General features: G+C 36.7%; 100 protein-coding genes, 1 other RNA gene and 1 pseudogene (1 of these 102 cut by a window edge). 52 read left to right on the forward strand and 50 right to left on the reverse strand.

Annotation, left to right across the window (positions count from 1 at the left end; genetic code table 11):
* Positions 1-874: 874 nt before the first annotated feature.
* Both AC4CVF_RS06395 and AC4CVF_RS06400 read left to right on the forward strand, forming a co-directional pair.
* Positions 875-1033, forward strand: a complete 159-nt coding sequence (locus tag AC4CVF_RS06395; RefSeq protein WP_336950787.1) for a DUF1328 domain-containing protein — start codon at positions 875-877, stop codon at positions 1031-1033.
* A gap of 96 nt (positions 1034-1129) precedes the next feature.
* Positions 1130-1399, forward strand: coding sequence for a hypothetical protein (locus tag AC4CVF_RS06400; protein WP_336950788.1), 270 nt, complete (start codon positions 1130-1132; stop codon positions 1397-1399).
* A 790-nt stretch (positions 1400-2189) separates the two neighbouring features.
* Here the strand turns inward: AC4CVF_RS06400 and AC4CVF_RS06405 are convergent.
* The 4 genes from AC4CVF_RS06405 to AC4CVF_RS06420 all read right to left on the reverse strand — a co-directional run bounded on the left by AC4CVF_RS06405 (position 2190) and on the right by AC4CVF_RS06420 (position 6515).
* On the reverse strand, positions 2190-2477 hold the full coding sequence (locus AC4CVF_RS06405; RefSeq protein ID WP_336950790.1) for a hypothetical protein: 288 nt from the start codon (positions 2475-2477) through the stop codon (positions 2190-2192).
* Entirely contained in the window at positions 2474-4036 is a 1563-nt protein-coding gene (locus AC4CVF_RS06410) for a PepSY-associated TM helix domain-containing protein (protein WP_419820325.1), read from the reverse strand. Before AC4CVF_RS06410 ends, AC4CVF_RS06405 begins: the two co-directional genes overlap by 4 nt.
* A gap of 3 nt (positions 4037-4039) precedes the next feature.
* Positions 4040-4318 (reverse strand): hypothetical protein, encoded by a 279-nt coding sequence (locus AC4CVF_RS06415; RefSeq protein ID WP_419327333.1) that lies wholly within the window; start codon positions 4316-4318, stop codon positions 4040-4042.
* Positions 4319-4379: 61 nt separating this feature from the next.
* Complete coding sequence (locus AC4CVF_RS06420) at positions 4380-6515, reverse strand: TonB-dependent siderophore receptor (protein WP_490789102.1); 2136 nt, start codon at positions 6513-6515, stop codon at positions 4380-4382.
* 228 nt (positions 6516-6743) lie between these two features.
* Here AC4CVF_RS06420 and lpxB point away from each other — a divergent pair, with 228 nt between their 5' ends.
* On the forward strand, positions 6744-7919 hold the full coding sequence (gene lpxB, locus AC4CVF_RS06425; RefSeq protein ID WP_336950794.1) for a lipid-A-disaccharide synthase: 1176 nt from the start codon (positions 6744-6746) through the stop codon (positions 7917-7919).
* A 373-nt stretch (positions 7920-8292) separates the two neighbouring features.
* Here lpxB and AC4CVF_RS06430 read toward each other — a convergent pair whose 3' ends face one another.
* Complete coding sequence (locus AC4CVF_RS06430) at positions 8293-9165, reverse strand: DUF2797 domain-containing protein (RefSeq protein WP_336950795.1); 873 nt, start codon at positions 9163-9165, stop codon at positions 8293-8295.
* A 32-nt stretch (positions 9166-9197) separates the two neighbouring features.
* Between AC4CVF_RS06430 and AC4CVF_RS06435 the strand changes: the two genes are divergently transcribed.
* Together AC4CVF_RS06435 and AC4CVF_RS06440 are read left to right on the forward strand one after the other, a co-directional pair.
* On the forward strand, positions 9198-9668 hold the full coding sequence (locus AC4CVF_RS06435; protein WP_336950796.1) for a DUF6231 family protein: 471 nt from the start codon (positions 9198-9200) through the stop codon (positions 9666-9668).
* A 124-nt stretch (positions 9669-9792) separates the two neighbouring features.
* Complete coding sequence (locus AC4CVF_RS06440) at positions 9793-10392, forward strand: YidB family protein (RefSeq protein WP_096734314.1); 600 nt, start codon at positions 9793-9795, stop codon at positions 10390-10392.
* 56 nt (positions 10393-10448) lie between these two features.
* On the opposite strand, the gene AC4CVF_RS06445 is transcribed toward AC4CVF_RS06440, so the two are convergent.
* The 3 genes from AC4CVF_RS06445 to glnL all read right to left on the reverse strand — a co-directional run bounded on the left by AC4CVF_RS06445 (position 10449) and on the right by glnL (position 13866).
* Positions 10449-11165: a hypothetical protein gene (locus AC4CVF_RS06445; RefSeq protein WP_490789103.1), complete on the reverse strand. Its 717-nt coding sequence runs from the start codon at positions 11163-11165 to the stop codon at positions 10449-10451.
* A 120-nt stretch (positions 11166-11285) separates the two neighbouring features.
* Positions 11286-12770 carry a nitrogen regulation protein NR(I) gene (gene glnG / locus AC4CVF_RS06450; protein WP_004822147.1) on the reverse strand — a complete coding sequence of 495 codons (1485 nt, stop codon included), beginning with the start codon at positions 12768-12770 and terminating at the stop codon, positions 11286-11288.
* The gene (gene glnL / locus AC4CVF_RS06455) at positions 12760-13866 is read right to left on the reverse strand and encodes a nitrogen regulation protein NR(II) (RefSeq protein WP_336951463.1); all 1107 of its coding nucleotides are present in this window, start codon (positions 13864-13866) and stop codon (positions 12760-12762) included. Before glnL ends, glnG begins: the two co-directional genes overlap by 11 nt.
* A gap of 363 nt (positions 13867-14229) precedes the next feature.
* Here glnL and rimO point away from each other — a divergent pair, with 363 nt between their 5' ends.
* The 12 genes from rimO to lpxA all read left to right on the forward strand — a co-directional run bounded on the left by rimO (position 14230) and on the right by lpxA (position 26636).
* Complete coding sequence (gene rimO, locus AC4CVF_RS06460) at positions 14230-15573, forward strand: 30S ribosomal protein S12 methylthiotransferase RimO (RefSeq protein WP_336950798.1); 1344 nt, start codon at positions 14230-14232, stop codon at positions 15571-15573.
* 65 nt (positions 15574-15638) lie between these two features.
* A complete protein-coding gene (gene pyrH, locus AC4CVF_RS06465) occupies positions 15639-16367 on the forward strand; it encodes a UMP kinase (RefSeq protein ID WP_004719725.1) in 729 nt (242 codons plus the stop codon).
* A gap of 125 nt (positions 16368-16492) precedes the next feature.
* Complete coding sequence (frr, locus tag AC4CVF_RS06470) at positions 16493-17047, forward strand: ribosome recycling factor (RefSeq protein ID WP_004719727.1); 555 nt, start codon at positions 16493-16495, stop codon at positions 17045-17047.
* A 7-nt stretch (positions 17048-17054) separates the two neighbouring features.
* Complete coding sequence (gene uppS / locus AC4CVF_RS06475; protein WP_336950799.1) at positions 17055-17807, forward strand: polyprenyl diphosphate synthase; 753 nt, start codon at positions 17055-17057, stop codon at positions 17805-17807.
* Positions 17807-18631 (forward strand): phosphatidate cytidylyltransferase, encoded by an 825-nt coding sequence (locus AC4CVF_RS06480; protein WP_336950800.1) that lies wholly within the window; start codon positions 17807-17809, stop codon positions 18629-18631. The genes uppS and AC4CVF_RS06480 overlap by 1 nt, the downstream gene beginning before the upstream one ends.
* On the forward strand, positions 18632-19828 hold the full coding sequence (ispC, locus tag AC4CVF_RS06485; protein WP_336950801.1) for a 1-deoxy-D-xylulose-5-phosphate reductoisomerase: 1197 nt from the start codon (positions 18632-18634) through the stop codon (positions 19826-19828).
* Between the two features lie 2 nt (positions 19829-19830).
* Positions 19831-21186, forward strand: coding sequence for an RIP metalloprotease RseP (rseP, locus tag AC4CVF_RS06490; protein WP_490789104.1), 1356 nt, complete (start codon positions 19831-19833; stop codon positions 21184-21186).
* 36 nt (positions 21187-21222) lie between these two features.
* The gene (bamA, locus tag AC4CVF_RS06495) at positions 21223-23760 is read left to right on the forward strand and encodes an outer membrane protein assembly factor BamA (RefSeq protein WP_336950803.1); all 2538 of its coding nucleotides are present in this window, start codon (positions 21223-21225) and stop codon (positions 23758-23760) included.
* A gap of 43 nt (positions 23761-23803) precedes the next feature.
* The gene (locus AC4CVF_RS06500) at positions 23804-24289 is read left to right on the forward strand and encodes an OmpH/Skp family outer membrane protein (RefSeq protein WP_336950804.1); all 486 of its coding nucleotides are present in this window, start codon (positions 23804-23806) and stop codon (positions 24287-24289) included.
* Between the two features lie 3 nt (positions 24290-24292).
* Positions 24293-25363, forward strand: coding sequence for a UDP-3-O-(3-hydroxymyristoyl)glucosamine N-acyltransferase (lpxD, locus tag AC4CVF_RS06505; RefSeq protein WP_490789105.1), 1071 nt, complete (start codon positions 24293-24295; stop codon positions 25361-25363).
* A 2-nt stretch (positions 25364-25365) separates the two neighbouring features.
* Positions 25366-25851 (forward strand): 3-hydroxyacyl-ACP dehydratase FabZ, encoded by a 486-nt coding sequence (fabZ, locus tag AC4CVF_RS06510; RefSeq protein WP_004719745.1) that lies wholly within the window; start codon positions 25366-25368, stop codon positions 25849-25851.
* A complete protein-coding gene (gene lpxA / locus AC4CVF_RS06515; protein ID WP_336950806.1) occupies positions 25848-26636 on the forward strand; it encodes an acyl-ACP--UDP-N-acetylglucosamine O-acyltransferase in 789 nt (262 codons plus the stop codon). The genes fabZ and lpxA overlap by 4 nt, the downstream gene beginning before the upstream one ends.
* Positions 26637-26704: 68 nt before the next feature.
* Here the strand turns inward: lpxA and AC4CVF_RS06520 are convergent, their stop codons facing one another.
* A complete protein-coding gene (locus AC4CVF_RS06520) occupies positions 26705-27562 on the reverse strand; it encodes a YbgF trimerization domain-containing protein (protein ID WP_336950807.1) in 858 nt (285 codons plus the stop codon).
* Between the two features lie 382 nt (positions 27563-27944).
* On the opposite strand from AC4CVF_RS06520, the gene ffs reads away from it, so the two are divergent.
* Positions 27945-28041, forward strand: an RNA gene (gene ffs, locus AC4CVF_RS06525) — signal recognition particle sRNA small type.
* Between the two features lie 383 nt (positions 28042-28424).
* Here the strand turns inward: ffs and AC4CVF_RS06530 are convergent.
* The 6 genes from AC4CVF_RS06530 to AC4CVF_RS06555 all read right to left on the reverse strand — a co-directional run bounded on the left by AC4CVF_RS06530 (position 28425) and on the right by AC4CVF_RS06555 (position 34027).
* Positions 28425-29051: a regulatory protein RecX gene (locus AC4CVF_RS06530; RefSeq protein ID WP_419820327.1), complete on the reverse strand. Its 627-nt coding sequence runs from the start codon at positions 29049-29051 to the stop codon at positions 28425-28427.
* Positions 29052-29254: 203 nt separating this feature from the next.
* The gene (locus tag AC4CVF_RS06535; protein ID WP_490789106.1) at positions 29255-30685 is read right to left on the reverse strand and encodes a class I adenylate-forming enzyme family protein; all 1431 of its coding nucleotides are present in this window, start codon (positions 30683-30685) and stop codon (positions 29255-29257) included.
* Between the two features lies 1 nt (position 30686).
* Entirely contained in the window at positions 30687-31535 is an 849-nt protein-coding gene (locus tag AC4CVF_RS06540) for an SDR family NAD(P)-dependent oxidoreductase (protein WP_490789107.1), read from the reverse strand.
* A 145-nt stretch (positions 31536-31680) separates the two neighbouring features.
* A complete protein-coding gene (recA, locus tag AC4CVF_RS06545; protein WP_336950811.1) occupies positions 31681-32724 on the reverse strand; it encodes a recombinase RecA in 1044 nt (347 codons plus the stop codon).
* 159 nt (positions 32725-32883) lie between these two features.
* The gene (locus AC4CVF_RS06550; protein WP_336950812.1) at positions 32884-33324 is read right to left on the reverse strand and encodes an RNA-binding S4 domain-containing protein; all 441 of its coding nucleotides are present in this window, start codon (positions 33322-33324) and stop codon (positions 32884-32886) included.
* Complete coding sequence (locus AC4CVF_RS06555; RefSeq protein WP_490789108.1) at positions 33308-34027, reverse strand: HAD-IA family hydrolase; 720 nt, start codon at positions 34025-34027, stop codon at positions 33308-33310. Before AC4CVF_RS06555 ends, AC4CVF_RS06550 begins: the two co-directional genes overlap by 17 nt.
* Before the next feature lie 232 nt (positions 34028-34259).
* On the opposite strand from AC4CVF_RS06555, the gene AC4CVF_RS06560 reads away from it, so the two are divergent.
* The 4 genes from AC4CVF_RS06560 to AC4CVF_RS06575 all read left to right on the forward strand — a co-directional run bounded on the left by AC4CVF_RS06560 (position 34260) and on the right by AC4CVF_RS06575 (position 39849).
* On the forward strand, positions 34260-34472 hold the full coding sequence (locus tag AC4CVF_RS06560; protein WP_336950882.1) for a hypothetical protein: 213 nt from the start codon (positions 34260-34262) through the stop codon (positions 34470-34472).
* 304 nt (positions 34473-34776) lie between these two features.
* Positions 34777-35628, forward strand: coding sequence for a 3'(2'),5'-bisphosphate nucleotidase CysQ family protein (locus tag AC4CVF_RS06565; protein ID WP_336950883.1), 852 nt, complete (start codon positions 34777-34779; stop codon positions 35626-35628).
* Between the two features lie 108 nt (positions 35629-35736).
* The gene (locus AC4CVF_RS06570; RefSeq protein WP_490789109.1) at positions 35737-36465 is read left to right on the forward strand and encodes a histidine phosphatase family protein; all 729 of its coding nucleotides are present in this window, start codon (positions 35737-35739) and stop codon (positions 36463-36465) included.
* 369 nt (positions 36466-36834) lie between these two features.
* Positions 36835-39849, forward strand: a complete 3015-nt coding sequence (locus AC4CVF_RS06575) for a M66 family metalloprotease (RefSeq protein WP_490789110.1) — start codon at positions 36835-36837, stop codon at positions 39847-39849.
* A gap of 128 nt (positions 39850-39977) precedes the next feature.
* On the opposite strand, the gene AC4CVF_RS06580 is transcribed toward AC4CVF_RS06575, so the two are convergent.
* The 6 genes from AC4CVF_RS06580 to AC4CVF_RS06605 all read right to left on the reverse strand — a co-directional run bounded on the left by AC4CVF_RS06580 (position 39978) and on the right by AC4CVF_RS06605 (position 46473).
* Complete coding sequence (locus AC4CVF_RS06580; RefSeq protein WP_419327363.1) at positions 39978-40502, reverse strand: protein tyrosine phosphatase family protein; 525 nt, start codon at positions 40500-40502, stop codon at positions 39978-39980.
* A gap of 74 nt (positions 40503-40576) precedes the next feature.
* Positions 40577-41668 carry a 3-deoxy-7-phosphoheptulonate synthase gene (locus AC4CVF_RS06585; RefSeq protein WP_004719768.1) on the reverse strand — a complete coding sequence of 364 codons (1092 nt, stop codon included), beginning with the start codon at positions 41666-41668 and terminating at the stop codon, positions 40577-40579.
* Between the two features lie 143 nt (positions 41669-41811).
* On the reverse strand, positions 41812-42690 hold the full coding sequence (locus AC4CVF_RS06590) for a sulfite exporter TauE/SafE family protein (RefSeq protein ID WP_034615589.1): 879 nt from the start codon (positions 42688-42690) through the stop codon (positions 41812-41814).
* Positions 42691-43143: 453 nt separating this feature from the next.
* Positions 43144-43305, reverse strand: a complete 162-nt coding sequence (locus AC4CVF_RS06595) for a hypothetical protein (protein ID WP_419327318.1) — start codon at positions 43303-43305, stop codon at positions 43144-43146.
* A gap of 179 nt (positions 43306-43484) precedes the next feature.
* Positions 43485-44975 carry an amidase gene (locus AC4CVF_RS06600; RefSeq protein ID WP_419360013.1) on the reverse strand — a complete coding sequence of 497 codons (1491 nt, stop codon included), beginning with the start codon at positions 44973-44975 and terminating at the stop codon, positions 43485-43487.
* Between the two features lie 22 nt (positions 44976-44997).
* Positions 44998-46473, reverse strand: coding sequence for a GGDEF domain-containing protein (locus AC4CVF_RS06605; RefSeq protein WP_490789111.1), 1476 nt, complete (start codon positions 46471-46473; stop codon positions 44998-45000).
* Between the two features lie 254 nt (positions 46474-46727).
* Between AC4CVF_RS06605 and AC4CVF_RS06610 the strand changes: the two genes are divergently transcribed.
* Positions 46728-47216, forward strand: a complete 489-nt coding sequence (locus AC4CVF_RS06610; RefSeq protein ID WP_336950891.1) for a hypothetical protein — start codon at positions 46728-46730, stop codon at positions 47214-47216.
* A 114-nt stretch (positions 47217-47330) separates the two neighbouring features.
* Here AC4CVF_RS06610 and accC read toward each other — a convergent pair whose 3' ends face one another.
* The 4 genes from accC to AC4CVF_RS06630 all read right to left on the reverse strand — a co-directional run bounded on the left by accC (position 47331) and on the right by AC4CVF_RS06630 (position 51156).
* Complete coding sequence (gene accC, locus AC4CVF_RS06615) at positions 47331-48695, reverse strand: acetyl-CoA carboxylase biotin carboxylase subunit (protein WP_336950892.1); 1365 nt, start codon at positions 48693-48695, stop codon at positions 47331-47333.
* A gap of 16 nt (positions 48696-48711) precedes the next feature.
* Entirely contained in the window at positions 48712-49131 is a 420-nt protein-coding gene (locus AC4CVF_RS06620) for an acetyl-CoA carboxylase biotin carboxyl carrier protein (protein ID WP_336950893.1), read from the reverse strand.
* Positions 49132-49148: 17 nt separating this feature from the next.
* Complete coding sequence (aroQ, locus tag AC4CVF_RS06625) at positions 49149-49604, reverse strand: type II 3-dehydroquinate dehydratase (RefSeq protein ID WP_336950894.1); 456 nt, start codon at positions 49602-49604, stop codon at positions 49149-49151.
* Between the two features lie 235 nt (positions 49605-49839).
* Complete coding sequence (locus AC4CVF_RS06630) at positions 49840-51156, reverse strand: Y-family DNA polymerase (protein ID WP_490774127.1); 1317 nt, start codon at positions 51154-51156, stop codon at positions 49840-49842.
* A 347-nt stretch (positions 51157-51503) separates the two neighbouring features.
* Here AC4CVF_RS06630 and AC4CVF_RS06635 point away from each other — a divergent pair, with 347 nt between their 5' ends.
* Entirely contained in the window at positions 51504-51686 is a 183-nt protein-coding gene (locus AC4CVF_RS06635) for a hypothetical protein (RefSeq protein ID WP_490789112.1), read from the forward strand.
* A gap of 475 nt (positions 51687-52161) precedes the next feature.
* Here AC4CVF_RS06635 and AC4CVF_RS06640 read toward each other — a convergent pair whose 3' ends face one another.
* Together AC4CVF_RS06640 and AC4CVF_RS06645 are read right to left on the reverse strand one after the other, a co-directional pair.
* Positions 52162-53364, reverse strand: coding sequence for a winged helix-turn-helix domain-containing protein (locus AC4CVF_RS06640; RefSeq protein ID WP_490774126.1), 1203 nt, complete (start codon positions 53362-53364; stop codon positions 52162-52164).
* Positions 53365-53469: 105 nt separating this feature from the next.
* On the reverse strand, positions 53470-53907 hold the full coding sequence (locus AC4CVF_RS06645) for a LexA family protein (RefSeq protein WP_490774125.1): 438 nt from the start codon (positions 53905-53907) through the stop codon (positions 53470-53472).
* Between the two features lie 239 nt (positions 53908-54146).
* Between AC4CVF_RS06645 and AC4CVF_RS06650 the strand changes: the two genes are divergently transcribed.
* The 3 genes and pseudogenes from AC4CVF_RS06650 (at position 54147) to hpaR (ending at position 55998) form a co-directional block, all read left to right on the forward strand.
* Positions 54147-54485: an immunity protein Imm33 domain-containing protein gene (locus tag AC4CVF_RS06650; protein WP_336950899.1), complete on the forward strand. Its 339-nt coding sequence runs from the start codon at positions 54147-54149 to the stop codon at positions 54483-54485.
* A 17-nt stretch (positions 54486-54502) separates the two neighbouring features.
* Positions 54503-54883, forward strand: a complete 381-nt coding sequence (locus AC4CVF_RS06655) for a hypothetical protein (protein ID WP_490774124.1) — start codon at positions 54503-54505, stop codon at positions 54881-54883.
* Positions 54884-55566: 683 nt separating this feature from the next.
* A pseudogene (gene hpaR / locus AC4CVF_RS06660) lies at positions 55567-55998 on the forward strand (homoprotocatechuate degradation operon regulator HpaR).
* 137 nt (positions 55999-56135) lie between these two features.
* On the opposite strand, the gene dsbG reads toward hpaR, so the two are convergent.
* From dsbG to AC4CVF_RS06680, 4 genes are all read right to left on the reverse strand, one after another.
* Positions 56136-56885 carry a thiol:disulfide interchange protein DsbG gene (gene dsbG / locus AC4CVF_RS06665; RefSeq protein ID WP_490774123.1) on the reverse strand — a complete coding sequence of 250 codons (750 nt, stop codon included), beginning with the start codon at positions 56883-56885 and terminating at the stop codon, positions 56136-56138.
* Positions 56886-56942: 57 nt separating this feature from the next.
* On the reverse strand, positions 56943-57773 hold the full coding sequence (locus AC4CVF_RS06670; RefSeq protein ID WP_336950902.1) for a prolipoprotein diacylglyceryl transferase family protein: 831 nt from the start codon (positions 57771-57773) through the stop codon (positions 56943-56945).
* A gap of 10 nt (positions 57774-57783) precedes the next feature.
* Positions 57784-59817, reverse strand: coding sequence for a protein-disulfide reductase DsbD (gene dsbD, locus AC4CVF_RS06675; RefSeq protein ID WP_490789113.1), 2034 nt, complete (start codon positions 59815-59817; stop codon positions 57784-57786).
* Between the two features lie 68 nt (positions 59818-59885).
* The gene (locus AC4CVF_RS06680) at positions 59886-60329 is read right to left on the reverse strand and encodes a hypothetical protein (RefSeq protein ID WP_490789114.1); all 444 of its coding nucleotides are present in this window, start codon (positions 60327-60329) and stop codon (positions 59886-59888) included.
* Positions 60330-60620: 291 nt separating this feature from the next.
* Between AC4CVF_RS06680 and pepN the strand changes: the two genes are divergently transcribed.
* Positions 60621-63230, forward strand: a complete 2610-nt coding sequence (gene pepN / locus AC4CVF_RS06685; RefSeq protein WP_490789115.1) for an aminopeptidase N — start codon at positions 60621-60623, stop codon at positions 63228-63230.
* A 107-nt stretch (positions 63231-63337) separates the two neighbouring features.
* On the opposite strand, the gene xseB is transcribed toward pepN, so the two are convergent.
* Positions 63338-63532 carry an exodeoxyribonuclease VII small subunit gene (xseB, locus tag AC4CVF_RS06690; protein ID WP_490789116.1) on the reverse strand — a complete coding sequence of 65 codons (195 nt, stop codon included), beginning with the start codon at positions 63530-63532 and terminating at the stop codon, positions 63338-63340.
* The gene (xseA, locus tag AC4CVF_RS06695) at positions 63525-64787 is read right to left on the reverse strand and encodes an exodeoxyribonuclease VII large subunit (protein ID WP_419327311.1); all 1263 of its coding nucleotides are present in this window, start codon (positions 64785-64787) and stop codon (positions 63525-63527) included. Before xseA ends, xseB begins: the two co-directional genes overlap by 8 nt.
* A 493-nt stretch (positions 64788-65280) precedes the next feature.
* On the opposite strand from xseA, the gene AC4CVF_RS06700 reads away from it, so the two are divergent.
* Positions 65281-65682 carry a hypothetical protein gene (locus AC4CVF_RS06700; RefSeq protein ID WP_419327310.1) on the forward strand — a complete coding sequence of 134 codons (402 nt, stop codon included), beginning with the start codon at positions 65281-65283 and terminating at the stop codon, positions 65680-65682.
* A 93-nt stretch (positions 65683-65775) separates the two neighbouring features.
* On the opposite strand, the gene AC4CVF_RS06705 is transcribed toward AC4CVF_RS06700, so the two are convergent.
* Positions 65776-66240, reverse strand: coding sequence for a DoxX family protein (locus tag AC4CVF_RS06705; protein WP_419327309.1), 465 nt, complete (start codon positions 66238-66240; stop codon positions 65776-65778).
* Between the two features lie 210 nt (positions 66241-66450).
* On the opposite strand from AC4CVF_RS06705, the gene AC4CVF_RS06710 reads away from it, so the two are divergent.
* The 3 genes from AC4CVF_RS06710 (at position 66451) to AC4CVF_RS06720 (ending at position 69066) form a co-directional block, all read left to right on the forward strand.
* Positions 66451-66576, forward strand: a complete 126-nt coding sequence (locus AC4CVF_RS06710; protein ID WP_004821939.1) for a hypothetical protein — start codon at positions 66451-66453, stop codon at positions 66574-66576.
* A 566-nt stretch (positions 66577-67142) separates the two neighbouring features.
* Positions 67143-67523 (forward strand): MliC family protein, encoded by a 381-nt coding sequence (locus AC4CVF_RS06715; RefSeq protein WP_336950909.1) that lies wholly within the window; start codon positions 67143-67145, stop codon positions 67521-67523.
* A 316-nt stretch (positions 67524-67839) separates the two neighbouring features.
* The gene (locus tag AC4CVF_RS06720) at positions 67840-69066 is read left to right on the forward strand and encodes an acetamidase/formamidase family protein (protein WP_336950910.1); all 1227 of its coding nucleotides are present in this window, start codon (positions 67840-67842) and stop codon (positions 69064-69066) included.
* Positions 69067-69325: 259 nt separating this feature from the next.
* On the opposite strand, the gene AC4CVF_RS06725 is transcribed toward AC4CVF_RS06720, so the two are convergent.
* On the reverse strand, positions 69326-69607 hold the full coding sequence (locus tag AC4CVF_RS06725; protein ID WP_336950911.1) for a hypothetical protein: 282 nt from the start codon (positions 69605-69607) through the stop codon (positions 69326-69328).
* 338 nt (positions 69608-69945) lie between these two features.
* Between AC4CVF_RS06725 and AC4CVF_RS06730 the strand changes: the two genes are divergently transcribed.
* From AC4CVF_RS06730 to AC4CVF_RS06745, 4 genes are all read left to right on the forward strand, one after another.
* Positions 69946-70161: a hypothetical protein gene (locus tag AC4CVF_RS06730; protein ID WP_336950913.1), complete on the forward strand. Its 216-nt coding sequence runs from the start codon at positions 69946-69948 to the stop codon at positions 70159-70161.
* A 1192-nt stretch (positions 70162-71353) separates the two neighbouring features.
* On the forward strand, positions 71354-71578 hold the full coding sequence (locus AC4CVF_RS06735; protein WP_004719860.1) for a hypothetical protein: 225 nt from the start codon (positions 71354-71356) through the stop codon (positions 71576-71578).
* 909 nt (positions 71579-72487) lie between these two features.
* The gene (locus AC4CVF_RS06740; protein ID WP_336950915.1) at positions 72488-72832 is read left to right on the forward strand and encodes a DMT family transporter; all 345 of its coding nucleotides are present in this window, start codon (positions 72488-72490) and stop codon (positions 72830-72832) included.
* A gap of 29 nt (positions 72833-72861) precedes the next feature.
* Positions 72862-73428: a TetR/AcrR family transcriptional regulator gene (locus AC4CVF_RS06745; RefSeq protein WP_336950916.1), complete on the forward strand. Its 567-nt coding sequence runs from the start codon at positions 72862-72864 to the stop codon at positions 73426-73428.
* 126 nt (positions 73429-73554) lie between these two features.
* Here the strand turns inward: AC4CVF_RS06745 and putA are convergent, their stop codons facing one another.
* Positions 73555-77310 (reverse strand): trifunctional transcriptional regulator/proline dehydrogenase/L-glutamate gamma-semialdehyde dehydrogenase, encoded by a 3756-nt coding sequence (putA, locus tag AC4CVF_RS06750; protein ID WP_490789117.1) that lies wholly within the window; start codon positions 77308-77310, stop codon positions 73555-73557.
* A gap of 120 nt (positions 77311-77430) precedes the next feature.
* Between putA and AC4CVF_RS06755 the strand changes: the two genes are divergently transcribed.
* The gene (locus AC4CVF_RS06755) at positions 77431-77928 is read left to right on the forward strand and encodes an Lrp/AsnC ligand binding domain-containing protein (RefSeq protein ID WP_336950918.1); all 498 of its coding nucleotides are present in this window, start codon (positions 77431-77433) and stop codon (positions 77926-77928) included.
* A 50-nt stretch (positions 77929-77978) separates the two neighbouring features.
* Here AC4CVF_RS06755 and putP read toward each other — a convergent pair whose 3' ends face one another.
* On the reverse strand, positions 77979-79484 hold the full coding sequence (gene putP, locus AC4CVF_RS06760) for a sodium/proline symporter PutP (RefSeq protein ID WP_336950920.1): 1506 nt from the start codon (positions 79482-79484) through the stop codon (positions 77979-77981).
* Positions 79485-79858: 374 nt separating this feature from the next.
* Between putP and aspA the strand changes: the two genes are divergently transcribed.
* Positions 79859-81310 (forward strand): aspartate ammonia-lyase, encoded by a 1452-nt coding sequence (aspA, locus tag AC4CVF_RS06765; protein WP_490789118.1) that lies wholly within the window; start codon positions 79859-79861, stop codon positions 81308-81310.
* 144 nt (positions 81311-81454) lie between these two features.
* The gene (locus tag AC4CVF_RS06770) at positions 81455-82456 is read left to right on the forward strand and encodes a hypothetical protein (protein WP_336950922.1); all 1002 of its coding nucleotides are present in this window, start codon (positions 81455-81457) and stop codon (positions 82454-82456) included.
* A gap of 54 nt (positions 82457-82510) precedes the next feature.
* On the opposite strand, the gene AC4CVF_RS06775 is transcribed toward AC4CVF_RS06770, so the two are convergent.
* Positions 82511-83212, reverse strand: coding sequence for an SIR2 family NAD-dependent protein deacylase (locus AC4CVF_RS06775; RefSeq protein WP_336950923.1), 702 nt, complete (start codon positions 83210-83212; stop codon positions 82511-82513).
* 171 nt (positions 83213-83383) lie between these two features.
* Here AC4CVF_RS06775 and AC4CVF_RS06780 point away from each other — a divergent pair, with 171 nt between their 5' ends.
* Both AC4CVF_RS06780 and AC4CVF_RS06785 read left to right on the forward strand, forming a co-directional pair.
* Positions 83384-85279 (forward strand): DUF1266 domain-containing protein, encoded by a 1896-nt coding sequence (locus AC4CVF_RS06780; RefSeq protein WP_490789119.1) that lies wholly within the window; start codon positions 83384-83386, stop codon positions 85277-85279.
* Complete coding sequence (locus tag AC4CVF_RS06785) at positions 85276-87306, forward strand: DUF4034 domain-containing protein (protein ID WP_490789120.1); 2031 nt, start codon at positions 85276-85278, stop codon at positions 87304-87306. The genes AC4CVF_RS06780 and AC4CVF_RS06785 overlap by 4 nt, the downstream gene beginning before the upstream one ends.
* Positions 87307-87450: 144 nt before the next feature.
* Here AC4CVF_RS06785 and AC4CVF_RS06790 read toward each other — a convergent pair whose 3' ends face one another.
* The gene (locus AC4CVF_RS06790; protein WP_336950926.1) at positions 87451-87786 is read right to left on the reverse strand and encodes a hypothetical protein; all 336 of its coding nucleotides are present in this window, start codon (positions 87784-87786) and stop codon (positions 87451-87453) included.
* A 108-nt stretch (positions 87787-87894) separates the two neighbouring features.
* Positions 87895-89193, reverse strand: a complete 1299-nt coding sequence (locus AC4CVF_RS06795) for an MFS transporter (RefSeq protein WP_490789121.1) — start codon at positions 89191-89193, stop codon at positions 87895-87897.
* A 588-nt stretch (positions 89194-89781) separates the two neighbouring features.
* Between AC4CVF_RS06795 and AC4CVF_RS06800 the strand changes: the two genes are divergently transcribed.
* Genes AC4CVF_RS06800 through AC4CVF_RS06810 form a run of 3 tightly spaced genes read left to right on the forward strand, consistent with a single transcriptional unit; the run spans position 89782 to position 95125 of the window.
* Positions 89782-92601 carry a type VI secretion system Vgr family protein gene (locus AC4CVF_RS06800; protein ID WP_490789122.1) on the forward strand — a complete coding sequence of 940 codons (2820 nt, stop codon included), beginning with the start codon at positions 89782-89784 and terminating at the stop codon, positions 92599-92601.
* Between the two features lie 13 nt (positions 92602-92614).
* Positions 92615-94147 carry a hypothetical protein gene (locus AC4CVF_RS06805; RefSeq protein ID WP_490789123.1) on the forward strand — a complete coding sequence of 511 codons (1533 nt, stop codon included), beginning with the start codon at positions 92615-92617 and terminating at the stop codon, positions 94145-94147.
* A gap of 27 nt (positions 94148-94174) precedes the next feature.
* Positions 94175-95125, forward strand: coding sequence for a hypothetical protein (locus AC4CVF_RS06810; RefSeq protein WP_490789124.1), 951 nt, complete (start codon positions 94175-94177; stop codon positions 95123-95125).
* Between the two features lie 136 nt (positions 95126-95261).
* Here AC4CVF_RS06810 and benE read toward each other — a convergent pair whose 3' ends face one another.
* The 6 genes from benE to catA form a co-directional block, all read right to left on the reverse strand.
* Positions 95262-96488, reverse strand: a complete 1227-nt coding sequence (gene benE, locus AC4CVF_RS06815) for a benzoate/H(+) symporter BenE (RefSeq protein WP_490789125.1) — start codon at positions 96486-96488, stop codon at positions 95262-95264.
* Positions 96489-96546: 58 nt separating this feature from the next.
* Entirely contained in the window at positions 96547-97332 is a 786-nt protein-coding gene (gene benD / locus AC4CVF_RS06820; RefSeq protein WP_490789126.1) for a benzoate diol dehydrogenase BenD, read from the reverse strand.
* Between the two features lie 27 nt (positions 97333-97359).
* Positions 97360-98376, reverse strand: a complete 1017-nt coding sequence (gene benC / locus AC4CVF_RS06825) for a benzoate 1,2-dioxygenase electron transfer component BenC (protein ID WP_004719894.1) — start codon at positions 98374-98376, stop codon at positions 97360-97362.
* Positions 98377-98482: 106 nt separating this feature from the next.
* Positions 98483-98992, reverse strand: coding sequence for a benzoate 1,2-dioxygenase small subunit (benB, locus tag AC4CVF_RS06830; RefSeq protein WP_336950936.1), 510 nt, complete (start codon positions 98990-98992; stop codon positions 98483-98485).
* A complete protein-coding gene (gene benA / locus AC4CVF_RS06835) occupies positions 98989-100389 on the reverse strand; it encodes a benzoate 1,2-dioxygenase large subunit (protein ID WP_490789127.1) in 1401 nt (466 codons plus the stop codon). Before benA ends, benB begins: the two co-directional genes overlap by 4 nt.
* Positions 100390-100471: 82 nt before the next feature.
* Positions 100472-101392 (reverse strand): catechol 1,2-dioxygenase, encoded by a 921-nt coding sequence (gene catA / locus AC4CVF_RS06840; protein ID WP_419820343.1) that lies wholly within the window; start codon positions 101390-101392, stop codon positions 100472-100474.
* 281 nt (positions 101393-101673) lie between these two features.
* Between catA and AC4CVF_RS06845 the strand changes: the two genes are divergently transcribed.
* The 3 genes from AC4CVF_RS06845 to AC4CVF_RS06855 all read left to right on the forward strand — a co-directional run bounded on the left by AC4CVF_RS06845 (position 101674) and on the right by AC4CVF_RS06855 (position 105809).
* Positions 101674-102600 (forward strand): LysR substrate-binding domain-containing protein, encoded by a 927-nt coding sequence (locus tag AC4CVF_RS06845; RefSeq protein ID WP_336950939.1) that lies wholly within the window; start codon positions 101674-101676, stop codon positions 102598-102600.
* Between the two features lie 461 nt (positions 102601-103061).
* Positions 103062-104435, forward strand: coding sequence for an MFS transporter (locus tag AC4CVF_RS06850; protein WP_490789128.1), 1374 nt, complete (start codon positions 103062-103064; stop codon positions 104433-104435).
* A gap of 108 nt (positions 104436-104543) precedes the next feature.
* On the forward strand, positions 104544-105809 hold the full coding sequence (locus AC4CVF_RS06855; protein ID WP_490774108.1) for a DcaP family trimeric outer membrane transporter: 1266 nt from the start codon (positions 104544-104546) through the stop codon (positions 105807-105809).
* Positions 105810-106266: 457 nt separating this feature from the next.
* Here AC4CVF_RS06855 and AC4CVF_RS06860 read toward each other — a convergent pair whose 3' ends face one another.
* Entirely contained in the window at positions 106267-107178 is a 912-nt protein-coding gene (locus AC4CVF_RS06860) for an alpha/beta fold hydrolase (RefSeq protein ID WP_490774107.1), read from the reverse strand.
* Positions 107179-107186: 8 nt separating this feature from the next.
* Positions 107187-107738: a PadR family transcriptional regulator gene (locus tag AC4CVF_RS06865; protein WP_004719902.1), complete on the reverse strand. Its 552-nt coding sequence runs from the start codon at positions 107736-107738 to the stop codon at positions 107187-107189.
* Positions 107739-107906: 168 nt separating this feature from the next.
* Here AC4CVF_RS06865 and AC4CVF_RS06870 point away from each other — a divergent pair, with 168 nt between their 5' ends.
* The 3 genes from AC4CVF_RS06870 to AC4CVF_RS06880 all read left to right on the forward strand — a co-directional run bounded on the left by AC4CVF_RS06870 (position 107907) and on the right by AC4CVF_RS06880 (position 111658).
* Positions 107907-109931 (forward strand): oxidoreductase, encoded by a 2025-nt coding sequence (locus tag AC4CVF_RS06870; protein ID WP_336950943.1) that lies wholly within the window; start codon positions 107907-107909, stop codon positions 109929-109931.
* Positions 109932-110074: 143 nt separating this feature from the next.
* Complete coding sequence (locus AC4CVF_RS06875) at positions 110075-110485, forward strand: nuclear transport factor 2 family protein (protein WP_336950945.1); 411 nt, start codon at positions 110075-110077, stop codon at positions 110483-110485.
* Positions 110486-110575: 90 nt separating this feature from the next.
* Positions 110576-111658, forward strand: a complete 1083-nt coding sequence (locus AC4CVF_RS06880) for a YheT family hydrolase (protein ID WP_419327297.1) — start codon at positions 110576-110578, stop codon at positions 111656-111658.
* Positions 111659-111949: 291 nt separating this feature from the next.
* Here the strand turns inward: AC4CVF_RS06880 and AC4CVF_RS06885 are convergent, their stop codons facing one another.
* Positions 111950-112825 carry a LysR substrate-binding domain-containing protein gene (locus tag AC4CVF_RS06885; protein ID WP_490774106.1) on the reverse strand — a complete coding sequence of 292 codons (876 nt, stop codon included), beginning with the start codon at positions 112823-112825 and terminating at the stop codon, positions 111950-111952.
* A gap of 145 nt (positions 112826-112970) precedes the next feature.
* On the opposite strand from AC4CVF_RS06885, the gene AC4CVF_RS06890 reads away from it, so the two are divergent.
* Entirely contained in the window at positions 112971-114389 is a 1419-nt protein-coding gene (locus AC4CVF_RS06890) for an aspartate ammonia-lyase (RefSeq protein WP_336950948.1), read from the forward strand.
* Positions 114390-114531: 142 nt separating this feature from the next.
* On the opposite strand, the gene AC4CVF_RS06895 is transcribed toward AC4CVF_RS06890, so the two are convergent.
* Entirely contained in the window at positions 114532-114996 is a 465-nt protein-coding gene (locus tag AC4CVF_RS06895) for a hypothetical protein (RefSeq protein WP_004719918.1), read from the reverse strand.
* A gap of 229 nt (positions 114997-115225) precedes the next feature.
* Between AC4CVF_RS06895 and pyrG the strand changes: the two genes are divergently transcribed.
* Positions 115226-115343, forward strand: the 5' portion of a protein-coding gene (gene pyrG, locus AC4CVF_RS06900; RefSeq protein ID WP_336950949.1) for a CTP synthase. It continues 1523 nt past the right edge of the window; only the first 118 of its 1641 coding nucleotides appear in the window; the start codon lies at positions 115226-115228; its stop codon lies off the right edge, out of view.

Raw genomic sequence — 115343 nt, forward strand, 5'->3', positions numbered from 1 at the left:
ATAGTTAGGATTGAAGCCAATTTAAAATAAAAACGATCAAAAAAAAATGTAATGTAAACTTTTTTTACTTTTACTTAAGTTAATTGTTAATATATTGTGTTGAAGTGATAGTTTATTAAAATTAACTTTATGAAAATAAATGAAATAATTCTAATTTTTTAAATATTAATAGGTTAAAAAATAAACAAATGTACGAAATTTCTCACAATCATGTAAGCCAGAGATTACAGCCTGAATTTTTGATTTATATATACTGCGTTCATACACCATACGTGTTCATTATTATTAATATACAACTGAATATTAGTTTAAGATGTGGTCGCTTACACTTAAATTAGAATAAGAAGTTATAAAATTAATGAGCATAATAATAGATGGTGTATTGGGGTAGTCTTCCCCCTTAGTTGCTCTACTAAGGGGGAAGCATTTTATTAAATCTAAAGTAGAGGAAATGAAATGTTAATTTTAAAAAATTTTTTTATATTTATTATCTCAGTTTTAATTATATGTTTAATAATCATAATTTTTGACAAGTTAGGAATACATAAAAAGTTTAATGTATTCTTTTCGGCAATGTTATATGGTCTTATTATGACCTTATATCTAAAAAAAGTATTTTTAAGTCTTTTATTTTTCTTTGGCTTTTATAGTCTATTATTCATGATTAGTTATTCAATTGAAGTTATAGGAATGCTTCTTATTTCCTGTTCAGTTCTTTTTTTAATTAAGATTGTTATGCCAAAACTAAAGAATCAAGAAATAAATAGGTTTTTTATTTCTGATAAGCTATATAAAGAATAGGTTTTTATATAGATTGATTTAGATAAATTTTATTTAAATCAAAAAAAATTAAATATTTTAGGAGTAATAATGTATGTTTCGTTGGGCGATAATTTTTGCAGTTATAGCATTAATTGCTAGTTTATTAGGTTTTGGTGGAGTTGCTGGTCTATCGAAAGATTTTGCTGTAATTCTACTAGTTGTAGCTGTTATTTTAGCAATTATTGGTTTTATATCTCGTGGAAAATCATAGTATTTTATATAGCCAACTATCGAATATATTTGTTCTATAGTTGGCTAATTTCTTTACAGTAAATTATCTCATTAATAATCTATAATTAAGGTTTTTATGAAAAGTAGTAACTATATGTGTGTTTTAGAGCAGATCTATAATTTTTTACTTTTGACACCGGACTTCAAGAGTAAGACCAAGTCCGAGAAAATTGTTGCATATTTCAAAGCTTTAAATGAAGGAGATGAAACTGACTTTAAATTTAATAATTCTAATAAAGTATCCGGTAAGTTTGGAAATAAAAAAAATATTTTAATAATGAGTGCACCTGAAATAAGTAATAAATACAAATTCTTATCTTGGGTTGATGAGCAAGTAAATTCATAGTTTTTAAAGTAAGGTGTTTATATGCATCAAAGGCGCAAGCGTAAAAAAGTTACAATACTTCCTGAATGGTCTACAGATCAAGACTGTTTTTTAATTGAAAATAGTTCATTGCCTATAGAGTTATTGGTTGATTCATTGTCATTTACTGAAGATGAAATACTTGAGAGAAAGATACTTTTAGGGTTAGTAAGGAGGCACAGACAGATGATGAAAAGCTCTTAAATCAATTAATTCTGTCTATTTTAATTTTTAAAAATCTACTTCGATTTAAGCTGAGTGCAGAATTTCTAAGAAAGGGAATTTCATAGTTTGAGTACACTCACGGCTTCATTCATTGTTAAAATATAATTATTTTCAATATCATCAAAAAATTGAAATAAATAAAAATAATTTTACGCTATTTATTGCACTAAGATTTGTTTAAATTTTTTAAATCATTGATTGTAAATTAAAATTGAATCAAACCATTGCAGCAACATAAAATCCTCGGGGAAATTTTATAGATTGATTAAATTGTAAAATATTGAAATGCAGTTACAACCTGAACAGCTTAAATTATTTTAAGACAAATTCTGCAGAAATTGGGAGAATAGCGGTGTAATGTAGATTGTGTATTTTTCGTGGAAATACACCAGTTATTTATATCGAATAAAAACGATTTATATTGCGCCTAAACCTTGTTAAAAAAATTTATCGGTTTAATCAGGATTGCCCAATGAATTATAGCTTAGCCATTGAGCATCCTAAAAAACTAATCAAACTTAGCTAGCAGTATTAAAACGCTAGATGTCTACTTTTTAATTTTGGGTTTTAAGTCATTTACAAAGAGTATCAATCCAAACAGTATTGGGCTACTCAGTATACATAAGGCCACAAAAGAGATGCTATTGCCATAATTTACACTGAATAAAAATAAAGCCGAGATGATCAACGCAAACGCGATAACTTTTACCAGTTTCACATGTTGCGCTAAAACAGACAATTTACTTTTCTGAGTCTTGGTGATCTGCTTTGAACTGATCAAATATAAGCTATAACTGGCAATCAGGATCAGGAGAAATGCAAATGCCAATATCATGATACAGATTCCTGTGATTGTTTTTGTTCTAGCTTTTTCTTGATCTTCGCCACAGCTTTGTTTTGAATCGGTGTGATTCTTTGATGTAAAAAAATCGCTAAAATGGCAAATAACCAGATCATTAAGTCCACACGTAAAAATAACCAATAGTCCTGTAATGAATGAATATATTGATTAGAAATCAGATAATAGACATTTAAAATAGGCAAGGCTAATGTCATGGCAATTAGCAGCTTGAGCTGAGTTTTCCAGAGATATTGTTGTTTTGTGCAGAGCGCAATAATAAAACTGAATAACCACAAAGTAAAAAATGTATAGACTTCATAATTCGGTGTATCTGATTGAAGTTGTACAAAACGATTGGCATACAAATAACCCAACATCGCAATGGGTAAACCAATAATCATCGTGGTATTGAGTCGGTTTACCAGATAATGCCCAACGTGAAAATCATCATTTTTCTTTTGTAATTGTCGTTTTAAACTCCAGAGCAATAAGCCAGAGGCAATCATTGCACAACCTAAGAGGCCAGAGAAAAATAAGCCTAAACGCAATAAAGGTTGGGCAAAATTCGCCATATGCAGTCCGTACATACTGGCATTTAATGTTGCAATTGCACTGTTATTACGGGTATTCCCAATTAAACCACCTGTAGCGCCATTAAAGCTAAGTTGTGCTTGATTACGAGTAATCGAATGATCTTCTAAGGCAGTAATCGTGAGCTTAGCAAGCTGTGTATTGGGTTGATCTACGGTAATGTTATCAATATTAGTTTTTCCCCATTGCTGTTGGGTTTGTTGCAGGAAATGTTGAATAGATAACATATTCTTCGGCTGTGCGTGTTGAGCCTTGTTTGCAGTTGAAACATGACGAATTTCATCAAAATACTGATATGGATTATCTGGATAGGCTTTTTTCATCCCTGCGGGGAAAAGCAGATAGAAAAAGATCGCTAAGCCGGTAAATGTAATGGTTAAGAAAAAGGGCAATGCTATTACCGAACTTACATTATGAAAATCTAAATATGAACGCTGACCTTTAAATACTCTTAAGGTAAAGAAATCTGTAAATATCTTTTTATGGGTAATAATGCCTGAAATCAAGGCTATAAACATAATTAACGCTGCAAAGGTGACAATCAAACGACCAATCGAGTAAGGCATTCCATAAAGCTGATAATGAAACCCATAGAAGAAATCACCGCCTTGTGTGGCAGAAAGACTCAATTCTTTACCTGTATTGGCATCTAAAGTTTTACTTTCATAACCACCATCGGCTTTTTGCCAATAAATTTTATTTGCAGGGGTATTCTGATTTGCAACGCCGATATACCAACTTTTTGCATCTGGGGCATTTTTTTGCAAATAAGCAAACGCAGACTGTATAGCGGATTCCTGTTTGATTTGCATACTTGCGAATTGTGGTTGCATCCACATACTAATTTCATGGCGATAATATGTTGCAGAACCTGTCAAAAAAATTGCAAATAACAGCCAGCCGAAGGTAAGCCCGATCCAAGAGTGTAACCATGCCATAGATTGACGAACAGATTTATGCATGAGTTAACCTATAAACTTGGAAAATAGGAAAAAAGTAGCGACCAGAGCTAGGCTGATCAGCGTAAGCTTCTTTAAAGAATGAATACAAAAGCTTAGAATCACAAAAAAAATGTAAAAAATAAGTGCGCTAAATGCTGCCAAATAAATAGATTCAGCCTTGGCAAAATAAGGATAAAACACGTCAATTAAAGTTAAGGATACTAAATAACTGCACAGATAGCCCATACCAAAAGCCAGTATAAAACGAAAGAGCACTGATAAAGGGTAGAGCACAATCTGCATAACGATCACTTTCTTGCAATTGAAAACGCCTCAATCATAAAAAGATTAAGGCGAGTTCAGATTAGTATTTAAATTTTACAGCAACACTATAGTTTGTAGATGGGCCATAAAAAGCCTGACCATCTGGAAAGCTATATAAATATTTTTTGTCTGTCACGTTGTTTACATTTGCCTGTAGCGAAATATGCTTATTCAAGTCATAGCTGCTCATCATATTCACTAAAGCATAAGCATCTTGGGTAATTGTATTCTTTACCGAAGAATCATACTGCTTAGTCGCCTCTTGCCATTGTAAAGCTGCACCAATTTTCAGTTTAGGTATAGCAGGAATAGTATAAGTCGTTAAAAGATTAATGGTTTGGTTCGGGTTGTAAGTACGAGCCTCTCCACCATTTTTTAAATCTTTTAAGCTAAATTGGCTATAACCAAATGCAATATTTAAGTGATCTGTTAATTGCCCAGCCAAACCAACTTCTACCCCTTGAGAGCGTAAATCACTGGTTTCAACTTTTCGATTGAGAATATTTCCATCTGAATTGCGCAAAGGGTAATTACTTTGTTCTGTTCGAAACACCGCCAAAGTTCCAGTGAGTTTGTCATCTAGCCATGAACTTTTAATACCTGCCTCATAGCTTTCACCTTCAACTGGTTTGAGTGCTTTATTATCAGTACCCACTCCAGATTGTGGGCGGAAAATAGAGGTATAGCTTAGATAACCTGTGTATTCAGGGCTAAAGTTATAGGTAATGCCAGCATAAGGAGATACTTTGTTTTCATCATAGGCCATTGATGAACCGTAACTTTCACCTTCACTTTTAGCTTGAACATAATTTAAACCGAGTAAAAGTTTCAAATCATCGTTTAAGTGTAGTCGTGTTGCCGCATATACAGAATTGAGCTTTTGGGTATAGTTTGCCGCATCACTAAATGCTGACCAAGTGACTGATTGAGGTGTCCAGCTTGCCCAGTCTGTGGTTTGATTATTATTGATATTGCTGTCATTAATTGTGCCTGACGTCTGTTGATCATACTGTTTATTTTGTAGATAACTATAACCCAGTGTCGCTTCGTGTTCACGGCCAAATAATGAATATGAGCCTTGTAGATTTAAGTCGGCAAAATGACTTTTTAGACTTTCTTTTCCGCCCCAAGCGGTGAGGGCTACACCTGCTCCATTTTGATCAGGATAACCGAAATAATAGAGTAAGTTACTGTTATGGTCGGTTTGGGTGTAGTTATAACTCAGCTTAGCTGTCCACTTGTCATTAATTTTTTGCTTTAACTCAGCAAAAGCATTTTGTGACTTATTATCCCAATATGTCCAATCTGGATTGGGATTATAATTACGCTCATAGGAAAGTTGTTTCCCATCTGCACCGAGAAGTGGTAAAGCACCCCAATTATTTGCATTAGGTTTGTTCTGTTGTTGGCTATAACCGACAGTTAATAACGTGCTATCACTTAAATCCGCATCAATGATGCCAGAAAATCCATTTTTCTCAGATGAATAACGGTCTAGATAAGAATCTCCAGTTTGCTCATAACCCATCAAACGTCCGCGGATGCTGCCTTCTTTATTTAATGCACCTGAAACATCTGCTTCATAGCGTTGGGTATTCCAAGAGCCATAACTTAGCCCAGCATTGGCTTGAAATTCTTGAGTAGGACGCTTACGGATATAATCGATTGTTGCGCTTGGATCACCAAAAGCATTGGTTAAGGCATCTGCACCTTTAATCACGTCAATACGATCATAAAAATATGTATCAGGATTGGTATTATTATAATTGTAGCTGCTAGAAGGGAAGCCAACGCCATCTGTTAAAATATTTGATATTTCAAAACCACGGGCAGTGTAGGTTGAACGTTCGGTTTCTTGACTGCTGACAGTAATACCTGGGGTATTACTTAAAGCTTCACGTGCACTATTGAGTGCAAAATCATTTAATTGCTGACGTGTAACAACATTCACTGTTTGTGGTGTTTCTTTGACAGGAATATTCAGCTTGGCAGCACTTGCAGATTTTTTAACGATATAAGATTTTGATTGTTCGGAGCTTAATTCAGTTTGATCAGCCGTGGCTTGAACTGAAATTGTGGGTAGATTTTCAATATCTTCAGCAAAACTCTGCTGGGCAATGAGTACCGCTAAACTAAGAATAGAGAACTTAAAACTGTGTGGGAGAGGATTTAGCATTGCTTATCTTAAATGATAATAATTATTGCTTAGTTTATTGTTGGTGAGGTGGGCTTACAATAGTCGTGCAATTGAAAATATAAATAGAAAATAAAATAACGATAGAAAATTAGATGAATTGTTATATAAATTTCCCCATTTTCCAAGCCAGCATCCAGTTTGAGTATTCACGATTAAATCCTATGAATATGCTATGATGCGCTTATAGTGCTGATCAGGAAGAATATCTTGCAAAATCGAAAGCTTAAAATTGGAATTGTCGTAGGTGAGGTATCAGGGGATACTTTAGGCGCAAAACTTATTCGTAGTTTTCGTGAACAGGGTATTGATGCTGAATTTGAAGGGATTGGTGGTCCTCAAATGATTGCAGAAGGATTTAACAGTTTTTATTCAATGGATATTTTATCTGTGATGGGGATTGTTGAAGTACTTAAGGATTTAAAAAAATTATTTGCTGTACGTGATGGTCTGGTCGAGAAATGGTCTGCCAATCCCGTAGATGTTTTTGTCGGTATTGATGCACCAGACTTTAACTTGCGCCTTTCAAAAAGCATAAAACAGAAAAATTTGCCGATTAAAACGGTGCAATATGTCAGTCCATCTGTATGGGCTTGGCGACAAGGACGGGTACATGGCATCAAGGCCAGTATAGATTTGGTGCTTTGTCTATTTCCTTTTGAAAAAGGCTTTTATCAACGATATGACGTACCAGCAGCCTTTGTTGGACATCCATTGGCAGGTCAATTGCCATTACAAAATCCAATTTTGGATGCAAAGCAAGAGCTTGGTTTAGATATCAGTCAAAAGCATATTGCCTTGTTACCAGGAAGTCGGCGTGGTGAGATTGAACGACTTGGGCCGTTGGTTTTGGATGCAGCAAAAATTCTTTATCAAAAATATCCAGATTATCAGTTTTTAATTCCTGCAATTAATGAGTTACGCAAACAGCAAATTCAGGAATTATTAAAGCATTATCCAAGTGACTTAGTCGCAAAAATTCATTTACTGGAAAATACCGATAAAGAATCAAAAATTGGTCGTCAGGTCATGAATGCTGCCAATATTGTGGCTTTGGCATCGGGGACAGCGACACTTGAAGCATTATTGTTACATCGTCCAATGGTGACTTTTTATAAGTTGAATTGGTTAACTTATGTAATTGCTAAATTTTTAGTGAAAATTCCGTATTATTCATTGCCGAATATTATTGCGGGCAAAAAAGTGATTCAAGAGCTTATTCAACAAGATGCCACATCAGAAAATTTGGCCAATCAAATTGAAAAATTAATGAATATTGAAACTGCACAAATTCAGGTGATGCAATTAATCACCATGCACAAACAACTTTTGGCTGGAAATAGTGAAGATCCGGCTCAGGCGATTTTAGCAATTTTAACAGCTTGATTTTTAAAGCTAACAACTGATTAAGCAAATATCCGTTTGCTTATCGAGTTGCTGGAAATTTTTATTAATCGCCCTATTGTCAAAGCATCTAATTATTCAAACCAGTGATTTCCATCAAGTTAGTGGGGTATCGCCTACGCAAAGGTATTTAAACCTTGAATGAAAGGTGTGGCATTGCGGTTTTTTTAATCAAACAATTTGTTTATTTCATCTAATTGATTTAATTAAAAATATTAATTAGGAGAAATTATATTCTTTTGTCTAAGTTTTTTGACAGGTTGGATATAGAAAACCTTTAACCAATAAAAACTCCTCTAAATCTAAGATAAAGAGGAGTATGTATAAATAAATTTCTGGGTTTGGGTGTGAAAAATTATTCCGCCCGAACTTTAAGTTCATAACCTGTATATTTACGAATATTGATGACACCGGTATCCATAATCAAGTATTGGCCTTTAATTCCTTGTAGCTTGCCCCGAATGATTGGGGTTTTATCTAAATTGTGTGATTTAACTTTTTCAGGATAAATGTCGACAGGGTAGATGAATTCACGGGGTAATTCATTTTCTAACAATTCGACCGTTTCATTAAACTCAAGATTTTGCGCAAACTCATTGCGAATACTTTGAATCTTTGGGGAAAACTCTTGAATCAATTCATTACGAATTTCAATTAGATCAATCGGTTCAGCTTCACCTTTAAGCAGTTTACGCCAATCCGTTTTGTCCGCAACCTGCGTTCCAAACATGACTTCAAGCTGACCAGAAAGACGTCGCGAACCGACTTTTAAAATAGGTAATGCTTGGGTCGCACCTTGATCTAACCAGCGTGTTGGCATTTGACCTAAACGAGTTATTCCGACTTTTAAAGCGCTTGAATTTGCTAGATATACAATATGCGGTTGAAAGCAAACTTCATGAGCAAAATCATCTTCACGGCAAGTACCTAAATGATAATGACAAGTTTCAGGCTTCATGATACACATGTCGCAAGATGCCTTGGTTTTCATGCATTTAAAGCAGTGGCCTTGAGAGTAAGACTTTGGTGTTTTAGCTCCACAAGAAACGCAATAAATATTTCCTGTCGCTTCAATCTCGATTTCCTGGCCTAAACTAAATGGTAGCTCGGTTTCTGAGCGATCTAATATAAATTTATATTCAACATTTGCCTTATGTGTTTGTTGATCAGTTACACTAAGGTCTTTAAGACCTGCATGCATTTTATGACAAATGCCTTGTAGTTCCATGTTTAATTACTCGCTTCAAAAAAGGTGCAGTTATGGCTGAGCAAAATGTCATCACTTCAATGCTAGACGATTTATCGCAAGAACAGCCAATTCAAACTGCATTATGTATTGGGCAAAATTTGGCGCAATACCCAACAAATTATTCGATTCAATGGTCCTATTTTAACGTATCTGAGTTTTTAAGTCTGCCTTTTACGCAACGATATGATTTAGGATTTGTACTTTTAGATACAGATGAAATGTCTGGGATCACCGATTTACAGAAATCCCAGTTATTGGTCAAGTTACGTGATTTACTGGCAAAACGAATTGTTGTCGCATGTCAGCTAAAAGATGAACGGTTGCTCAGATCGCTTGGTTTTACCCAACTGATTGATAAAACATTACATCAAAATGATTTTGCACTTTGGCAATTTAATATTTTGACCTATAAACATGTACCAGATTGGTTTAACGCTAAGTTTTGGGCCAATCCAGAAAACTGGAATAAATTTCGTTGGTAGTGGGTTTATTTTGCCTATAAAACTAGCCTTAAGCTATTGCAAAATTTAACAATTCCAATTTTGGTGAATCTGATAAAGCCAAGTATGCTGTACTTGTCTCATAAAACTTAAAAAAGGAAAACTCATGACAGATTTAACCAATATTGTGGAAATTCTGGCAAAGCAAGCACTTGGCGGACAACAACAATCACAAGGCGGGCTAGGTGGTGGATTGGGCGGGGTACTTGGTTCAGTACTCGGTGGCTTGGGGGGACAGCAACAACAATCACAAGGTGGATTGGGTGGCGTACTTGGTTCAGTTTTAGGTGGTTTGACAGGTGGACAACAACAAGCACCACAAGCGGGTGGCTTTAATGCCTCTTCTTTATTGATTGCAGTTGTGCCATTGGTCTTAGGTTGGATTCAACAAAATGGTGGCCTACAAGGTGCTTTAGCTAAATTGCAAGGCGCAGGTTTAGGTGGGCAGGTTCAAAGCTGGGTCGATCCGTCACAAGGTAATGGAGCGGTAAATGTAGAGCAAATCCAGAGTTTATTTGGTGGCCAGCAAGTTGAACAAGTTGCCCAACAAGCCAATGTTCCGACCAATGAAGTGTATGGCGCAATATCTACTGTATTACCGCAAATTATTGATTCACTGACACCACAAGGTGATGCAACAGATCACACTGAAGCCAATGGTGATATTCAAAATGTTATGAATTTGGTATCAGGTTTTTTAAAGTAAAATCGAACATAAAAATGTTCAAAGCCAGTCAATAAATGTTGACTGGCTAATTTAAATTAAGGTTGTGGGTCATCACCAATTGCTTCGCTACTTTTTACGTCACCATTCTGTTTCTTTTTAACGTATTTAATTTGTCCATACCCTTCAGCATACCATTCATCCAATGTTTCATCTCCAATTTGAGAAATGAAATGACAGGCATTATCAAACTTTAATGTATTGTTATCGTTGTCAATTAAAGTCAGATCTTCAAATCCTACAAATACTAAGTCAATCGTCTTATTGTTTACAGACTTATCATTGTTATCCATTTGCGATTCAATAACCGCGTTATAAGTCATCTGGAATTTTTGCTGTGGTTTAAGATTAGATGGGAATGTTGGGAGCGGGGCTTGGTAAGTGGTTTTTACCAGCACATCATTTGGATTTGATCCGAGTGCGGCAATACCATAATCCAAGTTTGCAAGCATGGTACGCCCAGTTAAATCGTAGATATAATCTGTACGCACACCTGCACCTTGTCTAACGATTGATATCACATTTTGATTGTTGAAGGTTGTGGGAACAATTTGTATTTCTGTTTCTTCATTGTTGTTCAGGGTAAACTGTTTGTTGGGTTCTAATTTAAAACAATCATCTGAATTAGCTACTTTATGTGCTTTTTTAATCGCTGGTGTTTCTGCTTGATGTTCAGAACTGTCATGCGGTTTATTTTTAGAGCAAGCAACACTAAAAATAGAAAGTAAGCCAATTGCAACAACAGTTTTCTTCATTTTTACCCTAGACGATAAAGTTTAAATTTCACGAGGCTATTTTTCACTATGAGCCAATAAAAAACAACCATATTCTTACGAAATATGGTTGGAGTAAACTTTATATTTATGAGTCGCTTATTATTCTGCTAAGACGGTTTTATCTTCCTCTTCATCATCTTCAGCAGAATCCATACCTAATTCTTTGAGTTTGCGGGTTAAAGTATTACGCCCCCAGCCTAAAAGTTCAGCAGCATGACGTTTACGGCCACGGGTTTGTTGAAGCGCTGCTATGATCAAAGTGCGTTCAAACATTGGTGTGGCAATGTCTAAAATTTTCATTTCACCATTTTTAAGCTTTTGAATTGCCCATTGTGCCAGTAACTCATCCCAATGATGTAACGCAATGCGGTCAATACCAGCTTGCGCTTGTCCCTGATCATCAGATTTATTGATTGGAATTTGTTTTAATTCAGACGGCAAGTCTTCAGGATAAACTTCACGGCCTGTGATCATTACAGTTAACCAGCGGCAGGTATTCTCTAGCTGACGTACATTGCCGGGCCAAGGCAGTTTTTGAATATATTCTTGCGTTTCTGGGCGTAAAATTTTCGGACTAACCCCGAGTTCTTTACCCGCACGTGCCAAGAAGTGTTGCGCCAACATCGGAATGTCTTCAGAACGATGAGCAAGTTTAGGGATATGAATACGAATGACATTTAGTCGATGATATAAGTCTTCACGGAAACGCCCATCATTGACTAATTTTTCTAAATCTTGATGTGTTGCTGCCACGATACGAACATCAACACGAACTGGAATATGCCCACCCACACGGTAGAACTCACCATCAGCCAAAACACGGAGTAGACGTGTTTGGGTTTCAAAAGGCATATCACCGATTTCATCTAAGAATAAGGTACCGCCATTGGCTTGTTCAAAACGACCTTGGCGTTGAGTATTGGCACCGGTAAATGCACCTTTTTCATGGCCAAATAATTCAGTTTCAATTAAATCTTTTGGAATAGCAGCCATGTTTAAAGCAATAAATGGTTTGCTGCTTCTTGGTGAGTGTCGATGTAAAGCATGTGCAACTAACTCTTTACCTGTTCCAGATTCACCGTTGATCAATACGGTAATGTGCGATTGAGATAAACGTCCAATGGCACGAAAAACTTCCTGCATTGCAGGGGATTCACCAATAATTTCCGTAGATTGAATGGGGGTGACTTTGGCCGATTCTTGTTGTTGCAGTTTGTTGATGTGCAAAATGGCACGATTCACCAGTGCAAGTGCTTCGTCAATATCAAATGGTTTTGGAAGATATTCAAAAGCACCCGTTTGATAGCTCGATACCGCAGATTCTAAATCTGAGTGTGCTGTCATAATGATCACAGGCAGATCAGGATAACTTCCTTTGACTTTTCCTAAGAAGGTTAAACCATCAATGCCGGGCATACGAATATCAGTGAGAATGACGTCTGGGGCATTGCTTGGAAGTTGATCCAAAGCCGATTGTGCCTCTTCAAAACTGGTAACATCGAAGCCTTCCTCTTTAAAGGTTTTTTCTAAGACCCAACGCATAGCACGGTCGTCATCGATCACCCAAATTTTATTATGCGACATTGTTAGACTCCCAAGGTAGATATAAGCTAAATACTGTTTTTCCAGGAATGGATTGGCATTCAATCATTCCATTGTGTTGATGCATGATATTTTGAGCGATGCTTAAGCCAAGACCTGTTCCTTTGGCACGGCCAGTCACAAGCGGATAAAACACGGATTCTAAAATTTCTTCAGGGACACCAGGACCATTGTCTTCAATATCAATACGAATGGCTGATTTATTTAGTACACCATTAATCGTAACCAAACGTTGAATGCGTGTACGCAACATCAGTTCAGGTTGATGATCAATAAAAAACTCACGATTCTCAGTCATCGCCTGTACCGCATTGACACTAATATTAAGCATTACTTGAATTAGTTGATCGCGATCTGCTTTGACATCAGGCAATGAAAGGTCATAGTCTCGTGTGATTTTAATTTTTTTCTTGGTCTGATTTACAATTAAAGAGCGAACACGTTCAAGCGGTTCATGTACGTTGACCAACTCGTAGCTGGGAAGTTGACGCGAACCCAGCATAGTATCAGCAAGGTTTCTTAAACGATCGACTTCACTGATAATAATATCGGTGAATTCTGCGTATTGTGGATCATTTAAACTACGAGCAAGCAGTTGAGTCGCACCACGAATTCCGCCCAAAGGATTTTTGATCTCATGTGCAACACCTCGAATAAGTTGACGTGCAACTTGATGTTGTTGAATTAAGTTTTCTTCTTTAGAGATTTTAAGCATCCGATCAATTGGATTTAACTCAATTAATAGTAATGGGTGATAAGGTCTTCCTGTATTTAACTGCGACACTGAATAATCAACATGCATGTCTTTAAAGTTAACATTGATAATTGCTTCACGGCGTGTATAGGCTTGACCTGTTTTTATTGAGTTGTTTAATGCTTCCAATGTATTAAAGCTGTCATTTGGTGCGTGTAAAATATTAATCACTGGCTGACCTGCCGCACGAAGCAAGCTAATATCAAACAATGCTTCGCATGATGAATTAAGATAAAAAATATTTAAATTACAATCGACCAAAAGAATTGCAGTGGTTAAATTATCCACAAGCAATCTATAATCAATTGTTGGGTATTGATCCATTAGCAGAGCTTTCCTGTCTTTAAATAGCGCAATGGCATCTGCACCTCGTTTTCTATTTTCCCGAACAAGGGGATTGAATCGGTATAAATCGTGCTGATATAAAGCAAGATGTACGCCAACTTTTATATGTTGCGCAGTTTTCTTACATGAATGATAAAAATTGCGCATTTACTGCGCTTTATTCAAGTGTAAAAACTAGCATTCATATTACGCTATCATCATATTGTTCCAAAATAGTGCATTGTAGTAATTTAATTATTTGATTGGATGTATTTTGGTGCATTATACAAAGAGTGCAGTTTCCACCTGTTTTTATCTCTTGAAAAGTCATACAATACGCGGATTATAGTGGAGCGCAGATTCATGAAGTCCCCCAAAGTCGGTTTTGTATCTTTAGGTTGTCCTAAGGCATTGGTAGATTCTGAACGCATTTTAACGCAGTTAAAGACTGAAGGTTATGATGTTGCATCAGATTATGAAGGTGCTGATTTAGTTGTTGTGAACACCTGTGGTTTTATTGAATCTGCAGTACAAGAGTCTTTAGACGCAATTGGTGAAGCCATGAGCGCCAATGGTCGTGTGATTGTCACAGGCTGTTTGGGTAAAGATGAAGATAAAATTCGCCAGATGCATCCAAATGTCTTAAAAGTGACAGGTGCGGCGGCGTATCAAGATGTGATGGAAGCTGTCCATCAATATGTTCCAGAACCACCTAAACACAATCCTTTTGTAGATCTTGTGCCTGAACAAGGTATTCGTTTAACACCTAAGCATTATGCTTATTTAAAAATATCAGAAGGCTGTAACCATCGTTGCACATTCTGCATTATTCCAAGCATGCGTGGTGATCTTGTGTCACGTCCTGTTGGTTCTGTATTAAATGAAGCACAGGCGTTAAAGAAGGCGGGTGTAAAAGAGGTCTTGGTGATTTCTCAAGACACTTCTGCTTATGGTGTAGATACCAAATATAAGCTTGATTTTTGGAATGGTCAGCCTGTTAAAACCAAATTCTATGACATGTGCGAAGCGCTCGGTCAGTTAGGGATTTGGGTGCGATTACATTATGTTTATCCCTATCCGCATGTGGATGCAGTTATCGATTTGATGGCACAAGGTAAAATTCTTCCGTATTTAGACATTCCTTTTCAACACGCCAGTCCGCGCATCTTGAAATTGATGAAGCGACCAGCTCATAGTGAAAATACCTTGGAACGTCTAAAATTATGGCGTGAAAAATGTCCTGAATTGGTTATTCGTTCGACATTTGTCGTTGGTTTCCCTGGTGAAACTGAAGAAGATTTTCAAATGTTATTGGATTGGTTGCAAGAGGCAAAACTTGATCGTGTGGGTTGTTTTACCTACTCACCTGTAGAAGGTGCAACAGCCAACGATTTGCCTGATCATGTTCCTGAAGAAATTAAGCAACAACGCTATGAACGTTTTATGGAAGTTCAACAAGCGATTTCTGCTGAAAAATTGCAAAGTCGTATTGGTCAAACCATGACGGTTTTAGTCGATGATCTTGAAGAAGAATTCCCAGTCGCAGTTGCACGCTCTTATGCAGATGCACCTGAGATTGATGGTAATGTTTTTGTCGAAGATATTGATAAGTCAGTGATTAAAGCTGGTGATTTACTTGAAGTCGAAATTACAGATGCAGATGAATACGATTTGTTTGCCAAGTTGATTAGCGTTAAATCAGCTTAAAAGTTGCCGATTTCGATTTGATTAAATACGAATAAAATTGTAGATATAAGTATTGGAGTTTCGTGATGTTAGATTCTAAAAAGCCACGCTATGAGCGAATTTTGCTGAAACTTTCGGGTGAAGCGCTTGCGGGTAATAAAGACATGGGGATTGATGCCCAAGTCTTAGATCAGATGTCTTTATCTATTGCTCACTTGGTTGGTTTAGGTGTGCAAGTGGGTATCGTGGTGGGTGGTGGTAACTTATACCGTGGTAGTCAATTACAAAAAGATGGTTTGGTTGGCCGTGTAACGGGTGATCAAATGGGTATGCTTGCTACAGTAATGAATGGTTTGGCATTACGTGATGCTTTGGTTCGCCGTAACATTAAAACCCGTTTAATGTCAGCACTTCCAATTGGTGCAGTAGTTGAAGCATATTCAAGTCGTGATGCAATTCGTCATTTAACCCAAGGTGAGGTGTGCGTATTTGTTGCTGGAACAGGAAATCCATTCTTTACAACGGATACAGCGGCTTGTTTACGTGGCATTGAAATTGAAGCAAACCTTATTTTAAAAGCCACTAAAGTTGATGGTGTCTATAATAAAGACCCAAGTAAATATGATGACGCTGTTAAATATGATCATTTAAGTTTCGATGAAGTTTTAGATGAGAAACTTGGTGTAATGGATTTAACTGCAATTTGCTTATGCCGTGATCACAATGTGCCACTTCAAGTATTTGATATGAACAAGTCTGGTGCTTTGCTTTCTGTAGTAATGGGCGAAAAAGAGGGCACTCACGTTACAAACTAATGTACGTGAGTAGTAAAGCTCTTTATACTACTGCAATTTTAGATTAGGGTGTATTGACACTTCGTCTGTTTATGAAATGTCACTAGACCTCATACACATTTAGATAAATAAGTAAGGAAGATCATATGATTAACGATCTTAAAAAAGACGCAGAAGACCGTATGAACAAGTCATTGGAGTCTTTGGAACATGGTTTTGCAAAGGTTCGTACAGGTCGTGCGCATCCATCTATTTTGAATGGGGTTATGGTTCCTTACTATGGGTCTGACGTGCCGTTAAATCAAGTAGCTAACGTGGGTGTTGAAGATTCGCGTACCTTATTGGTACAACCATTTGAACGTTCAATGGTGTCTGCAATTGATAAAGCTATCCGTGAATCGGATTTAGGTTTAAATCCAGTAACGGCTGACGCGATTCGCGTGCCAATGGCGGCTTTAACAGAAGAAACACGTAAAGATATGCAGAAAGTTGCGCGTAATGAAGCAGAAAATGCCAAAGTTGCGATTCGTAATATTCGTCGTGATGTTTTAGGCGATATCAAATCATTGTTAAAAGATAAAGAAATTTCTGAAGATGATGAGCGTCGTGCAGGTGATGATATTCAAAAAATTACGGATAAATTTGTTGCTGAAGTAGACAAACGTCTTGCTGCGAAAGAAGCTGAATTGATGAAGGTCTAAGATTTAAATGACCACATCTGAAGACAATCATCTTCCAAAACATGTTGCCATCATCATGGATGGCAACAATCGTTTTGCAAAAAAGAAACAACTGCAAAAAGGTGACGGACATCGTGAAGGTAAAAATGTCCTTGATCCGATTGTAGAGCATTGCCGTAAAGTGGGTGTTCAGGCGCTTACTGTATTTGCTTTTTCAAGTGAAAACTGGAATCGACCACAGTATGAAGTTGATTTGTTGATGAAGTTGTTGGAAGACACAATTAATGAACAAATTCCACGAATGGAAAAATTTGAAATTTCGTTGAGATTTATTGGTGATCGTAGTCGGCTTTCTCCACAGCTACGTGAATTAATGTTGCATGCTGAACAAAGGACTGCTAAGTTCAGTAACATGACTTTAACGATTGCAATTAGTTATGGTGGTATGTGGGATATCGCAGATACTGCTCGACAACTTGCACAACAGGTTAAAGATCAACAAATTGATGTGAATCAAATCAATACTGAGTTATTTGCACAACAAATAAGTTTGGGGGATTTGCCACCCGTGGATTTATTGATTCGTACAGGCGGTGATTACCGATTGTCTAATTTCTTGCTGTGGCAGGCTGCATATGCTGAGTTATACTTTACTGAGACATTATGGCCAGAATTTACAGTACAAGAGTTGGATCATGCGTTCAATATTTTTTCAGGGCGTGAAAGACGTTTCGGAAAAACCTCTGAACAAATTCAACAAGAACATATAGAGAATTTATAATGTTAGAGCGGATTATAACCGCATTGGTCTTGGTTGCCGTTGTGCTGAGTTGTATGTTTGCAACTAAATCTCAATATCCAATGTTAGTGTTAATGATTATCGCAGCTGGGGCAGCAGGTTATGAGTGGTTTAAACTCATGCCACATGAGTCTGACCATGTGAAGAAAATTAAAGCTGCTGGATTTGGTTTATTGACCGCTTTTTTTTCGGGGTTAGCATTATATTTTAATGATTTGGCGCTTATTCTTTGGAGTGCCTCTATTCTCACTTGGTTGTGTAGTCTGTATTGGGTTAAACATTATCCTGAATACGATGGCTGGTATAATATTACTTTAAATGTTGTTGGCTTGGTTTTAATCAGCGCAGCAGTTACTGCTATTTTTGAAGTTTGGAAAAGCTCGCCTTGGTGGTTAATGTATCTGTTCTTGTTGGTTTGGGGTGCAGATAGTGGTGCATATTTTGTTGGGCGAAAATTTGGTAAACGTAAACTTGCACCCGATGTGAGTCCAAACAAATCAATTGAAGGCTTGTTTGGTGGGATTCTCACTGTTGCGATTGTGATCATTGTTGTTCAATCAATTTACCTACATTTAACGCTTCCACAACATATTCTTTTCCTGGTTTTGTCTATTGTGACTGTGTTTAGTTCTGTGTTAGGTGACTTGTTTGAATCTATGATCAAACGTCGTGCAGGAATTAAAGACTCAGGCCGTATCCTTCCAGGGCATGGTGGAGTGCTTGATCGTATCGATTCATTGCTTGCTGCGGCTCCGTTCTTTGCAGCTGGTATGTATGTTTTAAAACTTATTGGTGTAGATTTATAGATGTCACAATCTGTTTGTATTTTAGGTGTTACAGGTTCTATTGGGCGCAGTACTTTAAAAATTTTACAACAGCATTCGGACCAGTATTCTGTTTTTGCGGTAACTGGATTTAGTCGAATAAAAGAACTTAGTGAAATATGCAAACAGTATCGACCGAAATGTGTTGTTGTACCATCAGATAAAGTAGATGAGTTACAACAACTACTAAATACACATAATATTTTTGATATCGAAATACTGACAGACGAGGCAGGGCTTATCACCGTATCGGAACATCCTGATGTGGATGTAGTGATGGCTGCAATTGTTGGTGCAGCAGGTTTATTGCCTACTTTAGCCGCAGTGAAAGCAGGTAAGCGCGTTTTACTTGCAAACAAAGAGGCATTGGTGATGTCTGGTGACATCATGCTTCAAGCGGCTAAAGAGCATCATGCTTTATTGCTACCAGTGGACTCTGAACATAATGCTATTTTTCAATGCCTTCCTCAAAACTATTTACAGATTCAACCCAATGGTGAGCCTCAATTAGGGGTGAAGCAAGTATTGTTGACTGCTTCAGGCGGTCCATTTTTAAATTTTAGTTTAGAACAATTAAAAACTGTAACACCTGCACAAGCCTGTAAGCATCCAAATTGGTCTATGGGGCAAAAAATTTCGGTAGATTCTGCAACCCTGATGAATAAAGGTTTAGAATTGATCGAAGCATGTCATTTATTTTCAATTAAAGAACAATTTGTTACAGTTGTTGTTCATCCACAAAGTATTATTCATTCAATGGTTCAATATGTGGATGGTTCAACTTTGGCACAAATGGGTAATCCTGATATGTGTACGCCGATTGCGCATGCACTTGCATGGCCTGAGCGGATTCAAACTCATGTCCCGCCTCTGGATTTATTCGTCCATTCACAACTCGACTTTCAAGCGCCAGATATTATTCGTTTTCCATCGCTTAAGCTGGCTCGACATGCGATGCAGGCGGGCGGATTAGCACCCTCTATTCTCAATGCTGCAAATGAAATTGCTGTTAGTGCTTTTTTACAGCAAAAAATTGCATTCTTAGAAATTTCACAAGTGGTTGAACATACATTAAATCAAGTTCAAAATGGGTTAGCAGATTCGATTGAGACGATTTTGCAGACAGATCAACTTGCACGCCAAGTTGCTTCACAACGCATTACACAATTGGGAAGCTGATCATGAATGTTTTATTTATCATTGTTGCTGCCATATTTTTACTTGGTCCACTGATTGCGATTCATGAGTTTGGGCATTATTGGGTTGCGCGTAAGCTTGGTGTAAAAGTACTGGTCTATTCTATTGGTTTTGGTCCAACTTTGTTGAAATGGACATCGAAAAAATCAGGTATCCAATATCAACTTTCGGCATTACCACTGGGTGGCTATGTCAAAATGTTAGATGAGCGTGAGGGTAATGTTAGTGCGGAAGATTTACCGTTAGCATTTAACCGTCAAGCACCATGGAAACGTATAGCGATTGTTGCTGCAGGACCATTGATCAATTTAATTTTTGCAATTTTCTTGTTTTGGATTTTATTTCTTCCTGCGCAAGAGCAATTAAATACTCGTGTTGGTGCTATTTTGCCCAATACCCCTGCTGCAACAGCTCAAATGCAGATTGGTGATAAAATTGTTGCTGTAGATGGAACAGATACCACGACTTGGGAAAAACTTAATTATGCAATCGTTGATCGTGTTGGTGAAACTGGTCATATCGATGTTCAAGTTGAGCGTAATGGTCAGCCTCAAAGTTTTGCTCTACCCATCAAAAATTTCTTAAAAGATCAAAGTCAGTCACCTTTTGATGTACTGGGTTTTACCCCATATCGTCCGCAAATCCCTGCAACTGTTTATAAGTTAAGTAGCGATGGCGCTGCGTTTCGTCAAGGAATGAAAGAGGGTGATCAAATCATTTCAATCAATCAAGTGAAAATGAAAGATTGGTTTGATGTGGTAGATGTGGTACAAAAATCACCTGAAAAGTTACTTAAAGTTGATGTGTTGCGCCAAGGACAGATTGTACATTTACAAGTAATGCCACAAGGTAAACGTGACAATATGGGAAATGTAACAGGTATGTTGGGTGTACAAGCGCAGACTGATAAACTGACAATTCCTACTGAATATAAACAAACAATTCAATATAATCCTGCTGAAGCATTTGTTGTTGCTGTTGAAAAGACCGGGCAACTTTCTGCAATGATTTTGAATTCTATGGTGAAGATGGTTCGTGGTTTAATTGGCTTAGATAATTTATCAGGTCCAATTACAATTGCCAAAGTCGCTGGTCAAAGAGCTGAAATGGGATGGCAGACATTTATTTCGTTTATGGCTTTGATGAGTGTGAGTTTGGGGATCTTGAATTTACTACCTATTCCAATGCTAGATGGTGGTCATTTGGTTTATTACATTATTGAATTAATTCGTGGTAAGCCTGTTTCTGAACAAATACAATTGGTTGGGTTAAAAATTGGTATGGTACTGCTAGGTAGCATGATGCTTCTAGCAATATTTAATGATTTTATGCGTTTATAACGCAATTGTGGATTAACTTACTGGAAAATAATAGGCATGCAGCACTCACATTTATTTATGCCATTAGCGCTCGTTAGTGCGATGGCAGCTGTACAGCAAGTACAAGCGGCAGATGAGTTCATTGCACGTGATATCCGTGTGGATGGCTTGGTTCGTTTAACGCAACAAAATGTTCTTGCACTTTTACCAATAAATAGTGGTGACCGTGTCAATGATCCTGCAATTGCGGATTCAATTCGTGCTTTGTATGCTTCAAATCTTTTTGATGATATACAAGCATCTAACCAAGACGGTATCTTGGTGTTTAAAGTGATTGAACGTCCAGTAATTTCAAAAATTAATTTTAAAGGAAATAAACTGATTCCCAAAGAAGCTTTGGCGGATGGTTTAAAGAAGATGGGCTTGGCTGAAGGCGAAGTGCTTAAAAAGTCTGCATTACAAACCTTAGAAACTGAGTTAGAGCAACAATATGCTCAACAAGGTCGTTATGATGCAGATATTAAAGTTGAACAAGTTGCTCAGCCAAATAACCGCGTCGAATTGAATATTAATTTTAATGAAGGGAAACCTGCAAAAGTTTTTGATATCAATATTATTGGTAATACCGTATTTAAAGAAGACGAAATTAAACAAGCGTTTGCGGTAAAAGAAAGTGGCTGGTTATCGGTAATTTCTCGAAATGATCGTTATGCACGCGAAAAAATGTCAGCAAGTCTAGAGTCATTACGTGCGTTATATCTCAATAAAGGTTATATCAATTTTGATATTAACAGTTCAAATTTGAATCTTAGTGAAGATAAAAAACATATCTTTATTGAAGTTTCAGTGAATGAAGGCGAGCAGTTTAAATTTGGTGAATCTAAATTTTTAGGTGATGCACTTTATAAAACTGAAGATTTGAAAGCGTTGCAAATCTATAAAGATGGGACAACTTATTCTCAAGAAAAAGTGAATGCTGTAAAACAGTTACTTTTACGTAAATATGGTAATGCAGGTTACTATTATGCAGAAGTAAATGTAGTTCCTGAAATTAATAATGAAACGCATGTAGTTGATTTAAATTATTATATTAATCCTGGTCAACAAGTAACTGTACGTCGTATTAACTTTACTGGTAATACCAAAACTGCGGATGAAGTATTACGTCGTGAAATGCGTCAAATGGAAGGTGCTTTAGCGAGTAATGAAAAAATTGACTTGTCTAAAGTTCGTTTAGAACGTACTGGTTTCTTTAGTAAAGTTGATGTTAAGCCTGTTCGCGTACCGAACTTGCCAGATCAAATGGACTTGAATATTGATGTTGAAGAACAGCATTCTGGTACCAGTACATTGGCAGTGGGTTACTCTCAGAATGGTGGTATCACATTCCAAGCAGGTTTAAGCCAAACTAACTTTATGGGAACAGGTAATCGTGTTGCTATCGATTTATCTCGTTCAGAAACTCAAGATTATTATAACTTAAGTGTGACAGATCCATACTTTACCATAGATGGTGTTAGTCGTGGTTATAATATGTACTATCGTAAAACCAAGTTAAATGATGACTATAACGTTAACAACTATGTGACGGATAGTATTGGTGGTGGTATTACTTTTGGTTATCCAATTGACGAGAACCAAAATATTAGTGCGGGTCTAAACATTGACCAAACTAAAGTAACTACCGGTGCTTATGTTTCAACTTATGTACGTGATTATTTGCTAGCAAATGGTGGCAAGCAAACGCATACTTCAACATATTGTACAGTTGATTTAGAACCACTTTATGAGGACCCAAAAGATCCTAGTAAAATAACGGGTTATAAAGACTGTCCTGCTGATAAGTTATCTCCATATGGTGATGCATTTGAAGGTAAATATCTAACTTATAATTTAAATTTAGGTTGGTCATATAATACATTGAATCGTCCAATTTTCCCTACCAATGGTACAGCACATCGTATCAATGCTGAAATTGCATTACCAGGTAGTGATGTTGAATATCAAAAAGTCACATATGATGCGCAAACTTATTTCCCATTAGGTCGTGATTTTGTATTACGTGGCTATGGTAAGTTAGGTTATGGTAATGATTTACCCTTCTATAAAAACTTTTATGCAGGTGGTTTTGGCTCGGTTCGTGGTTATGACAATAGTACATTGGGACCCAAATATCCTGGTGTAACGTATAATGAAAGAAAAACCAAAGATTACGATCCTGAAGAAGTCGGTGGTAATGCTTTAGTACAATTTGGTACAGAGTTGGCTTTACCAGTGCCATTTAAAGGTGATTGGGCACGTCAGATTCGCCCTGTGATTTTTGCTGAAGGTGCGCAAGTTTTTGATACAAATTGTAGTACTGCTACAGGTAAATTATATTGGCAAGGTGGTGACACTGATCAAGGTGTTGATGCTAAAAAGTACTGTAAAGATAACTATGATTTTGACTTTGGTAACATGCGTTATAGCGTGGGTGTAGGCTTTACTTGGATTACCATGATTGGCCCGCTTTCGTTGAGTTATGCATTCCCACTGAATGACAAACCGGGCGATGAAACTAAAAATATTCAATTCGAGATTGGTCGTACTTTCTAAGTGCGATCTTTTTACGAGATTTAACTTAATATAAGGAACAATGATGAAAACAATGAAAATGGCCATTATGGGCTTGGGTTTAGGTTTTGCTGGATTGGTTCAAGCAGCTGGTTTTGGTGTAGTTGATCTAGAAAAAGTTGTAGAAAGTAGCAGCTACTTAAAGCAACAGAATGCAAGTTTAGAACAATCGGTTAAACCGCAAACCACGAAGCTTGAACAAATCACCAAAGATATTGAAGCATTGAAACAAAAAGCACAGGCTCAAGGTGCAAATGTTCAGCAAATTAATGCGCAGTATCAAGCAAAAGTGAATGAATTCCAAACGATTCAGCAAGGTGTTCAGGCTAAAGTACAAAGTACAATTCAAAATACTAATGCGACTTTTGAGGCTCGTGTAAAGCAAGTTGCTGAACAATTGCGCCAAGAAGGTGGATTAGACTTTGTTTTGAATAAAAATTCAGCACTAGCTTATGACGCAAAGAGTGATTTAACTGCTAAAATGATCCAAAAGGTTAATGCAATTAAATAATCAATGAAATCAAATCGTTTTCATCTCGATGAATTAGCTCAGCTTGTACAAGGTGAGCTAATTGGTCAAGCCAATTTTGTTTTAGATGGGCTTGCAAGTTTAGAACATGCGCAATCCAATCATATTTCTTTTGTAAATAACGACAAATATTTGAATGAAGCTCAAAACTCTAAAGCCGGTGCTTTGATTGTCACGGCCGAGTTAAAAGAACAGCTTACAAATTGCCAGAATTTTATTGTTGTTGCCAATCCCTATCTCGCTTTTGCAATTTTAACCCATCAATTTGAAGTTAAAATAAGTAAACGGGGGATCGAAAGTACTGCACAAATCTCTCCTTCAGCAATTATTGCAGATGATGCGTATATTGGTCATTATGTTGTGATTGGTAATGATTGTGTGGTGGGTGCAAATACAATTATCCAATCGCAAAGCAAAATTGACGATGGTGTTGAAATTGGCAAAGACAGTTTCATTGACTCTCATGTGCTGATCACAGGTCAAACAAAAATCGCAGATCGTGTTCGAATTCATTCTAATACCGCTATTGGTGGAGAGGGCTTCGGTTTTGCTCCCTATCAAGGAAAGTGGAATCGTATTGCTCAATTGGGTTCTGTACGTATTGGAAATGATGTCCGTATAGGTTCAAATTGTAGTATTGATCGTGGTGCTTTGGACGATACAATCATTCATGATGGTGTCATTATTGATAACCTTGTGCAAATCGCCCATAACGTGCAGATTGGCGAGAATACTGCCATCGCAGCTAAGTGTGGTATTGCGGGAAGTACCATTATTGGCAAAAAATGTGTTCTTGCGGGTGCTGTTGGTATCGTAGGGCATTTAAAAATCACGGATAATGTTACGATTACTGGAATGTCAATAGTCACAAAAAGTATTTCTGAAGCGGGTTCTTATTCTTCAGGTACTGGACAGTTTGAAACAAATCATTGGAAAAGAACGGTTGTTCGCTTAAGACAATTAGCAGATGTGCCATTGACCAAACTGGTGAAACAAATAGATCATATGCAGGCTCAAATTGAGTCCATTGAATCAACTTTAAAGTCGCGTAAATAATTATGACTGAGTCTAAATCTCTACCTTTTACGGTTCCTGAATTACCAATGCAAACCCAAACGATTCGCGAATATTTGCCACATCGTTATCCATTTTTGCTTGTCGATCGTGTAACTGAAGTTACAGAGAATGGGATTGTAGGATACAAAAACGTTTCAATTAATGAAGAATTTATGCAGGGTCATTTCCCAGGCTATCCAATTATGCCGGGTGTTTTGATCGTTGAGGCGATGGCACAAGTTTCTGGTGTGCTCGGTTTTATCATGAATAATGAAAAGCCAAGACCAGGTTCTTTGTTCTTATTCGCTGGTGCTGAAAAAATACGATTTAAAAAACAAGTCGTACCAGGTGACCAACTCGTGCTAAAATCTGAATTACTCATGCAAAAACGTGGCATTTACAAGTATTTATGTACTGCCAGTGTTGACGGCGTGGTAGCAGCAACCGCTGAAATTATCATTTCTCATCAGAAATTAGAGCAGGCATGAGCAGTAACGACTTAATCCACCCAACCGCTATTATTGACTCTTCTGCAGTGATAGCACCAGATGTCCAAATTGGACCATATTGTATTATTGGTCCGCAAGTGACGATTGGTGCTGGTACCAAACTTCACTCACATGTTGTGATTGGAGGTTATACACGTATTGGTGAAAATAACGATATTTTCCAATTCGCAAGTGTAGGTGAAATTTGTCAAGATTTAAAATACCAGGGTGAAGAAACTTGGTTAGAAATTGGCGACAATAACAAAATCCGTGAACATTGCAGCTTACATCGTGGCACTGTTCAAGATCGAGGTCTAACCAAAATAGGGAACAATAACCTATTGATGGTGAATACACACATTGCACATGATTGTTTGATTGGAAATAACAATATTTTTGCAAATAATGTAGGCATCGCTGGTCATGTGCACATTGGCGATTTCGTCATTGTGGGCGGGAACTCAGGTATCCATCAATTCTGTAAGATTGATTCTTATAGTATGATTGGTGGCGCATCATTGATTCTTAAAGATGTTCCCGCTTATGTCATGGTTTCAGGCAATCCTGCGCATGCCTATGGTATGAACGTAGAAGGGATGCGCCGTAAAGGCTGGTCTAAGAATGTGATTCAAGGCTTAAGAGAGTCGTTTAAATTGATCTATAAAGAGAGTTTAACCACTGAGCAAGCCATTGAAAAAATTCGTCAAGAGATCCTTCCAGAAGTTGAAGAAGTCCAGTTATTGATTGATTCAGTATTAGAATCTAAGCGCGGTATCGTGCGTTAATTGTTAATGATTCCAAAAAATGCCTCATAGTTGAGGCATTTTTTTTGTTTAAGCTATAAATAAGATTGTTAGCCTTTTTTGAAAAAACCAGCTTCTTCTGATTTAGGGTAAGTGCTTAACAGTTTATTTTTATAGACATTCGCAGTTTGGGTATTCTTGTTGACATCTTTGGCAATACTATAAAGTTGGTATAAGGCACGTGGTGCTTTAGATGAGTTTGGAAATTTAGCTGCCACAATTTCATAGTTTTTCTTGGCGTCATTATAGTTTGGCGGATCAATTGCCAATTGAAACTCAGCTAACCAGAAATAAGCATTTCCAGTATAAATACTGTTTGGATAGTTTTTAATAAAGTTTTGCATAGGAGCAATGGCTTGTTTTGCACCGCCTTTTTTATACGCATCTAAAGCGATAGTATAGGCAGCTTTTTCGAGTGCAACAGGATCGCTGGTATTATTGCCACTATCGGTGGTTGGTGTTGCTGAATTTTGTGCCGTTGTCGGTACTGGGCTATTTGTCGTAGCTTTCTTTGTCGAAGTTGTTTGATCAGTTGTGTTTGAACTATCGACAGGCGCATTTTCAGCGGGGGCTTGTTCTGGTTGATTGCTCTCAGGTTCAAGCTTTTGATTGAGAAGTTCAAGACGCTGGTCTAAATCGGTATAGCGGTTGGTGAGTTCTTTGTTTAATTGATCGATGGCATGATCTTGTTCTTCAATCTTGCCACGTAATTCACGAATTTGATTTTCTAATTGTTGATTCTTTTGTATTAAATCCCAATTCATATTTCCAGCAATGGGTGCTGGTGAATTTGCTACATCATTTCGCGATGATGCAGTATCACTTAATCCACGAGATTCTATAGGAATTGCATATAAAGATGCTGAACTGAGTAAAGCAATAGAAAACAGAGCATGCTTTTTTAGCATAATTTAAAATCCATCAAAGTCAAAATTTTTCAAATAGGTTGATATGGGCTATTTGAAAATCAATAATTGTTATCATTAAAAACGGCTAGGGGCGGAATTGCAAGATGCTTTTACAATCTTCAGCTAATTCTAATGCAATATGAAGCTTTTTTGTATTTTAACGCTTGTAATTTATGAAGTAGTGCTGAGAAAAAAATCAGTAAAATATTAACGGATGCTTGATAAGTTTAATGGGCTATTGAAAAGAAAGTTAGAATTACTGTTAAAAATTAACCATATTGATGATGAAATAAGCAAACGAATGAATAACTTGAGAAAATCACAATGTTAGGCTTGAAAGAAAATTAAAAATCTCTATACTCTGTTCTTGCAATGGTAGCCCTGCTGGTGGTTTCGCAATTGTACTCTGAAAACCCCGCCAGGACCGGAAGGTAGCAACGGTATCAGAAATACGATGTGCCGAAATTTTGCTAGTAGGGCTGCCACCAGATTTCTAAATTTACCAATAATAATAACTCAATATATCCATTCAATTTATATGCTACATTTTAAAACCATCTCTGCTATTTAATCCCTGAAAATTTATATTCTCAATCTTTAGACCCTCTTATTTAATTCAACCATCATTTTTTAGTCGTGACTAAAGATCTATCGCCCTTATTGAGCTTGTATTGAAAATACGCATATAGTTTTATGGATGAATGAAATGCTAGCTTGTGCAGGGCTAAAAGATATTGCATCTGCTTAGAATTTATAAGAAATCGAAAGTGAGAAGGGAATTCTATCAATAGATTTTCAGCCTAAGATTTTCAACTTACCTTTAAATGAAAAGTTTATTTGGAATTGTATCGACTGACCCTCATCAATCATCACTTGGTTTTTTTGAAATTGCTTTCATAATCGCATCCATTTCAAACCCACGATATTGTAAAAAGCGAATTTGTTTGGCTTTAATTTTTGGATCCTTGCTGACCTCTGTGCCATATTTCTTAACTTTCAATTGATAGGCTTGTTCATACCAATCAATTTCTGCAATATCCTCTTGTACCAAGGCTTTATCCAGTTGTTTGGCACGTAAAGCCAGTTTGATTCGATTCGGGCCTTTACCTCTACGGACTTGGCTACGTACAGTCATTTCCGCTACGCGTTGGTCACTTTGGTAGTTATTTGCTGACAACTCATCAACCAAAGTTAAAACCTCTTCACGGCTTTGTGCATAGGTCATCAGCTTTTCAATCAGATCAGCTTTGGAATATTCTTTTCGAGTCAACACAGCAAAAGCATAAGAACGCAAACGAGTACCGGTCAAGCCCTGTGGTTTGGGTGCAAGATCCTGTTCGGCATTAAAAGCGTGTTCATCATTTGCAATATTAGATTCAGGTTCTGCAGGTCGAGATGTAGAATGCTGATACTCTGTTGCTTCCTGTTCACCAAATTGCTGTTTGAGTTTTTGGTAATCTAACAATTTGGGAAATTTTGCTCGGCTCATAGCTATTGATAACAATCTATTTATTTCAGAGATAAATGCTAGTTTAGCTTTAATTCATTTTTTTAACAGTGCAAATGCTATACAGATGAATTTTACTCCTCCTAAATATCAAAGAGTCTAAGCAAGTATTAGAGGGGGAAGATAAACAGATATGAGGATTTAAATTTTTATTTAAAACGCTTCATGTCGAAGCTTAATAACGCCTAAACTGGCTTACCGATACTATCCGTTTCTATTCGGTCAATGATTCGAATTGATTTAGGGCGAAGGTAGCGAGGAGTTTGGCCGCTAATCCATAATTGTAATTCTTCAATATTCAGTACCTGATAGAGAATAATGTCTACTGCCAAGCATTGTCCAAGATCAGTATCATCTATAGCATAAGCGCGTGCATAGCTAATTGCGCTATGGGTATATAAAATATTTTCCAAGTCAATCGGGTAAACATTGACTCCACCGCAAATTAACATATCATCAGAGCGACCTTTTAAATAATAATAACCTTCAGCATCTTGTACGGCTAAATCTCCGCACTGTAGCCATTGATTCGGTGTAATTGACCAAGCACATTTGCTCCATAAAATACCGATATTGCCATTTTCTAAAGGCTGACCCGTAGAGTCGGCAATTTTAATTTGTACACCTTGAATAGCTTTTCCTATACTTTCTGGATTTCGTTTTAAATCAGTTGTTGTTGCCAAGAGGTTAATACCACTTTCAGAGCTGCCATAGAGATTGAACAGTTGTAGCTGAGGATAGTGTAGTAGCGCGTGTTTGACCAATTTCGCGCTTAAAGGCGCGCTACCTGTAATGATGTATTGTACTGAGCACAGAGGAGCATTCAGTTCAATTAAACGGTATAAAATAGTGGGCACTAAGTTTAAACAATCAATTTGATGGTGTTTAATCAGTTGCTTGGCAGATTGTGGATCAAAACGTTTTTGCAAAATCACAGTTTTATGAAAGCTCAGTGCCATCAAACTGGCAGTTAAACCTGCCGCATGGCAGAGCGGTGTCATCACAAAAATTTGCTTAATTTTAAAAAATTTTAGTTTCCTGAGCATGAGGTCTAACAAAGGTAAACTTTGTAGTGGTTTAGATTGCCTTGTCGCAACTTTAGGAATTCCTGTTGAACCAGAAGAACAGACACTTATTTTATTAAAATAAGTCGGTTTTATACGAAATTTCTGCTGAGTACTTGGTGGAGGAATAAGCGTAAAATTTTGGATATTGAGTTGAGTGAATGTATCTAAACCGCCAATAAGATGCAGTTGTTTCTGGTCAATTAAAGCTTGAAGTTTATGCTGTACGAGGCTGGGGTTAACGATAATGATATCTTTACCTAAACGGCTCAGTGCAAACAAGGCCGCTAAGCTATCTAGGTCTTGCTGCATCATTAAACCAATTTGTTGTGGAAGTTGCTTCGGACTATGTGGGTTTTGCCATGCACAAATAAGTTGGTCAGTTCTGTATTTTAATTCTAAAAAGCTAATTTGTTGATCATCAATAATAAATGCTGTTTTATTTTTTTGAATACGTGTTTGAACATCTAAAATACTATATAAATGAATACCATGTTGAATAGTGCTATAGCATAAACTTATGCACCATCTTAACCAAAAGAACCATTTCATCTTATAACTTTCGCTTGAGTAAATTTTTATAGAAATAATAAATCGGTGTGATCAACAATATTGAAGCAATCTGTGTAATTCCTAGCCACCATGGTTGCCATTGTCGTTTACGATAAATTAGGCACGCAAGAATTGCTTGAGCGGCGTCTTTTGCTTGCATCGCTGGCATTTGCTGATATTGTTTAGTGGGTAAAATCATTCGTGTACGGACTAAGGGTAAGTAGACTAAGCCTGCGTGTACTTCATAAACCGCCAATTCTGGTTGAATGGCAAGAATCCACTGTTGCATTGCTGTTTTCGAGGCTTGATAGGTTGACCAAAATGGCGGGGCAAATAGTTTGGTGTTGATGGTTGAAACCACAATAATTTGCCCTTGCTTGAGTTTTAAATCAGTTAACAATAAACGGGTAAGTTGGGCAGGGTTGATGTAATTAATTGCAATGGTTCGATCGATATCCTGTGGGCGATCTAAGCTATCCCAAATAGAGCGCTGAATTGATTTTCCTGCATTATGGATCAATACATCAATCTGAATATTGCGCGCTGTTAGGCTTTGAAAAATATGTTCTGCGGCATCGGATTGATATAAATCTGCACAGATGATTTCAATATGGCACTGATTAGATTCTAATTCACTTTTGAGTTGTACAAGCTTATCTGTACTACGTGCAATCAGCACAAGCGTGCATTGTGTATTGGATAACAGCCTTGCACATGCTTCACCAATCCCAAAACTTGCACCTGTAATTAAAATCGTTTTATTGCAGAAATGTTGATCCAGTATGTTTTCTTGAATTTGTGGGGCTCGAAAAAATAAAAATTCAGTGATTGTTCTGATTTTTTTATACATGATAATGATTAAGTCTGATTTATAGGGCTTTCGTTTAGTTATAACTGAAATTTATCTTAAATCAAAATGACTGTTGTTTAATTTGGTTTTTAGCATAAAAAAGCGCCTCGAAAGGCGCTTGATATACTTAAAATAAAGTTTTAATTTAAACATCTAAAAGATCAGGTTCTTCTTCTTTATCTTCTGCAGGTGCAGCATTGGCAGTGGTTAAAAGTTTTTCACGAATCATACGATCAAGATCTTGAGCCAATTGAGGATTTTCCTCTAAATGTCGAATGACATTGTTTTTACCTTGACCGATTTTGTCACCTTGATATGAATACCAAGCACCCGCTTTTTGTACGAGTTCTTGTGCAACAGCCAGATCAACTAATTCACCTAAATGGTTCACACCTTTACCATACATAATTTGGAAAAGTGCTTCACGGAAAGGAGGCGCCATTTTGTTTTTAACAACTTTGACTTTGGTTTCAGAACCTACAATTTCATCGCCTTCTTTAACTTGTCCAATACGACGAATATCTAAACGTACAGAAGCATAGAACTTCAATGCGTTACCACCAGTTGTGGTTTCAGGGCTACCAAACATAACCCCAATTTTCATACGAATCTGGTTAATGAAGATAACCATACAGTTTGAACGTTTGGCATTACCTGTGATTTTACGTAAAGCTTGGCTCATCAAACGTGCTTGTAGACCCATGTGAGAGTCACCCATTTCGCCTTCAATTTCGGCTTTAGGGGTTAACGCTGCTACAGAATCGACAACGATCATATCGACTGCACCCGAACGAACCAACATATCTGCGATTTCAAGTGCTTGTTCACCATTATCTGGTTGTGAAACTAAAAGGTTGTCTATATCTACCCCAAGTTTACGTGCATATTGTGGATCTAAAGCATGTTCCGCATCAATAAAGGCACATGTTCCACCTGCTTTTTGGCATTGCGCAATGGCTTGTAGCGTCATTGTCGTTTTACCAGAAGATTCAGGACCGTAAATTTCAACGATACGACCTTTTGGTAAGCCCCCAATACCCAATGCAATATCAAGTGTTAAAGAGCCTGTAGAAACTGCTTCAACCGCTTGAACAGTGTTATCACCTAAGCGCATCACTGTGTTTTTACCAAATTGTTTCTCAATTTGGCTCAGTGCCGCATTCAGTGCCTTGCTTTTGTTATCATCCATCTCGTAAACCTCAAACGATGTAATATCACTAATATCTTAAGTGGATGTCATTAAATTTGATCTTTCGTCCACGGCAGTAATAGTGACAGAAAATAAAAAATGGTTCTATATTAAAAAACATTAGTACGACATAAGATGTCGTACCCAACCTAAACGAATTCAGTCATCATCATAGGACCAAGATTGGTCAAATTGTTGATCATTTTCTTGTTTAAATTTGCTAATTTGTCGTCGATCTTTTTTACTTGGTCGATGATCAGGGCGTGCTAGATTATGCAATTTTCTTTGGGATGAAATCAACTCTCTACGTGCCACACTCACCTCAGTTTCTTCATAAAGTTGTTGGGCGATCGGTGCGCCGCCACGAACAAAGGAGAGTGCTTTAATCACTACCGTTTTACGATCAAAACCTTGTTGTATGGTGAGCTCCATTCCAACACGAATCTCTTTTGAGACTTTAACACGTTCATTATTATGATGAACTTTACCACCCTCGATTGCATCTTTGGCAATAGAGCGTGTTTTAAAAAAACGTGCAGCCCAAAGCCATTTGTCTACACGCATTGTTTCAAGTTGTTGTTTCTCAGGCTGTTTTGACATCGACATCCTTATGTTCTAAATCTGTTGACTGTAAATTTGCTAACACTACGTTTTTCAGTAAAGGTAAAAGCTCAGTTAAATGATTGATTGCAGGATATTCCAATTCTAATTGATGACGCGCAGTACGACCACTGGAAGGTTGGGTAATCGTGATTAAGTGTGCTATACCAAACTTTTCAGCACCTTTTAATACTGGAATGGTGTCATCCACAAAACATGCATTTTGTGGGTCAAATGGATGCTTTTGCTGTAGGATTTGCCAAAACTCAATAAACTCTTTGGAATAGCCAATTTCTTCACTACTGATCATTACTTCAAAATAAGGGCTGAGATCAACATTTTCAAGTTTAAGTTTTAAGCCAGCACAATCTGCATTGGTCAGTAACCAACAACGATAACCTTGTGCTTTTAATTGTTTTAATAATTCAAAACAGCCAGCTCTTGGGGTGATTTTATCTTTAAAATCATATTGTAACTGGAGGACATCAACCCCAACTTTTTCAGACCAATATTTTGAAGAATACCAGCAGAGAGTATGATTATGTTGTTGATAAAATGCATTTAGAATATTTTGACTGTGCTCTAAACTATATTGATGGGTTTCTGCATGACGTTCGGGGAGTTTGGTATTCCAGATCAGATCATCGAAAGCTAAATCAAGGAGTGTGCCGTCCATATCAAAAAAGATGATCGGTTTTTGCATTCAAGAAACTCCTAAGTTTTTTAAAGTTTAGCAAAGACACGATGAGTGTGTAAATTTTAATAAAATAAATGTGGGATGATGAACTGGATAGCTTACTATTTTCGAATTTCTTTATTGGTCACTAATCGCTAGCGATGGTTTCAAAATTTGAGCCAACTACATATATTGCAATCTAAAGCATTAGATCTAAATGCTATAACACTTAGATCCAAACGATATAAATGAGAATTAAATGAAAATATTAGATATTATAAATTCTGAATTACATCAAGCAGCGATGCTATTAGATAATATTTCAGGAAAAATCCAAGAAGCACCAGAATTGGAAAATAGGGAAAATATTTTGCTTATCGGCAAAGTGCTCAGTCATATTTTTGAACTGCAAAAAAATATATATGAACATAGACCCGATTTAAAAAATATTCATGAACAAAACAACGATTAAAATTCAACGCATCTGAAGCCTGAATTTTAAAGTTGTGAGGAATTATATAAATACAATTAATAAAAACAATATGTTATTGGTTAATTTATCCATATTAAAATGGATTTCATTGGATAAAATTTTAAATAGGTTGAATAGACTTGGAGTAATCTAAATCAAATGAAAATTTAGAAGTCTATATAGTGTTCGAAAAGCACATCTAAGCTCAAGATATTTATTACTTAAAAGTTATTGTTTTCATGCACTCAACATAAAAAAATGGTAGGCTTGTGGACAAAAATCAGACATCCTACAGGTCGGATCAATGTTTATTACCACTCAAGCACCACAAGATGAACAAATTTTAAAATTAGTTCCAGTTTTGGCATCTGCAAGTCAGATCTTGCTCGAGGAATACCAAAATTATTGTGCTGGAAATGCGTTTAATATTGATAAAAAGGATGATCAGTCACCAGTTACCCAAGCTGACTTAAAAGTAAATGCCTATTTAATTGAACAATTAGCTAAAATTACCCCTGAAATTCCAGTTCTATCAGAAGAGAGTGATTATTCTCAACGACATACATGGAATATTTGCTGGATGCTGGATCCTTTGGATGGAACAAAAGAATTTATTCATGAACGTGATGAATTCACCATTAATTTAAGTCTAATTCACAATCACCAAACCATATTCTCAATCATTGCTGTACCTACTGAACAAGTGATGTATTTAGGTTATTTAACAGAATTGCCTTATAAATATTGCTTTATTCATAATACTTGGGAACGTTATTGCAAATTTAAAGCGGTAGAGGAAGATGCAATTCAAATTGGGCTCAGCCATAGCAGTAAAAACCCAAAGTATCAGCAATATATTGATTATATTGAGCAAGAGTCACCTGTAATTAGACGCGAGGCTGGCAGTGCCTATAAGTTTTGTATGATGCTTGAAGGTGAAATCGATATTTATCCAAGATTCCATCCTACCTCTGAGTGGGATACCAGTGCAGGACAAGGATTATTGGAAAGTATTGGTGGCGGATTACTGAGTTTAGCTGCGGTACCATTTACCTATAATCAACGTGATACCGTTTTAAATGATGGATTTATCGCATTTCGGAACATCGAAAATAAAGAAATTGCTTTAGAAGCATTAAGCAATGTGAGCTTTTAATCTGATATACATATGCATTTTATAGATAATTTAACACTTTGAGATTAGATTGAGCGTTTGGCTGCATATGTTATAGTAAGCTTGTATAAAAATGAGTTTTAAGTTGATATGGTCTTAGATTTATTGCCGAACAGTATGCTAAAAGCAATAGATTTATTGCCCGATGCGAAAACACCTGTAACCTTATTCACGCGTCATTCAATTCGTGAGGTTGTGAATGGGCAGGGGCTGGCAGGTTATGATCTGCAATTAACTTCCCAAGGTCGTGATCTAGCCCAAGCTTGGGGCTGTTATTTGATTGAAAATACGGATCGAGTGATCCAACATTGTATTTCAAGCCCCATTCAGCGTTGTGTCGATACCGCGGCTTTGATGATTCAAGGCGCTGACGGAATTTCTCCTTATCCGAATACCCATCATATCGAAATTGTAGAAAAGGGCTTATTGGTTGAGCCGGGAAGCTTTGTGCTGGATATTAAACAGGCTGCTCCCTATTTTAGAGCACAAGGTGCTTTAGGTTTTATCAACAGTTTTGTCAATAATGCCTTACCTGGTATGAAGCATCCGATTACGGGTGTGGTGGATGTGCTTGAATTAATCTATGAAACACATCCTACGCTAAACAACGGTATTAGTTTGGCTGTGAGCCACGATACGATTCTTGCTGCGATTATTGCGGTGATTTCAAAACGTACCTATATCAGTCAAAGTGATTGGCCTGAGATGATGGAAGGGCTATTTGTTTGGTTTGAAGGTGAACGTTTTGCAGATAGTCGTTTAAAATGGATTTGGCGAGGCGAACGTGGTGAATTGTCGATACGAGATTTTCAGCAATAGTTGTTTTTAAATCCAAAAATAATTATGTTGAGTGAATCATATTGATCTTGAAAGTTCCTTCTCTCTTTGTGTAGGTGATGCCTCATCTTGCACTACTCAATCTGTATCCCCACATACCCACACACAATGGGCGATACCCCCAATCGCCACGCGATAGCGCCACGGTGCCGATAAATAACAACCTAAGACTCAATAAATCCATAAAAGTAAAATTTAGGGCAATCTGTCCTTTTTATATTTTTTAAATAAAAAAACACATGATTATAATCTGTGTGATATATTTAAATTATTGAAATATATAATTATTTTAATTTAATCTCAAAAACCAAGGATAGAGATAAGTCGTTATAAATATGGGGAAGATATGTGATGCAATTACGGTTTAAATATTTAACAATTTGTACGCTTTCAGCAATGCTTATCGCATGTGGGGGTGGTAGTGATAGCCATACAACAAATGATCAGCCATCGAATATACCGCAAAACCCTGGCGATGGTACAAATGAGTTACCTGGAGATGGTACACCAGAAACCCCAGACAACGGTTCAGGGGGTTCAAATAGCGGTACGACTTTGCCTCCAGAGAATGGTTCGGGTGATTCAAATGGAGGATCAACTGAGACTCCTCCTGAGAACGGTTCAGGCGACTCAAACGGTGGCACGACTCAGCCTCCTGAGAGTGGTTCGGGCGGTTCAAACGGTGGCACAACTCAGCCTCCTGAGAGTGGTTCGGGCGGTTCAAACGGTGGCACGACTCAGCCTCCTGAAAATGGTTCGGGTGGTTCAAATGGTAATACAGGGACAACACCACCTATAGTAGAAAAATATCCAGAACCAGTTAAAAATAAAATCTCAAGCAGTGTATTAGGCTTTTATGATTTTAATGCACAGGGTGGAAATCGCTTATTGCGCAATGATTTAAATGGTGACTTTGCTGCAATGCTACAGTTTGCCCAAAGCCATGTGGTAAATCCGAAGAATAATGAACAGGATAAAATGCCACGCTTAACAACGCAAAAAGATGCATTGTTATTGGTTACACCTTTAGTTTCAATGGGAGATGTTGATAAATTACAAGCGGAAATCTATCAAGGTAACCAACTGATACGTACCGTAAATCTAAATGAGCCTTCACGTCTTGCTGCTTCCGATCAATCTAATCAGGATGATCGAGCGCGGGTGATGTACTCTAAACAGGCATGGTCAGCAGCATTAAAGTGGGATGAGGTACGTTCAGGATTATCCATCCGTATTATAGATCCTGTAAACAATCGCAGTGGTTCTTTAGCTGGGGCAGATATTGATTTTGCAGCACCAGGCGAGTTGGTGGTACAAAGTATTCGTTTAGGTTTATTGACTGATGCACCTAAATCCAATGGTCACTATATGCTGTTGGAACCTGAAAAAGCAGGAACCGATTATTTCCAAACCATCCCTGCTGCAAAAATGATTGTCAGCAAATACGATGAAATGAAGCTTAATCGGGTCATGGTTGCAAGTGGTGTCATTTACGATTCTGTCAGTGCAACCAATGGTGGTGTCTATGATGGAGATATGCGTGAAAATACTGCTAAATCAACATTTAGTGTGGGAATTAACTTAGCGAATTGGGGTGTCACCAGTTCATCGATGCAAAGTCAAGAGCAACCACAAGTGACTCAAAGTGTGGTGATTCATCATGCCAGAGGTAAATATGCCAATGGTGAGTCCAATCACGGCTTAAGTGGTGGAAATGGTATTTTGACATTGATCGATTCGGTGGGGAATGAATTTAGCCATGAAATCGGGCATCACTATGGTTTAGGGCATTATCCTGGCTCAGTCGAAACAAGTGGAAGTCCAACAAATTATTTCTGGTCTGCACATCATGCTGATAGTGGCTGGGGATATATTGCATTTCGAAATAAAATGCGTGGCAATTTAAATTGGGGCAATACCAATTTAGGTGATGGTAGTAATGGTGTACCAAACTTCCAAAATCTCTATGCTTATGGTTGGGATGCCATGAGTGGTGGATCTAGCGCCAGCTCGATTTCCAAATATACCCACTATACTGGTTATAGTATGTGGTTAAAAATTCAACCTGCTTTTGATAAATACGTTTGGGATCCAAATTCTACGACAGGTTATAAAAAATGGAATGCAGCAACGCGTGAAATGGTAGATGCACAACCTAAAACACCAAACTCAGGCAATGTTTGGTATAACAGTGCCGATGGTAACTTTTTAAAACCACGTTTATTTAGTGTGCCTGTTTATACGATTTTAGGTGGCTATGATCCAATCAATCAGGTGGGGATTATTTATCCTGCAGCACGAGGTAATTGGGGCAATGTCTTTAATCTACCTCAGGCCAACTCGGCTGGCACTGCTGCAAATTGTTGGTTAAATGTGCAGTATGTCAATAAAGTAGAAAATATTGCACTTGCACCACAACGGGTAAACTCAGGTAGCAATGCCAATAAGTTCCATATCAATCTTGCGCAAAGTGATGCCCCTCAAAATATTGATCTTTACTGCCAAAAAGCAGGCCAGCAAGCAGTGAAATTGTCGAATATCAATATCCCAGTCACTACACAAGCAATGACACCTTTTGTTTCTATTGGTAAAGAAGCAGAGTATTCGGCATTAAGAACACTTGAAATGCCACAACTCGAACAAGCTTTGCTGAATAATAAAGGTAAAGAGGTGGTCAGCCTAGATGCGGATTCACGCTTATTATTTGACTCTTATCGTCAATTTAAAACTGAATTGTCAGCGGACGCGCAGACAGAAATGGTTCGTTATACCCAACAGCAAATTAAACTTTATCGTTTAAATCGTTGGATAAATGCATATCGAACTGATCTCGAAAGTGGCAATGTTGAAGCGATTGAGGCATTTAATCAGTTTGTGGCAAAGTTGGAACTAAGTACTGATTTCAATTTAAACCATGTTTCCAGTATTAAAAATGGGACAAATTGTTTAAAAGTTGAAACACTGGCTAATGGCAAATTGAATGCCTATATCAGTGGTAAGAGTGGCTGTACGGGTGATGACACTGAACAGTGGATCTACGATGCAATGGGTAAAATCCACAGCAAAAAATATATGGATCAGTGTTTAGCCAATCAGGGTGGGGTGATTAATCTAAGCTCATGTAACCATGATGCAGCAAGCCAAGTGTGGGCGATGAATGCCACACTGCAACGTATCGAGCAAGGTTCAAAATGTTTTGATTTGGAATATGGTTATTTAAGCAATAACCGAGCACGTTTGATTAGTTATAATTGCGGTACTGGTGGGAATCAAAAATGGACAAATCTTACTGCCAATAACAGTTTGATTTTGGCTGCAACCCGTGCTGAAAATTTAGCTTTGATCAAGCAGCTTCTAATCAAGTAACCATTGATCAAATAAGCAAATCAAACATTAAGTTATCACAATAAAATAAGCGCCATAAGGCGCTTATTTTTGTTCATGTTGATGATTTTACTTAAATACATCAATGATTGAAATGTTGTTAGGCTGGTTTAAGAAAACTGATCCGCATTCATCAAAGAGTGTTGTAAATCTTCAGTGGCTTTACGCCCTTGTAGTTGTAAGGCAACAGCATGTATTAAACCAGTCCAAGTTTCATTGGGTTCCCAAATTTGATGCATCAACTCTTGTGCGGCTGGCATATCGATATCCATATAATATTGGCGATATAAATACATCAAACAACTCACCTGCATATTCTTCGCACAATGTACCCAAACGATTTTTTCCTGTACTAAATGCGCGATCAAATCTAACACAAATAAGCATTGATCATCTGCTGGTGTATCCCAATGGATTGGAATTTGAATGTAGTTGAGTCCAAACTCAGCACAGATTTTATCTTCATGTTCAAGGTGTAAGCTGGCATCTGTAAATGCCAGATTGATGATTGTATCTACGCCGTATTCTTTAATCTGTTTCAGTTGTTCAGCACTCGGCTGACCTGAAGTCAGTAAATGTTCGTGGACAAACTGGAAGTTTGCGATTTGACAGAGTTCTTGTTCAAGTTCGTTCATAGCATTCTTACAGAAAATGTTTAATAACATCATAAACAAAAACGCCATCTATGTAGATGGCGTTTTTATATTAATTAACGATTTGGTAAAATTTCTTTTAAAGCTGCATCCATTTCCAGAAGTGCTTTTTCAGTTGTTTCCCAATCGATACAGCCATCAGTCACAGATTTACCATATTCTAAATCAGCCAGATTTTCAGGAATATCTTGGCGCCCACCTTTGATATGGCTTTCAACCATAATGCCGACAATAGATTTGTTGCCATCTAAAATCTGTTCGGTGATATTTTTCAACACAAGCGGTTGTAAATACGGATCTTTATTTGAGTTGGCATGACTGGTATCAATCATGATTTTATTGCTGACTTTGGCTTTTGCTAATGCATTTTCCGCTTCAGCAACAGAACCCGCATCATAGTTCGGCTTACCATTACCGCCACGTAATACAACGTGTGCATAAGGGTTACCACTAGTACGAATCACTGAAACTTGGCCTTCGTTATTTAAACCCAAGAAACTATGACCATGTTTAACAGACTGCATAGCATTGGTTGCAACGGTTAAACCACCATCTGTACCATTTTTAAAGCCTACAGGTGACGAAAGACCAGAAGACATTTCGCGATGTGTTTGGCTTTCCGTTGTACGTGCACCAATTGCAGACCATGAAATAAGATCTTGGTAATATTGTGGTGAGTTTGGGTCAAGCGCTTCAGTTGCACAAGGTAAGCCTTTATCGTTTAACTCAAGCAATAGTTTGCGCCCTAAACGTAGACCTTTTTCAATATTAAAAGAATCATTCATATCTGGATCATTGATCAAACCTTTCCAGCCAACGGTGGTACGAGGTTTTTCAAAATAAACACGCATGATGATATATAAAGTATCTTTTACTTTTTCACTTAATACTTTTAAACGATTTGCATAATCATGTGCTGCAACAGGGTCATGAATAGAACAAGGGCCAATCACAACAAATAGACGTTTATCTTTACCATCTAAAATATTACGAACAGTTTCCCGACCATGAAGTACAGTTTGGTAGGCATTTTCATTTAATGGTAATTCAGCTTTAAGTTCCGCTGGGGTTACCAGCGTTTGAATGCTTTGGACATTCACGTCATCAATATCTGATTGAGTAATTGGATTTGAATTTAATGTATTCATTGCCGTCACTGGGTATTAGAAACATACAGAAAGTATTTTTAGTGGTCAGAATATAACACGAATTGGCCGAAGTTTTGTCATAAATAAATCATTAAAACTTTGCGGTCAATTCATAACTATTAGTTATTAATAAAAGCTTAATTTTAAACCTGTGGTTGTTGGACGGATGGCGTCACCATTGCAGCCTGTGGTTTTTCTACAGGTTTGGATTTAACTGGGTTTAAGATAAAGTTAATACCCAAGGCAAATAGGGTGATCCCCAAAACCTTGCGAATCATTTTTTCTGGCATTTTAGAACTGATTAAGGTTCCCACCACAATTGCAGGAATTGAGCCCACCAACAACCATCCAAGCAGATGAAAATCTACATTGCCAGATGTCATATGTGCAAATCCAGCAACAGAGGTTAATAAAACAGCATGTACAACATCAGAACCAATGATACGAATCATGGGTAAATTTGGAAACATGAGGATCAGTGCCATGATACCAAATGCGCCAGCACCTACAGAAGAAAGGGTCACAAACACACCCAGTACAATCCCCATAATCACCACATAAGTGCGTTTGCCTTCAATGTTGAAATTATTAGCTTCATGAAAATCTTGCTTTTCTGCACGAAATTTGGCAAAGAATTTTTCAATTCTAGAACGGAACACGATAGACAAGCCTGTTATGGTCAGCATAAAGCCTAACACCATGGTTAAAATGGCTTTGTAGTGCGTTGAACTGCTGAGATAATTGTCTAAAACCCAATGGGTGATAAATGAAGCAGGGACACTGCCTAAAGCTAACCAGAGAACAATCGGCCAAACGATATTCAGTTTTTTAGCGTGAACCATTGAGCCACAAAATTTAGAAATAGCTGCATAAAGTAGGTCTGTTCCGATTGCGATGTGTGGTTCTATTCGAAATAAACTAATCAAGATGGGGGTCATAAGTGAACCACCGCCTACACCAGTAATACCTACACAGAAGCCGACTAAAACGCCAGCTAGAATAAACTCAACAGGACCAAACATGACTTATATTGCCAGATATCAAAAAACAGGCATATCTTATGACTTTTTTGTATAAGTGGTTGTCTTGATTGTTGATTTGCTTATGCAAAAAAATGCTAAAGTCTTTTAACTTTAGCGTAATGCAGGTTTTTATATCTATCTAATTGATTATTATTCTAAATTTTGATTAGGTCTCTTTTGTAGCTTGAAGATGATCATTTGAATTAAATCATATTAGTATGAAACTTCTTCCTTCCTTTGGGAGGAAGGCTAGGATGAGGGTGCTTTTACATCGATTTATGCTTTTAAAAAGACTTGTGAAAGAAACCTAATAAATATACGAATTATATGATTTATCTTACAAAAGTAAACTTTATAACTTTATAACTTGGAACTTATACTTCTCTATGGAAATGAATATTTATGATTGAAAAGCTTACAATGCCCTACTTTACTATTGGCGCTTAAATAGGTTCACGTAGTCGATGCCTCACTTTTGGCAAGGGATGCCAAACCTCGCACTGCAAACAAAGCTATACTTTGTTTTTGCTCATGTTGTGCGAAGGGTACGTCCTGTAACCCCCGCATTCCCACGCTCAATGGGCGAGAGCCGTCGCCACGCAATAGCCCGATCATGTATAATTCATCAATATAAAAGCAACTCATTGCATACTAGTTCAAAATATGACTGAGTATTGAATGCTCATTTTTTAGTAACTCAAAATCTAATAATCAGCTCTAAAATAAGCCTTATTCTGAAATAAATATTCACATCAGTACCCGATGTTTAATGGGAATATTCAAGCAGATAAAATTTATAATAGAATGCTTTGATATTTAGATGCCCAAGGTTGCGCCTGCTCTAATTGTGCCGCCAGTTGTAATAACACATCCTCACGTCCAAAAGGGGCAATAAATTGTGAACCTAAAGGTAGATTATCCTTATTCCAATATAAAGGTACTGACATGGCTGGTAAGCCCGTGATATTGGCCAATTGAGTAAATGGAACCCACTGCAAATTATTTTTAATCATTTGCTCAACTAACTTACCTTTTGCCAGTAAGTGGGCTTGATCAACTTTGAGCAAGGCTTTTAAAATCGGAACCTGCCAAGATGGTGTTTTTACCTCACCATTTTTCGGTGCTACTGAGGCTGTAGACGGGATCAAAAATAAGTCATAATGCTCAAAGAAATGGTTCATTTTTGCAACATAAACACCCCAGTTATTGAGGTTGTTAATATAGTCCACAGCAGAAGCCTTGGCCCCAAATGCGGCAATTGCCAGTGTATCTAATTCAAAATCTTGATCTGTTGCGCCAAATTTCTGTTTGACTTGATTGACCGTATAAGCGCATTGACTAAACCATGTGGTAATAAAGTCTTTGGCAAGAGACATACCGTCAATTTGAGGCGTTGCCTCTTCAACAATATGTCCTAAAGATTCTAAAAGTTTGCTAGTCTTTTGGATAGCTTGAACTGCATCTTTTGAAACTTTGGTTCCAATTGGGGAAACAGTGGAAAAAGCAATTCGCAGACGCTTTGGAGCTTTTTCAATGATGTCTAAGTAGCGTTCAGTCGGGCTTTGGATGTTGAAAAGAGCAGTGCGATCTGAGCCTTGAGTGGCATCTAACATGGCTGCACTATCACGGACTGATTTGCACAAAACATGTTGCATCGCAGCACCATGCATTGCTTCACTGATTTCAGGTCCCCAAGGCGTACGTCCACGACTTGGCTTTAAGCCAAATAGGCCACAATATGAAGCTGGGATTCGGATAGAGCCACCTCCATCACTTGCACCCGCAATCGGTACGATACCTGCTGCAACCCCAGAAGCGGAACCTCCAGAAGAGCCGCCACTATTGTGTTTTAAATTCCATGGATTTTTGCAACTGCCCCAAGCTTCAGGTTCAGTGATACCTTTAATGCCAAATTCAGGCGAATTGGTTAATCCGAAAGTGACTACCCCAGATTTCACCCAGCGATTGACGATTTCTGAATTTTCTTTAGCAATATATTGCGCATTTTTAAACGATTTGGAACCAAATGAAGTTGCGACACCTGCATATTCTTGATGTAGATCTTTGAGTAAAAATGGTACACCTGAAAAGGGACCAGTCGCATAATTTTGGGTGTTTTTTAATGCATGTTCATAAATCGGAATAACGATCGCATTAATTTTAGGATTAACTTGTTCAGCACGTTGAATTGCGATTTCTAATAATTCATGTGCTTGTACTTCCTTGTTTTTTACAAGTTGTGCTAAACCGATACCATCATATTGAATATATTCTGAAAACTTCATAGCTTTTCCTTGCTGTTTTGAGTTATTGGGCAAATATGTTTTGGTTTTGTTCGATGGTTTTTTCTAAACAAAGCTGATTTCTACCTTTTTCCTTGGCTAAATACAAAGCATCATCAGCTCGTTTTATCAGCTGTTGAAAAGGTATGCAATAGGGTAAAGTCTGATAACTTAAGCCAATACTGACGCTGATATTTAAGCTACGTTGATCATCTAAATGAATCGGGGTATTGAAAACGCTATTACAAATTCTTTGTGCAATGGCAATACTTTGATCTAAAGATAGATCTTTTAATAATATAGCAAACTCTTCGCCACCTAAGCGACCAAATAGATCATTCGTGCGAATTTGTGCTTTGACTTGATGGGTAAACTCTTGCAAAACATAATCGCCGATCACATGGCCATATTGATCATTAATTTTTTTAAAATGATCTAAATCTAAAACTAAAATTGTGACGCTGTGTGCTTGTTGTTTTTCAACATCCTCAGCAATGGTGCGTTCACTTTCTTCATAGAAATAACGACGATTTAGTGTGGTGGTGAGGCCATCATGATTGGCTAAGTATAAGATTTGGTGATAAAGCTTTTGTCGATTTAAACTGATAATAGCGAGGGTTAAAGGCCCCAAAGCCAGCATCATTAAACCGATGCGTACAGACAGTGTGGTGCCCAAATAGGCATCGGGTGACTGAGCAATATAATATGCAGTCAATGCATTATAGAGCAGCATACACACTATACAGTTAATGATAGAGACAAAAAATAAATTATAGCTTAGTGCAGCCCAGACTAGCGCTGCAATTGGGAACATGATTGCACCTGGACCCAGAAAAAAATGAGTCAGAATGACGGAGAAAATCACGCCCAATAGCGGAAGAAATTTTTCGTATTGAAAAGGCTGTTGTTTAAATAGTTGGATATGGTTTTGAATGGCTTTTTTATCTGGGATTGCCAATATAATCGGTAAAAAGGCAATAACATTGAGGATTTCACCCGTCCACCACATACCAAAATCGACCCAGATTCTATCCATAATCATAAAGGTGTTTGGTAAATAAGGGACAGTTAAACTTGCGACGATTGGCGAGGCTAAACAACCGCCAAAGGCACTGATTGCAAATAAGTATAAAAATGTTAGACCTTTATTATATTGTTTATAATCTAGTTTAAAAAAACGAATCAGGCCTAATGTGACCACGGCGTGAGTTAGATTGGCTAAAGTCAGAAAGAAGGTGATTAAAAATGAATTGCCAGTAAGCAGATCTGCAAGCATAAATGCGATAAATGCACCAATCCATCCACCTATATTTTTTAAGCGATGAAACCTTAAAAAGAGTCCAAGTAAAACAGCATTTGCGGGCCAAAAAATGGCAAGAAAAGATAAGGGTCTACCCAATATTCCAGCCAATGCACAGACAAAAATAATCATTGCAATAATAAAAAATGCAGAGATGTTGTCTTTAAGCACTTGACTTAAATATGCGAGAGCTCGAGGCAATTTACTAACCTATTCTAAAGAGGGATTAATCTCTAAGCCAATATTTTATCTGGCTCTGCTAAGGTATTAATCAGTAATCATATCTATTTGTATCGATAAATCAATAGTTTTAGTTACCTTAATTCGGGCTCGTCACAAAAATGTTTTTTGCATAGATTACACAAGAAAGATTGTTCATATATGGTTAATTTTACATGTTTTATTCTAAATCTATGCTAATTTATGTCTGATGAAATATTACATACAGACTTGGTATGAAAAAAACAGCACTTATAATTTCTTTATTGCTTAGCCTTTCACCTTTTGTGAGAGCTGAAACAGTTCAACCTCAAGCAACCAATCCTACGACTGTGGCTGCAACCAATACCACAAGCACAATTCGTATAAATACTCGCCCTGAAATTTTAGGCTTATGGGGTATGGAAATTCCAGAAAATAAGAAATGTACAGAATATTATAATTTCCGTGGTTCCAATGAAGTGGTGGTGAATAGTGCCAAAGAGTGGTCAACTGGTCTGTTTGATTATCAACCTTCACCGGATAATACGTTGGAAAAGCCACCTGCATTAATCATGCAAATTCGCTATGAAAATAATGAAACAGATTGTTCAGGACGTAAAGAAGATCAGTCTGGTGAAGTTACCCAATATTTTGTGAAGTGGATTAATAAGAACACCTTGAATTTTTGTATTTCTGACAAAGGGGATCAGTGCTTTGCTACTTTACGCAGAGTCTTGCCTTAAGTCGATTTAAAGCATCAATGCTTGTCTAAGTAATGAAGCATTTGCTTTAAAATGAAAAACCTCTGATTTTACAGAGGTTTTTTATTGGGTTTTTACGGGATTAGAGAATGTATATTAAGCTTCTTTTTCATGTCCTTGAACTTGTTTTAATAAGTGTTTTTCAAGGTAGTGAATATCCATTGCTTGTGAACAGAAGTTTTTATCTTCAAGAATCAGATCTTTATGTAATGGAATATTGGTTTTAATTCCAGTTAAGATCATCTCATCCAAGGCTTGTTTCATACGGGCAATCGCGGTTTCACGATCTTTACCATAAGAAATCAACTTTGCGATCATTGAGTCATAATACGGAGGAATGCTATAGCCTTGATAGATATGAGAATCTAAACGGATACCCGCACCGCCTGGCGCATAGAATGATTCAATTTTACCTGGTGATGGTAAGAAGGTTGACGGATCTTCTGCATTGATACGGCATTCAATCGCATGACCTTCGATTTTAATGTCTTCTTGTTGAAGATTTAAACCTAGACCTGCAGCGATACGTAATTGCTGTTCAATAATATCAACACCAGTCACTTGTTCAGTCACCGGATGCTCAACTTGAACACGAGTATTCATCTCGATAAAGAAGAACTCACCATCTTCAAATAAGAACTCAAAAGTACCAGCACCACGGTATTGCATCAACTTACATGCATTGACACAAGCTTCAAGAATATGTGCACGCGCTTCTTCTGGTAAACCTGGTGCAGGTGCTTCTTCAAGCACTTTTTGATGGCGACGCTGTAAAGAGCAGTCACGGTCATATAAATGAATCGCTTGACCATTACCATCGGCTAAAACTTGTACTTCAACATGACGTGGTTTTTGTAGGAAACGCTCCATATAAACCGTATCATCCCCGAACCACATTTCAGCATCACGTTGTGCAGCTTGAACAGATTCAAGTAATGTATCAACACGCTCAACAATACGCATCCCACGCCCACCACCGCCTGAAGCAGCTTTTACAATCAATGGGAAACCAATTTCTTTGGCTTCAGCCAATGCATTGTTTGGTGTGACCGCATGAGCAGAACCAGGAACTGTTGGAACACCTGCTTTACGCATCGCCGTAATTGCGGAAACTTTATTTCCCATCAGACGAATGTGTTCGGGACGAGGTCCAATGAAAATAAATCCTGAGTTTTCTACAATTTCTGCAAATTCAGCATTTTCAGATAAGAAACCATAACCCGGATGGATGGCATCTGCGCCTGTAATTTCTGCTGCGGTAATAATGGCTGGAATATTTAAATAGCTTTCACTACTTGCGCCAGGACCTATACATACGGCTTCATCACAAAAACGTAAATGCATCAAATCTTTATCAGCATCTGAGTAGATTCCGACAGTTTTGATTCCCAAAGTTTTACAAGCACGAGTGATGCGTAATGCAATTTCACCTCGGTTTGCAATTAAAACTTTTTGCAACATATCAACCCCCGAGGTATTACGCGCGGTAGCGAAATAAAGGTTGACCGAACTGGATTACATCACCATTTTTTACTAAAATTTCTTCAACTACACCACTTTGAGTTGCTTCAATAGGGTTCATAATTTTCATTGCTTCGATGATACCTAAAGTTTCACCCGCAGAAACAGTCTGACCAATATTCACAAATGGTGCTTCACCCGGACTTGGTGCTGAATAGAACACACCAACCATTGGAGACGTTTCTACTGCACCACGAGAGGCAGCTTTAACTACAGGCGCTTCAGCGGTTGGAAGGGCAATAGGTGCTACACCAGCAGCAACCACAGGATTACGGCGAGTTAAAGCAATCGATTGATCGCCTTCTTTCACTTCAATTGCTTGAAGATCAGATTCGATCATCAAATCGATGAGCTTTTTAATTTTGCGAATATCCATGGGTTCGTATTCCTAAATTATGATTGGGTTGAAGATTTAAGTTTTTCGATGGCGAAATCAAGTGCAAAAGAATAGCCTTTGGCACCTAAACCACAAATGACGCCAACAGCTTTATCTGATAAATAAGAATGATGTCTAAATGCTTCACGTGCATGAACATTAGAAAGGTGTACCTCAATAAATGGAATCGCAACGCCAAGTAGAGCATCACGTACAGCAACTGAGGTATGGGTCAGCGCGGCAGGATTAATAATGATAAATTTTATGCCGTCTTGTTGTGCTTGGTGAATACGATCGACCACAGCTCCTTCCCAGTTGCTTTGAAAAGTATCTAAACTCATATTAGCTTGTCGTGCTTGGAGACTCAGTTGTTGGTTAATGTCATCCAATGTGAGGTGACCATAGACCTCAGGTTCGCGCTTTCCTAGCAAGTTTAAGTTTGGTCCGTGAATGACCAAAATGGTCGAACTCATTGAGAGTGCTCCAATTCAAAAGTCGCAAAAAAAATTGCAAGATGTCTGCAAAGTTTGCATATTATGGCATATTTTTCCACAAATACTTTATATTTTCTTTGAATCGTCGCGGAAACGCAGTGCCTTGTATGGGCTATATAATGTTAATTTTGTCTGTAAATGGCAATGTTAAAATATGACATTTTTAGCAGATGTTTTACAGAGACTTCATTTTAAACTGAGTGACCAAAACTATTCATTTGATTTGTGTAACAGCCATATGGCTATCATCAATACATAAGATGTCACTACAACGCGTTGTATAGCTTGGAGAACGATTTTGCTGACGCATTTTCCATGTTTCTTTGTCGGAATGATAACCTACTTGAATACAGTCTGAGCCAAAGCGTTGTTTCATACTGGAGAGTGTATCCATCAGTTGATCACGTTGCTGAATAAAGTCTACAGGATGCCATAAGTCATTGATGTGCTGGCTTTTGCTATGCAGTGCTGAGAACATGACGGCGACTTTTACATACTTTAAATTTTCTTTAAATAAAACATCAATTTGCTGTAATGCTGACTTGGTTAAAATCATCAAATCGTCTGTTGCATACATCAAGCCAATGACACTACTTTGTGCCTTTTTATAGGGTGCTTGAGCAACTTTTTCATATAAGGAAACATGCACAACTGCACACAGTTGGCGTTGCTTGCTTAGTCGTTGATGTGCACGATTGACATGGAAAATAATGGCTTGTTTAATAATCTCAACATTATTTAGAGCAGATGCAAAACTGCGTGACGAAAGGATACGTTTTGAGGGAATGTCTGCATCGTCCAAAGCAATACAGGATTGACCTTTTAGCTCACGAATGGTGCGTCCAATGACCACTGAAAACTCGCGTGCAAGGTAATGTTCATTGGCAAAAGTTAAGTCATAGCAATTATAAATATTATAAGCTTGTAACCGTTTGCTGGTTTTACGTCCAACACACCAGACCTCAGCGACACTGGTTTCAAGTAGTAAACTTTCAAAACTGCACAAATCTAAACCAGTCAGGTCACAGACACTATCAAAGCCGCGCCGTTTCTTGGCAAAACTATTGGCAAGCTTTGCTTGGGTTTTACTATAGCCAATACCAATACAACAGGGTAGACCAAGCCATTTTTGGATGGTTTCGATGAGTTTTCTACAGTAATCCTGTAGAACGAATAAGTCTTGATAGGAACTGAGATTGATAAAACACTCATCAATAGAGTAGGCTTCCAAATCCTCATCTTTAAAAAAAATCTTTAAAATTTTAAAAAAACGATCTGAAAAATCACCATATAAAGCATAGTTACTTGAAAAGGCGAGTACTCCGGCTTTTTGGGCTTGTTGTTCAACTTCATGCCAAGGGATAGCCATATCTATATTTAACGCCTTGGCTTCGTTGCTTCGTGAAACGACACAACCATCATTATTGCTTAATACGACAACTGGTTTGTTATTTAAACTGGGGTTAAATACGCGTTCGCAACTGACATAACAATTGTTAATGTCGATCAAAGCAAAAATTTGTTCACTCATGAGATATTTTGAAAAAGTTACAAATTCAAGTTAAATATTAAAAGATGTTTAAAATAAATTCAAATCAAATGTGGATTTATTCATCATTTGGACGGGATGATTTCAATAAAGGGATTGGCGAGATACAAAACTTAATAAGCACTGTTGAGCTTCGTAGTGGTTTAAGTAATTTAGGTAAAAATGCTGAATAGAGAAGTGATTCTTTTAAAAGGTATATCTTAAATTGCAGCTTACAATGTCGAAAAATGAAACATCTCAATCCTTGTATAGAAAACTGAAAGGGCTAAATTAACAGTTGTCGTAGATTTGTACGGCATATCCCAATATTGAAAAGGATGGATATGAAAATGGCTAATCAACAACAGAATCAGCAGAACGACCAACAAGGTCAGCCCAATCAATCTAATCAACAGCAGAAGCAACACAGTCAGCAAGATCAACAATCAAATCAACAAAACCAGCAAAAGCAACAATCCAACCAACAAGCTCAACCAAATCAGCAAAACCAACACAAGCCTCAGCAAAAATAGGGCTTTGAACTAAACTCAATCGTAGCTTTTAATGACAAAACGCCTCAACTTAGGTGTTTTGTCATTTTAGATTTAGATAGAGTTAACCTGTAAAAAACGCATACACAAGAATATATACAGCTACATATTAGAGGGGGAAGTTTAAATTTAATTTGCGTAGGCGATGCCTCCAAAAGATAATAAACCTTGCACTGCAAACAAAGCCGTGCTTTGTTTTGCTTATGTTGTGCAAGGGAACGTCCTGTACCATCGCATTCCCACCTTACAACGATAGGCGATATTTATGTCGCTCCACGGCAGGATAATCCTCTAGAATTCAATAATACAAAAAATTATTCATAACCAAAAAACTTCATACAAAAACATAAGCTTTATTGATGATCAATGACTTGATGCAAATCAATTGTATGAATAATTAAGTGGTTTGACTTTATTATGCTTTTAAAGCATTTTGATTTTAAGCTTACGTTACCTATCACTTGAATTGTTTCTTGCTATGATCAAGAATTTTATGAAGACCTTCATTTATATTTATACATTGATTAAATTGGGCAAAATAGTGTATTTCAGTGTTTAGTGTGCTAAAAAAATGCGCTGGATCCGCAATAGTATGATTAAGATGATAGGGTTCAAAATGTAGGCTGATGACTTCAAATTGATTTTTTGCCCGATGTGCTTTGCAATCTATACGTCCCACAATTTGATCCCCATATAAAATAGGTAGACAAAAATAACCAAATATACGTTTAGGTGGCGTCACATAACATTCCAATCGATAATCAAATTTAAACAGGGTATTTAGACGTTCACGATGTATCACCAGATTGTCAAAAGGAGAGAGAAGTTTGACTTTCAACTCAATAGTCGGGATCCGTTCTAAGGCATCGGTTGGGATATAAAGATTTTGACTATCTTTGTCCCTACTGCCTAATTGAGCTAAAGTGGTGATTACACCCGCATCTAATTTTTCATTGACAATGTCACGCATTGCCTTACGGATCTTTTGTCCAACTTTTAAATGCAACAATTGCTTCCATGTAAACACGCCATGTGCACGAAGCGTGGTATTGAACAAGTAGTGGGCATATTCCTCTAATGTAGGAACACTCAGATCAAGCTGACTTGGAATACAATATTCAGTCAGTTGATAGACTTTTTCCATACCATTACGTTCAGAAATCATCAAATCGCCTTGCATAAACAATTGTTCAATAGAACGACGCGCTAAACTTGAGTTCCACCAGCCCCCCGAATTTTGCTTATTGCCTTGTTCAATGTTACGTAATCGAATACTGCCTTCAGCTTTCGCCCGAGCCAGAATCTCATTCATAAAAGCTTGATCACCGTGCTTAAAATAACGATGCTCTCCATTTCTAATCGATGTCATATGAGGAAGTGCATAGCGATAATCCTGCATCGGTAAATAAGATGCTGCATGAAACCAATATTCAAAAATATGTTGTTGTTTGATCAGTTGATTTAAATGGCTTTGTTGATAATCCGGAACACGGTTCCATAAAATATGATGGTGGGCACGTTCTACTACTGAAATTGTATCAATCTGGACATAGCCAAGATGTTCAATGGCATGGCGTGTTCCAGATAACCCTGTACCGAACGAAGTAGGTGAAATTAGACCCTGATGAGAGAGTGCTAGGCGTCTTAATGATTCAATCATAACAATTATTTTTTTAACCTATTTTTAGTGAGTATTGGCTTACAAGAGTATCGCAAATGAAACTTTAAGATGATTAGCATAAACCAGTGCTGTCACTTTTAATGATCATTTTAATTTTTTAAGAATATAAGTAACTACGCCCCAAATCATAATTTGTTCTTCACTGTGTGGGTGAATATCTGGAAAATCAGGGTTTTCTGCTTTGAGCCAAATATCATAAATTCCTGTAGATACTTTAACTTGCATAAAGCGTTTGACTGTAAATTCATTGTTGATTAATGCCAAAACAATATCGCCATGTTCAGCCTCTAGACTACGATCAATTAAGATTTCATCTCCAATTTCAATACCTGCATTTTTCATTGATAAGGAGTTAACTTTTAATATAAAGGTTGCAATAGGGTTATGAATTAAGTGTTCATTTAAATCAATTTTCTTTTCAGTATAGTCTTGGGCGGGTGATGGAAAGCCTGCTGCAACAGTTTCTAAAGGATAAGGAATGCGAATGTTGCTACGAAATTCAATTGTAAGTAGATCTTGCATTGAAATAGACTCGATAACAGAGATGAGGGGATTCATTGATTTAAATTTTTCCCTTACAGTGCTATCACTTAATTTCGATGGAGAATTTAAATTTGGCTTCATCACGATTCAACTTGATAATGTAACATAATCAAGTTTACCAAAATAAATGCTTGATGCAAGATTCTTTTGGTGAATTGATTGTGATTGTCAAACTGTCAGCTTACAATTTGACAAAATCCAATCGCTCGGAAATGTACATGTTGCAAGATTTTGTAGAAGAACAGAAATTAGTGTGTGAAGAATTTGACTCTCGCTATATCAAAGTCAATGAAACGGATCTCGTGGCTATCGCTAAGCAAACATTAAATAAAGAACCGATCGTGGGTTTACGTAAACAGCCAGATGCTGAAAACGTGTCATGGTTTATTTATGGTGGTGAGTTGGAAGAGGGTGAAGATTTTTTTGATGTGATCAGTGTAAAAGAGCTTGAAGAGGTTTTTCCTGATGCGATTCCTTACCTTGCTTTAGAAGAAGGCTTTAGATTTATGATAGATGCTGATGAATACGAAGATGTATGGAAAGCAGATATTTTATAAAAAAGGTTTGCTCAAGCATGAGCTATAGATTTATTTTGACCCTCTGCAGTATTGTTCTGAGTAGTGTATTCAGTACCCCAAGTTTTGCTGAGCAATCCACGCAAAAACTCACTCAAGAACAATATGATCAGCGTATTCAAACCTATACTGATCAAGTCAATGTAACCAAACATATCTTGGATGAAGATCAGAGCACGATCACTGCAGCTGAACAGCATAAAGCATTTTGTTCGCGCTTAGATGCTTATCAAATGATTGCTAGAATTTCGAAAGAAAATTTAGAGCTCGATACGGCCAATATGATGTTAATGATTGCCAACAATTATTTAGATCGACAAAAGCAAAGTATTGAGCAGTCAGGAATGACGCTTGAGCTATTTTGTTCGATTAAGAAATAAGCAAAATGTCATTTAAGCCTTATTTTAGTCAAAAAATGATATTTAATTGGCTGAAAATGATAAGTTGTTTTTTTTTTAAATGATCAATAATAGACGCATTAAAGCAATACAAGATTTGATTTTCCCTGGTCTGTATTTTGTTTGGCTTTAAGCATCAATCATATGACTGATGCACCCTAAACTCGCTTAATTGCGAGTTTTTTAATGCGTGTGTTTTGTTCTGGCTTTGAATTCACACTAAGATCGTAAAAGATTGCAAGCCAATTAAAAGAAATATGACAACTCAATTCAAAAGGAAACAAGAGTTCACTTTTCAGCAGAATTTTAAAAAATAGAAGAGCAATCAAGATTGCGCATAAAGCCAAATAGGTTTAATTACTCTAAGCAAAGCTAAAAATTTTCTTAAATATTAGAATGATGTAAGTAAATTTAATTTTTGATTTTATTGATTTTTTATTTTATCTAAGGGGCAATGTTTTCATTTTTGAGCAGATGTTGTTACTGTGAGACTGTTATCCTGATCCGTATATATTTTTTTTATCACTTTCTAGTAAAGAAAATATGGGTTTATATGTATAAATTTATCAGTAAAAGTGTGATGTCGTTGCTGATATGTATTGAATAAATTCTTTAATTAATCAAGTGATTAATCTATCTGTTAATTTTTTATTTAAAGGGTTTTTATGAAATCTATCCGTTTATCGCCATCGTTTACTTTAGCATTGTTACAAGCCCGAGAAGCAACAATGACTCATTTTAGATCAGTATTAAATGAAATGGATTTTAACTGAGCAGAAATGGCGGGTGATTGCTGTAATTTATCAATATGATGAGCTTGAAAATAACCATTTGGCTGATTTGGTGTGTATTTCAAAGCCCAGTTTAACGGGAATCTTAAGTCGTATGCTTGATCGAAACTTGATTAAGAAATGCAAAATCTCCATGATCAACGGGTGAGTTTGATTCGGCTTAGTGAAGAGGGTAAACAATACTTTGAAACGCAAGCGAATAAAATGGAAGAAATTTATATAGATATTCAAATGCAATATGGTACAGAGAATATCCAACAACTTATGGGATTGTTAAATGATCTTTCGAAAATAAAACCACGATAAATTTTCAATTATCAGATCGCAAGTAAAACAATGGTTTAGGGATTAAAATAAAACTGCATGTCACTCAATTCATTTTAAATATGCAAAACACTTTAATCAAAAATGAGTGGGTTTTAATCACTCATTTTTATCATTGCTTAATCAAATAACTTTTTAATGTCTTTCGGTGCACCTTGCTGGCTTTGAATTTCACCTTTTGCATCTTTCCATACCATTGCTGGGGTAGCGTAAAAGCCGTATTTATCCATCAGTTTGGTATTTACATCTAACTTTTCAGATAATGCATTAGGAATACTTTTCATTTCCACCAATTTATTCTTACCGTTGCTTAAATTGTATTGTTTGAAAATTTCGGCAGGATTGGCGTGATTTAAAATCGTTGCGGCTTGTCCTTTACTGCTTGGACGAATTACCCCAACCATAATATGTCTTAATTGAACTTTTCCTGAATCTACAAAAGGACGCGCTTGTTGCCAAAAGGTATGACAGTAGGGGCAGTTTGGGTCGTTAAATACATAAACCACTTTAGGAGCATTGCTATCGCCGTCTTGAATCCAAGTCGATTTTTCGAGGCTCTTCCAAATTTCATCTAATACTGCACCTTTAACATGGGTATTAATTGCTTCTTCAGTTAAGTTTTTACCTGAAGCATTAAATAGATCACCAACGATATAGTGCTTTTGATCTTTTGAAATAAATATCGTAGATGGATATTCATCTTTATAACCTGTCCAACCCTCTAAACCTTCGGGTGCACTTATTTGCTTAACAAAGTTATAACCTTCTTTTTCCAATTTATTTTTAAGGAAATTTGCATCAGCAGCAAACAAAGAGCCACTTAACAACAAACCAAGCGAATAAATACCGAGTGTTTTTAAATCAATCATCAATATGACTCCTTAAGTTAAAAGCAATATTTCTTCAATCAATACCAATGAAATACATTATTCTGAAACTATCCTTTGAACTTTTTGGTGAAGCGCAGCATGGGTAAGTTCCCCCATATGTGTATCGATTAATTTGCCTTGTGCATTAAAAAATAAGGTGCTGGGTAAGCCAAACATTCCCATTTTATGTGCCGTTACACCGTCAAAGTCTAGTAGAACCCAATGCAAATTAAGTTTGTGTTGTTGCAAATACGTTTGCACTGCTTTGGCATCTTCATTTTGATTAATAAAGACAAATTGCACATTGGGATATCGTTGTTGCGCATCATTCAACACTGGCATTTCACGTCTGCATGGCGGACACCAACTGGCCCAAAGATTAATTACTGTGGGTTTGCCGAGGAATTGAGTCAGCTCAACATGCTCTTGTTGAAGACTCACTAAATTGACTTGAGGAAATTGTTGGTATTGCAATTGTACTTGTTGATAGAAATATTGACCTGAAATGAAAAACAGGGCAAAAGCCGCAAAAAATAGTGCAATAAAGCTTTTCTTCAGAGATCTGTTTTTCCAAATCATCCACAGGCCAGCACAAGCAATTCCCACATAAAGATGAAAACCTTTATCTTGAATCTTCCATATTTCAACTGGATGCTCTAAATAAACATCTAAGTTAAGTAAGACAAACCCAAGTCGTGCAGATAGCAGGCCAACCAAGAATGCAGACCAAATCGAGTCTTTAAACGCAGACCATTGTAAATTTGATACAGCAAAATATTGAAAGCAAAACTTTCCAATCACCACACTCATCAGTATCGCAAGCATGAGGATGGTTAATCCCCATGGCAACATAATCGGTCCTAAATGAATTGCCTGTGCAGTGATCATGGAAGTTTGTTTAACGTCCTGTGTGTATTTTTTCAGTTTGTTGAATAAGTTGTGGTGCTGAGAAGGTTCCAGTAAAGCGCAATTCACGGATTTCTTGCGCATTACTATTTAAAAACAACATGGTGGGTGGACCTAAAATTTCACGTTGTTTTAAAATAATATCTTGCGAGGCGTTGTATTGCGTTAAGTCTAATTGGATGAGCGTGAAGTTTTTCAATGCATCTTGTACATCTGTACGCGGGAATACTTCTTTTTCAATTGGTTGACACGCCACACACCAGTCTGCATAGACATCAATAATGATTGGTTTGTCTTGCTGTTTTGCATTGACCAATGCCAGTTCTAATTGTTCAGCGGTGGTCACTTTATTCCAAACTAAATGTTCTGTTTGGCTATGTTGAATTTGATAAGCAGAATAACTTTGTTGAATATTCCAAAAACCAGCAACTAAACTGGCTATTGCGATGATGGCTAGAATAACTTTATTGACTATTTTTTCACTGTCGCGTAGAGCAAAAAAGAGATAGATTGACAATGCGATACATAGCATGGCAAAAATTGCAGCGTACACAGTCGAAGGAAGCATTGGACGAATGAAATACAATGCAACCATCAACATAATAAAGCCGAAACTGACTTTAATCCGATCCATCCATTTACCTGGTTTTGGTAATAATTTAGAACCAAATACACTGGCAATAAATAAAGGTAAACCGATACCTAGACCTAGAATAAATAAGTACAAGCCACCTAATACAGCACTTTGAGTTTGTGAAACAAATAATAATGCGCCAGCAAGCGGGGCACTCATACATGGGCCAACAATGAGCGCTGATAATGCACCCATAACCACAGCACCGAGTACTGTCCCAGCTTTTTGATTATTTTGCAGATGACTTAATTTATTGGTAATAAATTGTGGTAAGTTTAATTGATATAAACCAAATAAATTTAAAGCCAGAACAACAAATAAAACTGCAAACAACGAAACAATCCAAGGGCTTTGGAACCAACGCTGAAAGCTATAACCAATTTCAGCCACCACAACACCCATAATCGCGTAAACTACAGCCATACTGATCACAAAGCATAAGGCAATCACAACAGCTTTATAACCTTTAGCACGTTGAATGATGATCCCTGAGAGAATAGGAATAAGCGGAAGCGAGCAGGGCAAAAAAGCCAATAAAATACCTAAACCAAAGAATACCAATAAGTTTAAAAACAGAGAGTCTTTAGATAATAGCTTAAAGAATGATTGATCATCATTCCATTGTAATGACGATGTAGTGTTTTTAGTGTCAATATTACTGTGTAAACCAGTAGAATTTTCTGTATCTGTAATGACATTACCGCTTGCAGCAGAAGCGTTGAAATTGTTTGGATTTACAGTGTTGTCTGCTTCATTAGTAGTTTTTTGTCCCAGCTCAGTGGTTTGTTCATCCAATACTTTGTCTAAACCTGTTTTTCCAACAGTTGAATTTACTTTAGTCTCAGCATTTTCTTTGATTTTTGTATCTAGAGCTGCGACTGCGGTATCAGATTGATTGAGTAATGAGCTAGTAGGATTGTTATTGAAAAGGCGTTTTGAAGATGTATTACTTTGCGGTAATAAGCCATCTGCATCAGTTGCAATGGTTTTTCTTTGTAATGGATAACATAAGCCATCTGCAGAACAACCTTGATACATCACTAAATATTGTGAATTAGGTTTAACCTGAATTTGTGTTGTCACATTTTCATAATGAACTTCAGTTTTCCCAAAAGTTGGATCATCTTTGATATGACCTTTGGGAAGACTTAAAGGTACAGCTTTATTGTTAATTGTTACTTTAAACTGATCATGATAGAGGTAATAGTGAGGTGCAACTGTCCATTTCAATTGTGCTTTATTTTCTGAAATTGATTCGGCAGAGAATTGAAAAGCTTGATCTGGTGGGAGAAACTCAGGATTGGCGTGGCTGATTGTACTTAGACTCAACAAAGTAAAACAACATACACTGAGCAATGTTCGCAACTTCATAATTCCATATCTTGATTTCATTTAAAGCCATTATCCATAATTTCAGATAAAGAAGGCATAATTCTAAGTTTTTCTTTGTAAAAATATCGTTAAAAACATTCAACTCCATTTTGCTTAAGTTTTTGAAAAATTTGTTCATCGTCATGATAGAGTCTGTCGAATTGGGTCATTTTCTTAGTTTTTTTACTGGTGTAATTGACATTGTAAAGCACAGCACCTTGATAAACGATTTCATAAGTTCCTGTTTCTTTCTGATTGATTATTTCTTTATAGAAATCGTGAAATTCACTCGGTCTACCTTGTGCTGTATCAACAGCATCATAGTGAGTAAATTTTAGCGAGATTTTTTTCATATAAGGATAATATTTTACTGTTTTGACTTTTGGAAATTCTTCCTCAGAAATAAGCAGAATATTATTGTTTTGACTTTCCTTAAAGCAAAAATATGGGGCAGTTTGCTTTGCATAAACAGACAAAGGGAGAAGACTCATTACCGTTATAAATAGCCTAAGCGATTTCATATATTTTCCCATTCTTGAATATCTTCAAGACGATCTTGTTTGAGTTTATCTAAAAATGTTAAAAAATCTTGTTTGCTTTTTATTGCATTAATTTTCATAAGCATCATTTCTGATTTACTGGATAAATTGTTGTATAAAGATAGGCCATCTCGCACGTTTTTTGCATTCTAACAATTGAAATTAATTTCAACTAGACCCATATAGAAATTAATCAACAGTACAGAACAGACATTTTGTGAAATTTGATTGATGATCAAGCTCACGATAACAAGTCGAAGCTCAACAATAGGATTAGGACATCATATGAATATCGCGGCAAACCCAGTAGTTGAAGCAAATCAAACTATATATTTAAAAGATTATCAAAAACCTTCATATGTTGTAGATTCAATCAATCTCGATATCCAAGTTTATGATGACCATACCAACGTAAACAGCAAATTAGTCATGAAACGTCAAGCAGCTGGAGATATGGTATTGCTTGGACGCGATCTTGAACTTAAATCAATTTCTATTAATGGTAAAAAACTGACTGAAAGTGAATATAGGCTTGATTCTGAGCAGTTGGTGATTGCCAATGCGCCAGATGAATCGATCGTTGAAACATCTGTAGTCATTCATCCTGAAACCAATACACAACTCGAAGGATTATATCTCGCGGGGAGTGATCTATTTGTCACTCAAAATGAGCCAGAAGGTTTCCGTAAAATCACTTTCTACCCTGATCGCCCAGATGTCTTATCCGTGTTCACCACTCGTGTAGAAGCCGATAACAAATACCCTGTGCTTTTGGCAAATGGGAACTTGATTGAAGCTGGTAAAACTGGTGATGAGCGCCACTATACCATTTGGGAAGATCCAACCAAAAAACCGGCTTATTTATTTGCCTGCGTAATTGGTGATTTAGCGGTTTTAAAAGACCGTTATACCACTTCAGAAGGTCGTGATGTGGCATTAGAAATTTATGCAGAAGAAAAAGATATCCCAAAATGTCATATTGCGATGGAAGCGTTAAAGCATTCTATGCGTTGGGATGAAGAACACTATGGACGTGCATATGATCTAGACAATTATATGATTGTGGCAACCAGTCAGTTCAATATGGGCGCAATGGAAAATAAAGGCTTAAATATTTTCAATACATCATGTGTGCTTGCTGATGAAGAATATACCACTGATGCAGCAATCATGCGTGTACAGTCTGTGATTGCTCATGAATATTTCCATAACTGGACAGGTAACCGTATTACTTGCCGTGATTGGTTCCAATTGTGTTTAAAAGAAGGCTTAACGGTTTTCCGTGATCAGTCTTTTTCAGAAGATCTACAATCAGCAGCAGTACAACGTATTGACGATGTTGCGGTTCTTAAAGCGCATCAATTCCCAGAAGATGCAGGCCCATTATCGCATCCGCCACGTCCAGATCATTTTGTCGAAATCAACAATTTCTATACTGCGACAGTGTATGAGAAAGGTGCGGAAATTAACCGCATGATGTCAACCTTATTGGGCAAGGAAAAATTCCGTAAGGGAACCGATGAATATTTTCAACGTCATGATGGCCAAGCTGTCACTGTTGAAGATTGGGTTGCTGCTTTAACTGCGGGTTCAGGTGTCGATTTATCTGCATTTTTAATCTGGTATAACCAACCAGGAACGCCAAAGCTTGAAGCGAAAGGTGAATATGATGAGAGTGCTCACACTTATCGTTTGAGTTTTAAACAAAGTTTAAAAACCCATCCTAAATATCCAAATTTAAAAGCTGTACCTATTCCTGTGGCTTTAGCATTGTTTAATGCAGAAACAGGTGAGCAGTACACCTTACATTCTGAGGCTTTATTTGAAAATGGGGTAAAAGATGGGGTGTATTTGTTTGATCAAACAGAAGCGACCATTGAATTTACAGGCGTGACCGAAAAGCCTGTAGCATCTTTATTACGGAATTTCTCAGCACCGGTAAATCTTGAATTTAATTATTCAGATGAAGAACTTGCCTTCTTGCTACAATATGAAACCAATGGTTTTAATCAGTGGCAAGCAACACAGACTTTACTTGAGCGTATTTTGCTTAATGGTCATGATGCTCAAATTTATGTAGAGGCAATTAAACAGACCTTACCAAGTGTAATTGAAAAAGATCCACTCTTGGCATCACGCTTATTTGATGTACCAAGTGAAGGTTATTTGGGTAGTCGTATCGACCAAGATTATAATCCTTTGATTGTAAATGAAGCACGTGAAGCTTTGTTGAATCAATTGGCAAAAGTACTGGATGACTTTGTTAAAGAAACATATTTATCACTTGATCCAGATTCACAAAATGAATTTTCACAAGCAATGGGTGTTCGTGCTCTGAAAAATATTATGTTGAGTTTTATGGCACGTCAGGGGGATACCGCAGTATTTGATTTGGCTTATGCACAGTATGAAAATTCTGTCAATATGTCTGAGCGACTTGGCGCACTTAAAGTATTGGTATGGAATGATGCTCCACAAGCAAAAGCAGCCTTAGAGGACTTCTATAAGCGCTTTAAGGATGAAGCATTGTCATTAGATCAATGGTTTATGATTCAAGCAGCGCATCCGAAAGCAACCGCTGAAACGATTCAGTATTTAACTTCACATGCTGATTATGATTTAGGTACACCTAACCGTATTCGTTCAGTAAGTGGTGGTTTAAATGCCAATCCTGTCAATGCATGGAGTTTTGGTGTTCAGCATTTTGTCGATTTGGCGAAGTATTTGGATGAGAAAAATCCAATTGTTGGGTCTCGTTTACTTCAAGTCCTCACCCGCTGGTATACATTAGCTGAGCCACAACGAAGTGAAGTAAAAGCCGCACTTGATGGATTAAAATCTCAAGTGAAATCAAAAAATGTCAGTGAAACCTTAAATAGTATGTTAAGTGTTTAATGGCTTATAATTTTTTGATTTAATTATATTTGTAATGCTATTTCTCTTATTTTTATAGGGGAAATAGCATATTTATAAGTTCTTAAACATTCAGATTTATTATTTATCTATTCCTTAAAAGTCTCATTTAAAGCTTGTTGCACCGCATCTACACGTGACTTACAGGTTTTATATGCAGACATAGATTCTTCAACAATCTTCATTAAATTATCAATATCAGGTTCTTCTTGAGATTCTAATAATTCTGCATTTTTCTTTAGAACGTCATAACCTTCTTTAAATGTTAAATCTTGTTTAGCCATTGCTTAATACCTGTGTCACATTTGCGTTGATCGTGCCATCCAGTAACTCTACTTGGATGCGATCAGTTGAAATTTGTTGAATAGAACGAATGGCTTTACCATCACTACGGACAATAGCATAACCTTTGGCCATGACATGACGTGGATTTTGCAAAAGCGTTTCACGCATGAGTGATTCAACTTGATTGGATGCCAATTTAATCAGTTGCTGTGCCAAATACTGAACAGTACCTTTCATCAAATCTAAGCTTTTATTTGCCTCATTGATCTGCCCTTGAGAAAGCGTTTTAATGACTTTGATGTATTGATCATTTTGGCTTTGGTAAGCAGTGATTTGATGTTGAGATAACAGTTTAATCTTCTGTAGAGAATCTAGCACATCTTGGGTTCGCTCTACGATTAGATTTCGAATCCCTGCAATCACTTTACTCGGTGTATCAAAAGAACGGTTCGCTACTTCATCTAAAATGGTTCTATCTTTTTCATGACCTATACCTACCCAGATTGGAACAGAGCGTTTGCAAAGTAGCGCAGCGAGATTGTAATCATTGAGATAGGCCAGATCATTGACTGCACCTCCACCACGAATAATCACAATAAGATCTGGTGGGGTGTTGAGGTCTTTCGCCCATTGTCGTAATCCATTTGCTAAAGCTTCAGAAATACTTGTAGCCGCAGTGTTCCCCTGAAACGTTGCTGTATGATAGACAAAATGACAAACGCCAGCTTGATCGAGAGCATCTGCATCTTTCTTAAAGTCACCCAAGCCAGCAGCATTTTCAGGAGCAATGACGAGCACATTCTCAATATCAAATGGGGTAGGCAGTAATTTATTTTTATTCAGTAAACCTTCGCTGGTCAGTCTCTCTAGAATTTGTTGATAACGCCGTGCAAGATCACCTAAGGTATAACTTGAATCTATTGCTTCAATATTGACTGAAAAACCATATTGGGGATTAAATACAGCTTTCACTTTAATCAGTACATTGAGATCACGAGAGAGTTCAATGCCACTTTCACGCTCAAACTTTAACACCATTTTGGCAGCAGAGAATTTCCAGATTGTTGCCTTACAACTGGCAATGACTTTATCTGAATCTTCCTCCTTTTCTGCAAGTTCTAAGTAGTAGTGGCCGCCCTTGATGCTTAGATTTCTAATCTCAGCTTTTACCCATATTGGTTCATCAAAAGTTACACGTATAACTTCTTGAACAGTTGCAAGGTATTCGCTTAAGGAAAGCTGTAAGTCAGACATACAAAGGCAATTACGGTAAATTTATCTAAAATAGTATATAACATGGTGGCTCAAGGCGGTGAAGATATATTGATCTTATACATCGGGTATGGCATATTTTTATGATGTTGATGGGCGTTATCGACATCTACTTAAACCAAATTATTTTTTAGTCTTTAAAGTAAAAACACAAGTGAAATCATTAATATTTATTAGCTTTTTTATTGGTATTTTGTACCAGCTATGATTTAGAAAGTAATCATGCGCATTGTATGGGATATGGAGCAGATGTCAGTAACGTTACATCAACAATGAGTGATTATGATCGCTTTAGATATCAGAGTCAGAATGGGATGAGTATGCTTAACAGTAATGCACTCTCACCGAAAATGCGAACCGATTGTTATAAAATTGACCCGAAACAAACCAAATAACTTCAAAGCTCATCAAGGGATGGGCTTTAATTTTATGTAAACTAAACTTCTTTTATAGAGCATTCAAAAAATTATAAATTATGAAAAAAATCCTTTTTTTATTTATTTTATGGATATCACAGCTTTGTTATGCAGATCCAATAATGCCAATTTTTGATAAAAAATTAAATATAGAGAAATTCAAAGAACATTTTGATCGTGATCATACTCGGTATCCTGAAAATGATAAATTAATCGCAGAACGAGAAACAGCTTTGGATCAACCTAAATATAAAGTGATTGTGACGAGAATAATATTTGGTAGAGAATATGAGCTTCAAACTTATATCAAAATGATTGGTTATCACGACTGCGAAGCTAGAAAAATTTTCTTATATTCAGGATATTATGATTACAATGCAGATCTTACTGAAACTTATAGAACTGTGACTAAATTTCCACAGGGTAGTAAGTTGATTGAAGATGCTTGTTTAGATAAATAAATTTTAAAATTTCATTTAAAGATAAATTCTCATACATCATAATCAACTAATATATTATTTTAATAACCCATTTCCCCAAAAAGTGGGTAATTTCTAAAAGTATTTTTTGAAAAAAAGTTTATCTAGCGTGAAAGAATCTGGCTTGTTTGTAAAAATAAAAAGTAAAATGAAAATATAAAGCAAATCATGGGTATAAAAAAACCAGCTTATCCAAGTGATCAAATTAAGACCCGGTGGAATTGTATAAATACCAACGGTTACGAGTGCTACAAAGCAAATAAAGAGCAATATAAGGCTGGTTAACTGAGTAAATAATCCTAGGGTTAGCAATAGCCCGAATGCAAATTCAAATAAAGAAACAATGATAGCTGTGACTTCTGGAAAAGGTATACCAGCAGAAACAATCGTTTCCAACATGATTTGTTGATTTTTCTCTACAAATAATTTGTTATAACCCGTTGTTAAGAAAAATAAACCGATTGAAACTCTGGTTAATATTAAGGCGAACTGACTAAATTTTGGCGAATTAAATGGATTTTTAAAGAGAAAACCAAGCATGTGTCTATAATTCTGAAAATTAAAAAATATCTTAATAATCTGAGTAGACTTTTTAAATGTAAGCATTGTTGGTGAGTGTATATAATTTGTCATTTATACAGATTTAAAATTTTGCAAGTCAGTTCGAAATGTTACCTAAGTTTCATAAAATACACATTATGAAGTTCATACTTTGATATGGTATATTTTTTAAGCAAAATTGAGCGAACTATGAAAATCTTTTCAATTTTAAGTTTAGCTATGCTGATCGGTTTAACAGCGTGTCAAAAAAGAGATACAGATACACAAAAGCAAGATCAAACAACAACGCCACATTCAGTGGATAAGGACAGTTAATCCAACGCCCACTGATACAGTGGGCTGATTGATATGATGCATTGGTCGAAATCGAAATCATGTTTATGATAAGACGCTTAAAGCGTTTTTTTATTGTAAAAATAAAGTCTTGTTTGAGATTAGAAAAATATTTTATAGATAGATCTTTGATTCTTTAGGCTCGATTTCACAATTAAAAGATATCGAAAAGTGGGAGGATTATTAAATTATAAAGCAAAGTTTTATTTAGATATTTTATATCTAATTCATGTAATTTTTAGGCTTTCTCTATAAGAATTCATACTAGAGGTATAAGCTATGATAGCCGAGTAATTTTCTGTAATGATATAAAACTGCCTCGTCCTAATCGGCAATGACAGCACTTGTCTGAGCTCAATACATCTTGCTAATTGATTAAAAAATAAATTTAAATATATAAATTAAAAGAAATTCAAGCTTAAAATGTATAGGGTTCTAAATGATTTTTATGATTTGTGTAGATAACAAGTAGTAATTCGCAATTAGTGGTTGGATTGCTCTAAAGCGCTATGTTAGAACTTAACTTCCATATTTATTCGAGATTAAACATGAAAAAATTATTATTAATTTCATCTTTTTTAGCTGTTGTTTTTGTTGCTGGGTGTAATGCAAAAGACAAAGATAAAGCGACATCTCCTGATAATGAGGTAAGTAGCAGCGCAGTTGCTGTTGATACAAATGAGTCAGCTGAAAAAACGGTAAAGTATGAAACAGCTGATAAGAAACAATTTACGCTGAAGACCAGTGATAATTTTGTTACAGCAACATTAACTGATAATGATGGAAATAATTACTCCTTGAAAGAGGTTCCTGCTGGAAGTGGTATGCGTCTTGAGGGGGAAAATGGTGTTTCAATTCATTCTAAAGGCGATGAAGGAACCATTGAACTTGCAAAAGATAAATCTTTTACAGTGAAAGAAGTAAAATAGAGTTGTAACTTCAACAGCCTCACCATCTGGTGGGGTTTTTTATTGTCAATCAATAATGAAATTAATATGGTATGTTCAAGTGATTTGTAGAAAGTAGAGTGCAAACCATAATTTAGAATAGACATCTTTAAAATTCAATTGAAATAAGATATTTAAGCATACTTCCTCATTTATGCACTTGATTAGAACGCACAGATGAAAATAATTAGCGCACTTTTCATTGAAATGCTTAAATTAATGTAATTTTACCGTGGCATGAAATTTGCTGAAGCTCCTTTGCAATATTTTTATTTTTCAATTGTTAAAGGTATTTTTTATGTTTAAGCAGACGGTTCTTTCACTGTTTATTTGCAGTGCTATCAGTACTTCAGCAGTTAATGCTGAAAGTTTTAATGTCCTTAAGCAATTATCCAACAAGCCTGTTCAATTAAAAGACGGTGAATACAAAGGTAATTATTATGTACCATCAACTTTAAACACGATTACTTGGGGTTACTTACCGAATAAAGAAGCAAAGCCAGTGATAACTGTTCCATCGGGAAGTGTTGTGACTTTCGATACAGTTTCACATGAGGGGTTACTTGAAGATCAAGGACGAGATGCAGAAAAATTCTTTAAATCCAAAGGGGTACGGGATGAATATATTTTAGATGAAGCAAAAAATATTACCAAATCTTCGCTAAAACATGATTTTCATAAAGATGGTCCTCATATTGTGACTGGTCCAATAGCAATTCAAGGTGCGCAACCAGGTGATATTTTAAAAGTAGAAGTCATTAAAGTAGAGCCTCGTGTTCCATATGGCGTCATTTCGAATCGTCATGGTAAAGGTGCATTAGTGGGTGAGTATCCTAAAAGACCACAACAAGAAAATGCTTCGGCTGAACATCCTGAGCGATATGGGAATGTTTCAGTATTTACTCCAATAGAAAAAAATGCAAAGGGTGAATATGAGGGGGTATTAAAAACAGAATCGGGTAAATCGATTCGTTTCCCACTGAGCCCTTTCATGGGGATCATGGGAGTCGCGCCGAATACATCAGAACCAGTGCATTCAGTTCCACCCGCGATGTATGGTGGCAATATTGATATAAATGAGTTAGGTGCTGGATCAACTGCATATTACCCAGTACAAGTGCCAGGTGCATTGTTTTATACAGGTGATAGTCATTTTGCCCAAGGTGATGGCGAAGTTGCTTTAACTGCATTAGAAGCCTCAGCAAGAGCAACACTCAAGTTCACTTTATTAAAAACAGGCAAAGATAAAATCCCAGGTAAAGAAATCGTACAGCCATTAGCCGAAAATGCTGAATTTTGGATCACACCCGGATTAGATCAAGATTTAGATGAAGCAATGAAAAAATCTACACGTGAAGCGATCCGTTTTTTAAACCAAGAATATGGTATTGATGAAGCGATTGCTTATGCCTACCTCAGTGCTGCTACTGATTTTGAAGTATCGCAAGTGGTAGATAAGACCAAGGGAATTCATGCCAAAATACGTAAAGCTGACTTTAAAGAGTTTGTTGAAGACCATAAATAAAATTAAAGCTGCTTAATTAAATATCCTTGAAAGTACCGCCGTGATGTAATTTCAAGGATTTATGATTAGATCTAAAATAATATATAATCCATAAAACGATAATTTAAACGTTATGCATTCATTTCCTTCAATTCAATCATTTATGCTTTGAAACTACATTTTATTGTGATTCTGACTCTCAACAGGAAAGGCATGACTTTTGAAACATGATCAATCGGGTTGGTTTAAACTTTGGTCATGTCCATTCAGTACGCAAAATTTAAACATGAATCATACTTTTACTATTTATATCCTCTATCCAGTCATTTAAATCTAAATCATTGGTAAAAGAATGTTCACCATCGATCTTAAAGACTAACAATGAGTCATGAATACTAATAATATTCGCTAAATGCTGGCGAATGATGTTGGCTTCATAAGTTGTATTGATCAGCCAAGTGGTAGGATTTACTCGAATTGAAGCATCATAGTCACAAATGAGCTTATGCATTTCATCAAAATGGTGTGCCTGTGATGAATTTAAAATAATCAAATAATTCATATTAACAACCTCCATAAAAGAGATTTAGATAAAATAACTTTTATTATGAAATGTGATAAGTATCACGATTTTTTCAATCTAACATCAAAGTATTTTGATCAGGTGAAAAAATGTCGGACAATCTAAAGCTGATTTTTGATGATGTGTTAAATTTTTTTATTGTATTGTTCAAGAAAATTATTAGTGGATATTCCTTTTGTTACATAATAAATAATCAAAAATTTTAAATACTGGCTAAATTGAAGTATGATTAAGTTTAAAATATTTAAACAATAAGCTCATCAAAAGATGGGCTTTTTTGTCTTACTCTCTCTGTGTTATAAAGTTTGAGGCTTAAAATGCTGGTTAAAATAGAAGATGGTTTTTACCTAAATTCACTGCATATTATCGCGATACATGTTTCTAAAAATATGATTACGCAGAATTTTTCTATAAATATAGAATATACCCCGCACAATCAAAATGCCAATGGCCTATATCATAAAATGTGTCAAACCAAAGCTGAAGCGGATTTATTTTTGCAAAGTCTACATCAACAAATCGCGCAAATATAAATTAAAATTTTTAGTTGTTTTTAGCATTGAAATTAAAAGTAAAAAACTTCATTTTTTAGACTATGTTTGGGTCAAAATTGAAGTTATCGATAATGTGAAAATCACAATGATCGAACATTTTGAAGATCAAAATGTGTAAACTGAAAATTCTTATTTGTATAATTTCACTATTCACATTATCAGCTTGCCAAAATATGCAAAAAAATAACAAAATCCTTGCTAAGGTGATTGATACTTGAACACTATTTGATAGATAAACATGCACCAAAGAATGTCATTGTTAGAAATAACATTCGTTATCAAGAACAGCTAAAACTCAGTTTAGATCTCTAGCAGTCAAAAGATATTCAACACCTTGATAAAACGTCCAAGCGTGATTTGGATTCATGGTGGTGGTTGGATTTCAGGTGCTAAAGATAATGCTAAAGGATATTTTAAGCTGCTTGCAGCATAAAGTTATAATGTTGTTTTGGTGCGATAGCAATTTGCAGCACAAGCAACTTATCCAACGCAATTGTATCAAATCAATATCGCACTGCAATTTATCCAGCAAAATGCAAAAAAACCATATAAATGCAGATCAATTATTTTTAGCAGGGGATTCAGCTGGGATTAATTCAGCCAGTCCTTATGTAGTGCTTCTCACGAGCCCTAATATCTCCATGCAATCTGGATTTATAGCTACGATAGAAGCTTCACAACTTAAGGAATTGATCTTGTAATGTGGGATCTATGATATGAATGCTTTTATCCATACAGCACCAGATGAAATCAAACTGATTGAGTGAGGGTAAATAAGCTTGTCCAAGTTTATATAGCTAATCAAAAAGATAATCCTGAATATTTAAAACTTTGATCACCTCTACAGCTTTTTACCAAAAACTATCCGCCTCTTTTTTATCAGTGGGGGAAATAAAGATTTTTTGACTGATACGAAATCCATTCCTTTTGTAAAAGCTTTGCAAGAAAAGCAAAATCCTCGTTCAAGCTATTTCCTACCCCGAATCAAAAGAATAGTTGGTCCATGAGTATCGATTTTCTTAGGTAAAAAAGCGAGCCAATAAATATTTAATCAAACTATTATGTTTTTGAAGAAAAATGTTGCTGCAAAATAAACTCAAAAAATAATGATTTAAACGGTATTGTCATAAAAGCATGTTATAAAAAATGAAATTGTAGCGAGAAATGAAAAATGGAAATTAGTGTAAAGCAAATCAACAAGCGTATAGATGAATTTCAAGAATCTAGTAAAAAAGCATCAACTTTAGAAATTGGCTATAAAACTTATGCGAAGTTAATGAATGAAGATAAATTTGCAGATGCACTGAAAAAAGATCCAAATAACACAATGGTCCGCTACTACAAAGATATAAAAATTAAATTGGTCACAGAAAAACATCATTTTGAGGTGAAGTAAGTTTTTTACTGAAAAGAATAATAAAATTATCATTTATTAAAAAATTTACAACTCAAGGAATGAGTGTGAATTTTTTATCATATTGCATGAGAAAAGTAATATATCTTTAGAGCCCTTACTTGATCCAGCAGGGATCACTCTTTGCTTTTAAAATCTAAATTTATCACATTTAGAATATTGACATCCGCGACCATTGTTAAACACAACTTGTAACACTTTTTTATTAATTCTTCATTTTTTATCCACTTTTTTTGGATGATGTATCTAAATATTTCTTTTTTTTGATTTTTTTACCATGCGGTTAATGCATTAATAATATTATTTATTAAGAAAAACTAATGAGTTTGAATATTTTTTAAACAGCAGGGTGCTGCAATAATTATTGTGATATAGGTATCAAAACCTGCATAATAACTGAATAAAAACAAATATGTGAGAATATTTATCATTTATAATAAATCTTTTTAATATCTATTCATGCCGTAAAAGTAGCCAGTTAGACTTATTTTTAAGTGTTTTTTAATTTAATTAGGCTTAATTATCTTACAAATTGTGACAAAATATATTAAAATAAATACTGGTTTATTTTGTGACGAAAAATAATGGAAATTTTAAACTTTATAAAGAGTTTCAACACGGTAAACACGTATTTAATTTTGGCGATAATTGCCTTGTTGTTTATAATTTCATTTTTCTACTTTATTCATCCAACCTGATTAGGTGGGAAATTGAAAAAAAGAGGTGAGTATCATATTGATAACTCGCCTTTTTTTATAAAACTAGTTTTTATCAAAGTGATGTTGCTTTTTATTCATAAAATTTAATGGCTGAGATTACAAATAGCTAAAGATTGTATTGTAAATTGAATTTATATAACATACCAACCAACTGGTATCTTTTGATGAATTTATGAATTCTATACTTTTTGCCTATAGCTTATTGGCTATCGCTATCCTCGCTGAAGTAACTGGTTCAACTTTCTTAGTGAAATCCCAAGGCTTCACAAAGTTAGTCCCAAGTTTACTGGTGGTGTTTTTTTATGTGATTTCTTTCTATTTACTTTCTCAAGTGATTAAAACAATTCCATTAGGTATTGCTTATGCAATTTGGGCTGGTGTTGGTATTATTCTCACTGCTTTGGTGGGTTACTTCATTTTCAAACAAAGCTTAGACTTTGCTGCAATTGCAGGTATTGGATTAATTATTTCAGGTGTATTGGTGATTAATTTATTTTCAACATCAGCAGGACATTGACAAAAGCACGAAGCGGGTAAGATTTGAGTATGGATAAAATTGTTGGAAATGCTTATCAACGTAAAAAAGATCCTGAAGGTGTTAAAAAATTAATTTTAGCCAACACGATGAATTTAGTTGCTGAACACGGTGTAAATGGTGTGTCGATTCAAAGTATTGCAACTCATTCAGGTGTAACTAAAGGTGGTATATTTCATCATTTTGCCAATAAACAAGTTTTAATTGAGGCAATGTTGGAAGAGTTAATCCAACAATTGGACCAGCAAGTCAGCCTGGCAATTGAAAAAGATCCAGTCACTTATGGCTGCTTTACTCGCGCATATATTGATGTCACCTTAAGTTCTTCATTTGGAGTCAACACTATATGGAGTGCTTTAAGCATGACATTGATGACAGATAAATCTTACAGTGAGAAGTGGGATCAATGGCTAACACGACGGTTATCTCAACATGCTGAAACTGATTATTCTGTCACATTAAAAATATTACGTTATGCTGCCGATGGGGTATGGTTTGTAGAAAGTCTATCCCCAAAAATACAGGATAATTATGAGAAAATTAAACAGGAATTATTGTTAAGGAGTTATCCTGAATAGTGATTCATTTGCTCAGATTTTTAAGCAAAATCAATATCTACAAACTAAAATAAAAATTCTAAAAAAAACCAAGCCAATTGATTTTGGCTTGGAATGGAAAAATTATTTAAATCATTGCTTTATGGTTTACTCACTCCCTAAAGTCATTAAACTTGCATTTCCGCCTGCAGCCGCAGTATTGATACTGATCGCACGCTCAATGAGTAATGGTGCAAGTGGAACAATTGTATTGGCATCCGTTAAGTGAGTTATGCCGACAATTGCACCTTGACGTTGCGCAATCTGGGTCTGTAATTCTTTTAGACCCGCACCTTGATGTAAAACTGCATCAAATTCTCCAGCAACAACATCCTTGATCATCGAAAATTTTTGTTGCAATACTTTTGGCATCGCTTGAATCATTTTTAAAGCAATCGCATCATCACTTAAAATACAGACTTGCGTATTGAGAGACAAAATTGCATTAAATTGATTCAGCAAAGCCTGTTCTTGCTCTGCGATTGCCAATATCCGATGACGTGATACAACATGATATTGATTCAATTCACCTGTTGGGCCCGGAAGCTCATATAAGGCAATCGGTGATTGATACTGATGCAAAGTCCATTGTGAATAATGCTGTTTTGCCCAAGTGTGAAATTCTCTTTGAATCTCAGATGGTTTTAGATTGAGCTGTTCAGAGATATTTTTTACAGTACCAAAAGGATGCTTTGGTAGGGCTGTATGCTGCATTAATTTATATAAATAAATCGGACCGCCAGCTTTAGGCCCTGTTCCTGATAAGCCTTCACCACCGAAAGGTTGTACGCCAACAACAGCCCCTACAATATTACGGTTAATATATAAGTTACCCACTTCCGCATGTTCAATGGTAGTTTGAATAGTTTCATCGATACGCGTATGTAAACCCATGGTTAAGCCATATCCTTTTGCATTGATATGTTCTAACAATTGCTTTAATTCACCATATTTATAGGTAATGACATGCAATACAGGTCCAAAAACTTCACGTTTTAAATCATTAAGATTTGGAAGTTCAATCACCGTCGGAACAATAAATGTGCCTGCATTTAAATCAGATGTTGGTGTTTCATAAGCAAGTTGATGTATTGCATAACCCTTGCTACGCATCATTTCGATATGCTTTTCAATATTCTGTTGCGCTTCAGAATCAATCACTGGACCTATATCTGTTTTAAGCAAAATAGGTTGCCCAATGTTGAGCTGTTGCATGGCGCCTTTAAGCATCTTAATTAAGGTTGCTGCATTGTCTTCTTGAACGCACAATACACGCAGGGCAGAACAACGTTGACCAGCACTATCAAATGCTGAGTTTACTGCATCGATTACGACTTGTTCTGTCAGTGCAGAAGAATCTACGATCATCGCATTTTGACCACCTGTTTCAGCAATTAGCGGAATCGGTTGACCTGTTGGACTCAGACGTTGTGCTACGGTTTTTTGTAAAATCTTAGCAACTTCAGTGGAACCTGTGAACATAATGCCTTGAATACGCTCATCTTGGCTGAGTTTTGCTCCAACTGTTTCACCACGACCAGGAAGTAATTGTACAACTGATTTTGGAACTCCTGCTTCCCATAAGATTTGAATTGCTTGTGCTGCAATTAATGGGGTTTGTTCAGCAGGTTTAGCAATTACGGTATTTCCTGCAACAAGTGCTGCCGAAATTTGTCCAGTAAAAATTGCAAGTGGGAAGTTCCAAGGGCTGATGCATAAAATTGTACCCAGTGGGCTGAGTGTCCCATTTTCCTCAATGCTTTGCATTTGTGCTGCATAGTATCTGAGGAAATCAACAGCTTCACGTACTTCAGCAATACCATTACTATAGGTTTTACCACTTTCACGGCATAGTAAAACCATTAGCTCCTGAATACGCGACTCCATAATCGAAGCAGCTTTGAGCAATAACTCTGCACGAAAATCTTGAGATGCATTTTTCCAATTTTCAAAAGCTTGATGAGCGTTATCTAAGGCCAAATCCACTTGTGTTGTTTCTGCTTCGATCACATAACCAACTAGATCTGCATGATCAGCTGGATTACGGATTTCTTGCGAATTTATTTCTGATAAGTCTCGTAAATCAAGCTGATCGACAAGGCTATAACTGTTCCATTGGTGTTTTAAATAGTACTGAACAGTTTGATTTAAATCCTTTAATTTACTGTCATCGGCTAGGTCTAAACCTTGAGAGTTTTGGCGTATGCCTTGATATAAATTATGAGGAAGTGGAATAGCAGGGTGTTTTAGCCCAATTGCATGTTCTTTTTCTGCAGTATGTAAAATCTCTTGAACTGGGTTTTCAATCAAGTCTGCAATTTTAATATTTTTATCAGCAATACGGTTAACAAATGAGGTATTAGCACCATTTTCCAATAAACGTCGAACCAGATAGGCCAATAAGGTTTCGTGATTACCGACAGGCGCATAAATACGACATGGAATCCCTAATTTTTGATCTGAAACCTTGCCTACTACTTGTTCATAGAGTGGTTCACCCATGCCATGTAAGCATTGGAATTCGTATTGACCAAGATAATATTTTTGTGGATCTGCTAACTCATAAATTGTGGCAAGCGTTTGTGCATTATGTGTCGCAAATTGCGGATACACTTGATCAGGTGCAGCCAATAATTTTTTTGCACAAGCAATATAAGACAAATCTGTATGCACTTTACGGGTAAACACTGGATAGTCAGACATACCGTCAATTTGTGCTTTTTTGATTTCACTGTCCCAGTAAGCACCTTTGACCAGACGAATCATTAAACGTTTTTGACTGCGTTTTGCCAGATCAATAATATAATCCACCACATAAAAACAACGCTTTTGATAGGCTTGGATCACAAAGCCAATACCTTTCCAGTTTGCTAGTTGTGGCTCAAAGCATAAACGCTCAAGTAATTCTAAAGACAGCTCTAACCGATCCGCTTCTTCTGCATCAATATTGAGGCCAATATCATAAGTCTTTGCTAAAAGTGCTAAATTTAAAATACGAGGATAAAGTTCATGATGCACACGTTCGGTTTGAGAACGTTGATATCGTGGATGTAAAGCCGAAAGTTTAATAGAAATTCCTGGACCAGTATAAACATCTTTACCTTCAGACGCTTTACCTATGGCATGAATCGCTTGTGTATAGTCTTCGAAATAGCGATCTGCATCGTGTTCAGTCAGTGCAGCTTCACCAAGCATGTCATAAGAATAACGGAAACCTTTGTCTTCAAGGGTTTTGGCATTGTCCAAAGCCTCTTCGATGGTTTCACCAGTAACAAATTGCTCACCCATCATACGCATTGCTGCATCAACTGCTTTACGGATGATGCCTTTACCTGTACGTGCTAAAAGCGAAGTGAGGATCCCAGAAAGGCTAGTTTGTTTAGGTGTTTCCATCAGTTTGCCAGTCAGCATGAGTCCCCATGCAGCAGCATTGACAAACATGAGATTACTTTGGCCTAAATGATCTTTCCAGTTACCTTGATTAATTTTATCGCGAATCAATAAGTCTCGGGTCGCACTATCAGGAATACGCAATAAGGCTTCAGCTAGGCACATCAATGCAATGCCTTCTTGTGAAGACAATGAAAATTCTTGTAGCAGTCCTTGTACAATCCCTGCTTTGCCTGATGAACTTTTACGGTCACGTAAGCTATGCGCTAAATTAAATGCAATGTCATAGATTTTCTGATTCATCTCTTCAGAAATTTGACTGTGCTCAAGTAAGTTTTCAACACATTCCGACTCAGCAAGACGCCATGCATGATTGATTTTTTCTTCAAAATCAGTTTTGTCTTTAAATTCGGTAATGTAATCCAAACTTGGCAGTAGGTTTGCGTTTAAAACTTGAGGTGAATCCATATTCATTGTCAACGTCCTGTGACTAGCAAATATTTTTGTTGAGCAGATGGGTTTATATAATTTATGATTACAGAATATTTAGTGAATAACTCACTATAATTTGAATAATATTTAGAGAATTATTCTATGGAAAGCGCTTATTTAAACTTGGATCGTATAGATATTCGAATTTTGGATATTTTGCAAAAAGATGGGAAAATTTCCAATATTAAGCTGGCCGAAAAAGTCAATTTATCGCCTACAGCTGCGCTTGCTCGAGTACAGAAATTGACAGGAGAAGGGTTTATTTTAGGCTATGAAGCAAAACTAAATCCAAAAATGTTAGGCGCTAATTTTGTTGTATTTGTTGAGATTCTTTTAGATAAAACCACACCCAATGCTTTAGATGCGTTTTCAGATGCAATCGTACAATATCCAGAAATTATGGCATGTCATATGATCAGTGGTGGTTTTGATTTTTTGGTAAAGATTCGATGTGCTGATATGGAAGAGTTTCGTCGTATTTCAGGGCAGGTGCTATGGCAATTGCCTGGGGTAAAAGAAACGCGTAGTTATCCAGTAATGGAAGTGATTAAAGACAGCTCACAATTACATTTAAATTTTAAAGCGAAAGTAAAGAAATAGAAAAGGGGCATCAATGCCCCAACTCTAATGATTTATTCAAGCACATGAATTTACATGTTTTTCATTTCACGATTATAAATTTGTTCAGCATTTTCAAAACGATCAATCACATCTTTTTCAGGCGCTTTGTCCATTAAACTAACCACAATGATACTGATGAAAGACAGGATAAAGCCTGGAACGATTTCATATAAACCGGTATGTACCATCGTGTTTTTCCAAACAATTACTGTTGCAGCACCGACAATGATACCGATTATTGCACCATTCAAAGTCATACGTTTCCAGAACACAGACAATAAAATAAGTGGACCAAATGCTGCACCAAAACCAGCCCATGCATAAGCGACTAAACCAAGTACCTTACTTTCTGGGTTAAATGCCAAAATGATAGCCAGTACTGAAATGGCTAAAACCATTAAACGACCGACCCAAACCAACTCATTTTGTGAGGCTTTTTTGCGAAGAAAAGATTTATATAAATCTTCAGTCAAGGTGCTTGAGCATACCAAAAGCTGACAGCTTAATGTACTCATTACAGCAGCTAAAATAGCGGCTAAAACAACACCTGCAACCCATGGATTAAATAAAATTTTGGTCAATTCCATAAACACTGTTTCTGGATTTTTTGCCACAATTGCAGCAGACGGAATGTCCGGATGTGCTTGGAAATAAGCAATACCAACATAACCGACAGCAACAGCACCTGCTAAACATAGAATCATCCACGCCATACCAATACGACGAGCATTGGGAATAGTTTTCACTGAATCTGCTGCCATAAAACGGACTAGAATATGTGGTTGTCCAAAATAGCCTAAGCCCCATGCCATTGATGAAATGATGGCGATAAAACTAACTCCTTGGAACATATTTGCGGCATGGGGGCGTGCGGTTTCAATCAATTGATTGACATGTTGTAAATCACCAACTGCCAAGAAAGTCATAATTGGCGCCAAAAGCAATGCAAAAATCATCAAGCCCGCTTGAAATGTATCCGTCCAACTGATCGCAAGGAAGCCACCGATACACACATAGCTGATGGTTGCAATCGCACTGACCCAAAGAGCAGTGGTGTAGTTCATAGCAAAAATACTTTCAAATAAACGTGCACCTGCCACCATGCCTGAAGCACAGTAAATACCAAAGAAGATTAAAATGACCAGTGCAGAAATGATACGTATCACTTTCTTTTTATCACCAAAACGGCTGGTGAAATAATCTGGTAATGTTAATGCATTATTTTGTATTTCAGTATGGACACGTAAACGGCCTGCGACCAAGTACCAATTGAGCCAAGCACCAATAATAAGCCCGATTGCGATCCATGATTCAGATAATCCAGTCAGGTAAATTGCACCCGGTAGTCCCATGAGTAGCCAACCACTCATATCCGATGCACCCGCTGAAAGTGCGGTGACAAAACTCCCTAAACTTCGACCTCCCAAAATATAATCTGAGAAATCGGTGGTTTTTCTATAGGCATATAAGCCAATACAAACCATTGCAATAATATAAAAGATAAACGTTACAACTGTGGGGTTGAGTGAGTCCATATTTAATTCAGTCCTTGTGGAGTAAATCTCCAAGTTTTATTTTTTATCGCATAAGTTTCACGAGCGAATTCTTTCACACAACTAAAAAATATCGCTGTGATTTTTATAAGGTGATTGTGCAAGATTTATGTATCCGATTGTAACTTTAGATACAAATGCAAATAATCAGCAATTTATATCTAAAAAATTCTACTGGGAGTGTTTAAGTGACTGTGGGATTATACTTTACGTAAAGTTACATTGTTAACATTTAATTGATAGTTCCATAAAATTGTTTATCGAAATGACATCTTTTGCTAGTACAAAAGCAGATGAGAAGGAATATTATTATCACTGCACAACTATAGTGCATAAATACATAATGAGCAGATCACATGGAAACGGTTCAACTTGAAGTTACAAGAATAGAAAAAGATTTGTTAGGAAGTAAAGAAGTTCCTATAAACAGTTATTATGGCATTCACACAATCCGAGCTTTAGAAAATTTTAATATTTCTAAACATACCGTTGGAGAGCAAAGCTTTTTTATTCGTGCTTTGGCTCAGGTCAAAAAGGCCTCGGCACAAACTAATTTGCAATTTAATACGATCTCTGAAGAAATCAGTGTAGCAATTCAAAAAGCCAGTGATGAACTGATTGAAAATCCGCAAAATTGGAAAGATGAATTTCCAACAGATGTATACCAAGGTGGCGCGGGTACATCGATTAATATGAATACCAATGAAGTTATTGCCAATATTGCGTTAGAATCTTTAGGTTATGCGAAAGGACGTTATGACATCATCCATCCAAATGACCATGTTAATAAATCTCAATCGACCAATGATGTCTATCCCACAGCATTACGTTTAGCAACTTACTATTCACTGGATTTGTTATTTGAAAAAATCAATAACTTGATTAGTTCGCTGACATTGAAATCTGCTGAGTTTCAATATGTGTTAAAAATGGGACGAACACAGTTACAAGATGCTGTCCCAATGACATTAGGGCAAGAGTTTCATGCCTTTGCTACATTACTCAAAGAAGATGTTCGTTTAATTAAAAAAACCCGTGAACTTTTATTAGAAATTAATTTAGGCGCTACTGCGATTGGTACAGGCGTAAATACGCCTCATGGTTATGCTACCCAGGTCAATGAAAATTTAAAAGCCTTAACAGGATTAAACTTAAGTGGTGCAGAAGATTATGTTGAAGCGACCAGTGATTGCGGTGTATTTATTATCCTTTCAAGCACCTTAAAACGTTTGGCTGTAAAACTCTCTAAAATTTGTAATGACTTACGTCTATTAAGTTCTGGCCCAAGAACAGGTTTATGGGAAATTCGCTTACCTGAATTACAAGCTGGTTCATCGATCATGCCAGCGAAAGTCAATCCAGTGATTCCCGAGGTGGTCAATCAAATTGCATTTAAAGTGATTGGTAATGATTTAACCATTACCTTTGCAGCAGAAGCAGGCCAATTACAGTTAAATGTTATGGAACCTGTGATTGCACTTACCATGAATGAGTCAATTGAGTTACTAATCCATGCAATCCAAACCTTGGATGAGAAGTGTATTCAAGGTGTGGTTGCCAATGAAAAAACCTGTTTTGATGCTGTGATGCGTAGTGTCGGAATAATTACCTTACTTGATCCAATTTTAGGTCATGCGAAGTGTGATGAAATTGGGAAGCAATGTATTGCTGAAAATAAAACCATTCAAGAGGTTGTACTTGAACAAGGTTTATTGAGCCAAGAACGTCTAGATGAAATTTTCTCTTTTGAAAATATGATTGCAGAAATTGCAGTACAGCCATATGAAGAAATCGGTAAAGCAGGCTAATTGTTTGAATTACGGCTATTGATCCGTGTAAAAAAGATCTGATAGATACAGCATTTGGGTGCTGTATTTTTATGCATGGTAAAAAAAGTAAAGTTTCTTTATAATTCAACAAAATTTAAAATCACCAACAAAAGTCAATAATCTATGAATAATAAACATTTAATTCTCGCCTTAAGCTTGGTACTTCTTTCTGGATGCGCGAAAAAATCGGAACAAGCTGCTGAAACTTCAGCAGCTGCTCAAGATGCACAAGTCGTTGCTCAGGATGCTGTTCAAGCGGCTGATGCCGCAGAAAAAAGTACTGAGCAAGCTAGTGAAAATTCTGTTGATACTACACCTCTGACTGAACAAAAACCTGAAACTATTTTAAGTACCGATGTCAGCCAAGCAGAAAAAGCACGTCGTATGGTGCGAGAAGCACAGGTTAATTTCACAGCCAAAGATGTGGTGAAAACTGCTTTAGAAATTGATAAGCTCACTTTTCAAGCGGGTGGCTTTATAGAGCAGAAAAATATCAGTTTTGATGTACTCGATGTAAAAACACAAAAAATTGCGGATGGTAAAATCCGAGTTTTTGAAAAAGTTGATCCGCATGCTGAGATCATTGTCAGAGTACCGAGTGATAAAGCTGCGATATATGTCAATCAGTTATTGCCATTGATGTACTTTTTAAATCAACAACAATATTCTGCTAAGCGTTTTGAGTTAAAGCTTTTAGAAGAAAAAATTGGACAAACGCAAAGCGTTCCAAGTGATACCAAACCATCACAGCTGAATGAAATTTCCCGTTTAACCCAACTTGAAGTTCAAGATCGTGTGCGTTTTAGCACGATTAGTATTGCCATTAAGCAACCTGCGATGGTGAGAGAAAGTCTGGATGTTGATGTTGCTGCTGTGGCACGCTTAAACGGTGATAGTTTTTGGAAGCGTGCTTGGGAAGGTGTTCAATATGGCTGGCAATTTATTTTGGATTTATTGGTTATTTTAGTCACCATTTGGCCTCTTTATTTACTGGTATTTATTGGCTTGATTATTTATCGAGTGATTAAACCTGTAATGAATAAATTATTTAATGATTCATCATCGACTAAAGCGCCTAAAGATGTAACAAAAGATCAGATGAATTCTACAGATGAAAATGAATAATTTTGCTTAGTGCTATGCTGTAATTTTTAAAACCAGTGCAATTGCACTGGTTTTTTAATGTGTTGTCAGTTTTTCAAAAAGCTGTTGCATCCCTTCAGTCGCACTCATTTTTAAACATTGATATTGTTGGGGAACACGCTCATAACTGGCTTGTGGATCAATATAATATGCATCACAGTGTTCTGGAATCTCGTGTATCAAACTTGCCACAGGGTAAACGGTTAATGTGGAGCCGATAACAATAAAAATATCAGCATCACGGATTATCTGTACTGCTTCTTCATAAGCAGGAACTGCTTCACCAAACCAAACCACATGGGGGCGAAGTGGATATCCTTCAGGACATTTATGTTGTTCTAGATCCAATTGCCAACCATCTATAGGATAAAACTGAGTTGTGTACTGCGAATTGGGTTTAGAACTTTTAGCAAGGCGAATATTGCCATGTAAATGAATAACTTGTTGGCTTCCAGCACGTTCATGAAGATCATCAATATTTTGAGTAATTACAATGACATCAAAATGTTGTTCGAATTGAGCAATGATATTGTGTGCTTGATTAGGGTGGGCTTGGAGAATATGTTGACGTCGTTCATTATAAAAACGTTGCACCAATGCAGGATTACGCTCCCAAGCTTCAGGTGTAGCCACCTCTTGAATATCATAATTCTCCCATAAGCCATTACTATCTCGGAAAGTGCTGATTCCACTTTCCGCACTCATTCCCGCACCTGAGAAAACTACAATTTTTTTCATAGGATAAACAATTAAAATTTTTAAAATGCTAACATAAATATTGTGAAATATGACTGAAACGTTTTATATTGGAATTAATTTGTTATAAAATAATAGTCAGTCATACTTCGATCATTTCGAATATTTTTTATAAAAATCAAATGTACTAGAAATAAGTTAAAATGGAACAGCATGGAAACACGTGATATTGTCAATGCCCCTGAAGTAAAAAAGACAATTGTAGAGCGTAGTCAACGCCGGAAAGATGATCCAGAAATTACCCAATGGTTTGAAAAGAAATTCTTTGAATATGTGATTAAACAATTTAATCCAGTTTTTCATGTAAATTCGGTCTCTGCTTGGAAAATTTGTCAACTTCCGCAGCCCATTCCTACATGGTTTTTGAACAAGCTTGAACAACAGCCAGAACATCAGATGTTGTATGTTGATCCTTTAAATGAACAGATTTTGGAGCTGGAAAAGCCCATTTTAGAGTTTTTTAATTCGCGTTTAAAAAGCAATTTAAAAGGCAAATTCATGAAAATGACCTATGAGCAAGTGTTAGAAGCTTGGCATAAAGATCATGAAGCAATGAAAAAGCGTTTAGAAAAAGGGCAATGGGACAGCAGTGAGCAGGCAATTGATGAAGTTTTAACTGTAAATACAGGCAAGTTTATTGAAATTACGGCAACAGGAATGTTGTTACGTAAGGAAATGGCATTTGAATCACGTTATATGCAGCACTGTTTAGGGCAGTTTAGCAACCTGATTGAATTGAAAGATGGCTATGGTGAATACTATGTGACGCAAAAAGAGCAGGGGATATTTCGTTATTTTAGCTTAAGGGATTCAAGCAATAAGCCCCATGTAACCATCAGTTTAGAATGGGATGGTGAAGCCTGGTGTATTGAGCAGATTAAGGGTAAGCAGAATCAAGCACCAGTTAAGAAATATGCAGATGATGTCTTATTATTTTTAAATCATATTCAACCAAATAATAATCACAATCCTGATTGTTTAAGCATGGGAATCGTCTATCAACCTGAGATAAATGAAGATTTAACCAATCATGTCAATCAAGCCTTATATTTCTATTTTCATGAATTAGATGATCCTTGTAAAATTGAAACGCTGTTGATGAAAAATCATCATCTATTGGAACAATATGATCATCAAACCAATGTGATTCAGCATCTTTTACTGGGACTAAATCGTCCAGAACATATCAGGCACCCATCAGAAAAATATATAGAAGAAATCCTTGCTTATACAAATCAAAAGCAAACTGAGAAAAAATTTGATTTAAAGGTTGAGTTAAGTCAAGCAAAGTCAAAGAAATCGCTGTGGAGCGTGATCTTTAAGCCTTATTTCTGGTTGCTTCAGACTTTATATGGTTTAAGCAAGATTCCATTGCTTGGTTGGATGATTAAAATTATCGTCTATATCATTGCTTTGCCTTGGATGCTGTTAAATTTAAAGCAGGACAATCGTAAGCAATGGATGCTTGCAACTGGTGATCTGATTTATTTTCGTAATCATATTCAATGGTATCAGGTGGATAGCTTAACGTTAGCGCATTTTGAACAGCATCCAGAAATATATAAAAACCATTTAAATCAATTGTTAAATATCAAACAGAAAAAAGCAGGTTCTAAAGAGAAACAGATTCGTTATTTTTTAAATCAATATTTTCAAATCGTTCAATTAGAAAATCTTTATTCAAGTAGTGAATTTGGTACTGCAAGTTATTTAAGAGATATTTTGGTGTTTAGCCATATTCAAAAAATATTTACTATACGGTTATTGGTGCAGTTTTATGAATTACAGGAATATGATGCATGGCAATACATTGTTGCTTCATCGAATATTATTCAAGACTGTTGTTCTAGCTGGCAGGATATGGGCGAGAAATATGTCGCAGGGCGTGAGCTGTATTTGATGTTTAAACATTCAGATTTTGAAAATTATGATCGCTCTGCAAAGCAAGACTTACACTTATATCAATCCATATATCCCAATAATTGGTCACTTTATTCATGGAATATTGATTTATTCTCAACCCATAATAAAAACAAAGTAGCTGAATGATGATTAAATCTGAATATACCCATGAAGTATTTCGTAAAGATATCCATTGTCCGCAAGGTTTATTGGAAAGTAAAAACTATGCAGAATTGGAAGATTTTTTCAATGTGTTATGGCAAAGTCGAAGTCATAAATCGCCGCAGCTTTGGGAAAATGAATGGTTTGATCAGCCCAAACAAATGTTTAAGGACATATTCTTAAATCATGGCGTAACTGCATTAAAACATATCAATGAATGGCATTTGGCTTTTCCAGAAAGTTTTTTTCCTTATATTGTTCGTGTGCGTTATTGGGCTTTTTGGGCAGCGGAATATCGTGGGCAAGAATGGTCAAGCAATGTTACAGATGAAATGTGGGATTGTGCAAGAGAGGCGCAAAAGCAGTTGTATGCTTCCGCAATGCAAGCTTTTGCATTTAGTTCGGATACATGGACAATTGCGCTGCATCTATTAAATTCGGCAGTTCACTTGGATGAACCCGAGTGGTTTTCTGAGTGGATGCTTAGGCGTCGATATCCTTCAAATTTAGTGCATAAAATAAATGCTTCAGCCCAAGCAATGGCGCAGAAAAGTGGCTTAAATCAAGATTTAAAAATTGATCTACCCCAAGATGTACCTCAACTTTTACTAAAATATCTAAATTTGAAAGAAGAAATTGATTTACCTCAAGCTGATGCCGCTTTTTGGTTAAAAATATTTATTGAAGAATCAGGTTTTGGCTTGCTTGCGGTAAGAGATTATTGTTGGTATCTATTGCCAAGATGGGGACACGATCATCAGGCCATTATTGATTTTGCTCAGTCGGATTGGTGTCAACATTTTAGTGAAATCGAAAAAAGTGAATTAAATTATATCGTATGGTTTGATACGCTTGATACAAGTTTTGATAAAGATCAAACACTTGAAATAAAAAAATATATCCAAAAAGCCCAAGCAATATTAAAACGCCCCTTAACCGAACGTAATCGAGCAGTTATCTATTTAAAATTGGCGTATTTTTATTATCTGTTAGATGAAAATGATCCAAGAATTTTATCTTGTTATCAAAACGCCGCAGATTATCCTGTATTTGATGAGTATGATCTTGATCGTGCAATTTATTTTTGGCGACATAATGCTCAAGATTCAGATTTTCTAGGCCGAATCGCGTTGTCCAACCGAAAGCGTCTTGCCAGTGCTGCTGTTCTTTATGGTTTTCTATGTCAACATGGTTGGTCAAGTGTTGAAAAAAATCCATTGGTTGCTCAATCTTGGTATGAACAGGCAAAATTATTGGAAGCACCCAAAGCTTATCCTGAAGGGCGTTACTGTTGTTTTTTTCGTGTCGCAAACAACTTTGATGATGATCACGGATATATTTTTATTATAGATTTATTACATCAAGGTGCAGATTTAGGCTTTGTGTATTGTTGCTTTAGTGCTGGTTATATTCACTCTTTGGCTGAACATGCCTTATATGATGTGAAACAAGAACTGTATTATGCAAAAAAAGCAGCAGATCAAGGTCATTATATTGCCATGTATAATATGGGTATACATTATCTAAATTTAAGTATGGATGAAAATCAATCTCAACCTAAAGAATATTTAAAAAAGAGTTTAGGGTATTTTGAACAGAGCCGATTAGGTTTAGAAAAGTCGCAACAAGACCATCGTTATATTAATTCTGATTTGCTGAATGATTTAATTGATATTTATGTCACCCGCTTATTTAATTTTAGCTATTATCCTGAAATTGCAGAGCAAATGATTGCAGTTTTAAAAACAAAAGCACATAAACGCCATATTGCTGCAATGTGTGCGATCGCAAGACTGCATTTTGACCCTAAAAATCGACCTCATTATTATGACTATGTTGAAGCAGTTACATGGTGTCAGGCGGCATATTTACAAGCTCCAGAGCAGGAGCTTGTAAAAGAAGTTTTATATGAAATTATGGGAAAAACCAAGCGCAGTATCAAAAAGTATAATCAAACAATTGCCAGTATCGCCGCTTCAAACATACCTGGGCGTCAAGATGTTTTAATTTAGTTGGTTTCTGAGGAGTGAAATATGAAGCTAAAATATTTTAAAATTGATTATTAAGTCCATAATATAGAACATAATGCTTTTGACCTTAAGATCATGACTTTAAAAAAGAATGAAAGGCTTCTAATTTCATGATTTATTTTTAAATTATTCAATAAATTTAATTTGATTAATAAAATAAAAGGACTCATCAGCACTTGGACCCATGACTCGATCTGCATTCTTTTCAAATTGAATATCTGCTTGGATTTTTTTTTCAATATATTCCTTTTTTAAAATTTGTCCGCTTGTTTCTTCATCATGGTCAAACCATTGCCCGCACTTTTGATTGCAATATGCATAAATAGTTTTACCTTGGATGTTTTTCAACAGTAAACCATTATCATCAATTCCACCACCATTGACCAATATATAGTTTTGAGTTTGAGCATTGGCAAAATGACTATACGAAATACAGATAAGAATAAGCAATATCTTTTTCATCTTTTCCTCAAGGTTTAATACGACTTTATTGTATATACGCGGATATTTTACAATAAAAGGCGTGTATTAAAAGAAAAGGTCTGTAAAACAGACCTTAAAATGCAGAGGCTAATGATCATGGTGTAAATATTTCGGCTGTTTAGGTAATTGCATGCTACAGAACAGACAAATAATCAGCATGACAATCACATAAACAAAAAAGCTATTTTCATGACCGAGGTCTTTTAACTTTAATGCAACTGCAGGGGCAGAACCACCAAAGATTGCATTACCGACTGCATAAGCAAAACCAACCCCAAGGGCTCGAATATGTGGTGGAAACATTTCTGCTTTAACTAAACCACTGATAGAGGTATAGAAACTGAGCAACATCATTAAGAAGACCAGTAACAAAGTCACAATAAACGCTGAACCACTAAAATATGGCATCGCAATGACCATTACAGGGTAGATAAAAATAGCACAGCTGGTACTGAAGAGCATCATTGAAGCACGACGACCAATTCGATCTGCCAGCATTCCGAACAAAGGTTGCGCACACATAAATACAAATAGGGCAATGGTCATCATATAGCCGACGGTTTTGTCTGCAAATCCAAGGCTGGTAATATAGGTTTTTGAATATACGGTGATGATGTAAAAACATAAAGAACCCGCTGAGGTATAACCAACCACCAGCAGAAAGGTAGTCCAGTTCTTGCTGAGTAATTCTTTTAAACTGCCTGAACCCTCTTTCGCACTATCATTTTCAGATAAAGTTTCTTTTAAATGTCGTCGTGCAAAGAATGAAAGAATGGCAACAACACCACCAATAATAAATGGAATACGCCAGCCTCCATCCATTAACTGTTCTTTGGACATGAGTGCCAACATGATTACACCCAAAAGGCTTGCTAAAAGTTGTCCGCCAGACAACGTCACATACTGAAAAGAGGAATAAAAACCACGTTGACCTTTTAATGCAACTTCACTCATATAGGTTGCAACAGTACCATACTCACCACCTACTGAAAGTCCTTGTAGAAGTCGTACAGCCAATAATAGAAATGGTGCTGCCATACCGACTTGATCATAAGTAGGGAGTGCTGCAAATAAAAATGAACTGATTGCCATTAACGTAATAGAAATAATCATGGATTTTTTACGTCCATAGGTATCGCCAATCCAGCCAAAGAGCCAACTGCCTATGGGCCGCATGAAAAAACTAGCAGCAAAGACACCCCACACATAAATTGCTTTTGTAGAGTCATCCATATCTGGAGCGGTTAATGCGTGGGTGAAATAGGTTGCGAATGCTGCATAAATATAGAAATCAAACCATTCCACCAAGTTACCAGAAGCAGCCCCAACGATAGCCATGACACGATTACGTTTTTCATGTGGCTGATATATATGTGTTTCAGTCATAAAATATCCTTATTATGCTGCTGCGATTTTTATGCTTTAAAATGTGAAAAATTAATTTTTTTGCATTTTAAACCATTTAGATTTTGCATTTCGATTTTAAAATTAAACGATTATACAAATACGGTATTGGTACAAAAAATACACAGCTTTATACAGCTATATCTATAAATTAATGCAAGAATGTTCTTGTTTTAATTTGCATAATATGAGAATTTATTGATTAATTGCATATTGTGAAAATGAAAAAAATAAATAATTATCAGAAAAGATTAATAGATAAATCTAGTGACTATTTAAATTAAATAGTTTTGGATGGGAAGTATATAAAAATATCACACAATAAGTTCAGCTTTTTTTGAAAGGAAATAATGGATCGAACTTTTGTTTTATTAAATTTATATAAAAATAATTTTAAATTATATTATAGCATTTATGCAAAAGTTGAATTTCATAATATGAACTCTAAATTATAAAATATTATAAAAAAATCAATAAATTGAGATTCACATGAAAAGTCTCCTATGGTAGACAAAATATTATTTTTTATTATAAAGTAATATACAACTTAAAAAAACTACACAATAGATTATGTTGAATAATATTTATTTTGCTTTAGAAAAATTGGGGCTAACAGCACAGAATCGTACGATCCATGTTCTATTTTCAAATCCATCTTTAAATGATCAAGTGTTCCTGCAACGTATTGATGGGACACATGCACTTAACTTAGGCATTAACCTACAATTAACTTGTCTATCTACATCAGCAAGCATTGCTCTAAAAAGCTTTGTTGGTAGTCAAGTGGCCGTGGATATTGTTAATGACAAATCTGAGCTGAATCGAATTTCAGGGATCGTAACCAAAGCCGATGTAGGTGCCAGTGACGGTTCTCTTACAATTTATCGCCTTACAGTAGAAGACCCCACAGCGCTTTGGAAATATCGCAGAAACTCCAGAGTGTTTGTGAATAAATCTGTTGTTCAAGTTGTGGAGGTTCTATTTCAAGAATGGCGAGAGCGAAGTCCATTGTTTGCCTCAAGCCTGACTTTGGATAAAACTGGTTTAACCAAAGACTATGATGTCCGACCATTCATCATGCAGAGCAATGAGCTCGATTTTGACTTCATTCAACGGTTGTTGGCTTCTGAAGGGATAAGCATCTTAGTCGATGAAGCGCAGCATAAAGTTTCAAGTTCTTCAGAGCAGATTCAACCACAGATACTACGTCTAATCGATCATAATGCACAATACAAAGCACTAGATCGCCGTAGTATCCGTTTTCACCGTAGCAGTGCTGTAGAAAGACAAGATAGCATAACGGCATTTACTGGTTTACGTTCTATTCAGCCTACGGCTGTACATGTACAAAGATGGCAAGCGGATGCTTTAGAACAAGAAGAAGGTGCAGGTTCAGTTCTTAGCAAGCATAAGCATTCAGCCAATCAGAATGTGGCAAGTTTAGCTTTAGAACAGGCATTTCATGTCAGTCCTGCATGGATACAGGACTTAAAAGGTGAAGATGGTGTAACCAAATCTGGTCATGTCCAAATTGAAAAGCTCAATGAAAACTTGAGTAAATATTTCGATCTACAAGCCAAAAAATTTATTGCTATTTCTACAGTAAGAGATGCATATGTGGGGTATTGGTTTGAATTTAATGAACATCCTGAAATAGATCAGCATTCAGGTGCAGACAAAGAGTTTTTGATCACCTCAAAGACATTCTATAATCAGAACAACTTGCCTAAAGACCTGAATGATCAAGTGACAGCATTACTTAAACAAAGTCATTGGCAATTGAACAATATCATCACCAATAACAAAGATGAACGTCAAGCCAATCAGCTTGTATTGCAACGTCGAAACATCGACGTCGTTCCTGAATATAACCTACTGCAACAACGACCTATAACACATCCACAACGAGCAAAAGTTGTCGGGATGGATGGGGAGGAAATTCATGTCGATGAATGGGGACGTATCAAAGTACGCTTTTTGTTCACTCGAAATGAAGACCACACCCATGATGGTGGTGCAGGTTCAAATGACAATGATACAGATTCGGCTTGGGTCGATGTACTGACGCCTTGGGCAGGAGAAGGCTATGGGGCACTATTTTTACCGAGGGTTGGAGAGATCGTCATGATCTCTTTCAGTAATGGTGACATTGACAGACCCTTTGTGGTGGGACGAATTCATGAAGGGTGTCGTTATCCGACTAAGTTTGATGACAAAGGCAAGTTGCCTGACACAAAAAAATTAGCAGGGATTAAAACTAAGGAATATCAGGGCAGTGGCTACAATCAACTTCGCTTTGATGATACGACCAACCAAATAAGCAGTCAATTACAGAGTAGTCATGCGACAAGCCAACTCAACTTGGGTAATCTCAGCCACCCAAAAGAAACCGAGACCAGTGAAGGGCGAGGAGAAGGTTTTGAGTTAAGAACTGACCAATGGGGTGCGGTGCGTGCAGGGCGAGGTTTATTGCTATCAACCTATCAACAAGTGCAGGCCAAAGGTAATCATCTTGATGCATCAGAAGCCAAATTACAGCTTGAATCTGGTTTGAATAATTCAAAAGCGTTAAGTGAAGTCGCTAAAAATCAACAAACTGACCCTTTAGAAATTCTAGATGATCTTAAGCAGTTTATTGAACAAATCGAACAGCAAAGTGAAACTAAGGCAAAAGCATTTAAACAAGCTTTGATGATTTTGACTTCATCCGATTCAATCGCTCTTGCAAGCAATGAAGATGTACATCTTTCAGCAGATGGTCAAATTAGTCACAGTGCAGGCGAAAGTATTAACCTAAGTACTCAAAAGAATTTATTAGCTCATGCGCAAAGTAAAATCAGTTTGTTTGCAGCACAGGAAGGTGCCAGATTCTATGCAGGTAAAGGCAAGGTCGAAATACAAGCTCAAGGAGATGGGGCTGATTTGATTGCACGTAAAGGGATTCAAATCATTTCAACTGAAGATGCAATCTATATTACGAGTCCTAAAGAGATTAGATTAGTTGCAGATACCTCAGAATTAAGAATCAATGGCTTAGGTGTGTTTACCACTACAGGCGGTTTGTTTGAGAGTAAGGCGGGGCAGCATAAGTTTGTGAGTGGATCGAAAGTTTCACTGAATTTACCAACTCTCCCATTATCTGATAGAAAAAACTGGATTGCTTTAGAACATTTGGATGCAGACAATCAACCATTTGCTAATTTAGGTTACAAAATATTTTTTGAAGGCAATCAAATTATAGAAGGCAAGCTAGATGATCATGGGAAAGCTCATCATGATAATGTGCCTGAAAAGGCGATTAAAGTAGAGTACGAACAATCCGATTATAAAGATGATCCTTGGGATCTATATGATTTAGTTTTAGATCAATTGAATCAATTAAAAAAATAAGAGAATAAATAAAATGACAGATTTTTTACCATCTAAGCAAGACCTACTCAATGCAATGGCAGCTATAGCAGCCCCAGTGAATAAAGCACTTAAGAAAGGACAAGAAACTCTTGCTGATATTGCAGATTGGCTTTGGGTTGTTATTCAGGGGGATTTTGCTAAAGAACAGACTACTGCTCAAATTGTTACTGGAACGGTAATTTCAATGATCCCGTTTGTTGATCAAATATGTGATGTACGGGATATCTGCGCGAACTGTTCTAAAATTAAAGAAGATAATAGTAATCCATGGCATTGGATTGGTTTAATTTTAACTTTAATTGGATTGTTTCCAGTTTTGGGCTCTGTATTCAAAGGAATATTTAAAGTTATATTAGCGCCAGTACGCCGTTTTATGCTGAGACCTACAGCGAAGCTGGCACAGTTAACAGGTTCTAATATTTATAAAATAGCTGAACCAGCAATAGAAAGTGGTATAAAGGAGTTGAATAAATTTTTGGCACGTCCAGCCGTTAAAAAAGCATTAAAGGACGCTAAAATTACGAATGTCTATAAGGCCACATCTGCAAAAATTCGTGAAGTTAAAGGAGTATTAACAACCAAAGCATTGCTGGAAGTGTTTGATAAACTCGTCAAATATTTGAAAGAAACAGTTAATTTTATAGATAAGTATGCGAGTAGAGGGATTGGACTAAAAGCTAAAAATTTATTAAATATAGTAATTGAAGTTAGAAACGCGGCCAATAAAAAACTGGGAGAATTTTTAAAACCAGTCCAAGATTTTTTAGAAAAGTTGGCGGTTCGTATAGATAAAGAAGGTGATGCAGCATTTAAAGCAACAACCAATGTAAAAAATTTAACTCAATTAAGACGAATTTCAGATGCAGAAGAATTAGAAGCCTTTAGAAAGAACAAGCCTAATTGGGTTCATGTAATTCCAAAAAATAAAGTATTACCTTTTCCTGAAGCTATAGTTGATCCAAAAACATCAAAAACACCCTTACATCCAAGTTTAGGAGGAACTCAATTAGCAATGAAAAGTGGATATGGCCATCCTCTAAGAGATGCTTACAAGACATTTGCTAGGGTGGGAATAAAAGCTCAGACTTTTAATGAAGGTGAAGTATTGGTTCGCGTTTTAGCACCAGGAAGTTTGGACAATAGTATTTGTTGGATGCGTAAGGTGGAATTTGATAAACTTAAAAATCGTGAGGATTGGCGTGATAAATTTGCTGTATGGGCAAGTTGGAATAGTAATGGTGAATATTTGGAATACACTGTTCCAAAAGGTAAAAAATTATACGCTTGGGAAGGCCCAGCAGCATCTCAGAAACGTGGCGAATTTTATTTAAAGGGTGGTGGTATACAAGTTGTAGTAGACCCTAAAGATTTAATTCCATCGGGTCTAAGTAAGCGTAAGTTAACAGGTTGGGGCTATGGGACTGATACAACAATAGGGGAATTTTCCGTGGTAGGTGTTCCAACTTTAAAAACTCAAACGGGTGATTTTTCTTTGGCTCCTCGTTTGGAACATAAATCAAAATAAAATTATTGACGATATATTGAGAATGACATGAATTATAAAATTAATCCTAAAGCCGCTTATTTATTGGAACAATTCAGTTCTTTGAGTTTTTTTGAAATTATGATGGAAAACTATAAGAAATTCTTAAATGAATTAGAAGAGTTATTTGAAATATATATGCATAATCCTCCTTATAATCTAAGAGATTTACCTTTGCCAGAACAGGCTGATATTAATTGGGGGGGCACTGTTTTACCTAATTTAAGAGAAACAATGGATCGCATAGATTATGCTTATGCAAAAATAAAATCAGGAGATTTTACTTATCTTAATTATGTTGGTGAAATTAGTTCTGATCAGAAAGGTATAAGCGAGTTTTCCCCTCATTGGATGGATGATTTACCCTATGATAAAGTTAAAAAATGTTGGGATTATCATTCAATAGCAACAAGTTATGCTTCAGTTATAGGACAAACATATCCAACCTATTGGGATATGGATACGCTTATTTATGATTTTAAAAAAATCGATATATTTAATAATATTATCCTTGATTTGCCAAACAGTTATCCAATTTATCGTATAAATCCAGAAATAATGGTTAAGTCTAATGAAAAGTTAGAAAAAACAGGCATCTATTTGTGTGAAGAAATAGGGGATCGGATCGAATTTATGGCAGCAAGCGAAGAAGAAGATAATGGTGTAGCAAGCGTTCTTGCTGTTGGGCACGATCCAGACACATATGAAACATTGTATGCTGAAGCGAATTGGATATTAATTGAAAGAATTGCAGATGATGGTGGTTCTGCAGAAATGATCCAAACTGACAGTTTAAAAGGCTTTGCAGAACAAAGTTGCCCAAGATCAGGATATTGGTGGAGTCCAGCAAACAAATCTCAATCTCGTTATTTTGAACAAGGAGAAATTTTTCCAAAAATTGAAAATAGTGATTGGGGAGAAACGATTTGGTATTTAGAAATCACCAATAAGCAACAGTGAAATATTTTAAGATTTAACTGCAAGAAATGGCGCTTTCATAAAGTGAAACTTGGTTATATTCCAGAACGCGTTATTACATAAAAATCCCATCGAACTGCATGGGATTTTATACTGATTATTAAGTGAATATATTGGTTTATTGACTTTGCGGCGAATCTTGTATTGGAGTAGGAATGGCAGCCTTTGATTGTTGTCGAGTTAAAATCAAGTGTGCGATCATGCCAATACAAATTCCCCAGAAAACCGAACTAAATCCTAAAAAATGCATACCTGATACAGTGGCAAGAAAAGTAATGATGGCAGCATCTCGTTGTGTTTCATCTTTCATTGCAATACCAAGATTGGTGGTAATTGCTCCGAGTAAGGCCAATCCAGCAAGTGCCGCAATCAACTCTTTGGGAAGTATGCTAAATAGCATCACCAAACTGCCTGCAAATAATCCCCCTAAAATATAGAAGATGCCATTGGCAATACCTGCGATATAGCGTTTTTCTTTCAGTTCATGCGAATCTTTACCCGTGCAAAGTGCAGCAGTAATCGCTGCTAACACAATCGTGATTCCACCAGTAAAAGCCACAGCAATAGAGGTGATACTGGCTATGCTTAAAATCGGTTTAGCAGGTGTTTCGTAATGATTCAGTTTGAGAATTGCCATACCCGGCAAGAACTGACCCGTTAAACTGACAATTGTAAGTGGAATTGCAAGGTTTAATGTAGAAGACCAGGTCCACTCTGGGCTGATCAGAACAGGAACTGCCAATGAAAAATCCATTGGTACTGGATTGATTTTTCCAAAGATAAAACTGAGCGCAATACCTGAAAATAATACCCAAATTATGGCATAGCGAGGTGAAAAGCGTTTTGCCAGTAAAAAACAGATCAGCATACCAAAAACCACATAGGGCATTGTGTCAGTAGCTTTAAACAGACCTAAACCAAACTGGAACAAAATTCCAGCCATCATTCCCGCTGCCAGCCCTTGTGGTATCCATTTTAAAAGTTTGTCAAAAGAACCAGTAATCCCAATGATAAAAATAATGATTGCAGAAGTAATATAGGCTGCAACAACTTCATGGAGAGAAATATGCGGAAATAGAGCCACCAAGAGCGCCGTTCCCGGTGCTGACCATGCAGTAATAATCGGCGTTTTAAACTTAATGGATAAAATTATTCCAGTGATTGCCGCACCAATAGAGCTCCCCCAGATCCATGATGCCATCATGGTTGAGGAAACATTGGCTTGTTGAGCGGCCTGAAAAAAAATGATCATTGGCCCTGCATAAGAAATCAGTACAGCTAAAAATCCTGCAACTGTCGCTGATAAAGACCAATCTTGTTTTAACGTTTTGAACAGGGATGCCATTGGGCAAAGCCTCCATGCATTGAATTTCAATGATCCTGCTATATAAAAAAGACCAGCTTTAACCCTGATCGCCACCACCTACAGGAACGATTGAACCTGTCATATAAGAGGATTCATCAGACGCAAGAAATAATATTGCATTGACCTGTTCCTTAATCGAACCATAACGGCCCATAAAAGTACGATCAATGGTTTGATCTACCACATCTTGCATCCATTGTTTTTCATTTTCGGTCAATGCCGTAGTATTGCGTAGGACTTTACGTGGAGGTGCTTCTGTACCACCAGTCGCAACAGCATTAACCCGGATACCATCTTTGGCATGTTCAAATGCAAGTGCTGTGGTTAGACCATTTACACCACCTTTTGAGGCTGAATAGGGCACTCGATGAATACCGCATGTTGCAATAGAGGATACATTAACAATGGTACCTTTTTGATTTTTGATCATTTCGGGCAGGACTGCTCGACAACACCATAGAGTTGGAAATAGCGAGCGATGCACTTCTTTGATAATTTCTTCTTCAGAAAACTCTTGAAACGGTTTCATCCAAATTGCACCACCGACATTGTTAATCAGAATGTCAACACGGTTATAGCTTTCAATAGCTTTAGCAACGACAGCTTGAGCACCCGCTAAAGTTTCCAAATCTGCATGGACGGTGATTGCATCACCGCCATTTTTGCTAATTTCAACAAGCACGTCTTCGACATATTCTGAACGATCGGCCATAACCACATGCGCACCTTCCGCTGCCACTTGTAAGGCGACACCACGTCCAATACCTTGTGCTGCACCAGTAACAATGACAACTTTATTTTTGAATCTTAGGCGATCTGACATTCTTCTCAGCTCCTGAACAGTACGATTTTAGTTTGCAGAGAATTTCTCAAATAAGAAGTTTGCAGGTTTAATCCCTTCAGTATCCAACCAGCCTCGAACAGCTTCAACCATAGGTACAGGACCACATAAATAAACATCGACGTCACCGCCATTTAACCAGTCATTGTCAATATGACCTGTCACATAACCTTTGCGTTCATGTGTTGATTCAGCATGTGCAACGACTGTACGGTATTCAAACCATGGCAGTTTATTTTGCAGTTCATTGAGCTTTTCAAGTGCCACAAGGTCAAAGTCATTGGTTACTCCAAATACTAAGCGTACAGGGTGTTGTGAGCCTTTGTCTTCAAGTACTTGTAACATCGACATAAACGGTGCAATACCTGTCCCGCCTGCCAACATAACGACAGGACGAACTACATTACGAAGGTAAAAACTTCCAAATGGACCAGTAAAGGTCATTTTGTCACCCGCTTTGGCATTGGCACTTAAAAAGTCACTCATCTTTCCATTTGGAACATTACGTACCACAAAGCCTGTTAAGCGATTTCCGGGTTTAGAACTGAAGGAATAAGAACGCGTTTCAGTAGTTTGTGGAATTGCCACATTGACATACTGACCTGCAAGAAAATGAATATCGGGCTGACCTTCATCTAATTGAATATCGAAAGTGATGGTGGAATCAGAGAGTTTTTCCACACGAGATAATGTGCCTTGAAATGCATGAATTTCGGTTTTGCATACTTCAGATGAAGCTTGAATCTGGAATACTGCGTCAGAAGAAGGTCTGCATTGGCAGGCCAAGATATAGCCTTGTTCAGCCTCTTCTGGTGTTAAAGCATCTTCAATATAACTTTCTTCAGGCATGTCAAACGAACCCGATTCACAAAAAGCACGACATGTACCGCAAGCACCATCACGGCAATCTAAAGGAATATTGATTTTCTGGCGATATGCTGCATCAGATAAAGTTTCACCTTGTGTAACTGAGATAAAACGCGTTACGCCATCTTCAAATTGAAGAGCAACATTGTGGTTTGACATGGCTGAAAATCCTATAAAAATCTTTAAAACTTTTGAGTGCTTTAGCCAACTTTCCATTTGACTAAAGCAAACACCTCATATTTTTTACACCATTCGAGATAAAAAATTAGAGGTGGTAAATATCGATGACTTGATTGATGTAGTCATTTTTTAACACCACATATTTATTGAGAATCTGCGGTTGTGTAGCAGAAAAGTCGATGACATAACGAGACATACCAAAGTAGCTATAACTGTTTTTGTAACGAAAGCTCAGCGTATTCCAGTTAAAGCGGACTGTGACTTTGTCACCATCTCTTTCGATAATTTCAATATTGCTAATATTGTGGCAAGTGCGTGTATCAGGCATGGTTGCTGAAGAACGCTCAGTTTTAATCCGGAAAACACGGTCTTCCAAACCTTGACGGTCTGGGTAATAAATCAAGGAAATTTCAGACTGAGGATCTTCGGTTAAACGATCATCATCATCCCACGCAGGCATCCAAAAACATGCCGAGGGTGAGTAGCAGGCCAGCCATTGATCCCATTGTTCATCATCTAAAAAACGAGCTTCGCGGTAGAGAAATTGCGCAATATTTTCTAAAGAAATTTGATCGATGTTTGCAGTTGCATTCATGCTGTTGCTCCTTGCTTAGATGTTTCTTGTTGAGCAAGATTTTTTTCAGATTGAATGGCATGTTTCATCATTTCTAACCAGTATTGATGTTGGGCGAGATATAAGCCTTCATCTTCTGTTTTAATACCACTCAGTTTAGGTTTTAAACCAATTTCATTGGCCGCATCATCTGGGCCTTGAATCCAGTGTTTTGACCCACGACACATGTCATTCCATTCAAGCTCAATACCAGCATAACCCGCTTGACAAGCACGGAATTCTTCAAGGTCATCAGGAGTTGCCATGCCCGAAGCATTAAAGAAATCTTCGTATTGGCGAATACGTCGTGTACGTGCTTCAGGGCTTTCACCGACGGGTGCAATACAGTAAATCGTCACTTCAGTTTTATTGACTGAAATTGGACGTAATACACGAATTTGTGAACCAAATTGATCCATGAAATAGACATTTGGGTAAAGGCATAAGTTACGTGAACGTTCGATCATCCATTTCGACATTGGCGCACCGAATTTTTTAGTGTACTCATCAGCTTTTGGATAATTAGGACGATCTTCAGGATTTGCCCATTGAGTCCATAACAGCATATGTCCATGTTCGAAACCGTATGAGCCACCCCCTTGTTTGCCCCAAGCACCTGCACTCATTGCACGTACATTGTCATTTTCTTGCTGTTTTTCTTTACGTTGCTGAGTGGTCGCAGCGTAGTTCCAATGTACAGCTGAAACATGATAACCATCTGCACCATTTTCAGCAGTCAGTTTCCAGTTGCCTTCATAGGTATAGGTTGAAGCACCACGTAAAACCTCTAAGCCTTGCTCAGATTGATCTACAATCATGTCAATGATTTTGGTTGTTTCACCTAAAAATTCTTCTAAACTTGGCACATCTGGATTTAAACTGCCAAATAAAAAACCTTTATAGCTTTCAAAACGTGCTACTTTTTTCAGGTCGTGTGAACCTTCTTTATTGAAGCAGTCCGAATACCCAGCATCACTTGGATCTTTAACCTTGAGTAATTTCCCAGAGTTATTAAATGTCCATCCATGGAATGGGCATGTATAAGTCGCTTTATTACCACGCTTATGGCGGCAAAGCTGTGCGCCACGGTGTGAACACGCATTGATCATGGCATTTAATTCACCATTGCGATTACGCGCAATCATAATGGGCTGACGACCCATGTTCGTGGTGTAATAATCGTTGTTATTTGGAATTTGGCTTTCATGTGCCAAGTAAACCCAGTTGCCTTCAAAGATGTATTTCATTTCTAGGTCAAAAAGGGCTTGGTCTGTGAAAACAGAACGATGAAGTTTAAATTCACCCGTTTCAAAATTATCGACTAAGAGTTCGTCAATCCGATCAAGATGGCTGGTGTTTATAACAGGAATACGTGGCATATGGGTTCTCCGACTTTCCAAAAGAGAGGAAGTCCCCGAAGTGCTGCAATAGTGCAAACATTTCGGTTCCGTGCGTGTGGGTTTAAGCGCTTGCGCGACGACGATCTACTTCTGTAGATGGTGCTTTAGATTGTTCTTTTACCAGTGCTACATTGAATGAAATGCGTTTAAATGGTTTGTTGAGACCACGACGGGCAATTTCAGCTTCATCACTGATATCAATAGCTGTCGCCACTAAGCCCTCACGTGTTGCAAAAGCAAAATCATCCCAAAGGTATTGATCACCTTCGATGTTGAATTGTGTGGTTAATTTACGATAGCCGGGTGCAGATACGAAATAATGCACATGAGATGGACGGTTACCATGGCGACCTAATTTGTTCAGTACAAACTGAGTCGTCCCTTGCGGTGGACAACCATAGCCAACGGGCATAGTTGTTTGTGCAACATACTGACCATTGCTATCAGTCAATATGCTACGGCGGAGATTAAAATCTGATTGTGATTTATCGAAGAAAGAATAATTACCTAAACTGTTGGCATGCCAAATTTCAACTTTAGCATTTGGAATAATATTGCCATCTGTATCAGTTACCGTACCTTCAATAAATAGGGTCTCGATTTTATCGCTTTCTGATCCATCATCCATACGAGAAAAGCCGACAGATTCAGGCGCACCAGCGACATATAATGGACCTTCAATAGTACGGGGTGTACCACTTGTAATTCCAGCTTTAGCATCTGCTTCATCAGCACGTAAATCTAGATAATGTTCCAAACCTAAACCCGCTGCTAAAAGACCAAGTTCATTGGCTTGACCTGCATCGGTAAAATATTCTAGGCCTTTCCATAATTCGCTTTGTGAAATGTCTAAATCTTCAATGGCCTGGAATAAGTCAGCTAATAAACGTACCACCACTTGTTGTACGCGTGTATCAACTGCACCTATTGCAGTGTCTACATTCATTTGTTTGACCAAAGTGTCGATTTCTTGACGGTTCATACCAGATCTCCTGCAGTATGCGTGGTTTGGCATTGCATACGAAAAATTCGCTTGAAACTTTGCTGTCCACTTTCCATGTTCTTCATGCGCGAAACTTAAAGCTTAAACTGTTGAAAGTGATTCATTGGGCTAACAGAATGTGATTCTTTGGCTGGCTGTGAATATCAAAAGTTTTACAGTCTTGCTTTACATCTTGCTTTTGATATACCTTAAAAGAATGGATGATCGCTGTCTAAGATCAAATTTGCATTTTTTTATATCTTAAAGGTATGGAGTTTGAGATGGAACTCAGGCATTTGCGCTATTTTGTTGCTGTTGTAGAAGAACAAAGTTTTACTAAAGCAGCAGAGAAGCTTTATATTGCTCAGCCCCCACTGAGTAGACAGATTCAAAACCTTGAAGGTGAATTGGGTATAGCGCTTTTTGAACGAGGAAGCCGTCCTTTAAAAACCACAGAAGCTGGGCATTTTTTTTATCAACACGCTGTTAAACTTTTGTCTAATGCCGAAGAAGTAAAGTCCATGACTAAGCGAATTGGCTTAATTGAAAAAACGGTGACTATGGGTTTTGTGGGTTCTTTACTGTATGGATTATTACCCAAAATCGTTTATATGTTTCGCCAACAGCAGCCACATTTAAAAATTGAGCTGATTGAAATGAGTACCAAAGATCAAATTCAGGCGCTTAAAGAGGGGCGTATTGATGTTGGATTTGGACGTTTAAGAATTTCTGATCCTGCCATTAGGCGAGTTTTATTACGAGAGGAGCCGTTAATGTTGGCTGTTCATATCAGTCACCATCTCGCTACAGATTCTAAAGGCACTTATTTTGCCGATATTGCAGATGAGAACTTATTTCTTTACCCAAGTCATCCTAAGCCCAATTTTTCCACTCAAGTTCGTCATTTATTTTCTGAACATGGGCTAGATCCTAAAAATTTAAAAGAAGTTCGAGAAATTCAACTGGCTTTGGGATTGGTCGCTGCGGGTGAAGGCGTTTGTATTGTGCCTGAGAGTGCAAAAACCATTCAATTGCCGAATTTAATCTATATCCCATTGTTAGATAGCTCTGCAAAAAGTCCAATTTTTATGGCAATACGCTGTATGGATGAAAGCGAAAATATTCGGTCTTTATTTGATTGTATTTATCAGGTTTATGATTTAGAGGGTTTTCAATATGATCGTGCGAGCTTTACGACGATATATTAGGCTTCTTTCCTAAGTTCTTTTTTAAATCATAAATCAACATAAAATCCCCCTCATCCTAGCCTTCTCCCCCAAGGGAGAAGGGACTTTCAATACCAATTTTATTCACACCATATGATCATTTTTTCGATTTATGAAAAATCCATTCAGTCCAATCATTGAATGAAAAGTCATTTATAGATGTTATTTTACGTGAAAAGTAACATATTGAAAAATCAGAAAAAGTCGATTGATTTGTTCTAATACTCTAAAAATATCGAGATAATCATTAAAATAAAAAATAAATCATTGAAAATATAAAGCCCGATTTCTTTATTAATTCTTTTTAATCCCTTGTTTATTCAATAAAAAATATTAAACCGACTTTTAAGGTATGGATATATATGCAATCGGTTTTGGACAAAAAATAACAGCTGCCTCATTGTTTGAAAAAATTTCGTAGCGTTTCACCGCAGGAGGCAAAAGTGCAAACGAGTAAACTAAATATTAATCGCATCGTGGATGAAGCAAAATTCAGCCCTTTTCATTGGGGCGTTCTATTGTGGTGTTTATTAATTATTATTTTTGATGGTTATGATCTGGTTATTTATGGCGTAGCTTTACCTTTATTGATGCAAGAGTGGGAATTAACTGCTGTACAAGCAGGCTTGCTGGCCAGCACAGCACTTTTTGGCATGATGTTTGGTGCAATGAGTTTTGGAACACTGTCTGATAAGTTGGGCCGTAAAAAAACCATCATGATTTGTGTGGCTATTTTTAGTGGATTTACTTTTCTCGGTGCATTTGCATCAACCCCCGTTGAATTTGGGATTCTCAGATTTTTAGCAGGACTTGGTATTGGTGGTGTGATGCCGAACGTTGTGGCTTTAATGACTGAGTATGCACCTAAACGTATACGTAGCACACTGGTCGCTGTGATGTTTAGTGGCTATGCCATTGGTGGTATGACATCTGCCTTGCTTGGTGCTTGGCTGGTGGTCGATTATGGTTGGAAAATCATGTTTTATATCGCGATTATCCCATTCTTAGCTTTACCCCTTATTTGGAAGTTTTTACCTGAATCATTGATGTTTCTAACTCATCAAGGCAAGACCGATCAAGTGCGAGAAGTGGTACAGAAAATTGCACCGCAGCAACAGATTCATGCCTCGACTCAATTTGAATTAAATGAAGTCACTGCTGGTGATGAAGCACCGTTACGTGCATTGTTTCAGCAAGGTCGTCGATCAAGCACAGTAATGTTCTGGATTGCTTTCTTTATGTGTTTATTGATGGTTTATGCACTCGGAAGTTGGTTGCCTAAATTAATGATCCAAGCAGGCTATTCACTAGGTGCAAGTATGATCTTCTTATTTGCATTAAATATTGGTGGCATGGTTGGTGCAATTGGTGGTGGTGCTTTGGCGGATAAATTTCATATTAAACCCGTATTGACCATCATGTTTACAGTTGGTGCGATTGCGCTCATTTTCCTTGGTTTTAAAAGCCCACAATTCATTCTCTATACCTTGATTGCAATTGCTGGTGCAGCAACCATTGGTTCACAAATTTTACTCTATACCTTTGTTGCACAATTTTATCCTGCAACAGTACGTTCTACAGGTATGGGGTGGGCATCAGGCATTGGACGAATTGGTGCCATTGTTGGACCAGTCTTAACAGGTGCATTGCTGACCTTAGAGTTACCTCACCAAATGAATTTTCTTGTTATCGCTGTTCCTGGATTTATTGCAGCACTGGCAATATTCTTTGTGAATTTAAATGCTTCAGTGGAAAAAACTCAAACGGCCGAAGCACCAACAACTCAACAAAATATTGTTGGAAATACAATTAACTAAGCTCGTAAACCAAACTCACGCACAAACTGACTTGGTATTTCAGCCTGAATCATGAGGATTAAGGCTGGTTCAAAATAATCAATCGTAGAGAATAGGATGCTTTCTACAATGAAAAAATTTAACTACAACATTATTTTGGTGTCAATGGGATTACTTAGCCTAAATATGGCACATGCAGATTCATTAACAGAAGTTGAGCAGTTACGTAATGAAGTTAAACAATTACGTGAAATGATTGAACAACAGCAACAGGTGCAAAATAAGCAAATTGTGGCATTGGAAAACAATGTTAAAACGGCACAGGTTGTATCGCAGGCAAAAGATCAAAGCTTTGCACGAACAAAAGCAGGCGCAGAAGTAACACTATATGGGAATATCCGTGCGGATCTATTGTATCAGTCGGAAGGTGGAAGTGCCGATCGACTGTATAATCAGATCAATACCGTACCGCTTAAAGGCCATAATGAAAGTAGTGATCAATTAAAATCGACACTTGCCGCGACTCGTTTAGGTTTAGATTTTAAAACTGCTGACAAAGATATTTCTGGAAAAATAGAAGTTGATTTCTTAGGTGCGAATGATGGACTTAGAATTCGCCATGCCTATTTTAATTATGGTCAGTGGTTGATTGGTCAAACATGGTCTAACTTTGCAGTGCCTGATTATATGCCAGAAACAATTGATGCTTTGGGTTATGTGGGGGGCGCTGTTAAACGTGATGCACAAATTCGTTATACCCATAAATTTAATGCAGAAACACAGCTGGTAACGGCTTTGGAAGATTCCAAAGATGCCTTATCGAATATGCGGATCCCGGTTTTATCAACTCGATTAAATCAATCATTTGCTGATCGAGCGGGTGCATTGAGTTTGCGAGGCATGGTTAGTGAAAAGAGAACAGTTGCTGATAATGAACTCGCTTGGGGTGTTGGACTTGGAGCAAAATACGATATTTCTGCAAAAACCACACTTAAAGCAGATTATTATCATGTTAAAGGTGACTCCAGTTTAGTGTCATGGACGAACCAAGGCTTTACCATAGATGCCAATAAAAACATCATGGCGCTGAATCAATTTGACTCAATCACTGTTGGAGTGACGCAACAGTTTAACTCACAATGGCGAGGAACATTGGGATATGGCTATATGAAAGCGGATGAAAATCAGGAGTATATTCGATATTTAAGTGATCCAACCAAAGCCAATAAAACACTTTGGCAAGCTTGGGCCAATGTATTTTATAGCCCGAAAAAGCCATTAAGTTTTGGTCTGGAGTATGTTTATGGTGAGCGTAAAGCCTTTGTTGCAGCGCCTAATGGACAGGATACAGGTGAGGACAATCGTTTTAATGCGGTTGCGATGTATAATTTTTGATAAACATTTCTATTAGTCTTCTTACGAAAATAGGCTTTTAGAGGATATTAAAATGAGGTTAAGTCTTTAAAAAATATCAAACTTATATCATTCTATAAATGTTAATTCATATGGTGATAAAGTTTGTACGGCCATACCTTGCATTTAAAGTTTAAATATATTTGCGTAGGCGATGCCTCCCTTTTAAGGGATGAAAAGGGACAAAAATTCTATGTTGGGTGAGAGGTACGTCCTGTACCCCCACCCAACAGCGACATCCATGTCGCCTCACGATAGAATGACCATGTATGATTCAATAATATATAAAGCTGTTTAATTTATATGATGATCAATTTATGGATTGGTATTAAATAACGACTTTAAAAGCATTTTTTAAAAATAACATGAGTAATTTGATGAAAAACCTCTTTTAATTTGATTTAAATGAGGTTTTTATATTTTTCGTTATTCGTTTAAATTAAGCGGATTCTTTTAAAAATAAACGGATTGCATGACTAAATTTCACAGGTTCTGTAATAAGCGGCGTATGCCCTGAACGTTTAAAAATAATATTTTTTGCATTGGCTAAACTGTCGGAAATTTGCATTTGACCTTCAGCAGGATAGAGGGATGACTTTTCCCCAATAAAGAATGTAGTTGGACATTCCAATTGTGAAATTGCCTGACGATAATCTTCATCATGGTTTAGATAATTATCGATATACCATGTTAAATAATCCATTCGACGGATAGGCAATAAATGTTTTTGTAATTGAGGATGTTTAAGCGCCAAATTAAACATAAAGGGGCTTAATTTATTACTGCCTTGAATTTTAATAAAATTTAACCAAATTTGAATCAATTCAGTTCGTGGTTCAATTGGTAATTCATCGACAAAACGATAGTTTGAATATTGATGTAAAAAATCAGAGAAGTCTTTTAGCAATCTTTTAATTTTAAAATACTTTTTCCCAAATAAACCAAATTCCCATGTTTCATCCGTTGGAATTTTAGGGGTTTGGTCAATGTGTAGATAAGCTTTGAGTTTTTCAGCCAAATTGCCATATTGCATCCCATGCATGGCAGTGGTTGCTCCCATGGAATAACCCATAAGAATAAAATTATTTAAATTCAGTTGATCAATTAAGCTGTCAAGGTCACGCCAATGGTTGCTAATCGCATCGATTTCTTGAGGGATCTTACAGGTTCTAGAGCCACCAAATCCGCGCCAATCTGGGATATAAAATTTATAATGTTTGATATTAGGCAGTAAAAAGGGAAGCCATTGCCAACTATGCATGCCTAAACCAGACAAAACCAGTACAGGTTCACCCTGACCAATTTCACGGACAAATAATTTTTCACCATCTGGCATTGTATAGTGTGGCATGCAGTTTCCTATGAATTCTCTTTATTCTCAAACGCTTTAAGCTGTGGAATGACTTGGTCGAGCCAATTGATCCAGCCCATTTCTAAGTCTATACCCAATTGTAAAATCATTTTGTGAATATATAAAGTTCGATCCAGTTGCTCGATTTGTTCAAAATCTTTGGAAAAAATCTGGCGGTATAGTTTTAAATTTTCACGATGTAATTCTAAATGACGCTCAAGTTCAGGTAAAACAGTATTTCCACCAAATTGTGCTTCTGCCCGTAAGCGAACCATAATTTCTTCGCGAAGCTGGGCAGGTTGGCCTTGTTTGACCATCCAGTCTGCCAGTTCGACGCGTCCAAGTTGCTCAACTTGATAGGTTTTTTTACGGCCATGATCAGACTGATCTTCAAGTGTGGAAATCCAGCCTTTCTTTTGCATGCCGTTAAGTTCACGGTAGATTTGTTGATGCGTTGCATTCCAGAAGAATCCCATAGATCGGTCAAAGCGTCGCGCCAATTCAAAACCTGTACTTGGCTTCTCTATCAGACTGGTCAATAAAACATGGGCTAATGACATTGTGTAATATCACATCAACAAAATGAATATAAAGTCATTATGCAACATGTTGCATAAAAATCAAATCTCGATTATAAATACTCACACTATGCAACTTGTTGCATTAAACAGATATGAAGTGTCATTTAACAGATTGATAGCTAGCGAGAGCACGCCAAGGGAGTTCACATGTCTAATTATCCGCATTTACTTGCGCCTTTAGATTTAGGCTTTACCACATTAAAAAACCGTGTATTGATGGGTTCAATGCATGTTGGACTAGAAGAAGTCCAAGGTGGATATGAACGTATGGCTGCATTTTATGCAGAACGTGCAGCAGGTGGTGTTGGCTTAATTGTGACGGGTGGTATCTCGCCCAATGATCATGGGGTAACATTCTTTGGTGGTTCAAAACTGGATCATTTAGAAGAAGCAGAAAAACATAAGGTCATTACCAAAGCTGTGCATGATGCTGGCGGTAAAATAGCACTGCAAATTTTACATACAGGTCGTTACTCATATCAGCCTGAAAATGTTGCACCATCTGCGATACAAGCGCCCATCAATCCAACTAAACCGCATGCTTTAACTTCAGCAGAAGTTCATCAAACCATTGCAGACTTTGCCAATTGTGCAAAATTGTCACAAATCGCAGGTTATGATGGTGTGGAAATCATGGGATCAGAAGGTTATCTGATCAATGAGTTTATTGCTGCACGAACCAATCATCGCGATGATGAATGGGGAGGAAGTTATGAAAACCGTATCCGGTTCCCGATTGAAATTGTCAGAAGAACACGTCAGGAAGTCGGCGAAAACTTCATCATTATCTATCGTTTATCTATGCTGGATTTGGTTGAAGGTGGCTCTACACTTGAAGAAGTAATTCAACTTGCGAAAGAAATTGAAAAAGCTGGTGCAACCATTATCAATACTGGAATTGGCTGGCACGAAGCACGTATTCCAACCATTGCCACCAAAGTACCGCGTGCCGCATTTACTTGGGTGACTAAAAAATTAAAAGGTTCCGTCAAAGTTCCTTTAATTACCTCGAACCGTATCAATACGCCTGAAATGGCTGAGCATGTCTTGGCTCAAGGTGATGCCGATATCATTTCGATGGCGCGCCCAATGCTTGCAGATTCGCATTTTGTATTGAAAGCTGAACAAGGCCGTGCTGATGAAATCAATACCTGTATCGGTTGTAACCAAGCTTGCTTAGATCATATTTTTTCAATGAAAATTGCAACGTGTTTGGTCAATCCACGTGCATGCTATGAAACTGAACTTATTTTTAAAGAATCACCAGAAGCTAAAAATATTGCTGTGATTGGGGCAGGTCCAGCAGGACTTAGTTTTGCAACATATGCAGCTGATCGTGGACACAAAGTCACAATCTTTGAAGCATCTAATCAGATTGGTGGTCAGTTTAATATTGCAAAAACCATTCCTGGCAAAGAAGAGTTCTATGAAACTTTACGTTATTTTAAACGTAAAATTGAATTACAACCGAATATCAAACTGGTACTTAACCACACTGCAAGCTATGAAGAGTTAGCGACAGGTGACTTTGATGATGTTGTGGTGGCTACAGGTGTAACGCCTCGCCATTTAAATATTGAAGGTATCGATCATCCAAAAGTTTTGTCATATATCGAGGTTTTACGCGAGCGTAAACCTGTCGGTAAGAAAGTGGCAATTATTGGTGCAGGCGGTATTGGTTTTGATACTGCTGAATATCTTTCTCATGAAGGTGAAAGTGGCAGCTTAAATCCACAAAAATTCTATGATGAATGGGGAATTGATACATCATATGAACATGTGGGTGGCTTGAAACAACCTGAGATCGAACAATCTCCTCGTGAAATCTATTTACTGCAACGTAAAGCCAAATCTGTTGGTGCTGGTTTAGGCAAAACAACAGGTTGGATTCATCGTACAGGTTTAAAACATCGTCATGTCAATATGATTCCTGGCGCAAGTTACGACAAGATTGATGATCAGGGCTTACATATTACGGTTGGCGACAAAACCATGATTTTAGATGTCGACAATGTGGTGATTTGTGCAGGCCAAGAACCTTATACAGCAATGTTTGATCAACTCCAAGCTGATGGAAAATCTGTACATTTGATTGGTGGTGCAAAAGAAGCGGGCGAGTTAGATGCGAAGCGTGCAATTCGCCAAGGTGCTGAATTGGCAGCTGTGATTTAAAAGAATAAACCCTGTTTGAACTCCTTCTCTTTAAATCATGTGTAGTGTGAAGCATGCTGCGAGAGAAGGGACTTCATGACTGGATTTTTAAGAAAATGACTGGAAACGAATTCAAATTATTTCAAATCAAAGGGATATAAAAAATGAGTTATACAAATACCAAGCCTGCAATCAAAAAATGGCACAACATGCTGGAAAGTCGAGACATGAGTCTTTTAAATGAATTACTGGCAGACGATGTGGTTTTTCGTTCACCTGTGGCTTATAACCCCTATGAAGGTAAGCAAGTGGTCTTTTTCATTTTAAGTAATGTGATTCAAATTTTTGAAAACTTTACATATCATCGAGAATTTTTTACAGAAGATGAGCAAAGTGTAGTTTTAGAATTTTCTGCCAATGTTGGTGAAAAAAAATTAAAAGGGATTGATATGATTCGTTTTAATGAACAAGGTCAAATTGTTGATTTTGAAGTGATGATTCGACCAAAAAGTGGTTTGGAAGCATTGGCAGCTCAAATGGGGCAACGTATGGCCAGCTTTATACCTAAAGCCTAATTACGTATATACTGCAATAAATAAAATTAAGCGTGAAAAATTTCTTAATTTTTAAAATGATGATGAGTGGTAAAAGAGTTGAGGTGGAAAATGTCTGTATTACATAAGTTTACTGAGATTAGCCAAGATTTATTGGATCAAGTGACAGGTGCTGAATTACCAAAGCTTTATTTTAATCAGCAAGGGAAAATGTCTGAGATCATCAAGAAACTGCCTCAACTACAAAATAAATATCGTCCTACACCATGGCTCAGCAATACCCATGCTCACCTGTTATATTTTGATTTAATTAAGAAAAAATCCGTTAAGCTGGACTATGATCGAATTGATCAGCTGACCATGCAAGATGGCGGTATCACGGCTATTGCTTGGTATGGCTACGATTTACCACAAGAAACCCCAACTATCGTGATTATGCATACGATTACAGGCACACCTGACAGTATGCGTGAATTGGTCAAAGATCTCCATGAGTATACGGGATGGCGTATTGCATTATGTCTACGCCGTGGGCATGCGGGCTTACCTATGCCTGTTCCTCGCATGTCAATTTTTGGTTCAACTTCTGATTTAAAAGAACAATTGGCTTCGATTCAAAACACATTTCCACAATCTGATCTTTATGCAGTAGGTTCTTCCGCTGGTACAGGCCTACTTGTGCGTTATCTTGGTGAACAAGGCCTAGATACACCTTTTAAAGCTGCTTTTGCCATGTGCCCTGGTTATGATACCGAGCTTGGATTTCAAAATGTCCATCCTTTCTATACCAAAGTCATGACCAAAAAATTGTTTAAGGCATTTATTAAGCCTTATGAGCAAACATGGACACCATTACATTCGGTACAAAATGTTCTACAAACGAAAACCCTACAAGAGTTTCAGACTGAATATTTTGAAATGGCTGGTTTTTCAGATTATGAAAGCTACTCAAAAGCCACCAATCCAATTTATGTATTTGAAAATGTTAAAATTCCATTAATGATTCTAAACTCAGAAGATGATCCTGTATGTTCAATCAAGAATTTAGAACCGTTTAAAGAAACCATTCAAAATATGGATAATGTTGTGGTAGTGACAACTAAAAAGGGCAGTCATTGTGGTTTTTATGAAGGACTCAATACAAAATCTTGGGCTTCTCGTTTAATGGCTGATTTTTTAAAACAGTATTCATGATATGCAATACCAATAAATATCTATTCAAGTTAAAAAACTGACAGATCAAACTATTATTATTATTTGATCCGTCAGTTTTAATTGCTCAACTGTGGTGTTTGATCGATGCTAAGTTCTAAGCTAAGGTAAATATTAGACTTCTTTTATAAGTCGATGTTAAAACATAGATCAACATAAAATCACACCCATCCTAGCCTTCTTCCAGTGAGAAAAAGCACTTTTCAATATCAATAGATTCACGTTATATGATCATTTTTTGAAGTAAGAAAGATCTTTATTTAAAATAAAGGCCTATTTAAGTGCTAAATAATTCCAAACAAAATTTATCTTTTGTGAGTAAATAATATTGCTACGAACGATATAAATATCTTGAAAGAAACTATAACCATCAAGTATTTTTAATTTATTTTCATTTATTTCTTCTTCAATCAGTAAGCGAGGTAACCAAGCTACGCCTAAGCCTTGTAAAGCCAAGGCTTTTAAGTCACTGGCATTATCTGTTTCATATAATGTTCGATAATTGAGTTTACTTTCTATAATTTTATCTACACATTTTCTCAGATAGGCTTGTTTACTATAGGCCAAAAGGGGGAATGTCTGGTTAAGTTGGTATTTAGGTAATCCATTTTTGCTTGCTGTAACTGGCACAATTTGCATATTTACAATTTTATGATAGATAAAAAGTGTGAGATCCAATTGTTGTAAAGTGAGTTGATCACAATAACAAATGAGAAAATCACAAGAACCTTCTTTTAATAAATGTATGCCTTGTTGCAGATTTGCAGCAATAATTTCCAACTTTAGATCATTATAGTCTGAGTATAGTTTTTGAATAAACTTAGGAAAAAACTGCGTGATGAGAGAATGGGATACTGCAAATTTAATTGAGAGTTCATTATCCTTAATGTTTTTTTCTAAATATTTTATTGTTGTATCCATTTGGTTTTTAATATTTTTTGCTGTGGAGAGTAAGACTTGGCCAGCATCTGTAAAATCAATATTTTTACTATAACGCTTTAAAATTTGAAACCCTAACGACTCTTCAATATTTTGTATTCTACGTGTAAAAGCCGATTGAGTGACATGACGTATAGCTGCAGCTTTAGAAATGGATTTTTCTTGGTCTAATGCAAGAAGATCCTCTATCCACCGAATTTCAAGCGTCATGTTCAATCACCAATAAAGATTTAACTCAAGCAAAGTATAACAAGTGATATGCAAAAAATGCATACAGATATATTTTTTTACATTGGTCAAGTTTAGATTGTTTCACCTAAGATGAATTGATTATCTTCGTAGAGTTACATTGCAAATGAACATTGAAATTAAAACGAGAACTGAGAAAGATTTATTGGGAATGAAAGAAGTCCCATTTCATTGCTATTACGGTGTACAAACATTAAGAGCGGTTGAGAACTTTAACCTAAGTGCGCATAAATTAAGTCATTTCCCTATTTTTATTCAAGCGCTTGCTATGGTGAAGTCTGCTTGTGTAGAGGCTAATTTTAAATTAAATAAAATTGAAGAAAATAAATATAAAGCGATTCAACATTCATGTCAGCAATTGATAAATGGTTCATACCATAATCAATTCCCTATTGATATGATTCAGGGTGGGGCAGGAACTTCTACAAATATGAATGCAAATGAAGTTATTGCAAACATTGGATTAGAGTTTCTGGGTCATGCAAAAGGCGAATATCAATATCTACATCCCAATAACGATGTAAATATGTCTCAATCGACCAATGATGTATACCCAAGTGCAATAAAAATAGGTCTATTGTTTGCATTGGATCATCTCAATATTCCGTTTCAAAAACTAATTGAAAGCTTAGGTCGCAAAGCTGAAGAGTTCTCTGATATCTTGAAAATGGGACGTACTCAGTTACAAGATGCGGTACCGATGACATTAGGGCAAGAATTTAGTGCTTTTGCGCATACCTTACAAAATGATTTGCAAAAGTTAAATCATATTATGCCAGATTCACTCAGTGTGATTAACTTAGGTGGAACAGCAATCGGTACGGGAATTAATACCGAGCTTGAGTATCGCTTAAATGCAATTCAAGCTTTATCAGAAATCACTGGTAAAAACATTTCAAGCTCACCTGATTTGATTGAAGCGACTACAGATATGGGTGACTTTGTACTTTTATCAAGTTTACTCAAACGTACTGCAACCAAGTTGTCTAAAATTTCTAATGATTTACGTTTGTTATCGAGTGGGCCACGTACTGGTATCGGCGAGATACAATTGGAGCCACGCCAGCCTGGTAGTTCAATCATGCCAGGAAAAGTAAATCCAGTGATTCCTGAAGCGATGAATTTGGCGTGTTATCAAATTATTGCAAATGATTTAGCAATTACTTTGGCTGCAGAAGGTGGACAACTACAATTAAATGCGTTTGAGCCATTAATTGCGCTTAAACTATTTGAGTCTATTGAACTATTAGGTAAAGCAATGCAAATGCTGAATGAAAAGTGCATCCAAAATATTCGTGCCAATGCGGCACATTGTCAGCATTTAGTGGATAACTCAATTGGTATCATTACGGTGTTAAACCCATATTTAGGTTATGAAACTACTACACGAATTGCAAAGATGGCAAATGAATCTGGGGAGAGTGTTTTGGCTTTGATTAAAGCTGAGGGATTACTTTCAGATGAAATTTTGGCGGATGTACTTGCTGTTCATAACATGGTTCAGCCAAAACAACACGCAGCTTAGTTTTTTAAACTTATTGTGCAATTTAAGCAATTCATGACTTACATTAGAAATTAAGTTTCATATGACAGATAAAGCTTAATATTTAAACGGATTTATAAAAAAAGGGAAATTATAATTTCCCTTTTTTTAGTGATGAAAAATCTTAGTTTTTCAAAGCTGGTGTAGCAGCAGCGATGGCTGCGGCAACAGCATCATCTTCAGATTGGGCTGAACCAGAGCTTGCTTTTGGTGCTGGAGTTTTAGTTTGTGCAGTTTCAGTTTTTACTGACTCTGCTTTTGCAGGCTTTGCCTCAGTCGCAGCAGGTTTACTTTCTGCTTGTGCACTTGGCATTGTTGCATGAGCTTCATGCGTTGGCTCGCGTCGAATTTCTGTGGTTGTATTTGCTGTTTCAGTGCGTTCAACTTCTACATGTGCCGGAATTTCGACTTGTTGTGCATTATTCTGTTCAACGCTTGGTAAGCTTTCAAACTGTGTCGGTTCAGAAGTCGCAGGCTGAGCAGTTTCAACTTTCTCTTGCTCAGCTTCTTTAGGCTCTTCTTTTTTTACACAAGCAGATACCAAAAGCGCTGTCGCAATTGCACCACAAATTAAAAATTTCTTATTCATAATGACTCAAAACAAAACGTATTAAAGAGATGTTACTTAGTATAACAGCAAAATGATATTTAAAAATCACCTTATCAAGTGCTAATTTTTTATTGGAAATGCTGATAGAATAGCCAATTGTTTATTGTTCTATGAATTGATGTGAATTGACTTTGCTTTCTTGGTACAAGGTAAAGTAAAATCGCACAACATTGTAGGCCAATTTAGGCTCCATTGTACGAGAAACTTAATGACCCATTTTATATTCGTAACTGGTGGTGTTGTATCATCACTAGGTAAAGGTATTTCAGCTGCTTCAGTTGCTGCACTTTTAGAAGCCCGTGGTTTAAAAGTAACCATGGTCAAAA

It is taken from the genome of Acinetobacter sp. LipI_19, from assembly GCF_058242925.1.

Excerpts from the sequence above, each read along its gene's own strand:
- AC4CVF_RS06520 (WP_336950807.1), bottom strand. The coding sequence starts at position 27,562 with ATGCTAAAAAAGCATGCTCTGTTTTCTATTGCTTTACTCAGTTCAGCA.
- uppS (WP_336950799.1), top strand. The coding sequence starts at position 17,055 with ATGACCACATCTGAAGACAATCATCTTCCAAAACATGTTGCCATCATC.
- AC4CVF_RS06655 (WP_490774124.1), top strand. The coding sequence starts at position 54,503 with ATGAGCTATAGATTTATTTTGACCCTCTGCAGTATTGTTCTGAGTAGT.
- pyrH (WP_004719725.1), top strand. The coding sequence starts at position 15,639 with ATGTTAGATTCTAAAAAGCCACGCTATGAGCGAATTTTGCTGAAACTT.
- AC4CVF_RS06715 (WP_336950909.1), top strand. The coding sequence starts at position 67,143 with ATGAAAAAATTATTATTAATTTCATCTTTTTTAGCTGTTGTTTTTGTT.
- rseP (WP_490789104.1), top strand. The coding sequence starts at position 19,831 with ATGAATGTTTTATTTATCATTGTTGCTGCCATATTTTTACTTGGTCCA.
- AC4CVF_RS06530 (WP_419820327.1), bottom strand. The coding sequence starts at position 29,051 with ATGAGCCGAGCAAAATTTCCCAAATTGTTAGATTACCAAAAACTCAAA.
- AC4CVF_RS06610 (WP_336950891.1), top strand. The coding sequence starts at position 46,728 with ATGAAAAAAACAGCACTTATAATTTCTTTATTGCTTAGCCTTTCACCT.
- aspA (WP_490789118.1), top strand. The coding sequence starts at position 79,859 with ATGGAAACGGTTCAACTTGAAGTTACAAGAATAGAAAAAGATTTGTTA.
- AC4CVF_RS06445 (WP_490789103.1), bottom strand. The coding sequence starts at position 11,165 with ATGAAGAAAACTGTTGTTGCAATTGGCTTACTTTCTATTTTTAGTGTT.
- ispC (WP_336950801.1), top strand. The coding sequence starts at position 18,632 with ATGTCACAATCTGTTTGTATTTTAGGTGTTACAGGTTCTATTGGGCGC.
- lpxD (WP_490789105.1), top strand. The coding sequence starts at position 24,293 with ATGAAATCAAATCGTTTTCATCTCGATGAATTAGCTCAGCTTGTACAA.
- AC4CVF_RS06650 (WP_336950899.1), top strand. The coding sequence starts at position 54,147 with ATGTTGCAAGATTTTGTAGAAGAACAGAAATTAGTGTGTGAAGAATTT.
- AC4CVF_RS06570 (WP_490789109.1), top strand. The coding sequence starts at position 35,737 with ATGGTCTTAGATTTATTGCCGAACAGTATGCTAAAAGCAATAGATTTA.
- AC4CVF_RS06400 (WP_336950788.1), top strand. The coding sequence starts at position 1,130 with ATGAAAAGTAGTAACTATATGTGTGTTTTAGAGCAGATCTATAATTTT.
- AC4CVF_RS06635 (WP_490789112.1), top strand. The coding sequence starts at position 51,504 with ATGGCTAATCAACAACAGAATCAGCAGAACGACCAACAAGGTCAGCCC.
- AC4CVF_RS06550 (WP_336950812.1), bottom strand. The coding sequence starts at position 33,324 with ATGTCAAAACAGCCTGAGAAACAACAACTTGAAACAATGCGTGTAGAC.
- lpxA (WP_336950806.1), top strand. The coding sequence starts at position 25,848 with ATGAGCAGTAACGACTTAATCCACCCAACCGCTATTATTGACTCTTCT.
- benD (WP_490789126.1), bottom strand. The coding sequence starts at position 97,332 with ATGTCAGATCGCCTAAGATTCAAAAATAAAGTTGTCATTGTTACTGGT.
- AC4CVF_RS06745 (WP_336950916.1), top strand. The coding sequence starts at position 72,862 with ATGGATAAAATTGTTGGAAATGCTTATCAACGTAAAAAAGATCCTGAA.
- AC4CVF_RS06420 (WP_490789102.1), bottom strand. The coding sequence starts at position 6,515 with ATGCTAAATCCTCTCCCACACAGTTTTAAGTTCTCTATTCTTAGTTTA.
- dsbG (WP_490774123.1), bottom strand. The coding sequence starts at position 56,885 with ATGATTGATTTAAAAACACTCGGTATTTATTCGCTTGGTTTGTTGTTA.
- AC4CVF_RS06630 (WP_490774127.1), bottom strand. The coding sequence starts at position 51,156 with ATGAGTGAACAAATTTTTGCTTTGATCGACATTAACAATTGTTATGTC.
- AC4CVF_RS06890 (WP_336950948.1), top strand. The coding sequence starts at position 112,971 with ATGAACATTGAAATTAAAACGAGAACTGAGAAAGATTTATTGGGAATG.
- AC4CVF_RS06740 (WP_336950915.1), top strand. The coding sequence starts at position 72,488 with ATGAATTCTATACTTTTTGCCTATAGCTTATTGGCTATCGCTATCCTC.
- AC4CVF_RS06395 (WP_336950787.1), top strand. The coding sequence starts at position 875 with ATGTTTCGTTGGGCGATAATTTTTGCAGTTATAGCATTAATTGCTAGT.
- AC4CVF_RS06560 (WP_336950882.1), top strand. The coding sequence starts at position 34,260 with ATGAAAATATTAGATATTATAAATTCTGAATTACATCAAGCAGCGATG.
- AC4CVF_RS06735 (WP_004719860.1), top strand. The coding sequence starts at position 71,354 with ATGGAAATTAGTGTAAAGCAAATCAACAAGCGTATAGATGAATTTCAA.
- AC4CVF_RS06435 (WP_336950796.1), top strand. The coding sequence starts at position 9,198 with ATGGCTGAGCAAAATGTCATCACTTCAATGCTAGACGATTTATCGCAA.
- AC4CVF_RS06680 (WP_490789114.1), bottom strand. The coding sequence starts at position 60,329 with ATGGGAAAATATATGAAATCGCTTAGGCTATTTATAACGGTAATGAGT.
- AC4CVF_RS06880 (WP_419327297.1), top strand. The coding sequence starts at position 110,576 with ATGTCTGTATTACATAAGTTTACTGAGATTAGCCAAGATTTATTGGAT.
- AC4CVF_RS06710 (WP_004821939.1), top strand. The coding sequence starts at position 66,451 with ATGAAAATCTTTTCAATTTTAAGTTTAGCTATGCTGATCGGTTTAACA.
- AC4CVF_RS06410 (WP_419820325.1), bottom strand. The coding sequence starts at position 4,036 with ATGCATAAATCTGTTCGTCAATCTATGGCATGGTTACACTCTTGGATC.
- putP (WP_336950920.1), bottom strand. The coding sequence starts at position 79,484 with ATGGACTCACTCAACCCCACAGTTGTAACGTTTATCTTTTATATTATT.
- AC4CVF_RS06790 (WP_336950926.1), bottom strand. The coding sequence starts at position 87,786 with ATGAAAAAGATATTGCTTATTCTTATCTGTATTTCGTATAGTCATTTT.
- catA (WP_419820343.1), bottom strand. The coding sequence starts at position 101,392 with ATGAACCGTCAAGAAATCGACACTTTGGTCAAACAAATGAATGTAGAC.
- AC4CVF_RS06860 (WP_490774107.1), bottom strand. The coding sequence starts at position 107,178 with ATGCCACACTATACAATGCCAGATGGTGAAAAATTATTTGTCCGTGAA.
- AC4CVF_RS06590 (WP_034615589.1), bottom strand. The coding sequence starts at position 42,690 with ATGTTTGGTCCTGTTGAGTTTATTCTAGCTGGCGTTTTAGTCGGCTTC.
- AC4CVF_RS06875 (WP_336950945.1), top strand. The coding sequence starts at position 110,075 with ATGAGTTATACAAATACCAAGCCTGCAATCAAAAAATGGCACAACATG.
- AC4CVF_RS06785 (WP_490789120.1), top strand. The coding sequence starts at position 85,276 with ATGATGATTAAATCTGAATATACCCATGAAGTATTTCGTAAAGATATC.
- accC (WP_336950892.1), bottom strand. The coding sequence starts at position 48,695 with ATGTTGCAAAAAGTTTTAATTGCAAACCGAGGTGAAATTGCATTACGC.
- AC4CVF_RS06810 (WP_490789124.1), top strand. The coding sequence starts at position 94,175 with ATGAATTATAAAATTAATCCTAAAGCCGCTTATTTATTGGAACAATTC.
- AC4CVF_RS06640 (WP_490774126.1), bottom strand. The coding sequence starts at position 53,364 with ATGATTGAATCATTAAGACGCCTAGCACTCTCTCATCAGGGTCTAATT.
- putA (WP_490789117.1), bottom strand. The coding sequence starts at position 77,310 with ATGAATATGGATTCACCTCAAGTTTTAAACGCAAACCTACTGCCAAGT.
- AC4CVF_RS06585 (WP_004719768.1), bottom strand. The coding sequence starts at position 41,668 with ATGAATACATTAAATTCAAATCCAATTACTCAATCAGATATTGATGAC.
- benB (WP_336950936.1), bottom strand. The coding sequence starts at position 98,992 with ATGAATGCAACTGCAAACATCGATCAAATTTCTTTAGAAAATATTGCG.
- bamA (WP_336950803.1), top strand. The coding sequence starts at position 21,223 with ATGCAGCACTCACATTTATTTATGCCATTAGCGCTCGTTAGTGCGATG.
- AC4CVF_RS06870 (WP_336950943.1), top strand. The coding sequence starts at position 107,907 with ATGTCTAATTATCCGCATTTACTTGCGCCTTTAGATTTAGGCTTTACC.
- AC4CVF_RS06700 (WP_419327310.1), top strand. The coding sequence starts at position 65,281 with ATGAAAAAAATCCTTTTTTTATTTATTTTATGGATATCACAGCTTTGT.
- AC4CVF_RS06755 (WP_336950918.1), top strand. The coding sequence starts at position 77,431 with ATGGAAAGCGCTTATTTAAACTTGGATCGTATAGATATTCGAATTTTG.
- AC4CVF_RS06770 (WP_336950922.1), top strand. The coding sequence starts at position 81,455 with ATGAATAATAAACATTTAATTCTCGCCTTAAGCTTGGTACTTCTTTCT.
- AC4CVF_RS06565 (WP_336950883.1), top strand. The coding sequence starts at position 34,777 with ATGTTTATTACCACTCAAGCACCACAAGATGAACAAATTTTAAAATTA.
- AC4CVF_RS06480 (WP_336950800.1), top strand. The coding sequence starts at position 17,807 with ATGTTAGAGCGGATTATAACCGCATTGGTCTTGGTTGCCGTTGTGCTG.
- benE (WP_490789125.1), bottom strand. The coding sequence starts at position 96,488 with ATGGCATCCCTGTTCAAAACGTTAAAACAAGATTGGTCTTTATCAGCG.
- AC4CVF_RS06795 (WP_490789121.1), bottom strand. The coding sequence starts at position 89,193 with ATGACTGAAACACATATATATCAGCCACATGAAAAACGTAATCGTGTC.
- glnL (WP_336951463.1), bottom strand. The coding sequence starts at position 13,866 with ATGGATCAATACCCAACAATTGATTATAGATTGCTTGTGGATAATTTA.
- xseA (WP_419327311.1), bottom strand. The coding sequence starts at position 64,787 with ATGTCTGACTTACAGCTTTCCTTAAGCGAATACCTTGCAACTGTTCAA.
- AC4CVF_RS06805 (WP_490789123.1), top strand. The coding sequence starts at position 92,615 with ATGACAGATTTTTTACCATCTAAGCAAGACCTACTCAATGCAATGGCA.
- AC4CVF_RS06730 (WP_336950913.1), top strand. The coding sequence starts at position 69,946 with ATGCTGGTTAAAATAGAAGATGGTTTTTACCTAAATTCACTGCATATT.
- AC4CVF_RS06865 (WP_004719902.1), bottom strand. The coding sequence starts at position 107,738 with ATGTCATTAGCCCATGTTTTATTGACCAGTCTGATAGAGAAGCCAAGT.
- AC4CVF_RS06705 (WP_419327309.1), bottom strand. The coding sequence starts at position 66,240 with ATGCTTGGTTTTCTCTTTAAAAATCCATTTAATTCGCCAAAATTTAGT.
- AC4CVF_RS06555 (WP_490789108.1), bottom strand. The coding sequence starts at position 34,027 with ATGCAAAAACCGATCATCTTTTTTGATATGGACGGCACACTCCTTGAT.
- AC4CVF_RS06855 (WP_490774108.1), top strand. The coding sequence starts at position 104,544 with ATGAAAAAATTTAACTACAACATTATTTTGGTGTCAATGGGATTACTT.
- aroQ (WP_336950894.1), bottom strand. The coding sequence starts at position 49,604 with ATGAGTTCGACCATTTTGGTCATTCACGGACCAAACTTAAACTTGCTA.
- AC4CVF_RS06885 (WP_490774106.1), bottom strand. The coding sequence starts at position 112,825 with ATGACGCTTGAAATTCGGTGGATAGAGGATCTTCTTGCATTAGACCAA.
- dsbD (WP_490789113.1), bottom strand. The coding sequence starts at position 59,817 with ATGAAATCAAGATATGGAATTATGAAGTTGCGAACATTGCTCAGTGTA.
- AC4CVF_RS06620 (WP_336950893.1), bottom strand. The coding sequence starts at position 49,131 with ATGGATATTCGCAAAATTAAAAAGCTCATCGATTTGATGATCGAATCT.
- AC4CVF_RS06845 (WP_336950939.1), top strand. The coding sequence starts at position 101,674 with ATGGAACTCAGGCATTTGCGCTATTTTGTTGCTGTTGTAGAAGAACAA.
- AC4CVF_RS06670 (WP_336950902.1), bottom strand. The coding sequence starts at position 57,773 with ATGATCACTGCACAGGCAATTCATTTAGGACCGATTATGTTGCCATGG.
- AC4CVF_RS06800 (WP_490789122.1), top strand. The coding sequence starts at position 89,782 with ATGTTGAATAATATTTATTTTGCTTTAGAAAAATTGGGGCTAACAGCA.
- AC4CVF_RS06440 (WP_096734314.1), top strand. The coding sequence starts at position 9,793 with ATGACAGATTTAACCAATATTGTGGAAATTCTGGCAAAGCAAGCACTT.
- AC4CVF_RS06405 (WP_336950790.1), bottom strand. The coding sequence starts at position 2,477 with ATGATATTGGCATTTGCATTTCTCCTGATCCTGATTGCCAGTTATAGC.
- glnG (WP_004822147.1), bottom strand. The coding sequence starts at position 12,770 with ATGTCGCATAATAAAATTTGGGTGATCGATGACGACCGTGCTATGCGT.
- recA (WP_336950811.1), bottom strand. The coding sequence starts at position 32,724 with ATGGATGATAACAAAAGCAAGGCACTGAATGCGGCACTGAGCCAAATT.
- fabZ (WP_004719745.1), top strand. The coding sequence starts at position 25,366 with ATGACTGAGTCTAAATCTCTACCTTTTACGGTTCCTGAATTACCAATG.
- xseB (WP_490789116.1), bottom strand. The coding sequence starts at position 63,532 with ATGGCTAAACAAGATTTAACATTTAAAGAAGGTTATGACGTTCTAAAG.
- AC4CVF_RS06430 (WP_336950795.1), bottom strand. The coding sequence starts at position 9,165 with ATGGAACTACAAGGCATTTGTCATAAAATGCATGCAGGTCTTAAAGAC.
- AC4CVF_RS06895 (WP_004719918.1), bottom strand. The coding sequence starts at position 114,996 with ATGAATAAGAAATTTTTAATTTGTGGTGCAATTGCGACAGCGCTTTTG.
- AC4CVF_RS06580 (WP_419327363.1), bottom strand. The coding sequence starts at position 40,502 with ATGAACGAACTTGAACAAGAACTCTGTCAAATCGCAAACTTCCAGTTT.
- frr (WP_004719727.1), top strand. The coding sequence starts at position 16,493 with ATGATTAACGATCTTAAAAAAGACGCAGAAGACCGTATGAACAAGTCA.
- AC4CVF_RS06780 (WP_490789119.1), top strand. The coding sequence starts at position 83,384 with ATGGAAACACGTGATATTGTCAATGCCCCTGAAGTAAAAAAGACAATT.
- AC4CVF_RS06720 (WP_336950910.1), top strand. The coding sequence starts at position 67,840 with ATGTTTAAGCAGACGGTTCTTTCACTGTTTATTTGCAGTGCTATCAGT.
- AC4CVF_RS06540 (WP_490789107.1), bottom strand. The coding sequence starts at position 31,535 with ATGTATAAAAAAATCAGAACAATCACTGAATTTTTATTTTTTCGAGCC.
- benC (WP_004719894.1), bottom strand. The coding sequence starts at position 98,376 with ATGTCAAACCACAATGTTGCTCTTCAATTTGAAGATGGCGTAACGCGT.
- AC4CVF_RS06595 (WP_419327318.1), bottom strand. The coding sequence starts at position 43,305 with ATGATCGGGCTATTGCGTGGCGACGGCTCTCGCCCATTGAGCGTGGGA.
- pepN (WP_490789115.1), top strand. The coding sequence starts at position 60,621 with ATGAATATCGCGGCAAACCCAGTAGTTGAAGCAAATCAAACTATATAT.
- AC4CVF_RS06500 (WP_336950804.1), top strand. The coding sequence starts at position 23,804 with ATGAAAACAATGAAAATGGCCATTATGGGCTTGGGTTTAGGTTTTGCT.
- AC4CVF_RS06600 (WP_419360013.1), bottom strand. The coding sequence starts at position 44,975 with ATGAAGTTTTCAGAATATATTCAATATGATGGTATCGGTTTAGCACAA.
- AC4CVF_RS06645 (WP_490774125.1), bottom strand. The coding sequence starts at position 53,907 with ATGCAAGATCTACTTACAATTGAATTTCGTAGCAACATTCGCATTCCT.
- AC4CVF_RS06575 (WP_490789110.1), top strand. The coding sequence starts at position 36,835 with ATGCAATTACGGTTTAAATATTTAACAATTTGTACGCTTTCAGCAATG.
- rimO (WP_336950798.1), top strand. The coding sequence starts at position 14,230 with ATGAAGTCCCCCAAAGTCGGTTTTGTATCTTTAGGTTGTCCTAAGGCA.
- AC4CVF_RS06775 (WP_336950923.1), bottom strand. The coding sequence starts at position 83,212 with ATGAAAAAAATTGTAGTTTTCTCAGGTGCGGGAATGAGTGCGGAAAGT.
- AC4CVF_RS06415 (WP_419327333.1), bottom strand. The coding sequence starts at position 4,318 with ATGCAGATTGTGCTCTACCCTTTATCAGTGCTCTTTCGTTTTATACTG.
- AC4CVF_RS06725 (WP_336950911.1), bottom strand. The coding sequence starts at position 69,607 with ATGAATTATTTGATTATTTTAAATTCATCACAGGCACACCATTTTGAT.
- AC4CVF_RS06535 (WP_490789106.1), bottom strand. The coding sequence starts at position 30,685 with ATGAAATGGTTCTTTTGGTTAAGATGGTGCATAAGTTTATGCTATAGC.
- benA (WP_490789127.1), bottom strand. The coding sequence starts at position 100,389 with ATGCCACGTATTCCTGTTATAAACACCAGCCATCTTGATCGGATTGAC.